This is a genomic window from Nonomuraea spiralis (assembly GCF_014648435.1).
Classification (GTDB): Bacteria; Actinomycetota; Actinomycetes; order Streptosporangiales; family Streptosporangiaceae; genus Nonomuraea; species Nonomuraea spiralis.
The window spans coordinates 414346-529688 of record NZ_BMRC01000005.1 but is presented as its reverse complement, the minus strand read 5'-3'; the positions used below and the strand labels follow the sequence as shown (position 1 = coordinate 529688).

Genomic DNA, 115343 nt, shown 5'->3' with positions numbered 1-115343 from the left:
GTAGACGGGGATCATGATGGACTGAGCGACTGCGCCGAGCACGACCTGGCTTTCTCGGGTGGAAATGAGAGCGAGATAGCGCGGCCCCTCGAGAACGGGAACGACGCTCAGCACACCGGCGACCATGCCCACGATGACCAGTGTTCCCGCGATCGCGGTTGCCCGCCTGTCTGTATGCACGATGTTCGTCCTCTGATTGTCGTGGTGACGGAGTACGCCTTGCCGGGCGGCGGCAACGGTCAGCCTGCGAGCAGGTCCATGCGGAGGAATTCGGTGATGCGGAGCAACTTCGGTGGGCGTGCCACCTCATCGGAAAGGGCCTGGAACGCCTCGTCCGTCCCGACAAGGCGTGGGGCGGTCAGTCGCACCTCCCGCCCGTCGACCCGCAGCCGCGCGCCTCTGGCCGCCAGGACGTTCTGCACCCAATCGGAGCGCGACCCGTACACCAGGACGAACACGTAACCGCCGTTGACGGGATGCGCGTCGAGCGGCGTGCGATATGTAGCACCAGAAATGCGACCGACATGAATCAGCACCGGCCATTTCCCGCCGGATATCGCGCGGGGGTTGAACACCTTCTTGTTCACGTGCCCCCACCACCTCGGCATCGGCATCGAAATCTCCTTCTCTACGCTCCGGCAGGGCGCGTCAGGGGTCAGGTGTCGGCCGAACCCCGGCCAACTGGATGGCCTTACGTTCGTAAGGCCGCTTACGGCTGTAAGGTTGGCTTACGCTCGTAAGGCTGTCAACCCGTCCACACCCCGGAGTCGTCGTGTCACCACCCCCGCAACCGCTCAGCAGAGGCCTCGTCCTGGAAGCCGCGATCCGGGTCGCGGATCGCGGAGGCGTGGAGGCGATCACGATGCGCCGGGTGGCACAGGAACTGGGCGTGGAGGCGATGTCGCTCTACCACCACGTGCCGAACAAGGACGCGATCCTCGACGGCGTGGTCGACATGGTGTTCGCGGCGATCGAGCTACCCGGCGCCGAACGCGACGACTGGCGCGACGCGATCCGTACGCGCGCCCGCTCCGCACGTGCGGTCCTGTCGCGGCACAGCTGGGCTCTCGGCCTCATGGACTCCCGTCGCGATCCGGGACCGGCGACGCTGCGCCACCACGACGCCGTCCTGGGCGTCCTCCGGAAGGCGGGGTTCACGCTGCCGATGGCCGCGCATGCCGTCTCGCTCATCGACAGCTACGTCTACGGGTTCGTCCTGCAGGAGGCGAGCCTGCCGATGACGTCGCCGGACGACGTCGAGGAGGTGGCCGGGGGCATCCTCCGGCATCTGCCGGCCGAGGAGTTGCCGTACCTCACCGAGATGATCCGCGACCACGCCCTGCGGCCGGGCTACGACTACACCGGCGAGTTCGGCTACGGCCTGGACCTGATCCTGGACGCGCTCGAAGCTCGCCGGTAAGAGACGATGAGCCCCGGAGCATAGAAGGCCCCGGCCCTGGTGCGTCTACCGCCGGGGCGGCGCGCTCGGAGCGATGACCGCTTCGAGGGCCACGACCTGCTCCAGGGTGTGCCGCAGCATGGCGACCCGGTCCGAGCCGAGATGCCGCGACCATCGCTGTTCGACGTCCGCGAGGATCCTCTCGGCTGCGGCCTGGGCCGTCCTGCCCTGATCGGTGAGCCGGATGATCTTCGCGCGGCGGTCGGCCTCGTCGGCCACCCGCTCCAGGTAACCGTGATCCTCCAGATCGTCGACCAGTTCGCTGATCGCCTGCTTGGTGAGTCCGGAACGGTCGGCGAGCGTGGTCAGCCGCGACCCTTCGGCGTCGATGAACCGGAAGACCGATCCGTGGACGTGCCGGATCCCTTCGAACCCCTCGTCGACCAGCTGCTGGTGGAGTCCTTCGAGCACGATGTCCCTGGCCCGCGTGAGCAGGGTGGACAGCGGCAGCTTGGCCTCGTGTCGCCGCTCGCGCGCTCCCGAACGCGTCGTCATCGTCGTGCGCTCCCCCTTCTGGGCAATTTCGTCAGGCTGCTTGACGATACCAGCCTCCATGATGGTAAGGTCGCCTGACTGTTAGGTCGCTTGACTAATTTCTGGGGGCGAAATGTTCACCATTGCCCAACGGCGCGAGCAGTTCGCGGCGTTGTTCACCCGGCCCTTGCCCGCGGACGTCGACTCGTCGGCGACGACACTCGGCGGGCGGCCGGCATTGGAGCTGCGGAGGGCGGTGCCCGGCACGACAGGCGAGGACGTACTGCTGTATCTCCACGGTGGCGGGTTCGTGGTCGGGTCGGCGCGTGCCACCGCCCACGTCACCGCCGCGCTGCTGCGGCACCTGGACGGCCGGGCCGTCTCGATCGACTACCGGCTGGCGCCCGAGCACCCGTTCCCGGCCGCGCCCGACGACTGCCTGGCCGCCTACCGCGAGTTGCTGGACTCCGGTGCCGACCCGCGGCGGCTCGTGGTCGCGGGCGACTCGGCCGGTGCCGCTCTGGTCGTCGTCACCCTGATCCGCGCCCGGGACGCGGGCCTGCCGATGCCTGCGGCGGCGGTCCTGTTCTCGCCGGCCGTCGACCTGACCCTCAGCGGCGCGAGCATGCGGTCCAAGGACGGGGTGGACCCGTTCTTCGCGCCGGCCGATCTCGGGTGGCTCTTCGACCAGTACGCCGCCGGCAGTGACAGATCGGCGCCCGAGCTGAGCCCGCTCTTCGCCGATCTCACCGGGCTGCCGCCCCTGCTGATCCAGGTCGGCTCGAGCGAACTCCTGCTGGACGACGCCGTACGGCTGGCCGGACGCGCCGGGGCCGACGAGGTCGCGGTGACGTTGGAGGTGGCTCCGCGTCAACCGCACGTGTTCCAGCTCGACGACGGATCGGCCGAGGCGGCGGCGGCGCTGGAGCGGGCCGGACGGTTCCTGGCCGCGCGGCTCGGCGGCGAGAGGGACGGATCATGAACCGGCCGGCCGATCGCGTGACGGGTCCGGTGCTCGCGCCCCGCGACAAGGGGTACGACGAGGAACGCGCCGGTTGGCAGACCGCCCGACGGCACCGTCCCGACCTGGTGGTGGGCGCCGCCGGACCCGCCGACGTGCAGGCGGCGGTGACCTACGCGCAGGAGCACGGGCTCCCCGTGGGGGTGCAGGGCACCGGGCACGCCTCGGCGGCCGTCGCCGCCGAGGGCGGCGTGCTGATCACCACCGCGCGGATGAGCGCCGTCCGGGTGGACGCCGATGCCCGCACCGCGTGGGTGGCCGCAGGAACACGCTGGGACCAGGTGATCGACAGGACGGCGCCGGCCGGGCTGGCGCCCCTGTCCGGTTCGGCCCCGCGCGTGGGCGCGGTCTCCTACACCCTCGGCGGTGGCCTGGCCCTGCTGTCCCGGAGCTTCGGCTACGCCGCCGACCACGTACGCGGCCTCGACGTCGTCACGGCGGACGGCCGCCTGCGGCACGTCACCCAGGACTCCGACCCGGACCTGTTCTGGGCGCTGCGCGGCGGCCGGGACAACTTCGGCGTGGTGACCGGAATGGAGATCGACCTGGTGCCGGTCGCCACGCTGTTCGGCGGGGTGCTGATCTTTCCCGTCGAGAAGGCCGCCGAGGTGTTCGGCACCTACCTGCAATGGGCCGCCACCGTGCCCGAGGCGATGAACTCCTCGATCGCCCTCATCTCCCTGCCGGACGTTCCGGCGATCCCGGAGCCGATGCGCGGCCGTCACACCGTCCATGTGCGCATCGCCTGCGCGGCCGGTGACCCCGGAGCCGGCGAACGCCTGGTGGCGCCGTTACGGGCCATCAGCCCGATGCTCGACACCCTCGGTGAGCTGGCCTACGCCGATGCCGGGTCGATCTACAACGACCCCGTCGCGCCGGGTGCGGTCGAATCGGGCACGGCCATGCTCGGCGAACTCGACGCCGCCGCCGTACGGACCATCCTCGACCTGGCGGGCCCCCACGCGCCGGTGCCGCACATCGTCGAACTGCGCCACCTCGGCGGCAGGCTCGCCCACCCGCCCGCCGTGGCCAACGCCGTCGGCAACCGCGACGCGCGATACCTGCTCAACGTGATCTCCCGGCTGGAACGTGCCGGCCTCACCCAGATCCGGCCGGCGCACGCGCGCATGTTCGAGGCGATCGGGCCGTGGAGCACCGGCGGCCGGTTCCTCAACTTCATGAACGGCGAGAACGCCGCCGCGCAGGTCCGCTCCGCCTACAACCCCACGGACCACCGGCGGCTGACCGCCCTCAAAGCCGTCCACGACCCGGCGAACCTCTTCCGTCTCAACCACAACATCCCGCCCGCCCGAGGACCGGTCCGGGACTGATCGGCACGGGCGTCGTCCTCATGGGCCGGGTCGTGCCGGAAGCCTCCGGCACACCGAGAATTCACGTGCTGTACAGGCTCCGGTGAGGAAGATCATCGCAGCTCGCTCCAAGGGTCGTCGTAGAGTCGCCCGCGTCCCTGAAGGATCATGAAAAGAAGCGGAAGAGGCTCATGCGCAAGTTCAGGACGAAGGTAGCGCTCCCCCTTGTCACCGCGGCGATGCTGGCCGGTTCCGTGGTCGTGAGCAGCCCGGCGAACGCGGCCTCGTCGCCGATCGCCGCGTGCGGCGGCGGTAGTTACCACGTGATCGATCACCACAACATCACCGGTGGAGTCATCTATCTGATGTACAACGGCCGTACCAACTGCGCGGTCACCTGGAAGACCGCCAACCTGGGGAAGTCCACCCCCATGGATGTCTGGATCGCGAGAAAGAACGACGCGAAGTCTGTCGAGGACGAAGGCAGCTACGCCTACTACGCCGGTCCGGTCAAGATTGACGCCCCGGGACAGTGCATCAACTGGGGTGGCAGAATCTCGTCGTCCTCCTGGTATTCGGGCTGGTCGCACTGCGGTTGATCACGAGGGCGCCGGCACCTCTCCATGGGTGAGGCGCTGATCCCGGACGGCTGCGGACCCTGGCGTCCGTACGGAAACGTCACAGTGGGTGGTGCGGGTTCAGCCGGGTCGGAGAGCCCGGGTGATCCGGGTGCGCAAGGAGTGCAGGGCCTGCCTGAGTTGGGCCGGTTCGACGTCGGTGATGTCGGCGTCGAAGGTGAGGAGCAGTCCGGCCAGCCCTGGCCACGACCATGCGCCGAGTGTGAGCCGGCACGTGGTCTCGGTGTCGTACCCGACCGTCGATCCGCCGGGGGCGAACTGGGCGACGGTGGAGGCCGGCAGGGCGAGGGTGGCCGAGCCGCGGCATTGCCATTCGGCGGCGGCGTCGCCGCGGTCGTGCGCGGTCATGACGAAGGCGACGGGATCGCCGTGCGGGATGTCACGCCGGACGAAGGGGGTGTGCGTGGGCAGGCGGGGTTCGACGCGGTCCACGCGCATCGCGCGCCATCGGTCCGCGTCCGGGTCGAAGGCGACCAGGTACCAGCGTGCGGCCCAGACCACGAGGTCGTGCGGCTCCAGCGTGAGCGTGACGGGTTCACCGTCGCCGGTGTAGTCCACGCGGACGAGGTGCCGCCGGTTGATCGCGCTGCCGACGGCGCGGACGATCTCGGCGTCGATCGGTGGCGCCGGGAACTCCCAGTAGTTGCGGGCCGAGGAGACGGTGAACGCCTCGGCGTGCACACGGCTGCGCGCGGGCATCGCCTGGTGCAGGGTGGCGAGAGCACGGGCCGCGTTCTCCCGGATGCCGGACAGGACCGTCGGCACGGTCTGGAGTGCGACGGCCGTGGCGACGGCCTGGTCCTCGTCGAAGACGACCGGCGGCAGGCGGGTGGCGCGACCGAGGCGATACCCGCCCCCGACCCCGCGGACGGCCTCGATCTCGTACCCGAGGTCCCGGAGCGTGCCGATGTCGCGACGTACGGTCCGCACCGACGTTCCGAGGCGGGTGGCGAGTTCCCCGGCGGTCAGGGTCGCACCGATCCCGAAGATCGACAGCAGTTTGAGCGTCCGCGCGGAGGTGACAGCCATGATTCTCCGATCCTTTCACCGATAGCGGTCACTCGGTGGCAACTATGCCGTCGATGGTGGCCGGCATGACCGACACACCAAGCCCTCGAGAGGGCACCCGTACCACTGAGGCATCGCAGGCACTCATCGCCGGCGCCGGCGCGACCGCGGCGTTGTCGGTGGTGCTCTTCGGTTCCTTCATGGACCTCCTGGACGCCACGATCGTCACCGTCGCCGCCCCGGCGATGGCCCAGGATCTGGGTGCCGGCGACGCCCAGATCCAGTGGACGATCGCCGCGTACACCCTCGCCCTGGGCGCGGGCCTGATCACCGGCGGACGGCTCGGCGACCGGTACGGCCGCAAGCTGCTGTTCCTGATCGGGCTGGCCGGGTTCATGGTCACCTCGGCGCTGTGCGCGCTGGCCGCCGATCCGGGGATGCTCATCGGCATGCGGGCCGGGCAGGGACTGACCGCCGGGATCATGGTCCCGCAGGTGTTCGGGATCATCCGGGCATCGTTCGCTCCGGGCGAGCGCGCCAAGGCGTTCGGCGCGTACGGAGCGGTCCAGGGCCTCGCCTCGGTCGCCGGCCCGCTGCTGGGCGGGCTGCTCGTCGACGCCGACCTGTTCGATCTGGGCTGGCGCACGATCTTCTGGATCAACGTGCCCGTCTCGATCGCGGCACTCGTCCTCGGCGCGAAGGTCCTGCCGGAGTCCCGTTCCGACTCGACCGCGCGGCTGGACCTCCGAGGCGCGCTCCTCGCGGCCACGGGCATCCTTCTCCTGCTGCTGCCGATCATCCAGACCGGGACATGGGGTTGGACCTGGACCTCCTACGCCCTCCTCGCAGCCGGGGTCATCGTGTTCGCGATCTTCCTCGCCCACGAGCGCCGGCTCACCGGACGCGGGGACGAACCCGTCTTCGACCCGGCCCTGCTGAGGATCCGCGCCTTCACCGTCGGCCTGACCGCTTCGCTGCTCTTCTTCGGCGGCATCGGGGCGTCCTTCCTCACCCTCTCGATCTACCTCCAGAACGGCACCGGCCGGACCGCGTGGGAGACCGGCCTGGTGATCCTCCCGTACGCGCTCGGCTCGATCATCACCTCCGGCCTCGGCGTCGCCCTCGCCGCCAGGGCGGGCAGAACGTTGCTGATCGCCGGCTCGCTCACCGTCGCGGCCTCCCAGCTCGTCCTGTGGTTCATCGTCAAGGACGGCGACGATCCCGGATACTGGCTCCTCGCCCTGGCGCTCCTCATCGGCGGCCTCGGGCTCGGGCTGGCCGCGCCCATTCTCGTGAACGTCGTCCTCGCGGGCGTGCCCGGACGCGACGCGGGCGCCGCCGGTGGGGTGCTCTCCACCGTCAACCAGATCGGCGGCGCCGTCGGCATCGCCGTGCTCGGCACGATCTTCTTCACCACCGTCGCCGGAACACCGGCGCTGCCGGACCACGGGCACGCGCTCGGCATCGTCCTGATCGTCTCCGCCGTGCTCTACCTGGTCACGGCACTCGTGATGCTCGCACTCCCGAAAGCCTCGGCCGAGCACGTACCCGGGCAATCACGAGACGGCGGCGCGTCAGAGGTGGTCTGAGGTCACCGGTCCGTACCGTGCGGCCGAGGCGCCGGTCGTGTTGGCCCAGTAGCGGTCGCCGTAGGACCAGTGCCACCACTCGCTGGGGTAGTTGGTCAGACCGACCGTGGTCAGCGCCTCGGCGAGGATACGGCGGTGTTCCCGTGCCTGCGCGGAGATCGCCGTGCCGGCGGTGTGGCAGGCGTCCGTGTCGGTGTCGTTCACCTCGGTGCCCAGCCACAGTTCGGGTCCGTCGGTCTCGCACAGGGTCAGGTCGACGGCCGCTCCGGCCGGGTGGGGCGAGACCCCCGACGGGGATATGTAGCGACCGGGCGTCGGTGGCGGTGAGGTCGGTACGCGGCTGCCCCGACCAGAAGGAGATGTAGATGCTGTGGGTGAAGCCGCCGATCGTGCCGTTGCGGACGGTGGCGCCCACCCGGCTGAAGAGCGTCAGCCCCTTGCCGGTGCCCGAGCCGGTGATCGTGTGGCCGTTCAGGTCCAGGTCGACGTTGTCGGCCCCGCCGACAGCAGGGCGGCCGACAAGAACAGCAGGCACGCGGCCACCCCGCGCGCGATCCCCGCCGTACGTGCTCCGGGCATGGTGATCTTCTGTCGGTCCGTGGATCAGGAAGTCGTGCAGAGAAGCATGCGCGCGGTGATCCGTACGGAGGAGTCATTCGATCACGGCCGGCGAGCGAGAAAATCATGGCCGTCGTACGCGTAACGGAGGAGCCGGGCCCGCCCATCGCGACCACCGTGATCACCGCCGGCTTGGTGAGACGGGTGTCATCGAAGGTTGGCGTTTCGGCGTGCGGTCCATACCGCGAGCCCGGCCAGCAGCAGGAGCACGCCGGCGAGCCACAGGATGCCCTCAAGTGGCAGGGCGTCGACGATCGTGCCGCCGGCCAGCGCGCCGAGACCGATCGAGAGGTTGAACACCGCCACCCACAGGGCGGAGGCTTCCTCGATCGCTTGCGGCGCTGACCGGATCATCCAGGTCTGGAGGCTCGTGGAGACCCCGCCGTACACCAGGCCCCAGACGACGAGCAGCGTCATCCCGCCGGCGACGGTGACCCCGGCGATGGGGTAGAGCAGCACGGTCACGCCCAAGGCGGCGGCGATGATGAGGACCGTCCGGTGGAGCCTCTTCGCCACGGTGGCGCCGGCGATGAAGTTGCCCACGACGCCTGCCAGGCCGAACCCGAACAGCAGCGGCCCGACGAGTTGCCCGTCGATGCCGGACAGATCCTGCAGCACCGGGCTGATGAACGTGTAAGCCGCGAAGTGGCCGGTCACGATCAGGAAGGTGGCCAGGATTCCGATCCGTACGCCCTGGTTGCGGAACTGGTCGGCCAGCCGGCGCAGGCCGACGGGCTGGTCGGCGGCCAGCGGCGGCAGTACGGCCACCAGGGCGACCAGCACGACCAGGGCGAGCACGCTCAGCGCGCCGAACGCGATCCGCCAGCTTGCCAGCCCGCCGACCAGCGTGCCGAGGGGGACGCCGAAGACGTTGGCCGCCCCGACGCCACCGAAGATGATCGCCGTGGCCCGGGGCACGAGCGGGGCGGGGACGAGCCGGACGGCCAGACCGCCGGCGATGGCCCAGAATCCGCCGATCGCCACCCCGACCAGCACGCGGGCGGTGATCAGGAGCGGATAGTTCGGGGCCAGCGCGGAGGCCAGGTTGGCGAGCGTCATGAGTCCCATCAGGGCGACGAGCAGGAGCCTGCGGTTTATTTTGCCGACGAGCACCGGGACCAAGGGCGCCGCGAGGGCGGCGACGATGCTGGGGGCCGTGACCATCAGGCCCGCCGCGCCCTCGGAGATCGACAGTGCCGATCCGACGGGGGTGAGCAGTCCGATGGGGAGCTGCTCGGCAGTCACCAGGAGAAATGTGCCAAAGGCCACGGCGGACACCGCGATCCAACGATTTCTCGCCGTCGCGTCCCGCCCGGTCGTCATGGAGTCCGTTGCCGTCACGTGAGATCTCCTCTGTCATTTGGGAGCGATCGCTCCCATACGACCCCGAACCCTAATACGGGAGCGCTCGCTCCACAACTTCGGTAGAGTGGTCACCATGGCACGGCCCAGGGAGTTCGACGAGCAAGAGGTGATCGCCAAGGCGACCGACCTGTTCTGGCGTCGTGGCTACAACGCCACGTCCGTGCGCGATCTGGGCGCCGAACTCAGACTCAAGCAGAGCAGCCTGTATCGCACCTTCATCGACAAGCACACACTGTTCCTGCGGACGCTGGACCACTATCGGGCGACGGAGTCCACGCAGGCCGAAGAGCTGCTCAACGCCCCTGGCCCCAGCCTTGAGATCCTGCGGGAGTGGCTGATCTGGATGATCAGTCACGAGGCCGGTCGCGGCTGCTTCGTGGTCAACACGGCCGCCGAACTCGGCACCACCGACCCCGAGGTCCAGGAGAGGACCGAGGCCGCGTTCGAGGTCACCAGGAAAACCCTGGCGTCACTGCTCCGGCGCGGCATCCGCGAGGGCGACCTGCCCGCCGCACTGGACGTCGACGCCGCGGTGGAGCTGCTGTTCACGACGGTGCTCGGGCTGCGCGTACGCGAACGTACCGGGCACGACGCCCAGCGGCTCGCGACAGCGATCGACTTCACGATCAAAACGCTCGCGGCGTCTGCGCGCTGATCACGTCCGTCCCGGTCGCGGGACGCCCGAGCCTCACCGTGGCGGATTCGGGAGACTCACGATTTCCCTGTCACCCAAAGGCGCCTCCTGGACGGTAGTTCCGGAGAAGGCGTCGTAAGGGAGTGGGAGATGGTGGATGAGTTTGCCTGGTATGTCGAGCAGCGGCATGAGCGGCTGTGCCGTACGGCGTTCCTGCTCACCCGGGACTGGGCGGCGGCGGAAGATGTGGTGCAGACCTCGCTGATCAAGGCGTGGAGGGTCTGGCACAAGATCGAGAGCAACCCGGATCCGTACGTGTACCGGATCATCGTCAACACGCACGCCTCCTGGTGGCGGCGCCGATGGCGGGGTGAAGTGCCCACCGAGGCGATGCCGGAGGGACCCGAGCAGCGGGACATCGCCGGAGCGGTGGCCGACCGCGCCGCCCTGTGGGCGGCGACCGGCGCCCTCCCGGCTCGGCAGCGAGCGGTCGTCGTCCTGCACTACTTCGCCGATCTGCCGCACGAGCAGATCGGCGACGTGCTCGGATGCTCGCTCGGGACGGTGAAGAAGCAGCTCAGCCGGGCGCTGGCACGACTTCGTGTGGATCCGGCGCTGCGCGAACTGAATGTGGAGGCGAAGCGATGACCCAGTACACCGAAGGTGACCTGCGCGCGGTGTTCGAGAAGTACAGCGCCGCAGGGCCGGGCCGGCCCGCACACGTGCAGGAGATCACCCGGCGGGCACGGGCGGCCCGCCGGCGCAGAAGCGGGTCGGCCGGGGCGGCGCTGGCCGGGGCCGCCGCGGCGGCCATCGGTGTCGTCGCGCTCTTCGGTTCGTACGGCGGCGGGCCCGCGCTGGGCCCCGCCTCCACGGTGCGGGTGACGGGCGGCGTCGATCTGCCCAGGACGGCCGTCGGCACGAACGGAGGCACACTGGAGTTGATCCACTCCGAGAGCCACTCGGCGGTCGGCGAGGGGGTGAAGGTGACCTTCCAGCCGACCACCACCAACACCGGCTACTCCATCCGGTGCGCCGATCCCGACGTCTGGGTGCTGGTCAGGCAGGGCAACGAATCGGGCTTCGGCCGGTGCGGGGATCGTCGTGGAGAGGGTCTCGACGCCCAGTACGACTGGCAGTCCGCCGGACCGGGATGGCTCGGCAAGCCCCAGAACCTGGAGATCTGGATCTTCCCTACCGACGCCCCGCTCGGCCAGAAGATCGAGGGCGGCAGTGGCACCTACGACATGGACACGATCGTCACGACGCCGGAACGCCTCGCCAAGGTGGTGGACCGGCGTCCCAGCGAGTGGACGATCGGCGTCTACGACAAGCCGGCCCGGCAGTCACCCACCGATCACTCATGACGGCGCCCGCCACGGTCGCGTTTCGTCAGGTCACACGAGGATCATCAGTTCGTAGTGCGGCCGCGGGGGGTACTCCCAGCTGCTGGGGTAGTAGACGCATTTGTAGCCGCGGCCGGTCCGTACGCCGTCCCGGTGGCACTCCTCGTACATGTTGGGACCGTAGTAGTACCCGGCGAGCTCCCAGTCCGATGCCGTGGCCGCCGTCGTGGCCGCCGTCGTGGCCGCCGCCGTGGTCACCGGTGCCGCGGCGGCGAAGGCGAGGGCGATCCCCGCGATGCCGAGCGTGCGCTTCCAAATGGCCATCGAACTCTCCGATCGTCATGTGATGAGGTGAAATGTCGCGCTCTACCCTCACATGATCGACATGGCCACGTCGTTAGCGCTGGGCGCATGATTCGTTCGCATCGACGCACTGTGGGCGTCCGGTTGGAGATCGGTGGCACCGGGGGTGGGCCGAGGCGGGGGCTACTCGGTGGTGGCGAGCGTCCTGAGCCTGGCCGCGTGCCCGGGGACGTGTTCGGTCGCCCGTAGACGGATCAGCTCGCCGAAGGACACCTGCCGGTCGGGGAGCGGTTCGCCCTCGCGGGTGACCAGGCGGAGCCGAACGGGTGTGGCGGCGTCGTCGTCGGGGATCGCCTTGATCACGGTGCTGAGGTCGGTTGCGTTACGGCGTACCAGGTCGACGCGTTGGGCGTGGGTGGTGGAGGCGACCAAGGAGTTGACGGCGGTGTCGTCCATGGCCTCGCGGTTGTCGACGGTGACGGGCAGGCCGGCGAGTACGTCGCGTGCTGCGGCGGCGAGGATGCGGTCGCTGAGCGCGAGGTGGCTCAGGGTCCAGTCGGCCGCGGAGCGTGCCGGTGCGGCCAGTGTGGCGGTGTCGCCGATCGCTTCGGCCGCGGCGAGCAGGTCGCGGTAGGCCGCGTCGAGTCGGGTGGCGTTCATGGCTTCTCCTGGGGAGGGGTGGGTGAGGTGTGGTGGCGCGTTCGGACGAGGACAAACAGCATCACCAGGCACAGCAGCGCGACGAAACCGGCGAAGTACTGCACGGCGGCAAGAAGACCGGCCACGGTGGCGAGGAAGCCGACGCCGATGACGGGCAGGCCGACGCCGAGATAGATGATCACGTAGAAGCTGGAGAGGACGTCGGCGTGGCGGCCGGCGGGCGCGCCCTGGTTGACCGCGGTGAGGCCGCCGAGGAACGCCAGGCCCTGGCCGGTGCCGGCGATGACGGTCGCGGCGAGCAACAGGGGCAGCGAGGCGAGCGCGCCGGCGAGGGCGAGCAGCACCAGGCCGGTGGCCAGCAGCGGCAGGCCGGCCATCTCCAGGGTCCGGGCCGGTCTGCCGTAGCCGAGGAGTTGGGCGAGCGCGGAGCAGAGCAGCATCAGTGCCACGGCCGCACCGCCCAGCAGCAGGTTCGTGCTGCCCGACAGGTTCGCCGCATATGCGGGGATGAGGGTGAGGAACAACCCGATCACCGCGAACCCGAGGAAGCTCGCCGTCCCGCTGGTGGCGAACACCGTACGCATGGCGGCGGGGATCTCGGGGCGGCGTGGGCGCCACCGCGTCCTGGAGCGGGCCGCCGGCAGCACGACGACGGCCGCCGTCGCCGGAACCATCAGTACGATCTCCACCGCGAACGGCAACACCTGCGGCGCCGGAGCGTACTGGGCGAGCACGCCCGCCAGCACCGGCCCGAGCCCCAGGCCACCCACGGAGGCCACGGTGGACACCAGCGCCGCCTTGCGCCGGTTTCCGGTGGGTTCCAGTTCGGTCAGCGCCGCGGTCAATGGCCCCGAGGCCGCGCCGAGCGCGAGACCTTGCAGGATACGGGCGGCGAACAGCCACCCCGTACTCGCGGCGAAGGCGAACGCCAGCGATCCCAGCGCGGCCAGAGCCACCGCCGGCAGCAGCACTCCGCGGCGGCCGACCGCGTCCGACAGCGGGCCCGCCACCAGCAGTGAGGGGATGAGCACAGCGACGTACGCGGCGAAGATCAGCGTGACCATCAGCGGCGAGAACCCGAACCTGGCCTGGTAGTCCCGGTACAGCGGCGTCGGCAGGTTCGTGCCGGTCAGCAGGATCAGCAACGCATAAGCCACGGCCCAGAACCGCCACCGCCCTCTCAGGGTCGGTTTCGCGTCCAGGTCCGTGCCCAGCGCGCCGGCACGTGGGCCCGGACGGTGACGGTTCGGTGGCGTGCCGCCGGGTGCGTCGGCGGCGGAGTGTTCGAGCGGCATTCGTTCCCTCCGGAACATGTTCGGAGTTTCCGAACATAGCAGATGTTCGAGAACCCCGAACATGTCTGGCTATCCTGGGGGCATGGCCAGCCGTACCGCGACCGAACTCGTCCACCCCGACCGCGCCCAACTGCGGTTCACCACCGTGCTCGCCGCCCTCGGCGACCCGGTCCGGCTGGCCATCGTCGCCCGGCTCGCCGACGTCGAGCCCGACGGCGAACTGGCATGCACCACGTTCGCCCTGCCGGTCAGCAAGTCCACCCAGAGCGGCCACTTCAAGGCCCTCAGAGAAGCCGGCGTGATCCGCCAGCGGGACGAGGGAACCCGGCGACTGAACCGCCTGCGCCGAGACGACCTCGACACACGCTTCCCGGGCCTTCTCGACCTCGCCATCCCGCAGGGCCGTGACGTCATCGCCAGCTGGTGACCGAAGGGGCGCGACCGGGCGGCTACAGCTCCGCATCTCCTGGAACGTTCCAGGAGTTCCCGTCGCCCGGTTCAGCCGTGACCACACAGTTCCCCACGCCTTGCCCAGTCCTGACCTTGGGCGCTTCGGGGCCCGCCTTTCCGTTGATTAGGGTTATTGATTCGCCGATATATAACCCCTGAGGATGTATAAGTAGAGGGTAACCCGCCGATAACCCCAAGCTCGGAGGATGACGCCGTGCCGAAGATCAACGTGTACCTGCCCGACGAACTGGCCGAGGCGGTCAAGGCCGCCGGCGTCCCGGTGTCGGCGATCTGCCAGCGCGCGCTGGAGCAGGCGGTACGCCGGATCACCGCCATCCGCCAGACCGCCCTCGGCGAGCTGGGCGCCGACGATCTGGCCGAACGGCTGCCGCGGTTCACCGACCGCGCCCGTACGGTCGTCAAGCTGGCCGTCGACCGGGCCCGCGCCGACGCGGCGCCGAACGTCGGCACCGGGCATCTGCTGGCCGGGATGCTCGCAGAGGGGCAGAACCTGGCGCTGCACGTGCTCAAAGCGGTCGAGATCGACCCCGGACAGGTCCAGCGGGACCTGGATCGGCAGGCGTCCGGCGAAGAGGGCGGAGCCGGTGGGGACTCCTCGGTCCACTTCAGCGATCCCGCCGCCGCCGCCCTCGAACTGACGGTCACCGAGGCGACCGCGCTCGGGCACAACTACGTCGGCTGCGAGCACCTGCTCCTGGGACTGATCACCGAGCCCGACGGCACCGCCGGGCAGGTACTGCGGGCGCTGGGCGCCGAACCGCGGCTGGTCCGCCGGGCCGTGACTGCGGCCCTCGCCGGCTACGTGCACCTTCGTGCCCAGACCTCGGCCGCCGGTGATCCGGCGCAGGCGCTGGCCATGGCGGTGCAGCAACAGTTGCAGCCGCTCGTCGAACGTATCGAGCGCCTGGAGCAGAACCAGGGCTCCACGCCCGAGCCCCGGTGACGACGGCCGTGCGTACGCCGACCCGCCGGCGGCGAGCCCCGGTCCGCCTGGCCCGCGTCCTGCTCAGCGTGGCGGCCGTCGCCGTCTTCTGGCTGCTGATCCTGCTCCCGCTTCTTCTCGACAGGCGGTGACCGTTCCTCTCCAGCGCGCGGCCTAGCGACCGATCAGGGTCGCGTCGGGGAGTGATTCCTTGACCGCCTCAGGCGTGCCCACCACGACCGTCAGTCTCCCCTTGGTCTTCTTGGCCGCCGCGTTCCCGAACAACTGCACCTTTTCGAGATCTTTCGCCTCGACGGTGACGAACATCCGGGTGGGCGTGCACCACAGCGTCACCGTGCTCTCCCAATCGCTTCCGACCATGGGTTCCCTGGGCCCCGCGAAGCCCGCTTCCGCGGTGACGACGTTGCCCTCCGACTTCGTCAGGTCTTGGCTCATGTTGAAGTTGACGTCGGAGGATCCCTGGTCGGCGAGCCCGCACACGCCCTTGCTGTGGATCCAGGGCACCATGTCGTACTTCGCGACCCGGATCCGCGCCAGCACCTTTTCCGCCCCGTTCGGCATGCCCGACCTGGAGGCCGAACCCGGCAAGGCCGCCAGGGGCCATCGACTGGGATCCTTGAGCAGCCAGTCCTTCGATTCCCCCGTCGAACAACCGGTCAGCAGCAAGACCACAACTATCCCGATTTTTCGCCACATAAGGGGATCATCATAGGTTGGGTCGCCGCGTGCGGCGTGGAACGACGGTCGCCGCTCGCGGCGATCAGCAATTCAGTCCGCTGACGATGCCCAGTTGGGGTGTCGGGTTGATGACCGCGCAGCCGTAGGTGCCCCACGGGATGGTGATCGAGCCGGCTCCCGAACCTGCCCCGGTGCAGCCGGAACCCAGTATGTGGTAGCCCACGACGCCGCCCAAATAGGTACGAGAGCCGCTGGTGCAGACCCACGAGCTCATCGCGTAGGCGGACGACGCAGGCAGAGCCGCCATGGCAAGGGCGAAGGCCGAGACGATGGCGAGCCGTCTCGCTGATCTGATCACGAGGTTCCCTTTCTTCCGAAGGGACGGGGTACCACTTCTCTGCCCCGCGCCCCGGCGCGCACCACCGGAAGGCGATGTCCAACATCGGACGCGAACCCGTTCCAGACGGCCGGCAGCCGCCGCGGGTCGACGAAAGCCTGGTCAGAAGTACTGCGAGGACAGGTCGCCGGCAGGCCAGGTCTTGATCGCCTGAGCGGCGTCGTAGAGCTCGTCGTGAAAGGCGTCGAAGTCGGGCGAGCCGGACTCCTCGCGCCTGTTGAAGGTCGCGCACAGCGCGATCCCGTTGTGGGTCCTGCTCAGCACGGCGAAGGCCCCGGGCATCGAACCCGCATGCCACAGGTTGAGCCCGCTGCCCACGGATCGGACGTACCAGCCGCCGCTGTACCAGGATCCGCTCTCGAACGCGCCGGTCTCCGGCTTGGCCAGCAACGCGGAGACCGAGGCCGGGGTGAGCACCGAGGTGGTGCCGTCGAAGATCCGCGTGAGCCGGACGAGATCGACGGCGGAGGCCGCCCAGCCACCCGAGGAGTCGCAGTTGGCGTAGTTGGTGCCGCCGTAGGGGTACGGCACGACTTTTCCGGACTCGTCGAGCACGGTTGTGGTGGTGTACTTGGACAGATAGGGCACCTCGCCGGTGCCCGGGTTGGTGGTCAGTCTCGGCCGGGTCACGCCCAGCGGGGCCATCACCTTGTTCTTGACGTACGTCGCGTAGTCCAGGCCCGATACCTTCTCGATGATCCGGCCCAGCAGCAGGAAGTTGTAGTTGTTGTAGGAGTAGCGGGCGCCGGGGTCGTGGTCGAGCGGACGGCTGGTGGCGTACCGGAGAATGTGCTCCAGCCCGATCGGGAGCGGCACGCCGAGCTCCGCGGCGATGTCGCGGTCGGAGAAGATGTAGTCGCGTCCGGCGGCCGTCTTGTCCCAGCCGCCGAGGTGCTGCATGAGGCGGCGCACGCTGACCGTGACCAGCCTGGGGTCGGCGGCGAGCGAGAGTCCGAGCAGGTCGGCCACGGAGTCGGAGAGCCGGAGCCTGCCCTCCTGGACCAGCCGCATGATCGCGGCGGCGGTGATGTGCTTGCTCAGGCTCGCGACCCGGAACAGGCTCGTCGGCTGGACCGCGGTGTTCGCCGGGCCGTACGAGCCGTAGCCGCGGGCCAGCACCAGCCGGCCCGCCTTGGCGACGGCGAGTTGCGCGCAGGTGATGTCGCGTTCGGCGAGGAAGGCCCGCATCATCGCGTCGAGCGGGGCGAGTTCGTCGGTCACGATCCCGGTGGCCGACGCGGCGCGCGCGGGCAGGGCTCCCAGGGCGAGTGCGGTCGCGCCGATCGTGAGCAGGTTGCGGCGTGTGATCATGGTGTGTCCCTTAGGGGCAGATGGCCGAGGTGGTGACGTGGCCCCACTGGTGGTCGCCCCACTGGGTCGCGCCGAATGCCTGGAAGCAGGGCTTCGTCCGCTTGACGGCGAGCCTCGCCGAGCGCGTCAGCTCGTTGTCGGTCCTGAGGGTCGACCAGGTGGAGCAGCCGGACCCCCGCTCCGCGCACTGGCGAAGCGCGACGAGCATGCGCTTGCGGGTGTTCTGCGACTGTTCGGTGGTGGTGACGTACGCGCAGATGGTGGCGTTGGAGGAGGTGTAGAACACGTCCAGATAGGTGCCGATCACACCGTTGGTCCGGATCTGCTCCCGTACGATCCGCTGGCCGTAACACTCCGGCAGCGACCGAGCCGACGCGGGCACCACCGGGACGACGGTGAGCGCGGCGACGACGACGGCGCCGCCGATCTTGAAGACGTTCATGCGGCAGAATCATGTGGGACGAGAAGTTTGATCACACATCTCCACCAGGCCTTACGATCATTGCGATCAAATGCCGAGCAGGAGGTTGACTGGTGCCGGACGGCTCGCGGCGCGGCAGGCGCAAGAAGCCACTCGTTCACGACGGCACCCCGGTGACGGCCTTCGCGCTGGGGCTGCGCGAGTTACGTGCCCAGGCGGGCGACCCGCCCTATCGGACGATGGCCGAGAAGACGCACGTCGCGCCGAACGTCCTGTCGCAGGCCGACTCCGGGCACCGCCTGCCCACGACGGAGGCACTGGTGGCCTACGTCCGCGCCTGCGACGGCCAGGTCGAGGAGTGGAAGGCCCGCCTGGCACGTGCCCAGGCGGCTCAGAACGCGCTCGATCGCCCTGAGCCGGCCGTCCCGGACACGCCCGCCGGCCCGATTGATCAGAGCCGGCGAGATCGTGGGCGGACCAATTCCCGGTGGCGCGTCCGGCTGCTGCTGCCGATCGGCGGTCTGCTCGCCGTGTCGGTGGTGGCCGGGCTCCTGGTGTCGGACGTGTGGCCGCGCGGCGTGTGGCCCCGGCCGCCCGCACCTTTTCCGCCGGCGCCGCCCGCCACCCCCGCGACCGCGTCGTGCCGGCCGGGGTGGGCGTACGTGGAGCAGGCCGAGATCTTCTTCCTGCCCTGCATCGAGCGCAAGCCCGAGGGCCTGGTCATCTCGGCGCTGGCCAAGCCGGTGGGGCGGGGCGTGGTCGAGGGCGGCGTCACCGTGTGGCTCTGGCCGATGAACCTCAAGGAGAACCTGCTCAGGTCCCGCGAATACCACTTGACCAGGAACAGGTTCACGCTGCGCCACTGCCTGCTCGACTTCGACGGCACCGACGAGATCAGGACCTGCGGCCCGTTCCTCGTCCGTCCCGCCGACCAGGGCACGCTGTACGCGACCTCAGGAACGGCGGACGAAGACCACGCGGGCGCCCCGCCGAGCTGGAGCTCCTCGTCGTTCACCGGCACGCAGAGCCCCGCCGTACAGTGGCAGGCCACTCCCTCAGCAGGCGGTTGACAGCGTCAACGGCGATCACGAACTCCGGGCCGCCAGGAGGAACAGCAGGCCGGTCAGATCTTCGCCCTGGGGCGCGCGAGCGCAGGCGCCGCGCGCGATGAGCTGCTCGGTGATCTCCCAGATCAGCTCATGGGAGATGACCACGGTGGCCACTTTCCGGTCACCGGTGGTGATGTACCGGTGCGCCTCCTGGCAGGCACGGCTCAGCAGGAAAGCGGAGACGGGAGCGGCGACCGCGGAGGCGAGCTCGTCGAGGACGTCGCCCACACCGACGAGCGGCAGAGCGGAGCGGCCGTCGTCGAGCCGCACACGCCAGTGATGTCCTTCCGGATCGGTGACCCCGCTCACGTGACGATCTCGCAGCGCCTCCGCGATCCGGGGTGTGGCGGCCAGGTCGTACAGGCGGCGCAGGGTGGCGTCCGACCAGACGGCCACCAGGGTGAGATCTTCGGTCAGGCGGTGGAAATTCGTGCCGGAACTGTCGGCGCGTGGTGGGTGGATGGCCCAGAACGCCCCGTTCCACCAAGGGCGCTCGGCGGTCAACGTGGTGTCGGGCACGGCTTCCTCGGCGCGTAACCGCTGCCACAACAGGAGATCCAGCGCGTAACCGAACACCATCGCGTACAGGCTGTGACCGATCCCCCGGTGCCGCAGTTCCGTGGCGAGCTGTCGTACCGGCTTTTCGACGGCGTCGACGAGCGGGATCGCCAGGCGTCGCAGGGCCGCCCGCAAAGGGCTCATTTCACCAGGGCCCAGCACCGGGAAGGCGGTTCGAAGCCGCTCGCCGTCACGTTCCACAAGGCGGAACTCCAGGAGCTTGGCCAACTGCTCGTCGGAGATGTCCAGATCACGTCTCGCGACGCCGTGACGTGCCGCGTACAGGGCCCGTCCGTTGTTTCCCTCAGACACCACTTGATGCGGCGTTCGGATCGCGTTGGGGCAGTAGCAGTGCAGGGCCCAGAGGGCGAGGTCCGCAGGATCGAACATTCCATCCACCGCGTCATCCATCCGGTCAGTGTCCGGCATTCCACGATCTTTGTCATCGCAGGCCGCCCGTTAAAGCAGTCGCTTGACTTACACCGGTCCGCGTTGGTTACCTGGACATGACAAAGGAGAGTGCCGGTGAGTCATGGCGGATGTCGATGAGCGCCGTACGGGCCGAGCGGGTCAACGCCACCCGTGAGCAGATCCTGGCCGCCGCCGAGCGACTGTTCGCCGAGCAGGGCGTGTACGCCGTCTCCAACCGCCAGATCAGCCTGGCCGCCGGCCAGGGCAACAACGCCGCCGTCGGCTACCACTTCGGCACCAAGGCCGACCTGGTCCGCGCCATCGTGCGCAAACGTACTGAGGACGTCGAACTCCTGCGCCGCCGCATGCTGGCCGAGGTCGAGGGCTCGACCGACGTACGCGACTGGGTCGGGTGCCTGGTCCGCTCACTCACGGAGTACCTGTCCGGTCTCGGCACCCCCACCTGGTACGCCCGCTTCGCCGCCCAGATGATGACCGACCCCGCCCTGCGCCAGATCATGAGCGAGGAGGCGCTGACCTCGCCGACCCTGCAACGCGTCGTGGACGGCCTGCGGCGCTGCCTCCCCCGGCTGACCCCCGAGGTACGCGCCGAACGTGCCGACATGGCCGCCCGGCTCGTCGTGCACATGTGCGCAGAGCGGGAGCGCGCCCTCGCCGAGGGCCGTCCCACCGTACGGCCGACCTGGCACGACGCCGCGACCGGGCTGATCGACGTGGTCGCGGCGATCTGGACGGCCCCCGCCACCACCGGCGCGGCCGACCGGACCCATCAAGCGGAAGGAACACCGTCATGACGGCCATCCCGGACCAGGACACATCCGGCACGTTGCCCGAGTTCCCCGGCGTGCGGGCGGCGGCCTGCCCGTTCGACCCGCCGCCGGCCCTGCAGGCGCTCCAGCGGGACACGCCGCTCACCCGGGTACGGCTGCGCGACGGCGGCACCGTGTGGCTGGTCACCGGGTACGCCGAGCAGAAGGCCGTACTGAGCCATCCGCACGTCAGCTCCGACATCACCCGGCCCGGCTACCCGCTGCCGATCCTGACCCCCAAGCGCCCCGACAGCTCGATCAGCTTCATCCTCATGGACGACCCCGAGCACCACCGCCTGCGCCGCATGGTGCAAGGGGCGTTCACCGTCAAACGGGTCGAGCAGATGCGCCCGGCCGTGCAGCGTATCGTCGACGACCTCATCGACGACCTGCTGGCCGGGCCGAAGCCGGTGGACCTGGTGGAGGCGTTCGCGCTGCCGGTGCCGTCGCTGGTGATCTGTGAGCTGCTCGGCGTCCCGTACGCCGACCATGACTTCTTCCAGGACAACAGCAAGATCATCGTCAAGCGGGACGTGTCGGTCGAGGAGAGGGCCGCCGCGGGCGGGCGTCTGAGGCAGTACCTGGACGGGCTGGTCGGCGACAAGCTCGACCGTCCCGGCGACGACCTGCTGTCCAAGGTGGCCGCCCGGGTCACGGCGGGCGAGCTGACCAGGCAGGAGGCGGCCCAGATGGGCGTGCTGCTGCTCGTGGCCGGTCACGAGACCACCGCCAACATGATCGCCCTCGGCACCCTCGCCCTGCTCCGCCACCCCGACCAGCTCGCCCTGCTGCGCGGGAGCGAGGACCCCTCGCTGATCGCGGGCGCGGTCGAGGAACTGCTGCGTTACCTGAACATCACCCACGGTGGGCGCCGCCGGGTCGCGACGGAGGACATCGAGGTCGGCGGCCGGCTCATCCGCGCGGGCGAGGGCATCATCGTGGCCAACGACATCGGCAACCGCGACCCCGAGATCTTCCCCGCCCCGGACGAACTGGACGTACGCCGCGACGCCCGCCGGCACGTGGCCTTCGGCTTCGGCGTCCACCAGTGCCTCGGCCAGCCCCTGGCCCGGATGGAGTTGCAGGTCGCCTACGGCACCCTCTACAAGCGCATCCCCACCCTCACCCTGGCCACCGAGTTCGAGAAGATCCCCTTCAAGCACGACGGCCAGGTGTACGGGGTGTACGAACTCCCCGTGACCTGGTGACGACGCCGGAAGCGGCCGAGACGGTCGCCCGAGGTCCGGGGGCGGGCTGTCACCGCAGGGCGCGGGGTGCGGTGCGGTGTCGCCAGGCGTCCAGGACGGTCGTGGTGAGGGCGGGCGTGACGCCCGAGGTCGTGTCGATGTCGAGGTCGTAGGGGCCGAAGGTGTGGATGCGGTCGTGTTCGACATGGCCGCGGCCCTCGCCGATCCGCCGGTCGCCGCGTGCCCGTTCCCGCCGGTCGAGCTCGTCCAGGTCGCAGTGGACGCCGACCAGGAAGACGTCCAGGTGTCCCAGGAGGCGGGCCAGGTCGTCCCGCCAGGCGGGGAACTCGATGATGTGCTCCACGATCAGGTCGTTGCCGGCGTCGGCGAGTGCGGGCAGGCAGCGGTGGAACCCGGCGAAGAACCGGGGCCGCACCTGGGTCCACCACGCGAACGGCCCATCAGGCTCGCGCCGCGGCGGTAGCATGCCCGCCTCGACGAACTGGTCGGAGGAGACGTGCAGGAACGGGGTGTCCAGGGCTTGCTGGAGCGACCGGGCCAGGGACGACTTCCCCGAACTCGACGCGCCGTTGAGGAGGATCACGCGGCCTGGTCCGCGGGGCGAGGGCAGTGGTTCCACCCCTCCATGATCCACCGCGCCTCTCGCGGAAGGCGCGGCGGGACGCGGGTCAGAGGTCCCCGCCGGCCCGCATCACGGTGAAGCGCAGTTCGGCCACCAGCGAGGGCAGCCGATCCCGGGAGAACCGGGACGTGGGCATCGCCATGGTCAGGGCGCCCACCGCCTGGTCGGAGCGGTCGACGACGCACATGCCGATGGCGCAGATGCCGACCTCGGTCGCCTCCAGGTTGAGCGCGTACCCCCGCTCGCGCACCCACCCCAGGGACGTGATCAGCCGGTGGAAGCCGTCGGGCGACATCGTCTCGGGAGCGTCCGAATCGCCGGGACGGACCGTACCCGGACACCGTCCGTCCGCCTGATCGGGTTCGCCCGTGTGGTAGAGCTCGGCCAGTTCCGCGTCGCTGAGGCGGGCCAGCAGCGCCTGGCCTCCCGACGACAGGCGGGCCGGCAGGATCGTGCCCTGCCGGTCCCCCACGCGGAGCACCTGCGGACACTCCACCGTGGCGAGGAACCGGGTCTGCGTGCCCACGCGGACCACGAAGTTCACCGTCTCCCCCACCCGCTCGCACAGGGCGTCCATGTGGGGCAGCAGGACGCGGCGCAGCGAGCGCAGCGGCATCCCGGTGGAGACGTGGGGGGCCGACAGGGAGGGGCCGGGCAGGTAGCCGCGGTTGTCGTCCTGAACGGCGAAGCCCCGGTAGACCAGCATGGCGAGCAGGCGATGGGCGGTGGAACGGGCCACGCCCAGTTCGTCGGCCACCTCGCTCACCCGGATGCTGTCCTGGTCGCGCAACATCTGCAGGATACGCAGCGCGTTGTCGACGGAGTTGAGAGGGTACGGAGGCCGCGGATTCTCCATAGCAGAATACTGTACGCCTATGTGGAACATTGGGCTTACCGTGGCCGCATGTCGAGCACATCTACGCACGTGAACGACGTGCCGGGTGACTCGCTCGCCCGAACAGCCGGCCACACACAGGCCCCTACGAGCCGTCGACCACCGTCGTAAGCGCATCACGTCATCCCGGACGCCCGAGGGTCGCAAGCACTTCTCGGCGGATCCGCCCACACACCTGAACGCCACCGACCATCGGGGCAATCGATCGGCTCCACGGCCTGGACCGTGCCGCGGAGCCGTGATGGGAGGACACTCATGGACCTGTTCGCGTCCGCAGTGAGGCTGGCCGGCGCGATCCGTGCCCGGGACCTCAGCCCGACCGAAGTCGCCACCGCGTACCTGGACCGGATCGACAGACTCGACCCGGAGATCAACGCGATCATCTGGCGCGACGACGAGGAGGTCCTGGCCGCCGCCCGCGCGGCCGAACGAGCACTGCTGTCCGGCGCGCCGACGGGACCGTTCCACGGCGTGCCGCTCCCGGTCAAGGACCTGACCTCGGTCGCCGGGCAGCCCAACACGATGGGCTCGCACGGTGTCTCCAGCGTTCCCCGTACGGTGAACGACCTGGTCGTCGACCGGCTGCTGGAGGCCGGCTTCATCCTCATGGGCCGGTCCAACACCCCCGAGATGGGCACGCTGCCCGCGACGGAGAACGCCCGCTACGGGGCGACCGCCAACCCGTGGGACCTCACCCGTTCGCCCGCGGGTTCCAGCGGCGGCGCGGCGGCCGCCGTGGCCGCGGGCATGGCGCCCGTCGCGCACGGCAACGACGGCGGCGGATCACTGCGCATGCCGGCGTCCGCGTGCGGCCTGGTCGGGCTGAAGCCCAGCCGGGCGCGGATCCCTCAGCACCTTCAGTCGTGGTGGGAGTACTGCACGACGGAAGGGGTCATCACCCGTTACGTCGAGGACGCCGCCACCATCCTGGACGCGCTCAGCGCGCCCGACCCGCTCGCCTGGTTCCAGGCGCCCGCCCCCGCCCGTCCGTTCGCGGCGGAGCTGGGCCGGGAGGCGGGCCGGTTGCGCGTCGGCCTGCTCCTCGACGCCCCCACCGGGCTCCCGGTCGACGCCGAATGCGTCAACGCCGCCCTGGTCGCCGCCGGCCTGCTCGAAAAGCTGGGTCACGACGTCTTTCCCGTCCAGCCCTTCCTGCTCAGCCCGCAAGGCGGGCACGCGTACGTGGAGAAGATCATTCCCACGTCCCTCTACGTGCATCCCTTCGACGAACCCGAGCTCGCCGAGCCGTACAACCGGCACCGGTGGCTGCGGGTTCGCGACATCGACGCCGGCGACTACGCGCAGGCCGTGGCCCTGCTGCAGACCGAGTCGCGGCAGGTGGTCGCCCAGTGGCGGCGCGACTTCGACGTCCTGCTCACCCCCACCATGGCCGGGCCGCCACCACCGCTCGGCGCCGTGCTCGACGACGCCAACCGGCATCCCGAGACCGCGATGCCCAGCGCGCTGGCCATGGTCTCCTTCACCTCGGTGGCCAGTGTCACGGGCCAGCCCGCCATCAGCCTGCCCGTGCACACCTCGGCCGACGGGCTCCCCATCGGCGCGCAGCTGATCGGCGCGCCGTTCGACGAGGCCACGCTGATCCGCCTGGCCCACTCCATGGAAGCGGCGACCGGCTGGACCGCCGCCCGCCCACCCCGCTACGCGATCTGATCGACTCCCCCCACCCCCCACGCTCAGCCGTCCCCGGACGAGAGCATGGCCAGATCAAGGAACGCTCGTCATGGTCAACGCTCCCCTCAATTCCCGTGCCTCCCTCCTGTCCATCCTCCTGGCCGCCTGCCTCTCCCTGGCCGCCTGCGGCGCCGCCTCGCCGGGCGAGGCGGGCGGCACCTCCGGCACCTCCCCCGCCGTGCTGGACGCGGCGGTGAAGGCCGTCGAGAACGGCTACACCGGCACCTACTCCGAACCGCCATCGTCGGGCCCCGCCCCCGCGAAGGACGAGAACGTCTGGGTGATCACGGCGTGGCAGCAGGTCCGCGCTCTGGCCTACCAGGCCGAGCAGCTCACCGAAGCGGCCACCAAGCTGGGCTGGAAGGCCCAGGTGTGCGACGGCCTGAACAACGTCAACGGCGGCATGTCCACCTGTGTCCGCCAGGCCACGGCGGCGGGGGCCACCGGCATCGTGCTGGTCTCGGTGGACTGCGCCCCCGTACGGCAGTCCCTGGTGGAGGCGCGGAAGGCCGGTGTGAAGATCGCCTCGTTCAGCGGGTTCGACTGTGACGACCCCACGCAGGACGGCAGTTCCCCGCAGTTCGACGCCCCGGCCGGCTACAGCGCCGACATGCCGAGACTGGCCGACTTCTACACCCGGCTCGGCGCCATGAGGGCCGATCTCGCCATCGCCAGGACCCAGGGCAAGGCGAAGGTGCTGCACATCGCCTTCCACGGCATCTCCTTCGGCGACTACGTGGCCAAGGGCTTCACGGATCGGATCGCCACTTGCGGCGGGTGCGAGATCGTCAACACGGTGAAGATCGCGCCTGCCGACGTGCCGAACCTCCGGCAGAAGTTCGAGACCGCGCTGGTGCAGGCGCCGCAGGCCAACGTCGTCGCGGTCGACGTCGACCACTTCTTCGTGGCGGGCGTCCAGCCGGCCCTGGTGTCGAGCCCCCGCAAGGACCTGGTCGTCATCGGCAACGAGTGCCAGGTCGACAACCTGGACTACATCCGTGGCGGCAAGGGCCAGCAGTACTGCTTCGGCGCATCGAACGGCTACCGCGCCTACGCCACGATCGACGCCCTGAACCGCGTCTTCAACGGCGAACAGGTCGCCCCCGCCGGCATCGGGATCCAGATCGTGGACAAGGACCGCAACCTTCCCGCCCCCGGCGCCGAGTACGTCGGCCCGATCGACTTCGCCGCCGCGTATGCCAAGACGTGGAACGGCTCGCCGCGATGACCGGCGGCGCCCCTGCTGCGGCCGTCCGGCTGAGCGGGATCACCAAGACCTTCGACGGCGTACCGGTGCTGCGCGACGTGGCGTGCGGCATCGCGCCGGGCTCGGTGCACGCCCTCCTGGGCGGCAACGGCTCCGGCAAGTCGACGCTGCTGAAGATCCTCGCCGGGGTCCACCAGGCCGACCAGGGCGGCACGATCACCATCCGCGGCCAGGAACACGCCACGGGTTCGTACGGACCGGCGATCGCCCGCCGGTCCGGGCTCCGCTTCGTGCACCAGGACCTGGGGCTGGTTCCCGACCTGACGGTCAGTGAGAACTTCGCCCTGGAGAGCGGCTATCCGCGGCGGGCCGGACTGGCCATCTCCTGGCGGGAGCTGCGCCGATCGGCCCGGACGATCCTGGAACAGGCGCACGTCGACGTCGATCCGCAGACCCTGGTCCGGGATCTGCGGCCCAGCGACCGCACGCTGGTGGCCATCGCCCGAGCCCTGCGCGACGGCGACGAACACCTGACGCTCGTGCTCGACGAACCCACCGCGAGCCTGTCGCAGCACGAGGCGAAGGTCCTGCTCGAAGCGATCCGCAGGTGTCAGCGGCGGGGGCAGACCATCGTCTACGTCAGTCACCGCCTGCCGGAGGTGCTCGCGATCGCGGACCGGATCTCCGTCCTGCGCGACGGCGTCCTGGTCGCCGATCAGGACGTCGCCGACCTGGACGAGTCCGGCATCGTGACGCTCATGACCGGCCAGGAATTGCGCAGGCAGACCGCCCGCTCCGGCCCGGGAACAGGCGCCCCGGCGATCCTGAAGGTGGGCGCGCTGGCGGCCGCTCCGCTGCGCGAGGTCTCGCTGACCGTACGGCGGCACGAGATCGTCGGTATCGCCGGGCTGCTGGGATCCGGCCGCTCGACGTTGCTGCGGACCCTCTTCGGCCAGGCCGGCCCCGAAGGCGGCGGGTTCGAGGTCGACGGGGTGCCCGCCCGGTTCCGGTCGCCCAGGGACGCCATCCGGCGCGGTGTCGCCCTGGTGCCCGAGGACCGCGGCGCAGACGCCGCCTTCGCCGATCTCCCGCTGTGGGAGAACGTCTCGGCGACGGTCATCGGCAAGTACTGGTCCGGCTGGCGGATGGCCCGCGCGTCCGAACGGCGCGACGCCATCGGCCTGATCGAGACCTTCGGGATCCGCTCCGCCACCGCGGACGCCCCCTTCACCCACCTGTCCGGCGGCAACCAGCAGAAGGCCGTGCTGGCCCGCTGGCTCCGGCTCGACCCGCGCCTGCTGCTGCTCGACGAGCCCACCCAGGGCGTCGACGCGCCGGCCAGGGCCGACATCCACGAGCTCGTCAGGCAGCACGTGGCCAGGGGCAACGCCGCGCTGGTCGTCTCGTCGGACTTCGAGGAGCTCGAGGCCCTGTGCCATCGCGTGATCGTCCTGCGCGACGGGACGCAGGTCGCCGAGCTCGACGGCCCCCGGCTCACGGAGGCCGCCATCGCCGGACTCACCCAGACCGCCCGCAAGGAGTCGACACGTGACTGACGTTTCAACGGACTCGGCGGCGCTGCCGAGCGACCTGGCCACGTCGCGCGGGCAGCACCCGCCCGCCGGCCGCGGCCGGTCCGTCGCCGGCTTCGTCGAACGGTACGGCCTGCTCCTGCTGCTCGTCGCCATGATCCTGGTGTTCGCCCTCCTGCCGTCCTCGGGTGAGGCGTTCCGCAGCGCGGCCAACATCAGCTCGGTGCTGGCCAGCCAGGCGGTGGGGCTCACGGTGGCGCTCGCCCTGCTGTTCCCCATGGCGGCCGGCTCCTTCGACTTCTCCGTGGGGGCGGTCACCGCGACGTCGTCCGTCGTGGCGGCGGCGTCGGTGTCCCATGTCGGGCTGCCGCTTCCCGTGGCGATCCTGCTGGCCATCGTCTCCGGCACGCTCGCGGGCGCGGTGCTCGGGCTGCTGGTGGCCCGCTACGGGATCAACCCCTTCATCGCCACGCTGGGCATGGCGACCCTGCTGGGCGGCGCCGTCTTCGCGTACACCAACGGGTTGCAGATCAGCAAGGACATCCCCGAGTCGCTCACCGACCTCGGATCCCTGTCGGTGTTCGGGGTTCCGCGGATCGTGGTGGCGGCGGCGGTGATCGCCGTGGCGGTCTGGTTCGTGATGCGGCACACGCCGCTCGGCCGCCACCTGTTCGCCGTGGGCTCCAACGCGAGCGCGGCGCGCCTGGTGGGCCTGAACGTCCCGAGGATCACGTTCCTGTCGTTCGCGCTGGCCGGGCTGGTGGCCGGTGTCGCCGGCGTGCTGCTTCTGGCCCGTCAGGGGGCCGCGACCTCCGACAACGGGATGAACATGTTGTTCCCCGCGCTGACGGCGGTCTTCCTGAGCACGATCGTCTTCGAGGTGGGACGGCCCTCCGTCCTGGGAACCGTCGTCGGGGTGCTGTTCGTCGCCGTCAGTGTCAGCGGCCTGACGCTGGTCGGCGCGCCCTCATGGGTGAGCCAGGTCTTCAACGGCGCGGCGCTCCTCATCGCGGTCGGCCTGGCCGGCATCAGCAGGCGCCGGTCCGGGCGCGGAAGACCCTGAGGACGGACGGCGCGGCGGGCCACCTCGATCCGGACCACCGGACGTACGTGGCCCGCTACCTACGTACCTGAATCGTGAACACGTAGTTCCCCGGTTATCCCCGCCGGCCCCGCGTCGGAGGCTGGAGATGTGAGGAATTCATCCGGGCCTCCGGGCCCGCTCACACCATCTGCGGGGGAAACCATGAGCACTTCCGATCGCGAGATCCGGGGCCGGCGCCGCCGCCGGGCCTGGGTCTTCCCGCCCGTCGTCGCCTCGGTGCCGGCGGTGCGGCACAGCGTGGGCGCGCAGGCGCGGCGCTGGGGGTTCGACGACTCAGCGACCGCCGAACTGCTCGTCACCGAAGTGGTCGCCAACGCAGTCGCGCGGACGACCGAGCCGGTGCACGTCCGTATGTCGCAGGACGACGGTGTGCTGCGGCTGGAGCTCGAGGAGCACGGCTCGACGGCCCCGCTGCCCGGCCCGGAACGGACGTCGCTCCCGTCAGCCGGTCACCTCGTTGCTCTGCTGACCGGCTTGGCGGAGGATCTCCTCGGCGTCGTCGAGCGGCGGGTGGATCACTTCCAGGATCGTCTGCTTGAGGTCCTTGGCGTCCTGCCCGGTCAGCGCCACCGCGCGGTCCCAGCCGGTGGTGAACACCGCACCGGCCGCGCCGAGGTCGAGGCAGGTGACGTACGGGTCGGGCGTGAAGTCCACCAGCGGCAGGCCGAGGAGGTCGGCGGCGGCGTTGTGACCGGCCGCCTTGCCCATGGGGGTGGCGAACTGGCAGCTCTGCACCACGTGGTTCGAGGCGTCCGCCATGGCCGCGGCGACGTCCCCGGCGGCGAACACCCCGCCCGAGACGCGCAGATGCCGGTCGACCCGCAGGCGGCCGAGCCCGTCGCGCTCGGCGGCGATCTGCTCGGTGAGGGAGTGGGCCCGCATCCCGGCGGTCCAGACGACGGCGTCGGCCGGGACGCTCTCGCCGTCCGCCAGGACGACGCCCTGCTCGGTCACCGACCGCACGCTCACCCCGAGACGCACCTCGACGCCCAGCTCGGCCAGGGCCGCCGCGATCACGGGCCGGGGCCCCGGGCCCAGCTCGGGCGCGACGACGTCCGCGCGTTCCAGCAGGACGACGCGCCCGCGGCCGGCCAGCTCGGTGGCGATCTCCAGCCCGGTGAAACCGGACCCGATCACCACGACGGTGAGGCCCGTACGGTCGCCGAGGTGGCCGTTCAGGCGTGCCACCCCGTCGGCGCTGTCGATGTCGAACAGGTGTCGCGCGCCCGGCAGGCCGGCTCGCACGAGCCGGCTGCCGGCCGCCAGCACCAGCCGGTCGTAGCCGATCGTGTCGCCGCCCGCGGTGACCGTCGAGCCGCCGACGTCGAGGCCGGTGACCTCCGCTCTGACGTGGGTCACGCCGATCGGCTCCAGGATCCGCTTCAGGGGGACGCGGGCCCACGCCGGGTCGAGCTTGTGCAGCCGGGGCCGCAGCACCAGGTCCTCGTGGGGCGCGACGAGCGTGATGCGCAGGTCGTCGTCACCCCGGAGGCGCGCCGCGGCGGCCGCGCTCCACACTCCGGCGAAGCCGCCGCCGACGATCAAAACGTCCGACATCATGTTCCCTTCGTCATGGGCCGGTCACCGCAGGAGGCCGCGGTGGATCTTGCCGGACCCGGTCCGTGGCAGCTCGTCCACGAACCGGACCGTTTTGGGGATCTTGTATCTGGCCAGCCTGCCGTCGAGGAAGGCCAGCAGTTCCTGTTCCGCGGCCGGACGATCGGGGTTCAGGCGGACGAAAGCCCGCCCCACCTCGCCCCACCGCTCGTCGGGCACGCCGATCACGGCACACTCCGCCACCGCGGGATGGAGCAGCAGCGCGGTTTCGACCTCGGCGGGATAGACGTTCTCGCCGCCGGAGATGTACATCTCCTTGAGGCGGCCGACGATGGAGTAGTAGCCGTCATCGTCGACCCGGGCCACGTCGCCGGTCCGGATCCAGCCGTCGTCCGTGACGGCGGCGGCGGTCGCGTCGGGTCTGCCCCAGTAGCCCGCCATCACCGTCGGGCTGCTGATGAGCAGCTCGCCCTCCGTGCCGCCGCCGTCGGGGCCGGGTCCCGCCAGCCGGACGTCGGAGAAGAAGTGCGGCACGCCCGCCGCGCCGACCTTCACCGTGCTCATGTCGGCCGTGACGATCAACGCTCCGGGGCCGGCCTCGGTGAGGCCGTACCCCTGGAGGAACCGCAGCCCCCGCTCCTGGTACGCGGCGATCAGCGAGGTGGGCACGGAGGCGCCCCCCGCCAGCAGGGAGCGGATCGAGGACAGGTCGGCCGAACTCCAGCGGGACGCGCGGGCCAGGTCCGCGAACATGGTCGGTACGCCGAACATCCAGGTGACCCGATGCCGCTCGACCAGGTCGAAGCAGCTCTCGACGTCCCAGCCGGTCATCAGCACCGCGCGGCCGCCCTTGAGCAGGGTCGGCAGGAGCGTCATGTTGAGCGCGGCGACGTGGAACAACGGGGCGCTGACCAGGGTGACCTCGTCGCCGGTGATGTCGATCTCGATGAGGACGTTGAGGCAGTTCCAGATGACGTTGCCGTGGGTGAGGACCGCGCCCTTGGGCCGTCCCGTCGTCCCGGACGTGTAGAGGATCATCGCGGGGTCGGCGTGCCCGACCGGCTCGTCGATGAGCTCGGCGGAGGCGGCCCGCAGCCGGGTCTCGTAGCCGGCGGCGGCCGGGTCTCCGCCGATGGTCACGGTCACGGGGGCGGCGGCCACCCGCAACTGCCGCACCACCTCGTCGTGCCGGACGTCGTACAGCAGCACGGACGCGCCGCAGTCGTCGAGCTGGAAGCTGAGCTCCGCCGCCGTGAGCCGGGTGTTGAGCGGTACGAACACCGCCCCGAGCAGGTGGACGGCGAACATGGTCTCCACGAACGAGGGCGCGTTGGGACCGAGGTAGGCGACCCGGTCGCCGGGCCCGGTCCCCATCGAGCGCAGGGCGTGGGCGAGGCGGGTGGAGCGTTCCGCGAGGCGCGCGTAGGTCAGTTCGTCGTTCCCCGCCACGAGGGCGGTCCGATGAGGGGTGGAACGAGCACGGCGAAGGGCCCAGGAGCCCAGACCCTGGTTACGCATCGGAGGGCGCGCCCGCGTCCACGTGGTCCTGGCCGAGGTGGGCGACGGCCAGATGCCTGAGGACGACGAGCAACTGGTCCTGTTCGTCCCGCGGCAGCACCTTCAGGAAGTCCTGGCGGGCGGCGGCGACGTCGACCTGGGCCCGTTCGCGCACGGCGTGTCCTTCGGGGGTGGCCACCACTTCGCGCGCCCGGCGGTCCACCGGGTGGGGCCGCCGCTCGATCAGACCTCGGGCCTCCAGCGTGTCGATGAGCGAGACCACTGGGCTGGGGTCCATCCCGAGGAACTCCGCGATGTCGCGCTGGGTCAGCCCGTCGCGGTCGCACACCAGCGACAGGACGGAGAAGTGACGGACCCGCAGGTCGAAGGGGGCGAGCCTGGCGTTGGTCAGCCGCACGATCGCGCCGCTGGCATGGGCCAGCAGGAAGCCTGTGTCGTCGAGCAGCCCCACGTCTTGTGCACTCACGGCAACCCTCTCGTAGAGGTTGTCAATGAAGGAACTTTTCAGTTATTGACTTTATCATCTATTTTTGCGTACGGTCCAGCCCAAGGTTCGACAGAGGCGAGAGCGACGGGAGCAGAGGCCGATGGCTGATCTGACAGGGAAAGTAGCGGTGGTCACCGGGGCCGGACGCGGGCTGGGACTGGCCTACGCCCAGGACCTGGCAGCCGCCGGGGCGAGCGTGGTCGTCAACGACATCGACCCGGCGGCCGCCGACGCCGCCGTCGAGTCGATCACCGCGGCCGGCGGCACCGCCGTCGCGCAGGTTGCCGCGATCGGGACCGCCGAAGCCGCGCAGAGCCTCGTCGACCGGGCGGTCTCCGCGTTCGGCAGGCTCGACGTCATGGTCGCCAACGCCGGCGTCCTGCGTGACACGGTGTTGTGGAAGATGAGCGACGAGGACTTCGACACCGTCGTCCACGTCCACCTGCGCGGCACGTTCACCTGTGCCCGCGCGGCGGCCGTGCACATGCGCGCGCAGGCCGAGGGAGGGCGCATCATCTGCGTGGGATCGCCCACCGGCCAGCGCGGCACGTTCGGCCAGACCAACTACGCCGCCGCCAAGGCGGGAATCGTCGGCATGGTCCGCACCTGGGCCATGGAGCTGGCCCGGGCCGGCATCACCGTCAACGCGGTCATCCCGGTGGCCGCCACCGAGATGACCAGGACGGTGCCCTTCCTGCGCGAGCACGTCGAGGCGCTGGACAGAGGCGAGAAGCTGTCCTCCTTCGCCCGTCGCGCCGTCGCGCTCGGATCGACCGCGGACGCCGCCGGCGTGGTGACGTTCCTCGCCTCGGACGCCGCCGCGGACGTCACCGGGCAGGCCATCGGCGTCGGCGGCGACAAGGTCAGCCTCTGGTCACACCCGCAGCAGATCGTCAGCGCCTTCACCGACGACGGCTGGAGCGCCGACGCGCTGGCCGAGACCTGGCCGGCCACGTTCCGCCCGCATGCCCAGACGGTCGGCGAGCCCGTCCCCCAGCCCTTGGAGCAGCGCGCATGACCCAGCCGATCAGCCTCTCCTCGCTCACGGCCATCGACGTGCACGTCCACGTCGAGGTGGACGACGAAGGCCACACCTCGCTCGGCGGTGACCTGATGGAGGCCTCCGCCGCCTACTTCAAGTCGGAGCACCGCACCCCGACCGTGGACGAGGTCGCCGGCGTCTACCGTGAGCGCGCCATGGCCGCGGTCGTCTTCGCCGTCGACCACGAACGCGCCACCGGCCATCCCCCCATCGGCAACGAGTTCGTCGCCCGCGCGGCGGCCCGCCACCCCGACGTCCTCATCCCCTTCGCCAGCATCGACCCACTGCGCGGCGAGGCCGGCGTCGGCGCCGCCGCCCGGCTGGTGACCGAGCACGGGGTGCGCGGGTTCAAGTTCCACCCGAGCCTGCAGAACTTCGACCCGACCGACCGCGCGGCCTTCCCCCTGTACGAGGCGATCTCCGCGCTCGGCGTACCGGCCGTCTTCCACACCGGCCAGACGGGCATCGGAGCCGGGCTTCCCGGCGGCGGCGGCATCCGGCTGGGCCTGTCCGACCCCATGCTCCTGGACGAGGTCGCCGCGACCTTCCCCGACCTGCAGATCGTGCTGGCCCACCCGTCCTTCCCCTGGCAGGACGAGGCTCTGGCCATCGCCACGCACAAGGCGAACGTCTGGATCGACCTGTCGGGCTGGTCGCCCAAGTACTTCCCGCCGAACCTGGTCCGCTACGCCAACACGCTGCTGAAGGACAAAGTGCTGTTCGGCTCCGACTTCCCCCTCATCACGCCGGACCGGTGGATCGCCGACTTCGACCGGCTCGACATCAAGCCCGAGGTCCGTCCCAAGATCCTCAAGGAGAACGCGGGCCGCCTGCTCGGCCTGCCGCAATGATCGGAGATCCGTCATGACCACGACCGTCACCGTCGCCGAACTGCCCGGCCTGCTCGGCCGGGACCTCGGCCACAGCCCGTACCTCGCCGTCGACCAGAACCGGATCGACCTCTTCGCCGAGGCGACCGGCGACCACCAGTGGATCCACGTGGATCCCGTCGCGGCCGCCGCCGGGCCGTTCGGCGGCACGATCGCCCACGGCTACCTGACCCTCGCGCTGATCATCCCTCTGTGGGGCGACCTGCTCGACGTCCGGGATGCCACCACCAAGGTCAACTACGGGCTCGACAAGGTACGCTTCCCCGCTCCCGTGCCCTCCGGGGCCAGGATCAGGCTGCACGCGGTGGTCGCCGACGTCACGCAGATCAGCGGCGGCGTCCAGCTCGTGCTCAACGTGACCCTGTCGGCCGAGGGTAGCGACAAGCCCGTCTGCGTCGCCCAGCCGGTCTTCCGCTACTACCACTGACGCACGCCCCCGTGACGGAGGAGAGGCCGGGCCGATGAGCCACTACCGAAGCAACGTCCGCGACATCGAGTTCAACCTGTTCGAGGTGCTCGGCATCGACCGGTTCCTCGGCTCCGGCGTCTTCTCCGAGCTGGACCGCGACGCCTGCCGGGACATCCTCGCGGAGGTGGCCCGGCTGGCCGAAGGGCCGCTGGCCGCCTCGTACGCCGACGCCGACCGCAATCCGCCCGTCTTCTTCCCCGGCACGGGGGACGTCGTCGTGCCCGAGTCGCTCAAGAAGTCCTACGCCGCCCTGCGCGCCGCGGAGTGGTGGCGGCTGGAGGCCCCGCCGGAGCTGGGCGGCGTACCCGCACCGCGCACGCTCGTCTGGGCGGTGGCCGAGCTGCTCCTCGGGTCCAACCCCGTGGCCCACCTGTACGGCACCGGGGTGCCGTTCGCCGCGGTCGTCCACCGGGAGGGCACCGCGGAGCAGCGCAGGATCGCCGCGCACATCGTCGAGCGAGGCTGGGGCGCCACCATGGCGCTCACCGAGCCCGACGCCGGTTCGGACGTCGGCGCCGGCCGCGCCAGAGCCGTCCGGCAGGAGGACGGGACCTGGCACCTCGAAGGAGTCAAACGCTTCATCACCTCCGGCGAGCACGACCTCGCGGAGAACATCGTGCACCTGGTGCTGGCCCGTCCGGAGGGGGCCGAGGCGGTGGGCACGAAGGGGTTGTCGCTGTTCATCGTGCCGAAGTTCCTGTTCGACCAGGAGAGCGGCGAGCCGTCCGCCCGCAACGGCGTACGGGCGACCAACCTCGAACGCAAGATGGGCATCAAGGCCTCCACCACGTGCGAGCTCCGCTTCGGCGAGCGGGAGCCCGCCGTCGGGTTCCTGCTCGGCGACGTGCACAACGGCATCGCGCAGATGTTCCACGTGATCGAGCACACCCGCATGATGGTCGGGCTCAAGGCCGTCGCGGCTCTGTCGACGGGCTACCTGCACGCCCTCGACCACGCGCGCACCCGGATCCAGTCGGCGGACCTCACCCGGCTGGGCGACCGGAACGCGCCCAAGGTGACCATCGTCAACCATCCCGACGTACGCCGCAGCCTGATGCTCACCAAGGCGTACGCCGAAGGGCTGCGGGCGCTGGTCCTCTACACCGCCGACTGGCAGGACCGGGTGGCGGCCGGCGAGCGCACGGGCACCGACGTCACCGGGGCCCGCGCCGTGAACGCGTTCCTGCTGCCGATCGTCAAGGGCGTCGGCTCGGAGCGCTCGTACGAGCAGCTCGCGCACGCCCTCCAGGTGCTCGGCGGCTCCGGCTACCTCCAGGACTACCCGCTGGAGCAGTACGTACGGGACACCAAGGTCGACACCCTGTACGAGGGCACCACCGCGATCCAGGGTCAGGACCTGTTCTTCCGCAAGATCGTCAGAGACCGCCGGGCCGCGCTCGACGTCGTCCTGGCCGAGATCGACGAGTTCCTGCGTGCCGTCGGAGGGGACGACCGCCTGCGGAGCGAGCGCGAGGCCCTGGCCAGGGCCCGGGACGCCGTCGCCGGCATGGTCGAGGCGATGCTCGGCCACACCGGACGTGCCGCGCGGGACCCTCGCGAACACTACAAGGCCGGCCAGCACACCACCCGGCTGCTCATGTGCGCGGGCGACCTGATGGTCGGCTACCTGCTCCTGCGTCAGGCCGCGACGGCCCGTCGCCGGCTGGACCAGGGGGACCTCTCCCCCGACGCGCACGCCTTCTACGTGGGCAAGACGGCCGTCGCGCGGTTCTTCGCGCTCACCGTGCTGCCCCTGCTCGACGGTCACCGCGCGGTCGTCGAGGCGGCGGACAACCATCTCATGGAAGTTCCCGAGGCGGCGTTCTGAGCACGGGACCCACGCCTACTCCTGCGGCGGGGGCGCCACGTGGTCGAAGTACCAGGCGGCGATCTGGGTGCGCGAGGTGAATCCGAGCTTTCCGGGTGGTGGGGGATCGACGACGTGTTCCTCGGTCACCGCACCTGCGAGAAGAAGTAGCGGCGTCGGGGCCCGTCCCGGACGGGCCCCGACAGGCGGCAAGCGGGCGGCGGCCGGTCCAATAAGATCATCCGCATCGTCGTCCTACTCCGGGCCGCCGTCGCCCGTCACCGCTTCGGGCGTCCGGCCGCCGTCGCCGTCGCGCTCTATCTGACCACCGCCGCCGTCGCCGCCTGGTACGACGGCGGGCGGTGGTTCGTCGTCGTCGCGACGGCGCGTTTCTGGCCGTCGGACGACGAGGCGCGGCTCCTGCCCACGGCGATCTGCGTGCTCAACGCGTGGGCGCTGTGGCAGATCCTGCGCGGGCCCGCCGCGCCGCGCGCCGGGACGCTGCCGCGCGAGGTGGTGTGGCTGCGGCGCCTGCTCTACGCGGACGTGCTCGGCGACCTGCTGCTCTGGGAGCTGCTCGACGACCTGTCCGGCGTCGCGGAGCACGTCGTGCGCTGGGCCGTGTGGACCGCCACGATGTTCCTGCTGGTACGGGCCCTCTCCGGGGTGTCGGCCCGGTTCCGGGTCGTCACACTCGGGCTCGGCCTGACCGGGGTGCTGGGCGCGGCGCTGCGGCCGTTCGCCGAGGTCCCGCCGGCGGCGGCGCTCCCGCTGGTGATGGCGACCGTCGGCTGCAAGGTGATGATCATCGCCGGGCAGCGACGCGACAGCCGGTTCAGTGCCGTCACGGTCGCCGTCGGCTGGACCGCCCTGCTGCTCCCGACGGCGTTCGCGTTGCTCCAGGGCGGATGGCTGACGTCCGACGGCCTGTCGCCCGTCGTGCAGGCGCTCGGCGGGCTGCTCGTCGTGTGGGCGGCGCGTACCGCGCACGAGCTCGCCGCGCCCTCCCTGGACGGCGCGGCGGCCGGAACCGGGCGGGCGCCGCGGTTGCTCGCCGCCGCCGCGTTCGTGCTCGTCCTGCCGATGGCGGTCGTCGGCGCGGAGCGGGACGCCCGGCTCACCTACACGGCCGCCGACGAGGGTTGCCGCGACCGGCTGCGCCCCGCGACCGGCCTCGGGCCCGGCGAACGGCGGCGGTCGTTCCTCTGCCTGGCCAGGAACGAGACCTTCGCGGCGGGCACGATGTTCCCCGAACGGCTGGCCGACCAGCGCGTCCTCGCCTACGGCGCGCAACTGTGCGCCCTGCCCGGCGACCGGGAACGGCGAACGCTGCACGAGCGGGCCGGCGGCATGGGGGACGTCATCGAGCTGACCGCGGCCCTTGAGTACCTGTGTCCCGGCGTCGTCGCCCGGCAGACCGCCGACGCGTACCGCGCTCAGGCCGAGCGTGACCTGCAAGAGGCCAGGTGGAAGGCCGAGGCGAACGCCCGGTGCGCCGACCCGTGGCCCAAGGTGCGGGCCAGGCGGCAGGGCACGGCCGCGTACATGTTGTTCGAAGGGGGCGGCTACGCCGTCTACGACGACCGCGACGACAGCGGAGGCGATCCCGGGGACATCTACGGCGGTGACGGTGAGGCCGCCGACATCTTCGACGCCGTCGAGGACGGGTTCATCGACGCCGCCGGCAGCGGCGCCGCCGTCGTGACCTCCGAGGAGAACGCGCCGATGTGCATGACGGTCAAGGCCTTCGACCGTGCCCCGCCGCTCCGGCTCGCCGGCTGGGACCGGGTGGTCGAGGTGGGCATCGTCAGCCGCAGCGGCCGCCTGGTCGTGCCGGCGTACCCCGAGGGCGGCGACAGCGGGGCGGCGGGGCCGCTGCCCGACCTGGCCGTCGCCGGTCCGGGCCGCTACCGCCTGCGCGTGCACGCCCGTACGGTGCCGTGGGACGAGGACGACCCCGACGCGCCGCTGGAGGAGCACCTGCTCGTGGTCTATCCCGGCCGTTCGACCGACAAGGTCGTCCATCGCCCGCGCGAATGACCACGCGGGCGCGTCCGGATCGAACGGCCCGCACCCTGATCTGCAGGCCGGCCGTGGTCTGGGGGGCGACACCCCCGGCCGCGGACGCCGGTGGGGGTGTCGGGGGTCTCACGGGTGTGGAGCTCGATCCCGGGTCACTGGTTGGTGGTGCCGCTCTGGTAGTAACCGCAGTCCCACTTGGGCTTGGATCCACCCGGCGAGCACATTCTGGTGTCGTAGAACTTGGCCACGACGCTCTGGTTGAGGTAGTCGTGCCATCCCAGGTCGGTGACGCGCAACTCGACGTACTGCAGCGTCCTGCCGGAGTAGTTCGCGTAGTCCCCGAGTTTCGTCTTGATCCACATGTCGAAGTTCGAGGTGTCTCCGTATTGAGGAGCCATCGTCAGGTCCGTCGAGTCGAAGGTGTTGCTGCTCCAGTCGTACAGGTGGCCGGAGACCATGACCTGGCAGTTGGGCTTGCCGTTGACCACGGGATAGCCGGGCAGCAGCTTGCCCATGATCCACAGGTAGGCGCCCGGCGTGTTGGGGGCTCCGGCCCCTCCCGTCTGGATGGTGAACTTCGCCTGGTAGTTGCAGCGGCCGGACTTGGCGCTGAAGTTCACGCCGTTGTTCTGGCTCTGGATCGTCTTGAATCCGTTGATCTTGTAGTAGTCGACGTCCGCCGAGGCGGGGGCGGCGCCCGCCATGAGCAGCGCCGCCCCGCCGAGCAGCGGGACGACGAGCGAGATCATGCGCTTCACGAGAACTCCTGATCTGCTGGAAAGAGCAACGCGAAGATCATTACCGCTGTCACTGAACGGGCGGCGTCACGGACATTACGGCCACCCGAAATGGTGGTCGTCCCGGCTCTACGGTCCTGCCGCCCGACGGCGTCAGGGGGTTCGCATGCGCCAGACCTGGTTGGGGCGGGGGTGGGAGGGGTCGGAGCAGGTCGCCTGGAGGACGTGGGCGCCGTGGGCGCGGCCGGCGTCCTGGACGTCCAGGCACTTGCCGCTGTGCCGGGCGACCAGCTCGAAGGGGAAGCCGGTGCCGCGCCACTTCGGCCCGGGCTCCTGGCCCCCACCCGGCACCGGGGCGCGCTCGCCGCGCTCACGCAGCGCGAGCACGACGTGCTCACCCTGGTGGCCGAAGGTCACAGCAACGCGGGCATCGCCGCCAGGTTGTCCCTGGCCGAACGCACCGTCGAGACCCACATGCGGAGCATCTTCCAGAAGCTGGACATGGCCGAGGACGGCGACCGCCAGCGCCGCGTCCTCGCCGTCCTCGCCTACCTCACCCATCGACCCCCGTCAGCTTCACCGGGACAACCGGCGTGAATGTGATCCGACGTCGTCGTACAGCGCCCAGCGGGCCGGGTACGCGCCCATCTCCGCCTCCTCCCGCCCCTCGGCGGCCATGAGCGTGGCGTCGCCCCGGGGACATCATGAACCGTCGGCGTACGGCCTGGTGGTCACCGGGCGCCGGGCCCGGCGACGGTCCGAGGACGACGGTTGTCGGGCCAGGGTCTGGCCGGAGGCGGTCTGGGGTGAGGCGATGCCGTACTGGCTCGGGTGGAAGACCTGGGTGCCGGTGGCGGAGACGCCGTCGGACGAGCCGCGCAGGACGACGAGCATGCCCGCCCCGCCGTTCTTGGCCGGGGCGCCCCCGTCGGGGGCTGTCATGGCGTCCTGGGTAATGATCCGGGCCGCGGAGAGCACCGGGCCGCGAGGTGAGCTCTTCGACCCCGGGATCACGACGATCCCGCCGGCTCCCGCCTGCCCGGACGCGGTGGCGTTGGGCGCGCCCAGATCTGGATGCCGCGCATGCTGGGATTGGTCATGACGAGGTCCACATGGCCGTTGCCGTCCACGTCGCCCATGGCCAGGCGGGAGTCCTTCTTGGGGCAGCCGAGGACGTCCCGGTTGTCGGCGTTGCACAGGGCGCCCCAGGCCCGCGGGCTGTTCTCGCGGGTCGCGATCTCGGGGGTGAGATCGTCCAACAGGTAGAGGTACGGGGACTCGCCCGGGGTTCTGCTCGTGATCAGGGCGATCTGCTGCCGGCCGGTGCCGTGTACGTCGCCGGCGGCCACCTGTCTGCCCCAGTCGGTGCAGGGGGTATTGTTCGGCGTCAGGCAGCCGGGCGGCGCAGTGAGTGGCCGGAGGTGCCGTTCGGGCCGCCGTACAGGATGGTGACGGCGCCCGTGACTCCCCCGGGGCCCGGCGCCCCGGAGGTGCCCAGCGCCAGGTCCTGGTACCCGTCGCCGTGGAAGTCGCTGCTGCCGCTCCCGGTCGCCGTGGCCTGGGCGGTGGGGGTGGTGACGAGCGCGGTCAGGGTGAGCACGACCGCGGGCCACACGAGCTTGTTCGTACGCAGGTCCGGCAGCATCGGGAGCACTTCTTGTGGATCAGCTGGATCTGGGTGCAGGGCGGCAGGAGACGCCGCGCTCGGGGAATTGCGCGGAACGTCCGGTCCGGCCTGTTCGTCGTCATGGTGTGACCCTCTCTCCGGAACTTGACGAACGGCTGCGCGAGGCGTCCGGCAGGATGCGCCGTGCTGAGCACGTCCGGCGCCTGCGCGCGACCACCGCGCAACAGATCGCGGACGTCCGCGAAACCCTGGCGGACCTGGAGTTCGAGCTGGTCGAGGAGGAGCGTGACGTCGCCCGGCTGGAAGGCGGGCTGTCCGCCGTCCTGGCCCGCCTGGTGGGCAACCGGGAGGAGCGGCTGGAGCGCGAGCGCGCCGAGGTGGTGGTGGCCAGGGAACGCGTGGACGGCCACCGGGCCCGGCTCGCGCGGCTCGAAGCCGACGCGGCGGCGGCCGACGCCGAGCTGGTCGTGCTCGACCCCGCGTCCCGGGAGTACGCCCGGCTGCTGGCCGAGAAGGAGCGGCAGCTCATCCGGAGCGGTGATCCACTCGCGCGTGAGCTGGCCGACCTGGGCGCCGCGCTCAACCGGGCGAGCTCCGACACGCATGAGTGCGAGGAGGCCCACCGGGCGGGTCAGGGCGCGTACGAGGCGCTCGGCATCGTGTTGCGCCTGCTCGACTCCGCCAGGACCGCCTCCACCTTCGACGTGTTCGGCGGCGGCCTGCTCGCCGACGCCTACGAGCACGACAAGCTGACCAGCGCCGACAAGGCCGCCTGGCACGCCCAGCGAGCTCTGGACGTATTCTCCCGCGAGCTGGCCGACATCGGGATCGCGGCCGGGCCGGTGATGCCGAAGGTGGACACCCGATGGTTCGTGGACACCTTCTTCGACAACATCATCAGCGATGTGCTCAAGCATCAGCGCATCGAGAAGACCCGGGCCGAAGTGGAGAAGCTGGCGCGGTGGGTGCACGACACCTGTGCGTACCTCAAGGCGCGCCGTGCCCAGCTGCTGGCCGAGACCAGCCGGCTGCTGACCAGGCGCGAGGAGCTGCTGCGCCCCGCGTAGCCGGTCGCCGACCGGTCGGGCGAGGTCGCGGCCGCCTTTGTCCGGCAGGGCGCTCGCCCAGGCGTCGACCTGGGCGAACGCCGGGCTTCGCGCCCGATCGCACCGGGCTACGAGACGTACAGCATCCAGTAGGGAGGCCGCGCGTAGATGCTGCTCGGACGGCAGGAGGCGGTCTTCCCGGCGGCGGTGTACGTGGCGGCCGCACGGGCGCACGCGTCCGACGTCGGGTAGACACCGACCATGACCGGGGTGGTGGAGGTCTGCGCCGTGGCGGCCTGTGCCGCGACGGGAAGGGCGAGGACGGAGAGGACAAGGCCGGCGCCCGCAGCGGCGCGGCGGAATGTGTTCGTGTTGAAAACCATGGACCGAACGGTAGAAGTCGTCCCTCTCCCCGGTCGTCAAAGCGACCCTTGATTCCCCGTCCCCCTCAGGGATGATTTTCCGCGGCCGGGACGTCCGCCGCCCGGGCTCGTGGTGCGGGCGCACGCGCCCCCGGGCCCTGAGGATCGGACCGGGGGCGCGTGCGTCTCACGAGGTCACGCGTAGAGGAAGTAGTAGAGGTACTGGCTCTGCCACTCGCATGAATAGTCGTCCCACCAGGTCTGGGTGATGCCGTAGGTGCCGGTCCGCTCGCACTCCGAGTGTTCCCGGAAGACGCCGGCCAGTCTTTCGGCGTGTGCCGGGGCGGCGCCGATCGTCAGCGTCACTCCGAGAACCATGACGGCTGAGACGAGAACAGCGCGTGCCTTTCGCATTCGTCCTCCTGCGACTGGGGAGATCATGACGGAGGACATTATCACCCACCGCGCCGGAATGATTGTCACGGCGGAATCGACCGCCGGAGTTCGTGAAACTTTCATCGGCGTTGCCGGGGAACGGCGCACGGAGTTGCGGCCGCTGTCAATTGCGGACCGGACGGCCGCGAAAGACCTCGTGGGTGCGTATCCGACCGCCTGTGCATGCCATGGATGCTCTGGGGCCGTCTCCGCGCCTTACGCCCCCAAAGTACGATTTATGCCGCTTCTCTGGCCGCCTGGAAACGGCAGCACGAAAACTTTGACCATCGTTGCATACGTGTCATATCGTCTCCCCGCCCATATCGATGTGAGCCGCGACACTCGAGCACGACGTTGTTCTCGCAGGCGCTACGGTCGGCACGCCGATCACGGCTGCCCTGCCACCGGACGAGACACGCACGGCCACGGAAAGCGGCGATCATCCGACCAACCGGAGTCGCACCATGCAAGCTCGAATCCGCACGGCCTTCATCGGCTTGGCGATGACCGTGCTGGCCGCCGTCGGAGTGCCGGCAGCCTTCGCGCCGCCGGCTCACGCCACGCAGACGTTCACCGATATCGCTTACGCGCCCGCACAACCGGCCGGCAGCAAGGGGCACCTCCTGGATCTCTACCTGCCCGCCACCGGCATCACGCCCCGGCCGCTGCTGATCTGGCACACCGGCTCGGCGTGGAGCAGCGACAACGGCAAGGCCGGCGCGGACGCCATCGCGGCGATCTTCAACCCGCTCGGCTTCGCCGTGGCCGGCGTCAGCGTCCGGTCCAGCTCCCAGGCGATCTTCCCGGCCCAGGTTCACGACATCAAGTCGGCGATCCGCTGGCTGCGCGCGAACGCCGGCACGTACCAGCTCGATCCCAACCGCTTCGCGATCATGGGCGACTCCTCCGGCGGCTGGCTGACGGAGATGGCCACCCTGTCCGCCGGCGTGCCCGCGCTGGAGGGCACGCTCGGCACGACCGGCGTCTCCAGCGCCGTGCAGACGGGGGTCGCCTTCTTCAGCCCGACCAACTTCCTGCAGATGAACTCGCAGAACCTGCCGACCGGCGGGCTGGACCACGACTCCCCCGCCTCCCCGGAGTCCCTCCTGGTCGGCTGCCCGATCCAGACCTGCCCGGCCGCCGTGGCCCAAGCCAACCCGATGACGTACGTCGACAGCAACGATCCGCCGCTGATGTTCCTGCACGGCCAGGCCGACTTCCTGGTGCCGCACGGGCAGAGCGTCCTGCTCTACAACAGGATCAAGGCTCAGTGCGGTGACGCCACGTTCATCTCGGTGCCCGGCGCTGACCACATGGTGCCCCAGGTCATGGACCCCGCCCATTTCGGTTCGCAGACCGTCTCCACCACCACGGACTGCACCGAGACCGTCGGCACGGGCACGATCAACCCCACCTGGGCCAACTTCGCGACCTTCCTGCGCGGCGGGCTCAAGATGGGCACCTCCTGCGAGGTCACCTACGCCACCGAGGTCTGGCCGGGCGCGTTCAACGGCACCGCGACCATCAGGAACACCGGCACGACCCCCATCTACGGCTGGACCCTCACGTGGACCTGGGCGGGCAACCAGCAGGTCACGAACTCCTGGAACTCCACGGTGACCCAGACCGGCACGCAGGTGACCGCCCGCGACGACGGCACCAACACCTACATCGGTCCCGGCTCCAGCCAGGGCCTCGGCTTCACGGCGAACGTCACCGGGACGAATGCCATTCCCGCCCAGTTCAAACTGAACAACATCCCCTGCACGCGAGTGCCCTGAGACGACGCGCGCCGGGCGGGACCGAATGGCGACGGCCCGGCGCGCTCTCCAGAATTACATTCGGATAATCCGCGATACGAAGCGGAAATACTTATTTCCTGAATGCGACACGTTCCGTCGATCCTCGGTCACGGAAGGTCGCGGATCGAAATATTGCTTTATCCGACGGGCCAGCCCTATCCTTACCCGGGACGGCCCGCCGGCCCATTTCGCGTCGTATTCGCTGACCGGCCGGGGGCGCGTGATTCCCGGGGCCCGAAATGAATCGGATAAGCCGCCTTCCCCTGCTGAAGGCCGCTGTCCGGGATTCGTCGATGAGTAAGGGGACGTGTGCGTACATCCAACATGTTTGTCAGGAGCTTAGGCGTTTATGTGCCTGACAGCGTGAGCGTCGAGCAGGCGGTCCGCGAGGGCTGGTACCCGGCCGCGGAGGCCGAGGAATTCCGGCAGATCGGCGCGGCGGTGGCCGGGGACATGCCCGCGCCGGAGATGGCGCGGCTCGCGGTCCTGGACGCGTACGACCGCTGGGGTGAGTCCTCCCCCCGCGATCTGGACCTGCTGCTCTACCCGTCGGTCTGGCACCAGGGCCCGAACGGCTGGCAGCCTCAGCACTACCTGCAGATGCACCTGCTCGGCGGGGGCGTGCCGGCGCACGAGATCCGGAGCGGCTGCGTAGGGATGATCAGCTCGCTCGAACTGGCGGCGAGCTACCTCCAGGCCGGTGCGGACCGGGACACGGCCGTGGTCGTCTCCTCCGACAACCACGGCACACCGCTGGTGGACCGCTGGCGGATGACCCCCGGGGCGCTGATCGGCGACGCCGCGGCGGCGATCGTGCTCGGCAAGGACTACGGCATGGCCGAGCTCCTGTCGGTGAACGTGACGGTGATCCCGGAGGCCGACGCGGTCAACGACGGCGCCTATCCCCTGTTCCCCCCGGACGCCACGGTCGGCAGGGGGCTGAGCTTCGGGGACCGGCACGAGGAGTTCCGCCAGCGGCTGCTCAAGGCTCAGGGGACCGGGATCCACCTGACGATCCAGAAGACGATGATGCAGCAGGTCGAACAGACTTTGGAGGAGGCCGGGATCGGGCTCTCCGACATCACGAAGGTGGCCTTCCCGCACGGCCGCCGCGAGGACCTGGACGGGCAGATGTCCTGGCTGGGCATCGACGAGGACCAGACGACCTGGGACTACGGGCGGCGCGTCGGCCACTGCGGCGCGGTGGACCAGTTCATCGCCTTCGAGCATCTGATCGCGACCGGCGGGCTCGTCGCCGGCGACCATCTGCTCATGGTCGGGTTCGGCTCCGGTACGTCGGTCGCCGCGGCGGCCTTCCGCGTCCTGTCCACCTCGCCCGTCACGAAGGGGGCGCGCGCATGAGCGACATCACGCAGAGGCTGGTCGACTTCGTGCAGGAGAACCTCGTCCTGGACGGCGACGACATCAAGGTCGACGCGACGACCCCGCTCCTCGTGTCGGGGCTGCTCGACTCCCTGCGCACGGCGCGCCTGCTGAACTTCCTCCGCAAGGACATCGGCGTCACCATCACCGCCGCGAAGCTCGACCCCGAGAACTTCAGGGACGTCGCGACCATCGTGACGATGGTCAGGGAACTCCAATCCGCTTAACCGGGACGAGGACAGAGTCATGCGGTACGCGGACACGTACATCAGCGGCGTGGGGGCCTACCTCCCCCGGACCGTCGTCAGCGTCGAGAAGGCCGTCGCCAAGGGCTGGTACCCGGCGGAAGAGGCCGAGCTGCACAATCTGGCGGGAACGGTGGTGGCCGGGGACGTACCGGCTCCGGAGATGGCCCTGCACGCGGCGCGCAGCGCGATCAAGCGCAGCGGCCGGGCCCCGGCCGACCTGGACCTCCTCCTGTACGCCTCGACCTGGCACCAGGGGCCCGACGGCTGGCCCCCGCACTCCTACCTGCAGCGTCACCTCGTCGGCGGGGACGTCCTGGCCACCGAGATCCGGCAGGGCTGCAACGGGATGTTCATCGCCCTGGAACTCGCGGCCGGCCACCTGAGCGCCGCTCCGCACCGGCAGGCCGCCCTGCTGGTCTCGGCCGACAACTACGGCACCCCGCTGATGGACCGGTGGCGGATGGGCCCCGGCTACATCGGCGGGGACGCCGCCGGCGCGCTCGTGCTCTCCAAGGACGGCGGATTCGCGCGCCTGATGTCGGTCTGCACGACGACGGTGGCCGAGGCCGAGGAGCTGCACCGGGGCAGCGAGCCCCTGTTCCCGCCGGGTGTCACGGTCGGGCGCCGGATGAGCTTCGCGGCCCGGAACGAGCAGTTCCGGCAGCAGGTCATGCCCAAGGGCGAGGCCACCTCGGCGTTGTTCAACATCCAGCGGGCGCTCATGGAGATCGTCGAGCGCGTGCTGGACGAGAGCGGGATCGAGGCCGGCGACCTCACCCGGGTGGCGTTCATGAACTACTCCGAGGAGATCGTCGAACAGCGGTGCATGGCCGTGGTCGACCTGCCCATGTCCCGCTCGACCTGGGACTACGGCCGCACCATCGGCCACTGCGGGGCCAGCGATCAGGTCCTGTCGCTCGACCACCTGCTCACGACCGGGCAGCTGGGCCCCGGCGATCACCTGCTGATGCTGGGCACCGGGCCGGGAGTGACCGTCTCCGGTGCCGTGATCAAAATCCTCGAAACTCCTCAGTGGGTCTGACATCGAAGGGAAACGAACACAGATGGTCGACACTCCGCGCGGAGCCCGGGTGGAACCAGTCGCGGTGGTCGGGATCGGATGCCGTCTTCCGGGCGACGTCCACTCGCCGGACGAGTTCTGGGACCTGTTGTGCGCCGGCCGGAACACGACCCGGCCGCTGCCCGCCGAACGTTGGCGCCGGTACGAGAACCGGAGCCCCGAACACGCCGCCGCGCTGCGCGACGCCGTACGTCATGGCAGTTTCCTGAGCGACATCGAGGGCTTCGACGCCGAGTTCTTCGGCCTGTCGCCCCGCGAGGCCGAGCTGATGGACCCGCAGCAGCGGATCCTGATGGAGACCGCGTGGGAGGCCCTGGAGCACGCCGGCCTGCCGCCGCACGAGCTGGCCGGGACCGACGCCGGGGTGTTCGTCGGCGTCTGCACGGCCGACTACGGCGGCCGGCTGCTGGAGGATCTGCCCCAGATCGAGGCGTGGACCGGGATCGGCGCCGCGACCTGCGCCGTCGCCAACCGCATCTCCTACTCCCTCGACCTGCGCGGCCCCAGCATGGCGATCGACACCGCCTGCTCGGCCTCGCTGGTCGCGCTGCACCTGGCCGCGCAGAGCCTGCGGCTCGGCGAGAGCGACGTCGCCCTCGCCGGCGGCGTCAACCTGCTGGTCACCCCCGGCCAGACCCTCACGCTCGGCACCGCCGGGGCCCTGGCCCCCGACGGGCGGTCCAAGTCGTTCGACGCGTCGGCCGACGGCTACGGCCGCGGCGAGGGCTGCGGCGTGGTCGTGCTCAAGCGGCTGTCCGCCGCGCAGCGCGACGGCGACCGCGTCCTCGCGCTCGTCGCCGGCAGCGCCGTGAACCAGGACGGGCACACCAACGGCATCATGGCGCCGTGCGGGGAGGCCCAGGAACACGTGATGGCCCGGGCCTGCAAGCAGGCGGGCGTCGCGCCGTCCACCGTCGACTACATCGAGGCGCACGGCACCGGCACCCGGCTGGGCGACCCGCTTGAGGCGGGCGCGCTCTCCTCGGTGTACGGCTCGGGGCGGCCCCCCGGCGACCCGTGCCTCATCGGCTCGGTCAAGTCCAACATCGGCCACCTCGAAGGCGCCGCCGGCATCGCCGGCGTCATCAAGGCGGTGCTCGCCCTCCACCGCGGCGAGATCCCCCCGAGCGTGCTGGACACCCTGAACCCGGCCGTCGCGTGGGAGACCTCGGGCCTGCGTGTGGTGACCGGGCAAACCGCCTGGCCGGAGCGCGACCACCCCCGCCGGGCGGGCGTCTCCAGCTTCGGGTACGGGGGCACCGTCGCGCACATCCTGCTTGAGCAGGCCCCGCCCGCGCCCGAGGCCGAGGGGACGCCTGCCCGGTCGGAGCGGCTGTTCCCGCTGTCGGCCGCGTCGGAGCAGGCCCTGCGGCAGTACGCCGGCAAGCTCGCCGATCACCTCGGGAACGGGCTCGACCCGGCGTCGGCCGGGCACACGCTGGCGCTCCGGCGCACCCACCTGGCCCGCCGCGCCGTCGTGATCGGGACGGACCAGGACGAACTGGCGGCCCACCTGCGCAGACTCGCGGAGGACGTGCCGGCCGAGGCGGTCCTCACCGGGGACGTGCTGCCCGAACTCGGCCCCGGGCCGGTCTGGGTCTTCTCCGGGCAGGGCTGCCAGTGGCGCGGCATGGGACGGGAACTGCTCGCCGTACCGGAGTTCGCGTCCCTCGTCGACGAGGTGGAGCCGATCTTCGCCGCGGAGATCGGCTTCTCGCCGCGGCAGGTCCTGGCCGACGGCGACCTCGACACGATCGACCGCGTGCAGACCATGATCTTCGTCATGCAACTGGGCCTGGCCAGGCTCTGGAACGCGTACGGGGTCGCGCCGAAGGCCGTCATCGGCCACTCCGTCGGCGAGATCGCGGCGGCGGTGACGGCCGGCGCGATGAGCGTCGCCGACGGCGCCCGCCTGATCTGCCGGCGTTCCCGGCTGCTGCGGCAGGCCGAGGGCAAGGGCGCCATGGTGATGGTCGACCTGTCCTTCGAGGAGGCGGCGGACCGGCTGGCCGGCCGTGCCGACCTGGTGGCCGCGATCTCGTCGGCGCCGGGCTCCACCGTGTTGTCCGGCGACGTCGCCGCGGTCGAGGAGGTGGTGAACGAGTGGCCGGCCGAGGGCATCGTGGTCCGGCGGGTGGCCTCGGACGTCGCCTTCCACAGCCCGCACATGGACCCGCTGGCCGTCGAACTGGCCGCCGCCACCGCCGATCTGTCGTTCGGCGCGCCCCGCATCCCCATGTACACGACCGCGCTGGCCGACCCCCGGGCGACGCCCGTCCTGGACAGCGCGTACTGGGCGGCGAACCTCCGGGACCCCGTACGGCTGACCGCGGCGACGACGGCCGCCGCCGAGGACGGCTACCGCGTGTTCCTGGAGATCTCCCCGCACCCCGTGGTCGCGCACTCCGTCACCGAGACGCTCTCGGAGAACGGGTTCGAGGACGTGTTCGTCGGCGTCTCGCTGCGCCGGAACCAGCCGGAGCTGCCGGCCTTCCTCGTCGCGGTCGGCACGGCGCACTGTCACGGCGTCGAGGTGGACTGGCACCGCCTGCAGCCGTACGGCGGCCTGGCCGACCTGCCGCCGTACGCCTGGCAACACCGCCGCCACTGGCGTGAGAGCTCCGGCGAGGACGACAACCGAGGGCACGACGTGCACTCCCACACCCTGCTCGGAGCCGGGACCAGCCTCGCGGGCAGCCGGACCCGCGTGTGGCGCACCAGCCTGGAGGACGCCAACCGGCCCTACCCGGGCAGCCACACCCTCAACGGGGTCGAGATCGTGCCCGCCGCCGTGCTGGTCAACACGTTCCTGCACGCGGTCGAGGACGAGGACGCCACGCTCACCGACGTGGAGATGACGCATCCGCTGATGACCGCGGAACGCCGGCAGATCCAGGTCGTGCACGAACCTCCGGCGGTCCGGCTCGCGGCCCGTACGCCGGGCGACCCCGACGAGCCGGAACCGGCGTGGCTGGTGCACGTCACCGCTGACGTCGCCGCCCCCGGAATGGTGAAGCCCGACGTGCTGCCGGACGCCGGCGCTCTCGGCCCGGTCGACCCCGGGTTCGTGCACCAGCGGCTGGCCGCCGTCGGCGTGCCCTCGACGGGGTTCGACTGGACGATCGAGACGCTGCTGGGCGCGGACGGCGTGCTGCGCGCCACCGTACGCACCGGGGAGGCCGAGGGCTGGGCCTCGGCGCTGGACGCGGCCATGTCCGTGGCGCCCTGCGTGTTCCCCGGCGATCCGGTGTTGCGCATGGTCGTGCACATCGACGAGGTGGTGCTGACCGGCGCGCCGCCGTCCACGGTGATCATCGACGCGGCGATGGACCCGACCGCCGAGGACACCGTGCGGGCGCTCCTGGCCGACGTGGACGGCCGGGTGGTGGGGCACCTCAGGGGGCTGCGCTACCCGGTGATCGACGCGCCCGTCCCGGCCGAGGATGACCTTCGGGGGCCCGGTGAGTCGTTCGCCGGCCTGGCGCCGGAGGTCCTGCGCGACCGCGTCCTGCCCGAGGTCCGCGCGGAGATCGCGGCCGTGATGCGGCTGGCCCCGGAGGACCTGGCGATCCGTCGTCCCCTTGTCGAGCAGGGGCTGGACTCGGTGATGACCGTCATGGTCCGGCGGCGTCTGGAGAAGCGTTTCGGCTGCCGTCTTCCCGCGACGCTGCTGTGGCAGCAGCCCACCATCTCCGCGATCGCGGACCACCTGGTGACGCTGCTCGCGACTCTCGAACCGGCCCCGGCGACGGAGCCCGTACCCGAGAGCCTGCCGGTGGTCGGAGGCTGAACCGATGGGCCGGGCGGCCCTCGGACCGCCCGGCCCGCCGCACCCGCCCGCCTCCGTACGACCCCATGCGGGACTTCCACCGGCACGTCTCAGCCCCCACCCGGACCTTCCCGGCGAGCCCGAGTACGGTGTGAGAGATCACGCACGAAGCCGAGGTCAATGTCCTGGTGGGACGTGCGATGTCTCGCTGGTGCCGGCCTTCGTGTGGGAGCGGAGAGCAGCGGCGCGTGAACGTGGCTGAGCCGGCTTTCGCCTCGCCGGGTGTCGCGTTCGAATGCGCCCGCCCCCGTGGCCGAGTGGGTGGACGACCTGGACACCTGGCGCGTCCAGGTCGTCCGGGGCATGGACCTGCGTAGCCGCATCTGGCAGGCCACGGACAAAGCCTGAGAAGCCCCCGGACGCCGTCAGGGACCCGGCAGCGGGATGATCTTGCGGTACTTCCCGCCGGCCGACTGCTCGGGCGGCTCCCCGGCGCGCTCGATCGTCACGTGACCGGCTCTGTGCTCGGTGAGCAGGTGGACGACCCGGTCACGGGCGGCCTGCCACACCTGGTCCGCGTCGGCGCCGCCGGCGGCCCGCAGGCGTACCCGCAGGACGGTGGGCGCGGTCTGCACGAGCTGGAACTGGTCCATGCCGGGCACGGCCAGCGCGGTGCTGAAGGACATGGGCGAGATGCCGACCCGCTCGCCGCCCTCGGCGGGGAAGGTGAGCAGGTCGGCCGCGCGCCCCTGCACCTGTACGGCCGGGAGCGCGTTGCCGCACGGACAGGGGTCGGGCCGCATCAGGACGCTGTCACCGAGGTCGTAGCGCAGGATCGGCTGGACCCGGTTGGCGAGGTTGCTGATCAGGACGGTGTGCGAGAGCTGCCCGGGCGGCACCGGCCGATGGTCGGCGTCGACCGGCTCCAGGACGACCCAGTCGCTGTTGACGTGGTACCAGCCCTCCCGGCAGCCGGACGTGAGGAAGCCGCACTCGCCGCAGGCGTAGGCGGCGCGGACCTTCGCGCCGAACGCGGTGGCGAGGCGTTCCCGGGCCTGCGGGCTCAGCGTCTCGCCGCCGGGGATGACGAGCGCCGGACGGATGCGCAACCGCCCGGCCTCCTGCTCCCCCGCCAGCAGCGTGAGCAGCCCCACGAACCCGGCGACGCTCGCCGGGTCGAACCGGTTGAGCTCGTCGACCATGCTCTCCAACGACTGGTCGGTCGGGACGACCCGCATCAACCGGCCGAGCCACGGCCGGTCCAGGGCCGCCCGTGCCGGCCCGGCGAGGGTGGCGAAGTGGCCGCGCGGCGCGGTGACGACGGCGGTACGGCCGGCGCGGGCGAGGGTGCGCAGCACGTCGCGGGCCGACAACCCGGCGCCGGTGCGCAGCCCGGTGGCGGTGTGGACGGCCAGGCAGTGGTCGTCCTGCACGAACAGGCCGCGCTGCCCGCTGGTGCCGGTGGTCGTGGTGACCAGGTAACGGCCGAGGAACCGGTGGCCCACGAGATCGGGATCGGCCACGAACGCCTCGACCCGCTCACGGGTCACCTCACGGTCGGTGGCCCAGTCGTCGAAGCGGGCCATCAACGCCTTCTTGCCGGTGACCGGAAGCAGCTCCGGGTCGTCGGCCCCCTCCGGCAGGCCGTGGTACAGCTCGCGGTAGTAGGGCGAGTGGGCGCGGGCGTGCTCCACCAGCTCGGCCAGCCGGGCCCGCCGCCGCCGCGCGATCGCCTCAGGGCCTTCCCGTACGGCGCGCCGCATGTCGCGGGCGAGCCGCCGGATGCTTTCCCCCATGATCATCGCTCCTGTCTCGGGTGGTGCGTCAAGAGTTCGGGGTGGGCGGCGGCACCGCGAGCAGGCCGCGCATGGCGATCTCCACGCCGTGCCTGCTGGCCTGCCACAACTCCTCCTGCGACCGGCCGAGCCGGACGCTGGCCAGGCCCGCCTGCTGGATGGCGCCCATCAGGGCCCCGGTCATCGCGGCCGCGGTGATCGGGTCGAGGCCGGGGAACGCCTTCAGCAGCTCGCCCGCGACGCGCTGCTGGAGGTCGAGCAGCAGGTAGAGCCCCTTGGCCTGGAGCGCCGGCGTGGTCAGGGCCATCCGCGTCACGCCGGACAGCTCCGCGGCCTCCTTGACGGGGACCTTGGGCCGGCGGTGGGCGGCGTACCGCTCGACCGCCCTGGCCAGCACCTCACCCGGGCCCTCGTCCTGGCGGCGGGCCGCGATGGCCTCGACCAGCACGTCGAAGTCCCGTTCCAGGTCGGAGAAGAGCACTTCGTCCTTGGTGCGGAAGTAGTTGAAGAACGTCTTGGGGTCGACGTCGGCCGCCGCGGCGATCTGCGTCACGGTGGTCTGCTCGTACCCCTGTTCCTCGAACAGGGCGATGGCCGCCGCCACGATGCGGCGGCGGGTCTCGCGCTTCTTCCGCTCCCGCCGCGATTCCTCCATGCGGGCAAATGTACTCGCGCTAGAAATTTCCAGCAACTGGAAGTTTCAGCGTGAGGGCTCAGAGGGTGCCGAGATCGACCGCCTCGGCCATGGCGTCGAGCCCGGCGTCGTTGGGGTGCAACCAGTCGCCCTCCTGCCCGTCGCGGTCGTTGTACTCGGGGCGCAGCCGGTCTGGGTCGCGCGGATCGGCGAGGACCCGCTCGAAGTCGACCACGGCGTCGTACTCGCCGCCGTCGCGGATCCACTGGTTGACGGCGTCACGGGTCTTCTCCATGGCGAGCGTCTGCGGCGTTGTCCGCGGGGTAGAGCCAGGGGTTGCCCTTGAACGGCGTGATCGTGCCGCCGACGCCCCGTACGCCGCGGGCGCGGGCCGCGCGGATGAGCTCGCGGTGACCCTCGATGATCTGCTCCGCCGTCACCACGGGGTTCGGCGTGCTGCACGGCGTGTCCATGAGGGGGTAGGTGATGTCGTTGATGCCCGCCATGACGATCACCGAACGCACACCCGGCCGGTCCAGCACGTCCCGCTGGAAGCGCGCGGTGGCCTTCTCGCCGAAGCAGGCGGAGTCGTTCAGCACCCGGTTGCCCGAGATGCCGGCGTTGAGCACGCCCAGCCGCCGCCCCGAGGCGGCCGGCCGCTCGGCGAGCTGGTCGGGGTGGCGGTTGTCGGCGTCCTGGGTCGAGCCGGTGCCGTCGGTGGCCGAGTCGCCGAACGTGACCACCGACCCCGCGCCGCCCTTCACGTCGACGCCGGTCAGGTGGTACCAGGAGGACGAGGTCCCGGTGAAGGCGCGCGAGCGGTGGTCGCCGCGGGTGCGGAAGGTGGTGGCCGAGGCGATGTCGTGGAAGGTCGCCGGGCCGGTCGCGCCCTTGACGTACAGGGTGACGCTCAGCTTGTCCAGCGCGGTGACGGGCAGCCGTACGGCGTCGCTGACGGCCTCCCGTCCGGCGGGGATCACCGTGCCGTGGCCGCGGCCGAACGTCACGGCCCGCGTCGTGGCCGGGCGCCCAGCTTGGTGACCGCCGAGGCCAGATAGTTCCGTACGGTGCCGTAGGTCAGGTGGAGCTGCCGGGCCACCTCGCGCGGCGTGGCGCCGCGGGTTGTCCGGCCGCCCGACGGCGGTCAGGATCAGCGCCTTGCACGACGGCAGCCGCTCGTGCAGGGCGGCGGCGGCCTCCAGACCGTCGATCCCGGGCAGCTGGATGTCGATGACCGCGACGTCGGGACGGTGCTCCAGCGCGGCCGGCACGATCGCGTCGCCGTGCTCGACCTCGGCGACGATCTCCAGATCGGCCTCCAGCCGTAGCAGCCCGGCCAGCGCCTCCCGCAGGATGCGCATGTCCTCGGCCGGCAACACCCGAATCACGCGGCCCCCTCCCCCTTCGCCGAGGGACATCCGCACCCCGGCGCCTCAGCGGTGCGACAGGAACGGCAGCAGCCGGCTGATCTCGTCGTCGACCGCCTGCCGTTCCGCGGCCGAAAGGGTACGGAACGGCGTCACCCGTACCTCGCCCGCGGTGAAGGACCAGGTGCCGCGGACGTAACCGTCGACGAGCACCGTGGGCAGGACCCTGGCCTGGCCGGGGGCGACGTGTTCGCGGTCGGCGTCGGCGACGATGCGGCTGCGGTCGGCGTGGCCGAGGAGGGCGTTGTCGTAGGCGGGCAGCAGCCGTACCGGGGCGGGGGTGTCGGGGTCGGGGAGCGGGGCGTCGGGCAGGTCGAGCAGGCGCCGTCCGTCGGGGCCGGTGTGGTGGCGCAGGCCGGCGCCCATCTCCGAGACGACCTCGTCCAGCCGGGTCAGTCCGCACCACGCCTGCACGTCCGCCACGGTGGCGGGCCCGAACGCGGCCAGGTAGCGGCGGATCAGGTCGCGGAGGGCGGCGGGGTGGAAGGGGTCGACCGGGGTGTCGCTGACGGCGACCGACGAGCGGGTGCCCCAGCCGCCCCAGGACGCGGTGGCCGGGTCGTGCACGAGCGGGGTGCGCAGTTCGATCTCGCCGGCCAGGATCCGGCTGTCGCGGCCCGGGTGGAGGCTCGCCAGATGCCTGGCGAGATCCCTTCTGGGCAGCGGCCCGGTCCGCAGCAGGGCGCGCCCCTCGGCCACCAGCGCCGCGGGGTCGAGTCCGGCGTTGTTGCGCCGGAAGTGCGCCGATCCGGCGGTGCGGTCCAGGACGGGCTGAAGCACCGGCCGCAGCCGCCGGAAGTCGCCGGCCACGGTGAGGTGCATCGTGCTGCGCAGCAGGCCGGACCTCACCACCCGCCCCTCGGCGAGCAGAGTGGTGAGATCGGCGTGGGTGAAGTGGCGGATCCGGGTCCACAGTCCGACGTAGGGCCAGTTCGGCTCCTGCGCCTGCATGGCGACCAGGTGGCCGATCACCTCCAGGGCCGGCAGGTCGGCCCGCTCCAGCAGGAACTGCCGCTGGAGCAGGGCCCGGTTGAGCGTCCGGCGGGACAGGGTGGTCATGGCAGCCGCACCGACACGTTGCCGCGGTACTCGCCCCGCAACATGGCCAGGAACGCGCCGGGCACGCCGTCGATGCCGGTCTCGACCACGGTCCGCGGGTAGACGAAGCGGCCCTGGTCGAGCGCCGTACGGAAGTGGCGGTGCCAGGCGGCGACCTGGTCGGGCGTGTGGTGGCAGGAGAACGGCAGCAGCTCGACCCCCTTGGCCCGGGCGGCGTCGCGGTCGGGCTCGGGGAAGCGGTCGGGGGCGGCGCCGAGCTGGGTGGACAACGATCCGCACAGGGCGAACCTGGCGCCCGGGGCGGCGGCCTCCAGCGCGGCGTCGTACAGCGCGCCGCCGACGGTGTCGAAGAAGACGGTGATGCCCTCCGGGGCCAGTTCCCTGAGCGCGGCGGCCGGGTCGTGGTGGTAGTCGAAGGCGGCGTCGAAGCCGAGCTCGGCCACGAGGTAGTCGGCCTTGGCCCGGCTGCCCGCGCTGCCGATCACCTTCTTGGCGCCCAGGTTGCGGGCGATCTGCCCGGCCAGCGAGCCGACACCGCCGGCCGCGCCGGAGACGAACACGACGTCGCCCTCGCCGGCCTTGGCCACGTCCGCGACGCCGTGGTAGGCGGTGGGGCCCTGGCCCAGGTGGTAGCTCGGGTCGGGGTAGGCGTCCCGGTCCAGCTTGACGTAGGCGGCCGCCGGTCCCGCCGAGTGCGTGCTCCAGCCGCTCATCGACTGGACCAGGTCGCCCTCCCGCAGGCCGGGATCGGCGGAGCTCAGCACGGTGCCGATCGCCATGACGCCCACCCGCCGGCCGGGCTGCCAGGCCGGGATCGGCAGGTGGCAGTCGGGGCGCATGAGTTCGAGGTAGGTGGCGGCCAGCCCCAGGTAGTCGGTGCGGACGACGACCTCGCCCGCGATCTCCGTCCGGGCGACGGTGAAGTGCTCGGGGCCGGGGACGCCGGCGATCTGGGTGGTCAGCTGAATCTCGTGAGTCATCATGGTGACCACATTAGGGGGGCTTCCGGCCAGTTTTTGACCGGAAGTACGCTGATAATGGCGACATGGCCAACACCAGTTCCCGCACGCTCACGCTGCTGTCGTTGTTGCAGACGCACCGCCACTGGCCGGGCGCGGACCTGGCCGACCGGCTCGGCGTGTCGGAACGTACGCTGCGCCGGGACGTCGATCGCCTGCGCGAGCTGGGCTACCCGGTGCACGCCTCCCGGGGCACCGACGGCGGTTACCAGCTGGAGCCCGGGGCCGTGCTGCCGCCGTTGCTGCTCGACGACGAGGAGGGGGTCGCGCTGGCGGTCGGCATGGGGGACGCGGCGCAGAGCGGGATCTCGGGGCTGGAGGAGGCGGCGGTGCGCGCGTTGACCAAGGTGGTGCAGGTCCTGCCGCCCCGCCTGCGGACCAGGGTGAACGCGCTGCGCGCGATGACCGTCTCGGCGGCCTCCGGCGGGCCGGTCATCCCGGCGGAGGTGCTGACGCTGATCGCCCAGTCGTGCCGGGACCAGGAACGGCTGTGCTTCGACTACACCACGCGCGGCGGCGCGCGTACCGGACGCGAAGTGGAGCCCCATCGCCTCGTCGCGCTCGGGGGCCGCTGGTATCTGGTGGCCTACGACCTGACCAGGCACGACTGGCGCAGCTTCCGCCTCGACCGGCTGGCCCAGCCGCGCAACACCGGCGTGCCCTTCCGGCCGCGGCCGCTGCCCGGCGGGGACGCCGCCGCGTTCGTACGCACCGCGGCCCGGGTTCCGGCCGCTCACACGGTCGTCGCGCTGGTCCACGCGCCCGCCGGGCACGTACGCCGGATGGTCGGCCAATGGGGTGAGGTCGAACCGGTCGCCGACGACCGATGCCGGCTCACGATGATCTCCACCAGCCTGGACTGGCCCACGCAGGCGCTCGGCAACGTCGGCGCCGAGTTCGAGGTGCTCGGACCGCCGGAGTTCCTCGACCACCTGCGCGACTGGGGCACCCGCTTCCTCGACGCCGTCGCCAGGTCGTCGCCTCCCGGATCTCGCCCGTGACGCCGCGGGTCTACAGGTCCTTCCCGGCGAGCCAGGTCAGGCACGCCTCGGCCACCTCGCGCCAGCCGTGGTCGATCGTCAGGGAGTGACCGCGGTCGGGGAAACGCTGGATCTCGGTCACCGCGGCCGAGCCCCGGTACTGCTTGAGCGTCGCCTCGGTGACCGTCTCGGGGACCGTGTGGTCCTTGCCGCCGGCGATCAGCAGCAGCGGCCCCCGGGTGTCGTTGCCGGTGGCGACCTCGGCGGGCGAATGGAGGGAGAAGTTGGCGACAGCGGCCTCGAACAGCGGCTTGCCCGGCGCGGGGATGGTCCAGCGGTCGTACAGCTCGGCGGCCTCCTGCGCCGGGATGGCGTTGCCGAACGCGTAGGTGAACTGGTCGAGGGTGAGGGAGACGGCCCGGTGCTTGTTGGCCGGGTTCCTGAACACCGGCAGGGTCGAGCGCAACGCCGACAGCGGCAGAGGGCGACGACGTCGTCGATGCCGTGGTCGGCGATGTTGTCGAGGGCCTTCCTGGACAGTTCGACGCTTTCGCCGTCGCCCGGCCAGCCGGGGGCCGAGGCGTCGTAGCCGGCGGCCCTGAACAGCTCGGTCCAGGAGGACCAGGAGGTGGCGTGCAGCCAGAGGCCGTGGATGAAGATGACGGGAACGGTCGGTGCGGTCATCGGTTGCTCCTCAGGGTCACGGCGGTCAGGCCGGATGGGGGTGTCCGGCCGCCCGGGTGGCGGTCACGGCGGTGCGGATGTGACCGGCCACGGCTGCCGGTCGTGACAGCGCGATCGCGTGGGAGGCGTCGACCTCGATGGTGTCGGCCCCGGCGCGCTCGGCCGTGAACCGCTGGGCGGCGGGATGGATCGCCTGGTCGGCGGTCGCCACGACGTACCAGGACGGCAGGGTCTTCCAGCTCGCGACGGGCGAGCCCTCCTCGAACGCCGCCGCCGGACGGCCCCAACCACTCACCCGACAACATCTTCATCTACGCCCCCGAGCAGAGGACCCTGATGGTGGTCGACGTGCTCTATCCCGGCTGGGTGCCGTTCAAGAACGTCGCCATCTCCCAGGACATCCCGGGCTGGCTGCGGGCCCAGGACGTCGCCATGACGTATCCGTGGCGCACCCTGGTCGACGGCTACCTCGGCACGCTGGCCGCCGCCGACGTGTTCACCGAGGACAACGCCTTCGGCCTGCTGGAGTCCATGCGGATCGACGCCGGCCTGCTCGGCCCCTTCGGCATCCGCCCCTGACCGGCCGCGGCCGTGCGGTCCGGGGTCAGGTGCCCATCTCGTTGAGGTAGGTCAGCACGGCCTGGACTCTGCGGTTGCCCGATCCGTCCACCAGCCGGAGCTTGGCGAAGATGTTGCTGATGTGCTTGTTCACCGCGCTCTCGGTCACGACGAGCCGGGTGGCGATCTCGGCGTTGTTGAGCCCTTCGGCGACGGCCTCCAGGACGTCCCGTTCGCGGGCGCTGAGGCTCTCCAGCGTGGAGTTCCTGCGCCGGAACGCCTTGGCCACCACGTCGGGGTCGATCGCCGACCCGCCGGCGCCGACGCGTTCGAGGGCCGCCAGGAAGTCCGGGACGTCGCCGATGCGCTCCTTCAGCAGGTATCCGGTGCCGGCCCGGCCGGTGTGGAAGAGCTCGGCGGCGTACCGGGTCTCGACGTAGGCCGACAACACCAGGACGTGGAGTTCCGGGTACCGTTCCCGGGCCGACAACGCGAGCTGGATGCCCTCGTCGCGGTGGGAGGGCGGCAGCCGGATGTCGGTCAGGAGCACGTCGGGCGCGGCCTCGCGCAGCAGGGCGGAGGCCGCGGTCGCGTCGCCCACGCAGGTGGCCTGGTGGCCGCGGCCTTCCACGATGAGCCGCAGCCCCTCGCGGAGCAGCACGTCGTCCTCGACGATCAGGACACGCACGGCAGCTCCCAGCTGATCCGGGTGGGCCCGCCGGCCGGAGAGCTGATGCGCAGCACGCCGGCGAACTCGTCGATCCGCTCCGCCAGCCCCGCCAGCCCGCTCGCCTGAGGGCCCGCGCCGCCGGCCCCGCGGGCGACGGCCGCCCCGCCGACGCCGTCGTCGACGACCTCGCACAGCAGCCGGTCGGGGTCCCGCCTCAGCCGTACGCGGATCTGCGAGCATCGAGCGTGCTTGACCGCGTTGGACAGGCATTCGGCGACGCCGAAGTAGGTGGCCGCCTCGATCTCGGCCGGTACGTCCCCGAGTTCGTCGGACTCGACCGCGCAGGGGATCCCGCAGGACCCGGCCAGCGCGCGGACCGCGCCCTCGATCCCCCGGTCGGCGAGTACGGGCGGATAGACCGTGTCGATGATGCCGCGCAGCGCGGACAGGGCGGCGGCGATCTCCCCCCGCGCGAGGTCGATCCGTTCGGCCCCCTGCGGCGTCGACGGGCCCAGCGTGCGCGTCATCCCGAGGAGCACGGAGGCGTTGACCAGGTGTGCCTGCACGCCGTCGTGGATGGCGCGTTCGATGCGCCGCAGCTCCGCGCCGCGGGTCGGGTCCGGCTGCTCGTCGCGTGCCCGCGTCCGGGGGATGCCGAGCAGGGACGTCGACAGCCGGGCCAGCCCGGCGGCGGCCCAGGGAGCGGTCGCCAGGAGCGCGGCCTCGTACGCCAGGCCGATGACCGGGATGAGTGCCGCGGTCGGCCAGCCGGTCACGAGGACGCCGGGCAGGGGGCTCACCGGAGGAGCGCCGATCAGCGCCCACCAGATCGGGAAGGTCAGGGCGTTGATGCCGCCGAGCAGGAGGTAGCCCGCGACGAGCGCGATCGCCAGGCCGCCGGTGGCCTGCCAGCACAACCAGAGCAGCGCGCGCCAGGGGACGACGTGCCGCCCCGGCACCAGGCTGCGCAGGACGACGCCGACGCGCCGCCGTTCCCAGCCCAGAAGGCCGGCCACCGGGGAGAACATGCGCCCGCGCAGGACCCCGGCCGCGGCGGGGATCATGAGCGCCAGGGCCGCCGCGGACGCGAAGGCCCCCGACGTGAGATAGGAGACCCCGCGGACGGTGACCAGCCACCGCTCGCCGGGCGCGGGCCGGTGCCCTGAAGCCATGGACGGGATCCCCTTCTCCGCGCGGTCAGACATGATCACGGTGCGCGACGGCCCAGCGTCCTGACAGCAGGGTTGCCATGATAGCCAGCAGGCCGGCGGCGCCCGAGACCAGGACGTGGAACCAGATCGGGACCCCCGGCAGCGGGCGGCCGCTCAGCCCCACCGCGATCGCGGTCAGCGGGATCAGGGCGACGGCGGTGCCCACCAGTACGCAGGCCGCGGCCAGCACCACGGCCTCCGCGAGCACCGCCGAGCGCAGCGTCGCCGCGTCGATCCCGAGCTGCCACAACACCCGGAACTCCCGGCGCCGCGCCCCCATCGCCTGGGCCAGGGCGCCGGCGACGGAGATCGCGATGTAGCAGAACAGCGCCAGGAGCGGCAGCACGCTGACGAGCACGGCGGTGCCGGGGTCCGGGGTGCCGAGGCTGTCGCCCACGTCCACGACCCGTGACCCGGGCGCCACCGCCGGTGGCGAGGCGTACAGGACCGCGTCCGCGGCCCCGGCGCCGATCCCGCCGGCCGGCCGGTGGGCCACCAGTTGCCCGTACGGCAGCACGATGTCGGCCGCGCCCTGGCCCGCGTCGTGGACCGCCCGTACCCGGGCCTCGGTGACGGTGCCGTCGCCGAGGACGAACCGCAGACGTCCGCCGGCCGGCAACCCCAGGGTGGCGGCGGCGAACCGGCTCACCACCGCGGTTCCCGGGGCCAGGGGCGAGCCGTCCCAGGATCCCTCCACGACCGGGACGTCCAGCACGTCCTCGACCGGCCCGGCGAACCCGACGGCGGAGAAGGCGAAGTCCTCCGGGCTGCCGAGGACCTCCACCCAGGCCGACACCTGCTGGCGCGCCATCGGCACTCCCCCGGCCCCCGCCGCGGGCACTCCTGCGGCGGACGTCACCGCTGCCCCGGCGACGTAGGCGCGGCCGGCGTTGCTCCGGGCCGAGGAGGCCAGCGTGGCCGGGACCGACACCTGGACCAGGGCCAGCGACATGCCGAGCACCAGCGGCACGCCGAGCGTCGCGAGCCGCGCGGCGGACCCGCGTACCAGCGCGCCGGCGAGCCAGTGCCCGGTACGGCGGCCCAGCACCCGCGCCCCGGCCCGGATCGCCCACGACAGGACCGGCCGGCCCGCGACGGCGGCCCCGAAGACGAGCAGCAGCCCGCCGGCGCCGCCCACGGCGACCCCGGCCATCCCGTCCCAGGCCAGCGGCGCGAGTGAGCCGGCCACGCCCACGAGGACGAGCAGCGTCCCGGCGACCGCGACGACGGGCCTGGTCCGGTAGGAGCCGGTGTCGTCGGCACGGGCGAGCTCGGCCGGCGGCCGGCCGGCCAGGCGTCGTACGGTGGCCCAGGCGACCAGTGACGAGATGCCCGCCGTCAACGCGACGGCCGACAGGACCGTGGCCGCCCCGGCGCCGAACCCGAGCCCCTCGGGAACGATCCCGGCCAGCTCCAGCCCCGACCGCGACAGGCGGGTGGCCAGCAGGCCCAGCGGCACGCCGGGCAGCACGGCCGCTCCCGCGACGGCCAGGTGGACGGCCTGCGTCAGCCCGACCAGCTCGCGCGGGGTCACGACCAGGGTGCGGAGCAACATGATCTCGCGGCGGCGCGCCTCCAGTACGGAGGTCGTCGTGGCCGCCACGACGATCACGGTGACCAGCAGCACGACGGCGATCAGGGAAGCGCCGATGCTGACCAGGTCGTCGCGCGCGGCGGCGGCGGCCGGTGCCTCGACGGCGGCCCGATCGTCGCCGGTGGCCACCTCCACCGGGAGCCCGTCCAGTTGGTCGCGCAGGTCGTCGGCGGGATCGCGCAGGTCGCGGGCGGGCCCGTTCGCGTGGAGCAGTCCCAGCAGCGTGGGGTCGTCGGAGCCGGCCAGCTCGCGTGCCTGGGCGTCGGGAAGGTAGACCGCCGGTGGTGTGCCGGCCGAGCCGAGGACGCCGGAGACGCGGTAGGTGGACAGTCCGGCGCCCGTACGCATCGGGAAGGGGTCACCGGGCGCGAGTCCCCACGAACGTTCCACGACGACCTGCCCTGCCCGCGGGGCCCCGCCCGCCACGAGTCCTGCCGTGCCCAGCCGTACCGCTGACCAGGCGTGCGTCTCGGCCTGAGCCGTCAGGTCGGGGCCGGCGAGGGCCGCGGCGGTGTGGTCCGCCACGACCTCCAGGCGGTGGCGGACGGCGAACCCGGTCACCGTGCGGACGGTGTCCGGGTGGATGCGCGCCGGGCCCGGCAGCGCCACCGACTCCGGGTGTTCCGAGCCCGGTACGGTGACCGACCGGCTGCCGCCGACGACGATGTCGGCGCGGTCCAGGCGATGCGGCCGCCCGGCGCCGGACAGACCGGACTCCAGCAGACTGCCCGAGGCGATGAGCAGCGCGCAGGCCGCCGCCAGGCACAGCAGGACCGCGACGTGCCGGCGGTCGCGGAGCAGGATCATCAGGGGCGGGCTCACGCGGCGTCCACCGGGTCGGACAGGCGCAGCGCGAGCGTCCGGGCGGTCGCCCCGGCGACCGTCTCGACGATCGTCCCGCCGGCGAGGAAGTGCACGGTGTCGGCCGTCGCCGCCGCGACCGGGTCATGGGTGACCATGATCACCGTCTGCCCGAACTCGTCGACCATGCCACGTAGCAACCGCAGGACCTGCGCCGACGTGACCGTGTCCAGCGCGCCCGTCGGTTCGTCGGCGATGACGACGCGCGGCCGGGTGAGCAGGGCGCGGGCGATGGCCACGCGCTGCTGCTGCCCGCCCGACAGCGTGCCGGGCCGCCGGTCGGTCCACTCCCGGACCCCGGTACGCGCCAGCAGGGCCTGCCGCCAGGCCGGGTCGACGGGTGATCCCGCGGCCCGGGCCGGCAACTCGATGTTCTCGGCCACGGTGAGGTTCGGGAACAGCCCGTAGTCCTGGAAGACGAAGCCGAGGTTCTCCCGGCGGAAGGCCGTACGACCGGCTTCGTCGAGGTTGGTCAGGCAGGTCCCGCCGATCCGCACGGTGCCCGAGTCGGGCCGGTCCAGGCCCGCCAGGCAGTTGAGCAGGGTGCTCTTGCCCGACCCGGACGGGCCCATCAGCGCGGCGAACTCGCCCCGCCGGACGGTCAGGCCGACATCGCGCAGGACGTGCCGGGCGTGGCGGCCGGTGCCGCGCACCCGTACGATCCCGGCCGCGACGAGGGCTTCGGTGGTGTCGCTGTCCATGGCGGTCAGATGGTCAGGGTGATGTTGATCAGCACTCCGGCCACCACGATGATCAGAACCACCCAGGGCCAGATGCGCTTCTTCCGCGGGGGGCGCCATGGTTGCCGGGGTTCGCCGAGATGTTCGTCGTTCATGGGGACAACGCTAGGAAGCCGGCAGGGGCCGGAGAATGAGGCTGACGCCTCTTCCCGACGTGGTGCCACCTACAGGCGTGAGGCGGTCGTGCCCCGGTCGTGACCGGCCTGCGGCAAGATCACAGCTCGTGAAGAAGACCATGATCACGGCCCTCGCGGCCTCCTGCTGCCTGCTGACGGCGACCGTCCCCGCCCAGGCGGCCCCCAAGGATCCCGTACGCGCCCTCAAGGCCGTGCTCACCTCCGGGCACGGCGTGCGGTTCACCGAGACGACCACGCTCTCGGGCGGCAAGAACAACAAGTTCCAGAGCCGCAAGGGCACGTTCCAGTTCAACGCCAAGGGCGTGGCGGCCTCCGACATCACCGCCACCCCCGTGGGCCGCCCCCGCGAGCGTACGATCAGCATCGGCAACGTCAGCTACACCTCGGGCGGCATGTGGGCGGACCGCCTGCCCGAGGGCAAGTCCTGGTACAAGGGCAACGGCCTGCTCGGCGGCGGCAGCGCCTTCTACGGGCAGGTCATCAACCCCGTCGAGCCCAAGACGCTGGCGGCGCTGGTGAAGAAGGGGAAGCTGAGCGGGCGCACGCTCACGGGCAGGATCACCTTCAAGGAGCTGGAGAAGGCGTCGCGCTGGTTCGGGGCCTCGATCCCGCTGCGCATGCACGACGACACCAAGGTCTCCTACACGCTCACGCTGACCTCCGCCGGGCTCGTGAGCAGGGTGAAGTCGTCGTACGCGGCCACGGGGGTGCTCGACACCAGCGCCCTCGAAGGCAGGACGATCACGATCGACAGCCGCTTCACCGGCTGGGGCGCCAAGGTGTCCATCAAGCCGCCGGCCTCCGACGCGGTGAGCACCGAGGCCGGCGACTGACGGGCCCTCTCCCGACGGCGGCGGGATCGTACCGCCAAAGTTGACGATCTTCTCAACCCACGGGCTGACGCCACCGTCATGCCTTCGGTCCTACTTTCTTGGCAGCTCTCAGCATCGCCGTGCCCCGGGTCGTCCCGGGGTCCCGGCATGCCTTCCAACAGGGCCGGAGCCGAGGAGCACCCGTGAGAAGACGTTGGAGCGCGGCACTCGCGAGCGTGCTCGCGCTGTCCTTGCTGACCGTTCCGTCCAGGGCCGATGCCGGGCCCGCCGGGCGGGCCGCCCCCGAGCCGGGGCCGCACGTGACCGAGACCGAGGCGGCGGCGGAGGCCGTACGCAGCGGCCGGCCCGTCGAGGTGCTCGGGCTGCGCGGCGAGGCCCGGGAGGTGTACGCCCAGCCGGGCGGCGGTTTCGTCGCGACCGAGCACCTGTTCCCGGTCCGCACGCTCAAGGACGGCGCCTGGGCGCCGGTCGACACCACCCTGGTCAAGGCCGAGGACGGCTCGGTGGGGCCGGTGGCCGCGCCCGTCGGCGTACGGCTGTCGGGCGGCGGGGACGGCGCGATGCTGGCGTTGACCAGGGCCGGCCGGACCATGTCGCTCACCTGGCCGGGGACGCTGCCCGCGCCCGAACTCCAGGGCGACACGGCCCTGTACCGGGGCGTGCTCGGCCCGGACGTGGACCTGCGCGTGCAGGTGAGCGCGAGGGGCGCCTCGCACGTGCTGGTCGTCAAGACCCCGGCCGCGGCCCGCGACCCGCGGCTGCGCCGGCTGCGGTTCGGGCTGACCACGCCCGGTCTGCGGGTGTCGGCCGACGCGCGGGGCCGCCAGTCGGTGACCGACGCGGCCGGCGGCGGCGAGCTGTTCACGGCCGCGCCGCCGCGCATGTGGGACTCCAGCGCTCCCGCCGGCCTGCTGGCCAGGTCCGGCGCGGTCGACGACGGCCTGCGCGCCGCCTCGGCCGCCGCGCCCGGCGACACCTCCAAGGTCGCCGTGATGCCCGCCGCCACCGGGGACGGCGCGCTGACCCTCACGCCCGACCAGGGCATGCTCACCTCGCCAGGAACGGTGTTCCCCGTCTACATCGACCCGGTCTGGTACTCCCCCGGCGAGTCGGCCAACCTCATGGTCTCCAGCGGCGGATGGGAGGACTACGGGTTCAAGGAGGAGGGCATGGGCCGCTGCCCGATCAGCCTGCCGCCGGCCGGCGCGTACTGCGGCAGCTCGTTCGTCAAACGGCTGTTCTACCGGATGCCGACCAGCCGGTTCTCCGGCAAGCAGATCATCTCGGCGGAGTTCTCGGTCAAGGAGACGTACGCGCCCTCGTGCGACGGCCGTTCGGTGCACATCTACCGGGCCACCGGTTTCGGTACGACGTCCACCTGGAACTCCACGAAGGACAACTGGGCCGACTACCTGACCTACCGGGACGTGGCCAAGGGCCGTACCGGCTGTCCGGCGGGCGACGTGGTGTTCAACGTGCTGAGCGCGGTCAAGGCCGCCGCGTCCAAGGGCTGGTCGGCCACGACGTTCGGGCTGCGGGCCGGCCACGAGGACGACGAGTACGGCTGGAAGCGCTTCGACGGCGACGCCGTCCTGCGCGTGTACTACAACACCCCGCCGCCGCAGCCGAAGATGAGCCAGCTGCGTTCCAGCCCCGGCGGCCCGTGCGCCGTGTACGGCAAGCCCACGGCGGTCAACCGGATCCCGATGATCTACGCCGACAACCTGACCGACCCCGACAACAGCGGCACCGAGGGCGAGAAGCTGAGCGCCGAGTTCGCGGTGGTGTGGACGGACGCGCAGGGCGTGGAGAAGAACTGGCACACCACGACGCCGAAGAAGCAGTCGGCCGCCGGTTCGAAGAAGTCGTCGTTCTCGGTGCAGATCCCGTCCGGGCTGATCCCGGTCGGCGCCGGGTTCAGCTACATGGTGCGCACCTACGACGGCGCGGCGTGGAGCCCGTGGAGCTGGGCGGGCGACGCCACCGCCTGCTACCTGCGCTACGACCCGACCGCCCCGCGCACGCCGCAGATCAGCTCTCCGGAGTACCCGGCGCTCAACCCCGACGACCCGGACACGGTCGCCCGCGACGGCGTCGGCAGGTACGGCGGCTTCTCCCTCGCCTTCGACCCCGAGGTCGTCAAGTTCGCCTACGCGCTCAACACCACGCCGGATCCCGCCTCGGCCCAGGCCCGTACGGCCAACCCGCAGCTCGTGCGGCAGGCGCCCACCCGGCCGGGGATCAACACCCTGTACGTGACCGTATGGGACGCCGCCGGCAACTTCTCCATCGGCGACCACAGCTTCTGGGTCAGCGAGGGCGCGCCCGAGCAGGCCAGGCTCAAGCTCGACGAACCGGCGGGCGCGACCGCGCTCACCGCCGACACGCCGGGCGTGGCGGCGCTGGCCGGAGCCGGCGTGACGCTCGGCGCCGAGGGCAGAACCGGGCGCGGCCTGCGGCTGGACGGACTCGGCGGCGGGTATGCGGCGACGTCCGTCCCGCTGGTGCGCACCCGCGCGGGCTTCACGGTCTCGGCGTGGGTACGGCTGCGCCGGAACGACGGCTACTACAACGTGCTGGCGCAGGACGCGCTCACCCAGAGCGGGTTCCAGCTCGGCGTGGACCCGGCCCCCAACGGCTGGGTGTTCAAGACGCCGGCCGGCGACGTACGCGGCGGCAGCGGCCCGTGGACCAGGGCCGGCGCGAACGCCCTGCCCGAGCTGGACACCTGGACCCACCTGACGGGCGTCTACGACGCCACGGCCAAGGTGCTGCGCCTGTACGTCAACGGCACCCGGGTCGCCGAGACCCCGGTGGCCTCGGTGCTGGACGCCCAGGGCGCCTTCCAGATCGGCCGCAGCCTGTACGACGGCGGCTACGCCAACTGGTGGCCGGGCGACGTGGACGAGGTCGCCGTACTCCGCAGGGCCGTGTCCGACGAGGAGGCCGCGGCCCTGGCGGCCGGGACCGTGCCGCAGGGCGCGGCGGCGATGTGGCGGATGGAGGAGCCGGCCGGCGGCTCGCGCGTCTACGGCGAGAGCGCCCCGCCGACGGCCACCGCGTCCGGCCTCACCCTGGGCGTGCCCGGCCAGGTCGGCAAGGCCGCCCAGTTCAACGGCTCCACCGGCTACGCGGCCACGGCCGACCCGGTCGTGGACACCGGCGGCACGTACTCGGTCTCGGCGTGGGTGCGGCTGCCCGCCACGCTCCCGGCCAAGGACGTCAGCGTGGTCAGCCAGGACGGGCTCACCCAGAGCGGCTTCTACCTCAAGTACCGGGCGAGCACCAACAAGTGGGGCTTCATGGTCACCGCCGCCGACGCGATGTCCCCCACGACGGCGACGGTCTACTCGGCCGCCGCGGCGGTCCCCGGCCAGTGGACGCACCTGGTCGCCGTGCACGACGCGGTCTCCAGGAAGTTGCGCCTGCTCGTCAACGGCGTCGACAGCGGCAGCGTGGACATGGCCGAGCCCTGGCGTTCCACCGGCGGCCTGCAACTCGGCCGGGCCCGCTGGAACGGCGTGATGGGCGACTACTGGCCGGGCGCGATCGACGACGTACGGCTGTTCGACCGGGTCGTCTCGGCGGAGGAGGCCAGGACGTTGTTCACCGTCAAGTCCGACGTGACCGGTCGCTGGCGGGTCGACCAGGCCACCGGCACGCCGCCGGTCAGCGCGGACTCCGCGCCGGTCACGCCCGGGCACCCGCTGACGCTGGCCGGCGGCGCGCGGATCGTGACCGGCCCGGGGCTGAGCATCGTCACGCCGCCGTCCGGGCAGGTGGCGGGGGCGCTCGATCTGCCGGGCGGCGACGGCGACTACGCCTCGGCGTCGGGGCCCGTGGCGGACACGGCCGCGAGCTTCACCGTCTCGGCCTGGGCGCAGACGGCGGGCGTACCGGCGCGGTCGATGACCGTGCTGAGCCTGGCCGGCGCCACCAACAGCGCGATCACCGTCCGCTACGACGCCGCCAAGGGCCGGTACGTCCTGGAGGTCCCGAACAAGGACGGCGCGGGCGCGAGCGTGGCGACGGTCGAGCACTCCTCCTTCCACCAGAGCGGGTTCGGCGACTGGGACCACCTGGCCGTGGTCTTCGACGGCTTCGACAGCCGGGTCTCGCTCTACGTCAACGGCGTGCTGGAGGCCGCGGCGGAGGCGCCGACGGTCTCCTACCGGGAGGGCACCCGCGTCTTCGCCCCGATCTCCTCGCTGCAACTGGGCCGGGCCAGGAGCGGCGGCGCGTACCCGGCGGGACAGAACTGGGCCGGCCAGATCGACGACGTGTGGGTGCTGCGCGGCGCGGCGACCGACGACGAGGTCGCCTACCTGGCCAATCCGACCGAGATCGACGAGCTGTGAGGGAGGGCGCCGTGACGAGGTCAGGGCGTGCCGTCGGCTTGACGACGGCGTTGACGCTGGTGGCGGGCCTGCTGGCCGCCTTACCCGCCGCGCCGGCGAGCGCGGACCGGGCCGCCGCCCCCAAGGACCCCGACAAGGTCGTGGCGGGCGGGCCGGTCAAGGCCAGGCCGCGGGTGCTGGACGCGTCGGTGACGCGTCCGGCGCCGCCGCCGGTGGTGCGCTGGCCCGAACCGGGCGTGGTCGAGGGCTCCCCCAAGGCGTCCCCGGGACTGTCCGCGGGGGCGTCCCGGGAGACCGCGGGGAAGGGCCCGCTGCGGGTCTCGGGCGCGGCGCGGGCGCGGGTGCTCGACCGCGCGGCCGTGGCCGGGACCGGGCTGGACGGCGTGGTCTTCGCGCTGGAGCAGCCCACGGGCGACACCGTGGACGTACGGCTCGACTACTCGGGATTCGCCGCCGCCTACGGCGGTGACTACGGCTCCCGGCTGCGCCTGGTCGGCCTGCCCGCGTGCGCGCTGACCACCCCCGGCCGGGACGAATGCCGCACGGTACGTCCGCTGCCGGCCGTCAACGACACGGCCGCCGGCACGCTGAGCGCCCAGGTGCCGGCCGCCGAGACCGTGCTGGCGGCCACCTCGCAGAGCGGCGGCGAGAAGGGCGACTACAAGGCGACCTCGCTGACCGCCTCCGACACCTGGCAGGTGGGCGCCCAGTCAGGCGACTTCACCTGGTCGTACCCGATGCGGATGCCGCCGGTGCCGGGCGGGCTGACGCCGTCGGTGGCGTTGTCCTACAGCTCCGCCTCGATCGACGGCCGCACCTCCAACGGCAACAGCCAGCCGTCGTGGGTGGGCGACGGCTTCGAGTTGTGGCCCGGCTACATCGAGCGCCGCTACAACTCCTGCGAGGACGACAAGGCGCCCAAGAACACCACCTGGAACATCTACCCCGGCGACCTGTGCTGGGGGTACGACAACGCCACGCTGAGCCTGAACGGCAAGGGCGGCGAGCTGATCCCGGCCGGTGACGGCACCTGGCGCACCAAGGGCGACGACGGCACCCGCGTCGAACGGCTGACCGGCTCGGGCACCGACAACGGCGACGACGACGGCGAGTACTGGAAGGTCACCACGACCGACGGCACCCAGTACTTCTTCGGGCTGAACACCCTGGCCGCCGGCAAGCCGCAGACGAAGTCGGCCTGGACGGTCCCGGTGTTCGGCGACGACGACGGCGAGCCGTGCCACAAGGCCGAGTTCAAGGACTCGTGGTGCCAGCAGGCCTGGCGGTGGAACCTGGACAAGGTGGTCGACGCCGACGGCAACGCGGTCGTCTACTTCTACGAGCAGGAACGCAACCACTACGGCCGCAACCTCAAGTCCGAGGACGAGACCCCGTACGTGCGCGGCGGCCACCTGCGCTACGCCGAGTACGGCCTGCGCGCGGGCGACCTGTTCCCCGCCCTGGCTCCGGCGCGGGTGGACTTCACCACCGCCGAGCGGTGCATGCGCGAGACGGCCTCCGACTGCGCCGAGGCGGAGATCAAGGACCATCCGGACTACTGGCAGGACGTGCCCTGGGACCTGCACTGCGACGAGGGCCAGAAGTGCGAGGAGGACCACGGCACCGGCTCGCCCACGTTCTGGTCGCGCAAGCGCCTGGTCAAGGTGACGACGAAAGTGGCCAAGCCCGACGGGAGCGGCCACCGTACGGTGGACTCCTGGACGCTCCAGCACGCCTGGGGCATGGCCGATGTCGACCGCCAGTTGCTGCTGACCTCGATCGTGCAGACCGGGCACGCCGGGGCCGCGCCGGTGACGCTGCCGCCGGTGTCGTTCGTGTACACGCAGTTGCCCAACCGCGTCGACAAGCTCGGCGACGACCTGGGGCCGTTCGTGAAGAACCGGCTGGGCACGGTCTACAACGAGTTCGGGGGCGTGCTCGACGTCAACTACTCGGCCGCCGACTGCACCACGTCCGACCTGCCCTCGCCGCAGTCGAACCGGCGCCGCTGCTTCCCCGTGTACTGGATGAAGACCAGCGGCGTGGACGACCATCCGACGCTGGACTGGTTCCACAAGTACGTGGTGACGCAGACCGTGCAGACCGACCTGACCGGCGGCGCGCCCGACCAGGTCACCGCCTACGACTACTCGATCGGCCGGCCCGCCTGGCACTTCGACGACAACGACGGGCTGACGCCGGAGAAGTACAAGACGTGGTCGCAGTGGCACGGCTACGACAAGGTGCGCGTCGTCTCGGGCGCGACCGGCCCGAACCCCGGCCAGGTGGACCACTGGTACTTCCAGGGCATGGACGGCGACCGGCTCGGCGTCGACGGCGGGCGCAAGGACGTCGACGTCTCCGACGGCGAGGGCGGCTCCTACCCCGACAGCGAGGCGTTGCAGGGCTTCGAGGTGCGGAAGGTCACCTACGACCGGGCCGGCGGCACGGCGGTGGAGAAGGTGCTCACCTCGCCCTGGTACCACCGGACGGCCAGCCGTACGCGCTCGTGGGGGACGGTGTCGGCCTACCTGTCGGCCCCGAAGACCACGCGCACGCTCACCGCGCTGGACGGCGGCCGCTGGCGGGAGGCGAAGACCGCCAACCTGTCCTTCGACGAGGTGACCGGCCGGGTGCTGCAGGTCGACGACCAGGGCGACGCGGCGCTGGACACCGACGACGTGTGCACCACGACCACGATGGCGGCGCGCAACACCGGCGCGTGGCTGGTCGACGCGGTCGCCGAGGAGCTGAAGGTCGCCAGGCGCTGCGGCGCGGCCGTCGACCACACCAAGGACGTGGTCTCGGCCACGCGCACCGCCTACGACGGCGGCGCGTACCGCCAGGCCCCGACGAAGGGGCGGGCGACCTCGTCGGACAAGGCGTCGGCCGGCGGCACGACGGCCTCGGCCCTGGCCTACGTCTCCGACACCAGGACCTCCTACGACGCCTACGGCAGGCCGACCGCCGTGACCAAGATCGACCACACCTCCTCCCCGGCGGTCGAGCGGCCGACGATCACCGTGTACACCGACACGCAGGGCCTGACCACCCGCACGACCGAGACCGGCCCGCCGGCCACGCCGGGGGTGCCCGGCTCGGCCATGACCACCGCCAAGGACCTCGACCCGGCCTGGGGCAGCGCCGTACGGACCACCGACGCGGGCGGCAAGACGGTCACGATGGCGTACGACGCGCTGGGCCGCCTGGTCAAGGTCTGGACGCCCGCCCGCGCCACCGGCCAGGTGCCCGACCGCGAGTACGCCTACCGGGTGGCCGCCGGCCAGATCACCGCCGTCACCACGAAGAAGCTCGACCAGGACGGCGGCCAGGAGACGTCGGTGTCGCTGCTGGACGGCTGGCTGCGCGCCCGCCAGACCCAGGACGCCGGCCCCGGCGGCGGCAGGCTGATCTCCGACACCTTCTACAACGCCCAGGGCGCCGTGGACCGGACCTACGCCGCCTACTTCGCCGACGGGCCGCCCGCGCCCGCGCTGTTCGGCGTGGCCCAGACCGGCCAGGTCGAGACCCAGACCGTCTACACCTACGACGGCCGCAACCGCAAGACGGCCGAGATCCTGCGGCCCGGCAACAGCGACACCGGCGAGTTGTGGCGCACCTCCTTCGCCTACGGCGGCGACTGGTCGCGGGTGACGCCGCCCTCGGGCGGGGTGGTCACCACGACCGTCACCGACGCCCGCGGCAGGCGCTCGGAGCTGCGCCGGCACCGCCCGGACGGCGGCTACGACTCGACGTTCTACACCTACACCGGCGGTGACCGGCCGGCCGAGGTCAAGGGGCCGGGCGGGAACGTGTGGCGCTACGCCTACGACGTACGGGGGCGCAAGACGAGCGAGCTGGACCCGGACAAGGGGCTGACCACGTTCGCCTACGACGACCTCGACCGGCTCGTGCAGTCGGTGGACGCGAGAGGCCAGAAGCTGACGCTGACGCTCGACGGCCTGGGCCGCAAGACCGCCCAGTACGACGGCTCCGGCGTCAAGCTGGCCGAGTGGACGTACGACACCGTGCGCAAGGGCCAGCCGGCCACCTCCACACGCTGGTCGGGCGGCGCCGCCTACACCAAGCGGGTGGACTTCTACGACAACCTGAACCGGCCGACGCGGACCACGGCGGTGCTGCCCGCCGTCGAGGGCGCGCTGGCCCCGTCCGGCGGCTACACCTTCTCGACGGTCTACAACCCCGACGGCACGGTGCAGTCCACCGGCAGCCCGGCCGCGGGCGGCCTGCCCGCCGAGGTGATCGCCGCCTCGTACGACGAGCTGGGGCATCCGCTGACCGCCTCCAGCAACCTGTCGTCGTACGTGGTCGGCACCGACTACAGCAAGACGGGCAAGCTGCTCGCCCAGCGGCTGGACACCGGCGCCGACGGCAAGCAGGTGGACTTCACCTACTCCTACGAGTTCGGCAGCCAGCGGCTGCGCACGCTGACCACGGTCCACGAGGGCGCGGCGGGCGTCGACCGCAGCGAGACCTACGGCTACGACGACGCGGGCAACGTCACGCAGATCGCCGACGCCTCCAGGGACGGCGCCGACAACCAGTGTTTCCGCTACGACCATCTGGCCCGCCTGACCGAGGCGTGGGCGCAGGGCGGGGGCGCGTGCGCGGCCGACCCGGCCGCGGCCGTCCTGGGCGGGCCCGCGCCGTACCACGACGCCTACACCTACGACGAGGCGGGTGACCGTACGGGCGAGACCCGCTATGACGCGGCCAACCGGCCGGCCGTCACCCGCGCCTACGCCTACGCGGGCGACGACGGCGCCGCGGCCGGGCTCAAGGGGCACCAGCTCGGCACGGTCACCCAGACCGGCGCGGGCGCCCGCACCGAGAGCTACGCCTACGACGCGACCGGCAACACCACCAAGCGCCAGGTCGGGGCCTCCGCCCAGACCCTCACCTGGGACGCCGAGGGCGAGCTGGCCAAGGTGTCCGACCCGGGCAAGGGCGAGACCTCCTTCGTCTACGACGCCGACGGCGCCCGGCTGCTGCGCCGCGACCCCGGCGGGACCACGCTCTACCTGGACGGCATGGAGGTACGGCTGAACAAGGGCGCCACGGCCACGGTCGCCACCCGCTACTACACGCAAGGCGACCAGGTGGTGGCGGTCAGGACCACGACCGGCGTCTCGTTCCTGGCCGCCGACCGGCACGGCACCGGCGAGGTGGCCATCGACGCCAGGACCGGCGCGGTCGTCAAGCGCCGCCTCACGGCGTTCGGGCAGCCGCGCGGGAGCGCCGCGGCGGGCTGGCCGGGCGACAAGGGCTTCGTCGGCGGCACCGCGGACGACAGCACCGGCCTGACCCACCTCGGCGCCCGCGAGTACGACCCGGACACCGGCCGCTTCATCTCGGTGGACCCGGTGTTCAACGCCGACAATCCGGGGCAGCTCAACGGTTACGGCTACGCCGAGAGCAACCCGGCGACCAACAGCGACCCGTCGGGCGAGTGCAGCCCGGAGGGCGGCTGCGCCACCAACCCCTGCCATCCGACGGGCGGCTTCTGCGGCGGGTTCGACGGCTGCGGCGGCACGTGCCCCCACCGCCCCGACATCTCCGGCGGCGGCAACTACGCCCCCCGCTCCCCGGGCGAGCCCGAGCACGGCGGCTACCGGACGTGGAAGAAGACGCTCAAGCGGGTGCTGAAGATGATGAAGGTGCTGGCCGAGTACGACGCGCTGACCGAAGGGTCCTGTCTGGCGGCGTGGTCGCTGACCTGCGACACCTGGCACCACTACCGCGGCAAGAGCGGCAAGGACTTCATCGTGGACCCGTACCAGATCTACTCCGACAACGATGGCATCGGGAAGCGGGTGGACCAGGTCATGCGGAGCATGGCGAAGAAGGCGATCGCCAAGTGCCGGGCGGCGACCTGTGAGCTGTCGTTCGACTCCTTCTGGAAGAGCGCCCACGTCAGCGGGAACGACAAGGACACCTACTACACGCTCGGCGGCAGCATGTTCCGCGCGGACGGCAAGTTCCTCATCGAGAACGGCAACAACCCCAAGAAGCGGGTCATCACCGCGCAGTACACGTTGCGCATGCACAAGGACTGGAACTTCGACCCCGACGACGCGGCGTCGATCCCGATCCTGAACCGCAAGGCGAACTTCCGGCCCTTCTACGAGATGCACCTGTTGGGCTACGCCCGCGAGTTCGTCCTGCGGGGCAGCTCCAACATGTACCAGTCCTGGCACCAGTAGCGGGCCCGCGACCGCCACCCCCGGCACGACGCGCCGGGGGTGGCGCCGTCGTTCTCCGGGCCGGCGTACGGTGTCGCAATTGCGACATGGCAGACAAACGGCACGTGTGACACCTGGCGCGTCACACATCCGATCACTCACTCTCGTGTGCACTGGTTGTTGTTGCTACGAGAGGTTTCACCCCCATGCACTGGTCCGCCCATGTGACGGTGGCCGGAGTCACCACCGCCGCCCTGTTGAGCTCCCCGTTACCCGCAGCCGCGGCCGTGGCCGAACCCGCCGGCGGGAGCGTCCACCGGGTCACGCTGATCACCGGGGACGTGGTGACCGTCAGGCAGGCCGGGCCGGGCAGGAACGCCGTCGAGGTGAAGCCCGGGCCCGGCCGGGAACGGATGGCCTTCAACACCACCGAGGAGAACGGCGAACTGCGGGTCCTGCCCAACGACATCGTCCCCTTCCTGGCGGCCAGGCGGCTGGACCCCGCCCTGTTCTCGATCACCCGGCTGATCGCCCAGGGGTACGACGACGCGAAGACGGACAAGCTGCCGCTGCTGTTCCTCTACGACGGCTCCGCGCCGAAGAGCGCGACCGCGCCCGAGCTGGAGAGCGTCAACGGCCGCGTCGTCGCCGCCGACAAGCGCACGATCGGCAAGCTGTGGAAGTCGCTCGACGAGCCACGGGCCACGCTGTCGCAGGGCGTGGCGAAGATCTGGCTGGACGCCAAGGTCAAGGCCACCCTCGACCACAGCGTGCCGCAGGTGGGCGCGCCGGAGGCGTGGCAGGCCGGGTTCGACGGCAAGGGCGTCAAGGTCGCCGTACTGGACACCGGCGTCGACGCCACCCACCCCGACCTGGCCGGACGCGTCAAGCAGACCAAGGTGTTCACCGACGAGCCGAGCGTCCAGGACGGCAACGGACACGGCACCCACGTGGCCGCCACCATCGCGGGCGGCGACGGCAGGAAGGGCGTGGCCCCCGGCGCCGAACTGATGGTCGGCAAGGTGCTCGGCGACGACGGCTCGGGCACCCTGTCCGGCGTCATCGAAGGCATGGAATGGGCCGCCGCCGAAGGCGCTTCGGTGATCAACATGAGCCTCGGCGGCGGCGCCACCGACGGCACCGACCCGCTCAGCGTCGCCGTCGACACCCTCACCGAGCGCACCGGCGCCCTGTTCGTGGTCGCCGCGGGCAACGACGGCGCGGCCTACTCCGTCGGCACCCCCGGCGCGGCGACCTCGGCGCTGACCGTCGGCGCGGTCGACGGCAAGGACGCGCTCGCGCCGTTCTCCAGCCGGGGCCCGCGCCTGGACGACGCGCCCAAACCCGACCTCACCGCCCCCGGCGTGGCCATCGTCGCCGCCCGCGCGGCGGGCACCACCATGGGCGACCCGGTGGACGACCGTTACACGGCCGCCTCCGGCACCTCGATGGCCACCCCGCATGTGGCCGGTGCCGCCGCGATCGTCAAGCAGCGCCACCCCGACTGGACGGCGAAGCAGATCAAGGACGCGCTGATCGGCTCCGCCAAGCCCATCGCCGGCCAGCAGATCGACGACGCCGGCGCGGGCCGCCTGGACGTGGCCCGCGCGGTGCGCCAGGGCGTGACCGCGACCGGCGTGCTGGACCTCGGCAAGCACCAGCAGGGCCAGGGCCCCGCCACCGCCGAGGGCACGATCACCTACACCAACGGCACGGCCGCCCCCGTCACGCTGGAGCTGGCCACCACCCTCGGCGGGGCCGCGCTCGGCGCGAAGACCGTGACGGTCGCGGCGGGCGGCACCGCCGACGTCAAGGTCACGGTGGACCTGGCCACGCTCTCCTTCGGCCGGTACGGCGGACTGGTCACCGCCACGGCGGGCGCCGAGCAGGTGCACACCACGCTGGCGCTGACCTGGAAGGGACCGCAGCACAAGGTCCGCTTCACCGCCATCGACGCCGCGGGCAAGCCGACCGGCGCCGACACGCTGTCGATGTTCGGCGCCTCGCAGCAGGACGACCTCTTCACCTGGCTGCCCGAGGACGGGCTGACCGTGGAGGTGTCCGAGGGCACCTACATGACGCAGTCGCTCAACCTGGGCAGCGGCTGGGGACGCATGCACCCGCGCGACGGCATGGTCGTCATCCCCGAGCTCAAGGTCGACCGCGACCTGGACGTCGTGCTCGACTTCCGCAGGACCACCCCGGTGATCATCAGGACCAAGGAGCCCGCCGAGCAGGTCGGCATCTACACCTACTTCACCTATCGGGCGTTCGGCTCGCGCAAGATCTCCCAGGGCGTCATGAACTTCGACGTCATCGAGGGGCTCAACGTCTCACCGACCCAGCCGGTGCGGGACGGCTCGTTCGAGTTCGCCTCGCGCTGGCAGCTCGTCGCGCCGAAGCTCACCGTCCGCGTGCCCGGTACGGCGCAGCCGTACACGATGGGGTTCCTGGGCGGGTCGCCGGGCGTGGAGGGGCGGCACATGTGGCGGCTGGCCGACGGGACGGCCGGGTCCAAGGGCAAGGCCGCGGTCATCCGCGGCGAGGACATCGACTGGGCCGACCCGTCCGGGGCCGCGATCAAGGCGGGAGCGGCGGCGGTGATCCTGGTGATGACCCCCGACGACCCGTTCGGGCGCGGCTGGCGGCCGGTCGGCGCCGACCTGCCGATCCCGGCGCTGGTGGTCGCCGCCGACGACGGGCGGCGGATGCTGGAGCGGATGACGAAGGGCAACGCGAAGATCGAGGTCACCGGGCAGATGAACTCGCCCTACCTCTACGACGTCATGCAGGTCTCCGACGGCCGCGTGCCGGACGAGATCGTGTACGAGGTGAACGACGGCAACACCGCGCGTGTGGCCACGACATACGCCGACAACGGGGGCTTCGCCTGGGCCAAGGAGCAGCGCTTCGGCTGGCGCCCCTGGCAGTCCTACTCGCTCGGCCAGCAGATGGAGACCCAGCGGATCGTCAAGACCCCGCTGCAACGCACCGAGTACGTCAGCGCCAACGGCTCCTACTGGCAGCACCTCGTCAACCACCAGTACGTCTGGGACGACATGGGCCGCCTGCTCGACGGCATGACCGAGCAGCCGCGCACGTACCAGCCCCGCACGCGGACCAGCGAGAGCTGGCACGCCCCGGTGGTCCGCCCGGCGATCCCCGCCTGGATCACGCCCTCCACCCGCGAGGGCGACACGATGGAGATCCGGATCCCCGAGTTCGTCGACTCCTCCGGTCACGCCTCCCGCGCGGGCGTCGACAACGACACCGCCTCGGCCCGCTTCTACCGTGACGGCACGCTGGTGGCCGAGCGCGACGCCGCCTGGGGCGCGTTCCCCGCCGCGCCGCAGGAGGCCGCCTACCGCCTGGAGCTGTCCACCAGCCGCACCTCGGAGGAATGGACCACGGCCACCGCGACCGAGACGGCCTGGACGTTCCGCTCCAAGCCGGGCGACCGGGTGTTGCCGCTGCTGCAGGTCGACTATGACGTACGCCCGGAGCGCCCCGGTCTGGTGGGCTTCGCCGTACGGCATCAGGAGGGCGTGAGCGGGGCGCGTGCCAAGGACCTGAAGCTGGAGCTGTCGTACGACGACGGCGCGACGTGGCGGGCGCAGCCGGTCCTCGCGCTCGGCGGCGGACGCTACACCGCGATCGTCCTGCGCCCGCACCCGTCGCTGCGGGTCACCGCCACCGACTCGGCCGGCAACACGGTCAGGCAGACGGTGATCAGGGCCTACTGATCGGTCAGAGCCAGTTCTCGCGGGCGGCGTGCCAGGCCAGTTGCATCCGGGTCTGCGCACCCGCCCGCTCCATCAGGTAGGCGATCCTGCGCTGCACCGTACGCTGCGAGATCTTGAGCTGGGTGGCGATCGACTTGTCCGGAACACCCGCGACCAGCAGCGACAGCAGATAGAGATGATCGGCGTCGAGCGGGCTGCCCGGACTGGTCAGGCTGACCGGCGTGGCCCGCTCCCACAGGCTCTCGAACAGGGCCTTCAGGGCGTCGAGCAGGCTGCTGGGCCTGATCAGCGCGGCCGTCAGCTGGGTCAGGCCGTCGGTGTGCTGGATGAGCGGGAGCACCCCGAGCTCGCCGTCCGCGATGATCATCCGTACCGGCAGGGCAGGCAGGGCGCGGGCCTGCTCCCCCAGCGTGATGCCCTCGGCGAGGTTGACCAGCATGCCGGGTTCCTCCAGCAACGCCCCTTCATAGATGACGCGGAAGCCGACGCCGCGCCGCAGCGCCGCGAGTTCCTCGGTGTTCTCCTGCGAGGTCATCGCCACGTGTCCGGCCCGGCAGAGGCTGACCACCTCGTGGCGGGCGCCGTCCTGCAGCAGCCGCAGTTGCTCGCGCAGCGCCGTACGGCTGGTGATCACCTCGATGAGCTGCGCCGCCTCGCGGCGCCGCGCGTGCGCGAGGTACTCCCCCGTGAGCTGCTCCATGGCATGCCGCGCCCGGTCGACCTCCGCCTGACGCCGGTGCAGCCGGGCCGCGAGCGCGACGTCGGGCGCGACCGCCGTGAACCGTCCGGACTCTCCCGGTACGGCCCGCGCCAGCCCCTTGGCCAGCAGCGAGCCGAGCGTCCGCCGCGCGACCTCGGCCGCCACGCCCAGCTCCTCGGCCAGGGCGTCGGACTCGACCTCGGTGGTCCTGACCAGCAGCCGGTAGGCGGCTTCCTCCTCCGCGCCCAGCCCCGCCGCGCTCAGCACGTGCCGCTCACGACCCGATCCAGATTCACCCGGCCATTGTAGAGAGGCGCCGCCGGGTGATGGCCTCGTCCACTGTCAGCGGGTGAGTGCCTCCAGTGCGGCGGTGGCGAAGGAGTGGTCCTGCTCGGGGGCGCCGCCGCCGAGGCCGATCGCGCCGATCACGCGGCCGTCGCGGTGGATCGGCACGCCGGCGGTGGAGGCGTTCAGCTGGAGGGCGGTGTACGCCTTGCGGGTGCTGGTCTCGCCGGAGATCAGCACGGCGGTACGAGCGGCCGCGATCAGGGTCTCGGCGTCGGCGGTGGTCAGTGGCGTGACGGCGGTGGCGTTCATGACGTTTCTCCTGCGATGAGACGGAGGTGGAACGAGGACGGTCAGTCGTGGACGAGCGCGGGCGCGGGAAGGGCGGCGCCGGCCGGTTCGCCCGCCGGTTCGGATGCCGGTTCGGACGCCGGGGCACGGCGCTCCAGGGCCGCGGACCAGACCGCCAGGACCAGGGCAGCGGCGGCGAGGAGGGCGCCGACCCAGTTCGGCGCGGTGAAGCCCAGGCCCGCGGCGATGACCAGGCCCCCCAGCCAGGCGGCGAGCGCGTTGCCCAGGTTGAACGCGCCGATGTTGACGGCGGAGGCCAGCGTCGGCGCGCCATGGGCCTGGTCGAGTACGCGCTTCTGCAGCGGCGGCACGGTGGCGAAGCCCAGCGCCCCCACCAGGAAGATGCTCGCGGCGGCGGCGACCTTGTTGTGCGCAGTCAGGGTGAACAGCGCCAGCACGACGGCGAGCCCGCCGAGGGCGGTGTACAGCATGGGCATCAGGGCGCGGTCGGCGAACCGGCCGCCGAGCAGGTTCCCGAGGAACATGCCGACGCCGAACAGCACGAGCAGCCAGGTCACCGCGTCGGCGGAGTAGCCGGCCACCTGGGTCATCATCGGCGCGATGTAGGTGATCGCGGCGAAGACGCCGCCGAAGCCCAGCACGGTCATCGCCATCGCGAGCAGCACCTGCGGGTTGCGGAACGCCGTCAGCTCCCGGCGCAGGCGGGTGCCCTCGGGCCGGGGCACGGCGGGCACGAGCGTGGCGATGCCGACCAGGCCGACCAGGCCGAGCACGGCGACGAGCACGAACGTGGTGCGCCAGCCCACCGCCTGCCCGATGAAGGTGCCCAGCGGTACGCCCACGACGTTCGCGACGGTCAGGCCGGTGAACATGGTGGCGATGGCGCCGGCCTTCTTGTGCGGGGCGACCATGTCGGCGGCGGCCACCGAGCCGATGCCGAAGAACGCGCCGTGGGCCAGCGAGGCCACGATGCGGCCGCCGAGCATCACGCCGAAGCCCGGCGCCAGCGCGGACAGCAGGTTGCCGGCCACGAACAGGCCCATGAGCAGGAGCAACATCGTCTTGCGGCTGATCCTGGTGCCGAGCGCCGTCATCAGCGGGGCGCCGATGACCACGCCGATCGCGTAGCCGGTGACCAGGAGGCCCGCTGTGGGGATGGACACGCCGTAGTCGCCCGCGATCTCGGGCAGCAGGCCCATGATCACGAACTCGGTCGTACCGATCCCGAAAGCCCCGATGGCCAGGGCGAGAAGTGCGAGAGGCATCGCGCGGCCCTTCATGTGATTGCTGATGCACTTTGCAAGCCTCGACAATAGTTGCACACGCGCTATAAAGGCAAACGCGGGCATTCCATCTCGCCACTCGCCGCATCCGGCGGAACCACTCGATGCCCCCGCCCAGGACCGCTAGCCGGCAAAGCCGCCCCTGGGCCGGATGATCTCCAGGTGCGGTCAGAGGCCGGCCAGGCCGAGAACGAGCGTGGCGACGCTGAGGATGCACAGGACCAGCGACGGCACGGTGCCCTTGGCGGCGTCGCGGGCCTTGACGTGGGTGACGACGGCGCCGGCCATGAGGAGCGCCAGTCCGGTCGCGGCCGCGACCCCAAGGGGCTCGATCCACAGTCCGGCGATCAGTCCCGCGGCTCCGAGGATCTCCAGCGCGCCGATGACGCGCATGAACCCGGCCGGCACGCCGAGCTTGCCCAGCTGGGCGGCCATGGCGTCCTGGCCGGACAGCTTCGGGTAACCGGCTCCGGCGAAGGCGAGCGCCAGCAGAACGGACAGGACGGCGAAGGCGATGAACATGGAAGCGAGTCCTTGAGGTAGAAAGTTCAATACTTCACTGAAGCAACTATGTTCTACCAGAAGTTTTCGGTGGCAACGCCAAGGGGCCGGCTCACTGTGCCGGAAGGGGGAACAACGCCATGCGAACGACGGCGCGGAGCGCGAACAGCCGCTATGGGCGGCGATGAGGTGGAGAAAGGGCGGACCGTCGCCCGGGAGCCGGGGGCCGGCTGTCTATTGAGCCGTACGGAGCAGCGACAGCAGTGCGGTGCGCTGGTCGGCGTCGAGCACCGAGATGATCGGCGCCTTCTCGAAGAGGCGGGTCAGCAGACGGCCTCGAAGATCCTGCCCCGGCTCGGTGAGCACGAGCCGCTTGGCCCTCCGGTCGTCCGGGTCCGGCTCCCGGCGCAGGAAACCGCCCTGTTCCAGGGCGTCCGCGATCCCGGTCACGTGGGAGGGCTCACAGTGGAGCTGACCGGCCACGTGGCCCATACGCCGGGGTTGCCCGAGTTGCAGCAGTGTGTGAGCCTGCGGCACGGTCAGGCCGACCGCGGCGGCGGTCTCATCGAAGTGGGCCCGCAGGGCCGCGTCCGCGGCGAACAGGCGTTCCACGATCTCCTGGCCCTCGGGGTCTGGCCAATCGATGTCCGGCTCCGCCACGTCTCCCCCGCCGCCCACACTGTTTCAGCTTTTGCACTATATGCCTTGCGGGAGTCATCGAGCGCACGCGGTACGGCCCCCCCGCACCGGCACGCTGGGCGTGTCAAGGGTGGATGGCGGGCACGATGCGCCAGTCGCGTTGGAACACCAGATTGTGCAGGTCGGCGGCGGCGATGGCCCGCAGGACGGGGACCAGCTCCGCCGCCTGCCGCGCGTCCGCGACGTTGAGCGGCCACTCTCCGACCGTGGCGCCCCGCAGGTGCGGGTGGTGGAAACCGGCGCCGTAGTGGGCGATCAGGGTGATCGGCGCGATGCCCGCCGACCGCTGGGCCGGCCACGACAGCGACCAGGTGGCGAAGCTGCCGCCCGCGGCGTCGGTACGTACGCCGGTGGCCTCGACGGCGCCGCTGCCCAGGAGGAGGTGCCGGTCGAACTCGGCCAGCACCTGCCGTACGGGCGCGTCGAGGAGTTCGACGGCCTGCCGGAAGGCGTTCTGCTTGCCCTGGCGGGTGGCGTGCCCGGCATGGGTGCCGTCGCGCAGGTCGGTGAAGTGGCGGACGAGAGCCTCAAGCGGGGCAGGGGGAACGTTCGTCGTCATCGTGAGTCCTTTCGCTGGTCGAGCCCGGCCGGAGCTCGCGCAGAGCGCGGGCGAGCGAGTGGAGAAGGGGACGGTCGGGGCGCAGCACGTCGCCGTGGACGGCGCCCGGTGGGCGCAGGAGCCGTACCGGGACGCCGTCCTCGCGCAGGCGGTGCGCGTACGCCTCGACGTCGTCGTGCACGGGGTCGTCGCGGCCGACGGCGAGGACGGCGGGGGCGAGGCCCGCCAGGGTGGGCGCCTGCCAGTGCGTCGCGTACAGGCGGGTGCCGTCGGCGTCGCGGACGACGGCCGGCCCGTCGCCGAGCCGGGTGCGCCAGGCCCGGCGCAGCGCCGCCGCCTGCGGGAACGCGGAGGGCGAGCGCTGATAGGACGGCGCGGCGCAGGCGGGGTCGAACGGCGGGTAGGCCAGCACCTGCGCGGCCAGCGGCAGGCCGCGGTCCCGGGCGGCCAGGGCGGCGCCGGCGGCGATCGTGCCGCCCGCGCTGTCGCCGCCGACCGCGAGCGGGCGCCCGGCAGCCTGGCCGCGGGCCCAGCCGAGGGCGGTGAGAACGTCCTGAACGGCGGCGGGGTGACGGTGACGCGGCGCGAGCCGGTAGTCGACGCTGATCACCGTCCAGCCGGACCAGGCGGCCAGGGCCGCGGTGGCGTCGTGCCAGTCGGCGGCCGAGCCGCGCTGCCAGCTGCCGCCGTGCGCCCAGACCAGCAGCCCCGCGGGAGGACGGCCCGCCGGCCGATGGACCCGGACCGGCACGGGCGGCGAGCCGGGCAGGACGAGCCCGCACCAGGACGTCGCCCGCCGACCGCTGCCGGAGATCTCGATGGCGGGGCCGGGAAGGCGGGCCGTGAGCTGAGGATCCATGATCTGCTCCGAGACGGGAGAGGGAAGGGCGGGTCAGGCGCCGCGCCGGCCGCGCAGGAAGAGCGCCGCGAGGAGTACGCCGAGCAGGACGAGGGCGGCGTTGACCGCGATCGCGACGGTGACGCCGTGCAGGACGGCCGCGCCGGTCGCGACGCCGGCCGTCGCGGCGGTGACGATCGCGGACATGATCGGGGTGCCCATGGTGATGCCGATCTGCTGGGACATCGAGGCCAGCCCGGTGGCCAGGCCCTGCTCGCGGTCGGGCAGGCCGGTGGTGGCGGTGACCATGAAGCCGACGATCACCAGCATGTTCCCCACGCCGCCCAGGAAGGTGGCGGGCAGCAGCAACCCCATCGAGGCCGAGGTGTCGCCGAGGAGCAGCAGGGCGGCGGTGCTGACCGCCTGCAACACCCCGCCGCCGACCAGCACGGCCACGGTCGAGGTACGGGCGATCACCTTCGGGGCGAGCAGCCCGCCCGCCACGGTGCCGAGACCGAGCACGCCGAACGACAGTCCGGCGGCCAGGGCGGTGAAGCCGAGGGTCTTCTGCAGGTAGAGGGTGAGCAGGTACACCAGGGACGTCTCCGTGACGAAGGCCAGCAGGCCGATCAGGTTGCCCCAGGCCACGGTCGGCTTGCGCAGGACGTTCAGCGGTACGAGGGGCTGGGCGGCGCGGCGTTCGATCAGGAAGAACAGGCCGAGCAGGACGATTCCGGCCACGAGCCCGGCCAGGGCGAGGGGGTGGGTCCAGCCGTGTTCGCCGGCCTGCGTCAGGCCGTAGACGACGCCGAGCAGCCCGAGGGTCACGCTGAGCGCCCCGGGCAGGTCGAGCCGGGGACGTACGGCGGGGCGGGACTCGGCGATGACGGCCGGCGCCACGAGGAGCACGGCGAGGGCGACGGGCACGTTGATGAAGAACGCCCAGCGCCAGGAGAGCACGTCGGTCAGGACGCCGCCGAGCACGGCTCCCGCGGTGAACCCGGCGGACATGAGGGCGCCGTTGAGACCCAGCGCCTTCTGCCGCAGCGGCCCTTCGGGGAAGGACGTGGTGAGCAGGGCGAGCCCGGCCGGGGTGGCGGCGGCGGTCGCCAGGCCCTGGGCGATCCTGGCCACGATGAGGATCTCGGGGGTGGGGGCGAGCCCGCCGGCGAGCGAGGCCGCGCCGAGGAGGGCCAGGCTGCCGAGGAAGATGCGCTTGCGGCCGATCAGGTCGCCGATGCGGCCGAAGAAGAGGGTGAACCCGGCCGCGCACAGGGCGAAGGCGGTGGCGATCCACTGGAGGCCGGACAGGGAGAAGCCGAGGTCGTCGCCGATGGCGGGCAGGGCCACGTTCAGGATCGAGAAGTCGACGGCCAGCATGAACTGGGCGACCAGGAGCACCGCGAGGGTGAGGCGCAGGCGGCCGGTCAGGCGCCGCGGCGGGGCCTGGACGGCGGACGACGGCAGGGATGTGGTGGTCATGGCAGGGCTTTCTCTCGGGCGTGCCGGTCGGCATGCCGCTACAAACGGTTCTGTGGTTCCGTTAAGATGAGAGGACTGTAGCACTGGAATCCACGCTAAGGGAACTGTCGTCCCGATAAGCGTTCGCAAGAGGAGGAGCCCGTCATGGCCGCCGATCCACCGCCCGGCGCCGTCCGTCCTGGTGGGCGTACTGCCCGCGTCCGCGAGGCCGTCCTCCAGGCCGCCGGCGACACCCTGGTCGAGAAGGGCTTCTCCGGGCTCGACCTCGGCGACATCGCCCGCCTCGCGGAGGTCGGCAAGACCACCGTCTACCGCCGCTGGGGCACGCCCGGCGCGCTCGCCGCCGACCTCCTCAAGGACATGGCGGCGACCTCACTGCCCCGCGCCCGCAACGGCAGCCTGGAACAGGACCTGCGCGACAACGCCCGCCTGGTCGTCAGGACACTGACCGACCCCCGCCAAGGGCGCCTGTTCAAGGCGCTGATCGCCGCCTCCCTCTGCGACGAGGAGGCCGCCCGCGCGCTGCACCGCTTCTACGCCGTCCGCATCGAGGAATGGTCCGGCTGCGTCACCGACGCGATCGAACGCGGCGAACTGCCGCCCGGCGCCGACCCGCACCGGGTGATCGCCGCCGTCTCCGCCCCCCTGTACTACGCCCTGCTCAACACCGGGGAACCCCTCGACGAGGCCGCCGCCGACCGGGCCGCCACGGCGGCACTGACGGCGGCCCGCGCCGGAGCCATCTGACCCGCGGCTCCGACGCCGCGGGTCAGAGCAGGTGATCTTGCTCGGGGAGGTACGGGCTGAAATGGTCGGCGACCATCTCCGCGATCGCGGCGGCGTCGCGGGAACCGTCGACTTCGATCACGCGGACGCCGAGCCGGCGGGCGGCGCGGACGGCGTCCTCCGCGACGAGACGATCCCGGGCCAGGCGGTTGGCCTGCGCGCGGGCCGGATCGCTGACGGGGTGCCCGAGCGAGGCGGCCCGCGGAAGCTCTCGGAGCTGATGCCGGCGGAACCCCGGCGTCGGCACCATGACGACCATCCGGCGTGGCGAGTCGACGACGGGTGCGACGAGTTCGGGGCGGAGTCCCCAGCCCTCGGCGATGATCGGACGGCCCGAGACGAGCGCGCGCAGGTCGTCCAGGGCCCACTCGAACCGGACCGGGAAACCCGCCAGGGTCGCGGCGGCCATCTCCTCCGGGCTGGTACGGACCCACACCTCGTCCGGGTCGGGCTCGGCGGCGGGCTCGCCGAGCGCGACACGACGGGCGATGCGGCGATCGTTGTGACCGCGGGCGTCGTGGTGGTCGTAGTGGTAGGCGGTGACGCCGTACTGGACGGCCAGGAGCCGGGCCACGGTCGATTTACCGGCCCACTGGCCACCACCGATCCACAACGCGCGGCGCAACGTGCCGAAGGGATCTTCGCCGTCCGCGAGGGAGCCGTGGCTGGTCATCCGGTGTCCTCCTCCGGTGAGGTGCGGTCCGCCTTCATGGTGTCGCCTCCTCGGGGGGATGGTGAAGTCGATCCGGAAGACGTTGCCGGGATCGTGGACGGCTTTGAGCTCGGCCAGGCGGGCGTGGTCGCCGGGCACGCGCCCGGCGGCGGTCTTGCGGGAATCAGCCGAACAGCCTGTCCAGGTGCGCATCGATCGCGGTGAGCGCGTCCTGGGGCTCGATCACGCCCAGTTCGATCAGGGGGGTGAGGCCGGTCAGGGCGAGGAGCAGGTTGGTCTCGACCGCCGGGTCGCGGTCAGGGCCTATATGTCCGTCGACGACCGCCTGGCGTACCAGTTGCTCGACGAGCGCCCGCCCCTGGACGAGGCCACGACGTGCCTGCTCGTGGACGGCCTCGTCGTGCAACGCCTCCAGGACGTACGCGGCGCTCATCCGGCTGGTCGCGCGGGCGTCGGCATGCAGGGGAAGCATTTCCGCGAGCGTCAGCCGCAGCACGTCACGAGGGTGCGGACGGTCACCGAGCCGCTCCAGACCCCGGCCGACGCGCAGCGAGGTCTGCTCGGAGGCGAAGTCCACGGAGAAGGAGAGCATGGCGGCCCGGGAGGCGAAATAGTGTTGCAGCTGCCCGAGCGACATGCCCGCCTCCTGCGCCACCACCCGCATCGTCAGGTGCGCGACGCCCCGCCGCTCCACCACCCGCCACAGCGCGCGGGCGATCTCTTCGCGCCGTCCGCGGTGATCCACCTGTTTCGGCATCGCCGGTCTCCCTCTCGCCCCCCGGAACCTTTCCCATACAAGTGACATAATACAGTTGACCTACAACCTCGAGATCCACTCAGGGAAGGCCACCTCATGCCCGTACGAGCGACAGTGCGAACCACGGAAGGCGCGGTACAGGGACGCCGACGGCACCGGCACACGGTGTTCCGCGGCATCCCCTACGCCCAACCCCCCGTGGGAGCCCTCCGCTTCGCCGCGCCCGCCCCACCGCAGCGCTGGGAAGGAACGAGACAGGCGACGGAATTCGGCCCCGCCGCGCCCCTGTCCCTGCCGGTCGACACGGGCCCGCCGCAGGGCACGGACTGGCTGACCCTCAACATCGCCACCCCCGATCCGGGCGCGGCAGGACTACCGGTGCTGGTGTGGATCCCCGTGGGCGGCTACATCTCCGCGATGTCGAGCGACCCGATGTACGACCCGGCGGCACTCGCCGAGGCAGGACTCGTCGTGGTCACCCTCAACTGCCGCGTCGGCGCGGAGGGCTTCGCGTTCCTGGACGACGCACCACCCAACCGCGGGCTCCTCGACCAGATCGCGGCACTGGAATGGGTACAACGCAACATCACCGCCTTCGGCGGCGACCCCGGCCAGGTCACCGTGGCCGGACAGTCCGCCGGCGCGGGATCGGTCGCCGCCCTCCTGACGATGAAACCGGCACGCGGCCTCTTCCGGCGGGCCATCGCCCACTCCGTACCAGGGCTGCACAGCACCCCCGCACTCGCACGACAGGTCACCACCACCCTCGCGGAACGGGTCGGCGCGGCAACCCCCACCGCCGCGGCCCTGCGCGACACCGACCCCTGGCGGCTGGCCGCGGCACTCACCACCCTCAACACCGGCCTCCACGCACACCGAGCACGCTGGGGACGGCTCACCGAGACCGGCACCGCCCTGTGCCCCGTCATCGACGGCGACGTCCTGCCCGAAACACCCTGGACCGCGCTGGCCGGCGCACGCGCCGACGGGACCGAACTACTCGCCGGCCACACCCGGGACGAATTCCGGCTCTTCAGCGTCATGAGCGGACGACACGGCACCTTCACCGAGCACGACGCCCACACGGCCCTGGAACTGCTCGCCCCCCGACCGCACGGCCCGGACGCCTACCGAGCCGCGTTCCCGCAGGCCGGCCCGGAGGAGCTGGTGGAGACGGTCTACTCCGACGCCCTCTTCCGCATGCCGTCACAGAAACTGGCCGAGGCGAACGCCGCAGCCGGCGGCACCTCGTACCTCTTCGAGCTGCGCTGGGCCGCCCCGGCCCTCGGCGGCATCCTCGGCGCCTGCCACAGCCTCGACGTCCCTCTGGCGTTCGGCACGCTGGACAGCCCCATCGGCACGCAGCTCATCGGCGACGAACCCACGCCCGAGGCCGTCGCCCTCTCCCGCGAACTCAGGGAGGCATGGATCCGCTTCGTCACCACCGGCGACCCCGGATGGCCCGCCCACCGACCCGACCGGCACCTCACCCGCGTCCTGGACACCGAGTCGAACACCCTGCCCTACCCTGAAGAGGCCTCCCGCCGAATCTGGGAAGACCACTCCCCCGCTCCCTTCGACCTCGTGTAGGCCGGCGTCGGTCATTCACGAGATGCCAGACCGGGAAGTTCACCGGCGAAGCGATCGTCCAGGAGGATTCCCTCTCCGAAGGACGAAGACACCGGCTCCCACTTGGCGGGGACCAATCCCTCCGAAAGGCTTCCTCCGTTCAGTGCTTTGAAGGTGTCCGTGTTCAGGTCCAAGCCTCGGCCGCCGCGATCCACCGCCATGACGTACTGCGGCGGAATGTCGGGGCGCGTCGGATTGACGACTTTCAGAATGGTTCCGCACTCCGAGGCCGTCAGACCTTGCACTGCGGTGATTCGAGACAGATCCAGGGCCGAGCCGGGAATGCCGCAGAACATCGGAATCTCGTCCAGCGACCCTCTTTCCGGCCGGAACTCATGGAAGGTGACTTTCTGCTCGCCGGAGAGCATGCCCCCATCTGCCGCGACGGAGGCGTCGGCCCAGGTGGGTGGGGGCCACGACAACACCGCCAGAACGAGCCCTGTCATCGCCGCAATGGTTTTCGCCATGATTCGAAGACGGTACAGCTGAACGGCGTCCGCAGACCGGAAACCCCGCCTTTACATTGTAGATCACGCCGTACCCTCGGGCGGTCAGCCGGGCGTCGCCGGGCCCGAGGGAGCGTCGCCCGTCAGGACGCGGCGGGCCAGCGTCACGTAGTAGTCCGTCCCTGTCCGCAGGACGGCGTCGTTGAAGTCGTACTGCCTGCTGTGCAGCGGGTCGCCGCCCCGGCCGGGTTCGGTGCCGTTGCCGAGGAAGGCGAAACAGGCCGGTACGGCCTCGGCGAAGACGCCGAAGTCCTCGCTCGGCATGATGGGCGCGCAATCCGGGTCGACGCGTTCCTCGCCGGCGACCGCGACGGCCGCCTCGACCGCCGCGGCGACGCAGGCGGGGTCGTTGACCGTGGGGGCGAACTCGTGGGTGTAGGTGACGGCGCACGTCGCGCCGTGGGCCGCGCCGATGCCTTCGCAGAGCCGGCGGATCCGGTCCTCGATGAGCTCGCCGACGCCGGGGTCGAAGCTGCGCGTGTCGCCTTTGATGACGACCTCGCCGGGGATGGCGTTGCGTACGCCGTCCGTGCTGAAGTCGGTGCAGGACACGACGGCGGGCAGCGCGGGGTCGACGTTGCGGGCGACGACGGTCTGCAGGGCCAGGACGATCTCGGCGCCCACCACGATGGGGTCGACGACCATGTGCGGGCGGGCGGCGTGCCCGCCGCGTCCCCGGATGCGGATCTCGAAGTTGTCCTCGCCGGCCATGATGCTCCCGGCGCGGGTCAGGAAGTGGCCCGCGGGGACGCCGGGCAGGTTGTGCAGGCCGTACATGGCCTGGACGGGGAAGCGTACGAGCAGGTTGTCGTCGAGCATGGCCCGCGCGCCGCGGCCGGGCTCCTCCGCGGGCTGGAAGACGAACCGTACGGTTCCGTCGAAGCCGCCCTCGGCGGCGAGGACGGCGGCGGCGCCGAGGAGCATCGCCATGTGCCCGTCGTGGCCGCAGGCGTGCATGAAGCCGGGGTTGCGCGAGGCGTGGGAACGCGTGCCCGGTTCGTCGAGCGGCAGGCAGTCCATGTCGGCCCGCAGCCCGATGGCACGGTCGCCGTCCCCCCTGGTCAGGGAGGCCACGACGCCGGTGCCGCCGACGCCTCGGACGACGTCGAGACCGGCCGCCTCCAGCGTCTCGGCGACGTAGGCGCTCGTCGCGTGCTCCGCGAAGGCCGGTTCGGGGCGCCGGTGCAGGTCGTGCCGCCAGGCACGCAGGCGGGAGTCGAGGTCGGTCACGAGCGGTCCTTCCGGGCCGGTGGGAGGAGGACGGGGCCGCGGAGTCGTGCCGTGCCTCCACGACGACAGGACCGCCACCATGATGGACGCCTCCGGACGCCTGATCAAAATCGAGCCGCAGGCGGGGAGGCTCATCTGGCCGGCCTGCGCCTACACGGCGGGCGGTCCGGACGGGACGGCGTCGTGCTGACCGGACACCTTGGACGCCGTCACCGTAGAAGGCGTCTGACCAGGGGGAATGTGGATGCCCGCGGGGCGCGGAACGACGGCTGTCAACATCTTGTAAGGCTGCTACCAGCAAGATCGTCCATGATCTGACCGATATATGGAATCGGTCTCGACTCAATTAGTCAATAGGGACAGAACACCCTCTTTCGGACATGACCGAAACTCCAATTACGGGCATTCCATGGAGGAGCTAGATGATCACACAGGGTGCCGAATCCCCAGGACGCGGAGGCAGGCGGAGATCATCGGCCCAGCGGGAGAGGGTCCGTCACCTGTCAACACATCCCCGGGCACCGAATTTTCCTGATGCCCGAAACCCTCATTCCAACATTGGTTTAAATTTCATCCCTTGACTGACTTTCGGACAAAATAATAGGAATGGCGTGGCTTCAGGCGCTTGCCGCCCCTCGTCAGGACGAACCCTGACGTGCGGCCCATACTTCATGCTGCCCGCGCGACGACCTCGTACGGCGCAGCGAACCTGCCGGGGGGGACTTTGCGTAGCAAGGCGAGAAGAACACGTGCTACCTGAGACACCGTTCGCCTCGCTGACGCGATACCCGCCCGGAGCTCCGCTCCTGTTCTGCCTCCCCTACGCCGGTGGGGACGTCTCCGCATTCTGGGCCTGGAAGCAGGCGTTCGACGGGGTCTTCGACGTACGGGTGGTGATGCTCCCCGGTCGTGAAGGCCGGGTGGCTGAACCCGGAGCCCTCTCCCCGGAGCTGATCGCGCGGTCCATCGCCGCCCACACCCGCACGCCGTACTCGATCTACGGGCACAGCATGGGCGGACGGGTCGCCTTCGAGGTGGTCCGCGAGCTGCGGCGGCTCGGCGTACGAGCGCCCGAATGCCTCTACGTCGGCGCCGCGCACCCGCCGGAGCGCCAGGAGACGCTGGGACGGTGGACGGGCCTGGGCGACGAGGACCTGATCGAGGAGCTGATCCACCGGCTGGACGCGCCCGCGGACCTGCGGACGCAGCCCGAGCTCAAGGCGTTGCTCATCCCCGCCCTGCGGACGGACATGGAGTGGCTGCGCCACTACCGCTTCGCCAGGCAGGAGCCGCTCGACGTGCCCATCGTCGCCTTCGCCGGGGCTCACGACCGGGAGGTCGCCCATCCCGGCATGCTCGCCTGGGCCCGCCACACCTCCTCGACCTTCCGTCTGCACACGCTCGACGCCGCGCACCTCTTCCTCACCACGCACGCCGATCAGGTGGCGCGCACGATCGCGGACGGCCCTCATCGGGGCCTGGCCGCGGGCGAGGTGCACGTGTGGCTGGCCGACCTCGACGAACTGCCCGAGTTGTGCGCGGCCGTGGACGAGTTGTCGCCGAAGGAGGCGGCACGGGCGGCCCGGTTCCGGCAGGAGGACCAGCGGCGCCGGTTCGTCGGCAGGTCGGTGCTGCTGCGACGGCTGCTCGGCGAGTACGGGATCGAGCCGGGCACAGGTGGGCCGCGTCCCCTGCCCGGCGGCGGGAGCGAGGCCGGCCACAGCCTCAGCCACTCGGGCGGGCTCGTGCTGGTCGCGCTGGCGGCCGGCCGGGTGGGCGCCGCGCTGGAGCGCTTCCGCCCGCTGGCCGACGAGCAGTCCTTCTTCGACGGGGTGCTGGACGAGCGGGAGCGCGACGAGTACGCCGGGCTGCCCGAGGAACTGCGGTTGCCCAGCGCGCTGCGCACGTGGACGGCCAAGGAGGCGGTCTCGCGGGCGACCGGCGACGGGCCGCGGGTGGATCCGGCGTTGTTCGGGTTCGCCGGGCAGCGGCCGGGCGCGACCTGGGTGCCCGAGGTGGCGCCCGAAGCGGCACAGCAGGCGGAACAGCTGGCGGAGTGGCTGGCGGAGTGGCGGGTGACGCACCTGCCGCTGGGCCGGGCGACCGCCGCGATCGCCGTCCGCGCGCCGCGCTTCCTGCTGCGTTTCGAGACGGTTCGGCAAGGCCGGCTGGTACGGCCGGGTGTGGAGGCCGCAGGATGACACTCCTCAGCAGTCTGATCACGGCTCAGGCCGCGAGGACCCCGGACGCCCCGGCGGTCCGGCAATGGGATGACGTGCTCAGCTATGCCCAGCTGGTCGAGCGGGCGTGGGCGCTGGCGGCCCGGCTTCGCGAGCTGGGCGTCGGGCCGGAGGCACGGGTGGGGCTGTGCACCCGCCGTACTCCGCTGATGCCGGTGGCGGTGCTGGCCGTCCATCTGGCGGGCGGTGCGTACGTGCCGCTGGATCCGGGGCATCCGCGCAAGCGGCTGGAGGAGGTGCTGGAGGACGCCGGGATCGCGGTGGTCGTCGTGGACGAGCGCGGCCGCGAACTCCTGGACGGCTGCGCCTCCACGCTCGTGGACGCCTACCAGCCGGGGCCGGCCGAGCCGCTGGAGAGCGGCGTCGTGGCGGGCAACGCGGCGTGGGTGATCTACACCTCCGGTTCCACCGGACGGCCCAAGGGCGTGGTCGTGAGCCACGCCAACGCGGTCTTCTTCGTCACCTCGACCGTCGCGCACTTCGGCCTGGACGCGAGCTGCAGCTCGATGGCCTTCTCCGCCCTGGGCTTCGACGCCTCGATCATGGACATGGTGCTCCCGCTGACGATCGGCGGCTGCGTGCAGCTCGTGCCGGACGAGGACCGCGTGGACCCGGCCCGGTTGCAACACTTCCTGGAGGCGCACGACGTCACCTGGGGATACCTCCCGCCCGCGCTGCTCCCGCTGGTGGATCCGAGCCGCCTGCCGTACCTGCGGGACGTGGTGACGGCGGGTGAGCCGCCCCCGCCCGAGCAGGTGGAGCGGTGGTCGGCGCACACGCGCTTCCACAACCTGTACGGCCCGACCGAGCTGACCGTCGTCGTGGTCGGCGGCGAGTTCCACGGCGTGTGGGACCGGCCGCTGCCGATCGGCCGGCCGCTGCGCGGCTGCCGGGCCTACATCGTCGACGAGGACATGAACCTGTGCCCGCCGGGTGTGCCCGGCGAACTGCTCGTCGGCGGCCCGCAGGTCAGCCGCGGATACCTGGGCCGGCCCGCGCTGACCGCCGAACGGTTCGTGCCCGACCCGTTCTCGGCGGAGCCGGGGGCGCGGCTGTACCGGACCGGCGATCACGTGGCGTGGGGGGAGGACGGCCAGATCTCGTTCATGGGCCGCCTCGACCGCCAGGTGAAGGTGCAGGGGCAGCGCGTGGAGATCGGCGAGGTGGAGACGACTCTGCGCGCGCATCCCGGCGTGCTGCAGGCGGTGGTGGACTTCACCGGCGAGCTGGTCGCCTACGTGACGCCCGAGGACGCGCCCGACCTCGCCGTGCTGCGCGAGGACCTGGCGGTGCGGCTGCCGCCGTACATGTTGCCGACCAAGCTGGTACGCCTGGCCATCCTCCCGCTGAACCCCTCGGGCAAGGTGGACCTGGCCGCCCTCAAGGCGCGGTCCCGGTGGGAGCGGGGTACGGCGACCGGGCTGGCCGGGATCTGGGCGCGGGTGCTGGAGGCGCCCGTCCCGGACGACGAGGACGACTTCTTCGAGCGCGGCGGGCACTCGCTGCGGGCGATGCGGCTGGTGGCCGCGGTACGCGCCGAGCTGGGCCGGGCGGTGTCGGTCCAGGACGTGTACGAGGGCCGCACCTACGGCGCGCTGCGCGCGCTCGTGGAGGACGCGCCGCGGGCGGCCGTCGCCGCGCCGCCCACCGGGAGCCCGGTGGCGTTCTCGCCCGCCCAGCGCCGGATGTGGTTCGTCGAGCAGCTGGCGCCCGAGTCGACCGCGCACAACATCGCGATGGCCGAACGGATCCGCGGCCCGCTCGACGTCGCGGCGCTCCGGCGCGCGCTCACCGCCGTGGTGGCGGTCCACGAGGCGTTGCGCTGGCGGGTGGGCTCGCGCGACGGCATCCCCGACGTGACGGTCGCGCCGCCGGCCGAGGTGCCGCTGCCGGTCGACGACCTGTCCGCCGCCGAACTGGCCGCGGCGCTGGAGAAGGAGGCGCGGGAACGGTTCGACCTGGCCGCCGGGCCGCTGTTCCGGGCGCGGCTGATCCGGCTGGCCCCCGACGAGCACGTGCTCTGCCTGACCGCGCACCACCTGGTGTTCGACGGCTGGTCGCAGGACGTGCTCTTCCGCGGCCTGTCCGCCGCCTACCGGGGCGAGCCGGTCGAGGTGCCCGAGCACACGTTCGCCGACTACGTACGCTGGCTGCGCGGGAACGACGACGGCCAGACACTGGGCTGGTGGCGGGAGCGCCTGCGTGACGCCCCGCTGGTGCTCGACCTGCCCAGGGACGCGGCCAGGCCGCCCGCGCAGACCTTCCGCGGCGCCTCCTGCCGGGGCGAGCTGGACGCGGCACTGGGCGGACAGGTGGCCGAGCTGGCTGCGCGGCTGGGCAGCACGCCGTACGCGGTGTTGCTGGCCGCGTTCGCCCGCCTGCTCGCCGGGTTGTCGGGACGTGACGACCTGGTGGTGGGGGCGGCGTACGCGGACCGGCCGCACGTGGCGTTCGAGTCGCTGGTGGGGATGTGCGTGCAGGTCCTGCCGCTGCGGCTGCGCCCTCGGGGCGACTTCGCGGAGCAGGTGACGGCGTGCGCGGCCGAGCTGGGCGCGGCGATCAGGCACCGGGACGTGCCGCTCGGGCAGTTGCTGGAGTCGCTGAGGCTGCCGCGCGACCTGAGCCGCAACCCGATCACGCAGGTCATGTTCAACATGTACAACTTCGCGCAGGCCCATCTGGAGCTGGACGGTTGCGAGAGTGAGCCGTTGCGGCCGGGGCTGCCGGGGGCGCTGTTCGACCTGACGATGTACGTGGGCGAGCAGCGCGGCGGTTACGCGCTGGAGCTGGTCTACAACCCCGACCTGTTCTCGGCCGAGCGCATGACGGCGCTGGTCGACGGCTATGTCGGGCTGCTCGGCGAGTTGCTGACCGGGCGGGCCGAACCCGGCTCCCCCGACGTGGAGCTCCCGGACTGGGACGGCCCCGGGCTGCTGGAGCTGGCCGGCGACGCCCACGCGGGGGCGCGGCGGCGTACCGAGGCGGCGCTGCGGGAGGCGGGGGCCGGGCCGGGGGCCGTGGTGGCCGTCGTGGCCTCCCGGGTGCCCGAGCTGCCGGGGATCCTGCTCGGCGTGCTGGCCACGGGGGCGCGGTGGGTGGTGATCGACTCGGCGTATCCTCCTGCCGTACAGGAGCGGCAGATCGCCGCCGCGGGCGCCCGGCTGGTCCTGCGGGACGGGACGATCGAGCCGCGCGAGGGCGGCGCCGAGCTGCCGGGGTCCGGCTATCTCTCGATGACCTCGGGCACCACGGGCGATCCCAAGCCGGTGGTCACCGCCGAGAGGCCGCTGGCTCATTTCATCTCCTGGTACGTCCGTACTTTCGCCGTCGAGCCGCACGACCGGTTCGCGTTGTTGTCCGGGCCGGCCCACGATCCGGCGCTGCGCGACATGTTCGTCCCGGCCGCGGCGGGCGCCGAGTTGTTCGTGCCCGAGCTGGAGCTGGTCCGCGATCCGGCCAAGCTGGTCACCTGGCTGCGCGAGCACGCGATCACCGTCCTGCACCTGACGCCGCAGCTCGCGGCGATGCTGGCGGGCACCGGCGCGACACTGCCCGACGTACGGCTGGCCGGCGTGGGTGGCGACCTGTTCACCGGCGCCCAGGCGGGCAGGCTGCGGACGCTCGTACCGAATGCCCGGCTCGTCGCCTTCTACGGCACGACCGAGACGCCGCAGGCACACGCCTGGCACGAGCTCGCGGAGCCGTACCCGGAGGTCGTGCCGATCGGCCGGCCCGTCGAGGGCAGCGAGATCATCGTGGTGGCGCCGGACGGCAGGCGGGCCGGGGTGGGCGAGCTGGGTGAGGTGGTGGTCCGCAGCCGCCATCTGGCCTCCGGTTACCTGGACCCGGCGCTGACCGGGCGGCGCTTCGACGGCGACCGTTTCCGTACCGGGGATCTCGGCCGGCGCAACCCCGACGGCACGGTCACCCCGGCCGGGCGCGCCGACGACCAGGTGAAGGTGCGTGGGTTCCGGGTCGAGCTGGGCGAGGTGGAGGCGGCGCTGGCCGCCTGCCGGGACGTACGGGCCGCTGCGGCCAAGGTCGAGGGCGGCACGCTCATCGGCTACGTCGTGCCCGCCGGGCCGGGGACGGCCGCGCATCGGATCCTGGACGAACTGCGCCGGGCGCTGCCCGAGCACGCCGTTCCCACCGAGGTGGTGGTGCTGCCCGCGCTGCCGCTGACGCCCAACGGCAAGGTGGACCGCGCCGCGCTGCGCGGGCGGCCGGTCGAGCAGCCGAAGGCCGACGGCGGCCTCGACGGTCCCACGCAGAAGACCGTCGCCCAGGTGTGGCGGGCCGTGCTGGGCATGCCGCGGCTCGGCCCCGACGACAACTTCTTCGAGATCGGCGGCCACTCGCTGGCCATGGCGGCCGTGCAGGCACGGCTGAAGGCGGCGACCGGCCGCGAGATCCCGATCACGGAACTGTTCAGGCATCCCACGATCCGGACGCTGGCCGCGCATCTCGATGGCGCGGGCGGCAGTCCGGGGCTGGACCGGGCGGCACGCCGCCTGGCCTCACGGCGAGACAGGTTGAGGAACCGCAACGAGAAGGGGATTGCCCCATGACGGACGAGCCCACGGCTGAGCCGATCGCGATCATCGGCTTGTCGTGCCGAGTCCCGGGAGCGGGTGACGCGCAGCAGTTCTGGCGCAACCTCGCCGACGGCGTCGAGTCGCTGACCACCTACACCTTGGAGGAGCAACGGGCGCTGGGCACGGCGGAAAGCCTGCTGGCCGACCCGAACTTCGTGCCGGCCGCCATGGCGCTGGACGACTACGAGGGTTTCGACGCGGCGTTCTTCGGCATGTCGATCAGGGAGGCGGAGGTCCGCGACCCGCAACACCGGTTGTTCCTCGAACTGTCGCACACGGCGCTGGAGGACGCGGGCTACGACCCGTTCCGCTATCCGGGCGAGATCGGCGTCTACGCCGGGACCGGGACGGACACCTACCAGTGGCGCAACATCCGCAGCAACGCCCAGGCCCACAAGAACGCCGGCTGGCTCGCGGTCATGGTGGGCAACCACGTCGACTACTGCGCGACGCTCACCTCGTACAAGCTCGACCTGCGCGGCCCCAGCTACACCGTGCACACCGCGTGCTCGACCGCGCTGGTGGCCTTCCACGTCGCGTGCGAGGCGCTGCGCAACGGCGAGTGTGACATGGCGCTGGCCGGCGCGGCCATGCTGGACCTGCCGCAGGGCGAGGGGTACATCTACGACCAGGACGGCATCGTCTCGCCCGACGGGCACACCCGTTCCTTCGACGCCGACGCCGGTGGCACGGCCTGGGGCAGCGGCGGCGGCGTCCTCGTGCTGAAGCGGCTGTCGGAGGCGATCGAGGACCGCGACAACATCCGCGCGGTGGTCCTGGGCAACGCGATCAACAACGACGGCGCGGGCAAGGTCGGCTTCTCCGCGCCGAGCATGGACGGTCAGGCCGCGGTGATCGCGCAGGCGCTGGGCGTGGGCGGCGTGGACCCGCGTACGGTCACCTACGTCGAGGCGCACGGCACCGGCACGGCGCTCGGCGACCCGATCGAGGTGGCCGCGCTGTCCAGCGTGTTCGCGCAGCACACGACCGACACCCAGTGGTGCGGCATCGGCTCGGTCAAGAGCAACATCGGCCACCTCGGCCAGTCGGCCGGCATCCCCAGCCTGGTCAAGACGGTGCTGGCGCTGGAGAACAAGCTGATCCCGCCGACGCTGCACTTCAAGAGCCCCAACCCGAAGATCGACTTCCCGGTGAGCCCGTTCTACGTCGTCTCCTCGCCGACGAAGTGGGAGCCTGACGGCTTCCCGCGCCGGGCCGGGATCAGCTCGTTCGGGATCGGCGGCACGAACGCGCACGCCGTACTGGAGGAGGCGCCGCCGCGTCCGCCGCTCCCCCGCGAGCGGCCCGCGCACCTGCTGAAGTTGTCGGCCAGGACCGAGTCGGCGCTGGCCGCCGCGCGGGAACGGCTGGCGGCGCACCTGGCCGCGCACCCCGAGACGGACCTCGCCGACGTGGCCCTCACGCTGCGCGTGGGCCGCCGCGAGCTCAAGCACCGGGCCGCCGTCGTCACGACGTCGCCGGCCGACGCGGTGGCCGCGCTGACCGACCCCAAGCGCGTCGTCTCCGGCGCCAAGCCGAAGCGACCCGCGCAGGTGGCCTTCCTCTTCTCCGGCCAGGGCTCCCAGTACGGCGGCATGGCCGCGGAGCTGTACCGGAACGAGCCGATCTTCCGCGAGGCGGTGGACGAGTGCGCGGCCGTCCTGGACGTGCGCGAGCAGATCTTCGCCACCGGCGAGGAGGCGGACGAGGCGCTGCGGCAGACCTCGCTCACCCAGCCCGCCCTGTTCACGGTCGAGTACGCGCTGGCCAGGCTCTGGCTCTCGCTGGGCGTCGAACCGGCCGCGATGATCGGCCACAGCATCGGCGAGTACGCGGCGGCCACCATCGCCGGCGTCTTCACGCTGCCCGACGCGATGCGGCTGGTCGCGGCGCGCGGACGGCTGATCCAGGACCTGCCGCCCGGTTCCATGCTGGCCGTGCAGCTCATGCCCGACGAGATCGCGCCGATGTTGCCCGACGACGTCTCCGTGGCCACCGTCAACGGCCCCGGCACGTGCGTCGTCGCCGGCCCGTCCGAGTCGATCAGGGATCTGGCCGAGATGCTGGAGGAGGAGGGCATCGGCTGCACCCAGCTGCGCACCTCGCACGCCTTCCACTCGGCGATGATGGAGCCGATGCTGCGGGAGTTCCGCGAGCTGGTCGCCGCCGTCGGGCCGGCCGCGCCGAGCCTGCCGTTCCTGTCGAACGTGACCGGCACCTGGATCACCGCCGCGGAGGCCACCGACCCGTCGTACTGGGCCCGCCACGTACGCGAACCGGTCCGCTTCGGCGACTGCGTCTCGACGCTCCTGGCCGACGGCGAATGGATCATGATCGAGTGCGGCCCTGGACGGCAGCTGTCCGGCCTGGCGGGCACCCAGCTGCCCGCCGGCGCGATCGCCCCGCTGCCGTCGCTGCCCGGCCCGCGCGACCGGGCCGGTGACGTCGCGGTCCTCTCGCAGGCCGTGGGCGCGCTCTGGGTGCACGGCGTCGAGCTGAACGACTTCGGCGCCCCCGGCTTCCGCGTCTCGCTGCCGGGTTACCCGTGGGAGCGGCAGCGCGCCTGGATCGACCCCGACCCGCAGGGCGCCTTCTCCGGCGGCGTCGCCGCGCCGCGGCAGGCCGAGGGGCCCCTGCCTCCCGAGCAGTGGTACGGCGTGCCCGTCTGGCACCAGGCGCCCGCCCGTCCGGCGACCGCGTCGCCGATCACGCGCTGCCTGGCCTTCGTGGACGAGGACTCGGCCGCGCTGGCCGACGCCCTGCGCGCCTCCGGCGCCGAGGTCCTGGAGGTACGGCCGGGCTCCGCGTTCAGCGCCTCCGACGGACATTTCACCGTACGGCCCGCCGAACGGGAGGACTACGACGCGCTGCTCGAAGCGGTCGGCGAGATCCCCGAGCGGATCGTGCACGCCTGGGCCCTCACCGGCGGTGAGCGTACGTGGGCGGCGCAGGACCGCGGCTTCTTCGGCGTCCTGGCCCTCGTGCAGGCGTTGTCGGCGGCCCAGCCGCCCGGCGGCGTGCAGCTCGACCTGGTGACCGCCGGCACGATGGACGTCGTCGGCGACGACCTGACCAGGCCGGAGCACGCGACGCTGGCCGCCTTCGCCCGGGTCGTCCCCCTGGAGACGCCGTGGTTGCGGGTCCGCCACATCGACGCGCCCGACCGGGACGCGAACTGGCAGGCGGCGGTGCGTGGCCTCGCCGCCGAGCTGGGCCGCGCGGCGGAGCCCGGCGAGGCCGGGCTGCTGGCCCCGGTCGCCCTGCGCGGCGGGAAGCGGTGGCTGCTCGGATACGAGCAGGTGGAGGTGACGAGCGAGCCGGGCGAGCCGCGCGACGGCCAGGTGTACGTGATCACCGGCGGTCTGGGCGGCATCGGCGTCTCGCTGGCCGAGGACCTGGCGGCGCGGGCCCGCGTCAACCTCGTCCTGCTGTCCAGGACCGGGCTGCCCGGCGGCCCGCCGCGGTCGGCCCGCGAGGCGCGCGCCGCCGAGGCGATCCGCCGGATGGAGGCCGCCGGGGCGCGGGTGCTGACCCTCGCCGCCGACGTGACGGATCCGGCGGACATGCGCCGGGTCAGGGACGAGACGCTCGCCGCGTTCGGCCGGGTGGACGTGCTCGTGCACGCGGCCGGCCTGCCCGGCGGGGGCATGGCCCAGATCAAGGAGCGGGAGGCGGCGGAGGCCGTGCTCCGGCCCAAGGTGCTCGGCACGCTGGCGCTCCAGGAGGCGTTCGGCGAGCTGGAGCTGGAGGCCGTGGTGCTCTGCTCGTCGATCACCGCGGTGGCCGGCGGGTTCGGGCAGATCGACTACTGCGCGGCCAACAACTTCCTCGACGCGCACGCCCGCGCCGGGCAAGGCTGGAACGCCGCCCAGATCGTCAGCGTCAACTGGGGCAGGTGGCTGGAAGTCGGCATGGCGGTGGAGACCGCGGCCCCCGCCGGATTCGTCGCCCTGCAACGCGGCGACCGGATCAAGGCGATCGACCACCCGGTCCTCGACGCGCGGCACGCCGGCGAGGGCAACGGTCTCGACTGGTGCAGCGGCACCCTCTCGCCGAGCACCCACTGGGTGCTGGACGAACACCGCATCGCCGACGTGTCGGTACTGCCGGGCACCGGTCACCTCGAACTGGCCAGGACGGCCGCCGAGGCGGTGCTGCCCGGCAGCGGCCTGGTCGAGCTGCGGGACGTGGTGTTCGTCGAACCGCTGTCGGTGGCCGACGGCGCCACCGCCGAGGTACGGGTGATCTTCACCCCGGAGGCCGACGGCGCGGAGTTCCAGGTGCAGAGCATCATCGGCGGGTCGCACCGCGTCCACGCCAGAGGCACGGCGGCCAAGGTGAACCCGCCGGCCGCCGACCGCGTGGACCTGCGGGCGATCATGGATCGCTGCGTGCCCTCGACGGACGAGCAGGGCGGCGTCCCCCTGTCGGGCCTGCTCACGCTGGGCGAGCACTGGCACCGGACCCTGACCGCCACGCATGCCGGCCGGCAGGAGGCGCTCGGCCTGTTCGAGGCCAACGACGCGCTGCTGTCCGATCTCGACCGCTGGGGGCTGCACCCGGCCCTGCTCGACGTCGCCACCACGTTCAGCTGGGTCGAGGTCGAGGGTCACTACCTGCCGCTCGGCTACGGCCGCATCACCGTGTTCGGCGCCCTGCCCGAGGCGTTCTGGAGCCATCTGCGCATCACCAGCACCGACACCGACGAGGTGCTGGTCGTGGACGTCACGATGATCGCGCCCGACGGCACGGTGCTGGTGCAGGTCTCCGACTACGTCCTGCGCAGGATCGACACCGAGGCCGTGGTGTCCGGGGTCGTCACCAGCGCCGGCTCCCAGCTCGCCGCCCCGGCGGCGGCCACGGCCGACGACGCGGCCGGCATCAGGCCGGCCGAGGGGGCCCTCTCCCTGCGCAGGCTGCTGGCCGCGCCGCTCGGCCCGCAGGTCGTGGTGGCGGCCACCACGGTGGCCGAACTCGTCGCCGGCGTCGGCTCGCTGACCCAGGAGACCGTGGAGTCCGAGCTCGATCCGGCGGCGGTCGCCGACCGGCAGGACAAGGCGCCCGCCGAGGGTTACGTCGCCCCGCGCAACGACGCCGAGGCCACGATCGCCCGCCTGTGGGGCGAGGTGCTCGGCGGCGACCACATCGGCGTCGACGACGACTTCTTCGAGCTGGGCGGCAACTCGCTCATCGCGGTCCAGCTCATCGCCCTCATCCGCAAGGAGCTGGGGGTGCGGCTGCCGATGCGCAACCTCTTCGAGGAGCCGACCGTGGCCGGGGTCGCCGCCCTGATCGACGCCGCCACGGCCGCGGCCCCCGAGCCCGCCCCCGCCACCGGGCCCGCCGCCCAGACCATCCCCCGTCTCCCCCGGAGTTCCGCATGAGCGCAGAGACCAGCACAGACACCAAGGTCGTCCGCAACGACGAGGAGCAGTACTCCATCTGGCCCGCCGGCCGGGACAACCCCTCCGGTTGGTACGACGCCGGTTTCTCCGGCACCAAGGACGAATGCCTGGGCCACATCGAGCAGGTGTGGACCGACATGCGCCCGAAGAGCCTGCGAGAGGCCATGGACAGTGAGTGATGCCTTCCCCGCGTCCTCCGGCCAGGAGCGGATGTGGTTCCTTTCGCGCTTCGAGCCCGATCTGGCCGTCTACAACATCGGGATGATCATGCCGATGGCGGCCAGGCAGCCGGTGGACCCGCGCCGGCTGGAACGGGCGATCGACCTGGTCGTACGGCGCCATGAGGCGCTGCGCACCACGTTCGAGTTCCGGGACGGGCAGGTGGTGCAGCTCGTCAGCCCCGGCGCGCCGCCCACCGTCCTGACGGAGACGGACCTGACCCACCTTCCGCGGGACGGCGCCGAGGCGGAGCTGGCCCGCCTGGCCCAGGCGGACGCGGTGCTGCCGTTCGACATGGAACGGGCGCCGCTGTACCGGGCCAGGCACGTCAAGCTGGCCGAGGACGATCTGCGGCTGGCCATCGTCTTCGACCACACGATCTTCGACGGCATCTCGTCCATGGTCTTCATGGACGAGGTGGAGGAGTGCTACGACGCGCTCGGCGAGGACCGTGCGCCGAAGCTGCCCGAACTGCCGATCCAGTTCGCCGACTTCGCCGTGTGGCAGCGCGGCAGGTTGTCCGGCGAGTTCCTGGAGACCGAGCTGGTCCACTGGCGCGAACGGCTGGCCGGGGTGCCCGCCGACCTCGCCCTGCCGGGCGACCGGCCGCGGCCGGCCCGCCGTACGTATCGGGGCGGGATCCGGCTCGGCACCTACTCCCCCGAGCTGTCGGCGGGCGTGGAACGGCTGGCCAAGGAGCTCAACACGACGTTGTTCACGGTGATGCTCACCGCGTACGCGTCCGTGTTGTCGCGCTGGTCCGGGATCGACGACATCGTGGTGGGCACCCCCGTCGCGGGACGGCTGCTGCCCGAGACCGAGCCGGTCATCGGCATGTTCGTCAACGCGGTGCCGCTGCGCGTGGACCTGTCGGGCGCGCCCAGCTTCCGCGAGGCGGCCACCCGCGTACGGGCGACGGTGGCCGAGGCGCTCGACCATCAGGAACTGCCGTTCGAGCGGCTGGTGGAGGATCTCCAGCCGACCCGGGACCTGAGCGTGCCGCCCCTCTACCAGGTGATGTTCAACCTGGCCATCCGTACCAACGAGGGGCAGATCGCCAACGGCACCGCGAAGGTGGACGTCCAGCTCGACGTCAACATGCGCGACGGGCTGCTGCACACCCGGCTGGAGTACGCGACCGACCTGTTCGATCCGGAGACGATCGAACGCTTCGAGGCGAACCTGCGGACGCTGGTCGAGTCGGCCGCCGCCGACCCCGACCGGTCGGTCCCCACGCTTCCCGTGCTCGCCGCGGAGGAACGTGCGCGGGTGCTGGCCCTCGGGACCGGCGCGCCCCAGGCTGCGCCCGGAACCCTGCACACGCTCATCGAGGCCCGGGCGGCCGCCGCCCCGGACGCCCCGGCGGTGGTCTTCGGCGAGGTCACGCTCACCTACGCCGAGCTCAACGGCCGCGCCAACCGGCTCGCCCGCCGGTTGCGGGACGTCGGCGTCGAACGCGGCCGCACTGTCGCGGTCTGCGCGGAACGCTCGCCCGAGCTGGTCGTCGCGCTGCTCGCCGTCCTCAAGGCGGGCGGCGCGTACGTGCCGCTGGATCCCGAGTACCCGCGGGACCGGCTGGAGTTCATGCTCGCCGACTGCGGCGCGCGGGTGCTGCTGACCCAGCGCCACCTGGTGGTGCCCGGCGGGCCGATCGAGACGGTGCTGCTGGAGGACGACCACGACTTCGCCTCCGGCGACCTGGAGCCGGTGACCGGACCGGACGACGCCGCGTACCTGATCTACACCTCGGGCTCGACCGGCCGGCCGAAGGCCGTGGTCAACACCCATCGCGGCATCGTCAACCGGCTCGCCTGGATGCAGGAGACGTTCGGGCTGACGGCCGGCGACGTGGTGATGCAGAAGACCCCGACCAGCTTCGACGTGTCGGTGTGGGAGTTCTTCTGGCCGCTGCTGCAGGGCGCCTGCCTCGTCCCGGTACGGCCGGGCGGCCACCGCGACCCCAGCCACCAGCGCGACCTGATCAAGCGGCATTCGGTGACCACGATGCACTTCGTGCCGTCGATGCTCGCCCTCTTCCTGGAGGAGGCGAACATCGAGTCGTGCACGTCGCTGCGCCGCGTGGTGTGCAGCGGCGAGGAGCTGCCGCCCAGGTTGGCGGCCCGCTTCTTCGACCGCCTGCCCGGCGTGGAGCTGCACAACCTCTACGGCCCCACCGAGGCGGCCGTCGACGTCTCCTGGCACGCCTGCCGGCCGGGCGAGACGGTGATCCCCATCGGCCGTCCGATGCCGGGTTGCCGCCTGCACGTCCTGGACGAGCACCTGGAGCCGAGGCCCGTCGGCGTGCCCGGTCACCTGCACATCGGCGGCGTCCAGGTGGCCCGCGGCTACGCGGGACGGCCGGGGCTGACGGCCGAGCGCTTCGTCCCCGACCCGTACGGGCCGCCGGGCGCGCGCCTGTACGCCACCGGCGACCTGGCCAGGCTGCGCGCCGACGGGGAGATCGAGTTCCTCGGCCGCATCGACGACCAGGTGAAGGTGCACGGCTGGCGGGTCGAGCTGGGCGAGATCGAGGCGGCGCTGGCCGAGGACTCCCGGGTGCGCCGGGTCGTCGTGGCACTGCGCGACGACGCGCCGGGCGGCCCCGGGCTGGTGGCCTACGTGGACTGGACGGGCGAGGCGAGCCGGCTCTCGCACGAGCTGCGTACCGGGCTGGCGCGCACGTTGCCGCCGGCCCTGGTGCCGCAGGCGTTCGTGCAGGTCACCGAGTTCCCGCTGAGTCCGAGCGGGAAGCTCGACCGCGCCGCGCTGCCGCCGCCCACCGGGCCCGGCCGCGGCGATCTCGGCACCACCTACGTCGCGCCGGAGACGCCGCTGGAGGAGGAGCTGTGCGCGCTCTGGGGCGAGCTGCTGGGCCGTGACCGGGTCGGCGTCGAGGACGACTTCTTCGCCCTCGGCGGGCACTCGCTGCTGGCCGTCCAGCTGATCACCAGGTACCGGGAGGAGTACGGGATCGAGATGGACCTGCGGGTCTGCTTCGAGCTCACCACGGTGACCGAGCACGCGCTGGCCGTACTGGAACTCCAGCTCGGCGACGTCGAGCTGGACGATCTCCTGGCGGAGGACGCGGACGGATGAGCGAGGTGCGAGGGCGGCTCGCCCGACTCAGCCCGGAACAGCGTGCGGCGCTGGAGCGCAGGCTCCAGCGGCAGCCGAAGGCCCGGCCCACCGGCATTCCCGCGCGCAGCGATCCGGACGCGCCGGCGCCGCTCTCCTACGGGCAGGAGCGGCTCTGGTTCCTGCAACAGCTCGACCCGGCCGACGCCTCCTACAACATGTACATGGTGCAGCGGTTGCGCGGCGAGCTGTCCGTCCAGGACCTCGCCGCGGCGCTGACCGCCGTGGCGGCCCGGCATCCGATGTTGCGGGCCCGCTTCCCCGCCGTGGAAGGCAGTCCGGTCCAGGTCGTCGAGCCTGAGCTGAAGCTCGATCCGGTGCTGGTGGACCTGGCGGACCTGCCCGCCTCCGAACGGGAGGCGCGCGCCACGGCGCTCGTGGCCGAGCTGACCAACACGCCGTTCGACGTGGCCACGGGCCCGCTGGTACGGGTGCACCTGATCACGTTGTCGGCGACCGATCACGTGTTCTGCCTGGTCCTGCATCACCTGGTGGCCGACGGCTGGTCCCTGAAGATCATCTTTTCCGAGCTGGCCGCCTGCTACGCCGGGAACGCGGCCGGCCTGGGCGCTCCTTCGGTCGACTACCGCGACTTCGCCGCCTGGCAGCGGGGCCGCGAGCCGTCGCAGAAGTCCCTGGACTACTGGCGCGCCCAGCTCGACGGCGTGGAGCCGCTCGACCTGCCCACGGACCGGCCGCGGCCGGCCGTACGGGTGCCCAGTGGCGACTACTGCGCGCGCCGCATCGGCCCCGAGCTGACGGCCCGCCTGGAGCAGCTGGCCAGGGACGAGCGCGGCACGCTGTTCATGGTCCTGCTGGCCGCCTACCAGCTCCTGCTGGCGGCTCACTGCGGCAGGGACGACCTCACGGTCGGCTCGGTCATCGCCGGACGCGACCGCCCGGAACTCCACGACGTCGTCGGCTTCTTCCCCGAGACGCTGGTACTGCGCGGCGACCTGTCCGGCGACCCGTCCTTCCGCACGCTGCTCGCGCGGACCAGGGCGACGGTCCTGGACGCGTTCGCGCACCAGGACATCCCGTTCGAACGCCTGCTCAACGACCTCGGCATCCGCCGCGACCTGAGCACGACGCCGCTGTTCCAGGCGATGTTCGTGATCCAGGACAAGGCGGCCTCCGCCCTTCCGTTGCCGGGCATCGAGGTGGAGATGTTCGACCCGGGGGCGACCCAGGCGAAGTTCGACCTGATGCTGGACATCACCCAGTTCGACGGCTCGCTCTGGGCGATGTTGTCCTACGCCAGCGACCTGTTCGAGGAGGAGACCGCGACGCGGTTGCTGCGACGCTGGGAACGGGTGCTGGAGACGGTCGCGGGCGACCCGGGCACGCCGCTGTCCGCGTTGCGCGCGGCGATGATGTTGCCCGAGGACCGGCCGCCGGCCCTCGACAACCCGCAGCCGCCCGCGCGCGACGTGCTCGACCTCTTCCACGAGCGCGTACGGCTCTCGCCCGGCGCCCCGGCGGTGAGCCACGGCGCCCGCCGGGTCACCTACGCCGAACTGGACGCCATGGCCACCGCGCTGGCCGGGCGCCTGTCCGAGGCCGGCGTCGGCCCGGACACGGTCGTGGGCCTGCGCGCCGGGCGCTCGGTGGAGCTGATCGCCGGGATGCTCGCGGTCGGCAAGGCGGGCGGCGCGTACCTGCCGCTCGACCCGGCCTACCCGCCGGAGCGGCTGCGGTGGATGGCGGCGGACGCGGGGGCAGCCCTGGTGCTCGACGAGGACGGCCTGCGCGAGCCGGCGTCCCACGTCGGCGGCGCACCCCAGGCCACCCCGCCGGGCTCGCTGGCCTACGTGATCTACACCTCGGGTTCGACCGGACGTCCCAAGGGCGTGGAGGTGCCGCGTGAGGCGCTCGCCTCACGGGTGGGCTGGATGCGGGCGCACTACGAGCTCGGGCCGGGCGACCGCGTCCTGCAGTTCGCCTCGCCGAGCTTCGACACGCACGCCGAGGAGATCTACCCGGCGCTGGCCGCCGGCGCCGAGCTCGTCCTGTGCCCGGACGAGCCGCTGCCGGACTTCCTGAAGACCCCGGAGGGTTCGGCGCTCACCGTGCTGGACCTGCCCACGTCGTACTGGCAGGAGCTGGTGGCCATGGGGGTCGCGTGGCCGTCCGGCCTGCGGCTGCTCATCCTGGGCGCCGACCCGCTGCCCGGCCCCGCCCTGGCCGCCTGGTACGAGTCCGCGCCTCCGGGCGTGCGCCTGATCAACAGTTACGGCCCCACCGAGACCACGATCATCGCGGCCACCGCCGAGATGCACCCCGCCGAGGCGCTGCGCCGTCCGGCCGTGGGGGTCGCCCTGCCCGGCACCACACTTCAGGTGCTGGCCCCCGACGGGCTGCCGGTTCCGCCCGGCGTCGCGGGCGAGCTGCACATCGGCGGCAGCGGCCTGGCCCGCGGCTACCGGGGCGCGTCCGCCCTCACGGCCGAGCGTTTCGTCCCCGGTCCTGACGGCTCGCGCCTCTACCGCACCGGCGACCGGGCCCGCTTCCGCCTGGACGGCAGCCTGGAGATCCTCGGCCGGCTGGACCGGCAGGTGAAGGTGCGCGGGTACCGCGTGGAGCCGGGCGAGGTGGAATCGGTGTTGCTCGCCCACCCGTCGGTACGGCAGGCCACCGTGGTGGTCCGCGACGACCGCCTGATCGCGTACGCCGTGCACGACGGCGGCGACGGGTTACGTGATCACCTGGCCGCCGAGCTGCCCCCGCACATGGTGCCGAGTGTGGTCGTCACACTCGATCGCATTCCGCTGACCCCCGGCGGCAAGATCGACCGGGAGGCCCTGCCCGAGCCGGGTCAGACGCGGACCGCGGCGTACGAGCCGCCGGTCGGCGCGGCCGAGGAGCTGGTCTGCATGGTCTGGACCGAGGTGCTGGGGCTGGAGCGGGTCGGCGTACTGGACGACTTCTTCCAGCTCGGCGGCCACTCGCTGCTGGCCACCAGGACCACGGCCCGCATCGCCGCGGCCATCGAGCTGGAGGTGCCGCTCAAGCTGGCCTTCACCCACCCGACGCCACGCCTGCTGGCCGCGGCGCTGGAGAACCTGGCCGAGGAGGCCGACGAGCGTGGATGAGCGGCGTGCGCGCGTGGAGGCGCGCTTCCGCAAGGCGATCGCGGGCCTGGGCGACGCCGAGGAGATCCCGCGGCGTGCCGGGGGCGGCGATCCGCCGCTGTCGTTCGCGCAGGAGCGGCTGTGGTTCATGGAGCAGTTCGCCCCCGGGACGAGCGCGTACGTGTTGCCCGTGTCGGCCCGGCTGCGCGGCCCGCTCGACACCGAACGGCTGCGGCACTCGCTCGACGCCGTGGTCGCCCGGCATGAGAGCCTGCGCATGACCTTCCCGGCCGGCCCCGACGGGCGGCCGGAGGTACGGGTGGCCGAGCGGGTACGCGTCCCGCTGCGCATTGTGGACGCGCCGACGGAGGCGGCGGCCAGGCAGGTGCTCAGCGCCGACGCCGCGCTCCCCTTCGAGCCGGCGACCGGCCCGCTGCTGCGCGCCACCCTGGTACGGCTGGCGCCCGACGACCACGCGCTGCTGGTCGCGGTCCATCACATCGTCGCCGACGGCTGGTCGGCCGACCTCATCCTCCGCGAACTCCTGGAGCCGCCGCAGCACGGACCCCGGCTGGGTTTCGGCGACTACGCGTCCTGGCAGCGCGAGCGGCTGAGCGGCGCGCGGCTGGCCGGCGACCTGGCGTTCTGGCGCGGCGAGCTGGACGGGTTGCAGGTCCTCGAGCTGCCCCTGGATCGGCCGCGCCCGCCTCGGCAGGGCTTCCAGGGCGGCTGGCACGACCTGGAGCTGGACATCGCGGAGTTCCGCGAGTTGTGCCGGGCCGAGGGGGCGACGCTCTACATGGGGCTGCTCGCCGCCTTCCAGGTGTTGCTGGCCCGCTGGTCCGGTACGACCGGATTCGCGGTGGGTTCGCCGGTGGCCGGGCGGACCAGGCCGGAGTTCGAGGACATGGTGGGCCTGTTCGTCAACCTGCTCCCGCTGCGGGCGCGGCTGGCGGGCGATCCCGGGTTCGCCGAGTTGCTGCGCCGTACGCGGGACGGGGCGATCGAGGTCTACGACCACCAGGAGCTGCCGTTCGAGAAGCTGGTCGCCGAGCTGGACCCCGAACGCGACGTCAGCCGCCCGCCGCTGGTCCAGGTGCTGTTCGCGCTGCAGACCTATCGCGACGGCGGCGAGGGTTTCGAGCCGGACAGCACGACCACCCGGTTCGACCTGGAGCTCTACGCCGCCGAGCGGGGTGACCTGCTGGCGGGGCGTTTCGTCTACAACGCCGAGTTGTTCCGGCCGGAGACGATCGAGCGGCTGGCACGCCGGTTCGGCGCCCTCCTGCGTGCGGTGGTGGCGGCGCCCGACCTGCCGGTGGGGCGTCTGGACATCCTGCCGGCCGAGGAGCGGGAGCAGATCGCGCGGTGGAACTCCACCACCCGGGAGCATCCCGGCGGGACGCTGCACGAGCTGGTCTTCGAGCAGGCGGAGCGGACGCCGGACGCGACGGCGCTGGTCTTCGAGGGCGACCGGCTGACCTACGGCGAACTGGCCGAACGGGCCCGCGCCGTCGCCGCCGGGCTGGGATCCCGTCTGGACCAGCCGGTCGGCGTCAGCATGGAACGCGGGCTGGACCTCCCGGTCGTGCTCCTCGGCGTGCTGGCGGCCGGTGGGGCGTACCTGCCGCTCGATCCGGGCCACCCGGCGGAGCGTACGCGCGGCATGCTGGCCGACGCGGGCGCCGACCTGGTGCTCACGGCGGCGGACGGGCACACGACCCCGGGCCCTGTCGTACGGGTGCACGAGGACAACCTGGCCTACGTCATCTTCACCTCCGGCTCCACCGGACGCCCCAAGGGCGTGGGCGTCTCCCACCGAGCCATCGTCAACCGGCTGCGCTGGATGCAGGACACCTTCCACCTCACCCCGGAAGACCGCGTCCTGCACAAGACGCCCACCACCTTCGACGTGTCGGTCTGGGAACTCTTCTGGCCGCTCATCACCGGCGCGACCATGGTCATCGCCCGGCCCGGCGGACACCGCGACACCGCCTACCTGCGCGACCTCATCAAGACGGAAGACATCACCACCGCGCACTTCGTCCCCTCGATGCTCCAGGCCTTCCTGGAGGAGGAGGACATCCAACCACCGCAACGGATCATCTGCTCCGGCGAAGCCCTCCCACCCGGCATCGACCTCCCAGGACTCCACAACCTCTACGGCCCCACAGAAGCCGCCGTAGACGTCTCCTGGCACCCCTGCCAACCGGGCGAGCCGAACGTCCCCATCGGACGGCCGGTGGACAACACCACCCTGCACGTCCTGGACGAGCAGTTCTGCGAAGTCCCCATCGGAACCCCCGGAGAGCTCCACATCGGCGGCGTGCAACTCGCCCGCGGCTACCTCGGCAAACCGGCGCTCACCGCCGAACGTTTCCTGCCCGCGCCCGGCGGCGGCCGGCTCTACCGGACCGGTGACCTGGCCCGCCGGCTGCCCTCGGGCGAGCTCGAATACCTGGGCCGCACCGACCACCAGGTCAAGATCCGCGGCATGCGCGTGGAGCTGGGCGAGATCGAGGCCGTCCTGCGCGAACAGCCGGGCGTCACGGGCGCGGCGGCCAAGCTCGTGGACGGCCGCCTGGTCGGATACGTCGTCGGCGACACCCCCGACCTGTCCGAATTACTGCCAGATTTCATGATCCCGACGGCGTGGGTACGGCTCGACCGCCTGCCCGTCACCGCCAACGGCAAGCTCGACCGCGCCGCCCTCCCCGCCCCCGACCGCCCGGCCGACCTGCCCTGGGAGCCGCCGCGCGGCGAGGCGGAGAACGCCGTCGCGCAGGTCTGGCAGGAGGCTCTCGGCCTCGACCGGGTCGGCAGGCACGACACCTTCTTCGCCGTGGGCGGCGACTCGATCCGCAGTCTCAAGGTCGTGGCCCGGCTGCGCGCCATGGGCTACGGCGTGGAACTGCAACACCTGTTCACCCATCAGGCGGTCGCCGAACTGGCCGCCGTCCTGCGGCCGCGGCAGGCCGTACCGGAACCCGCGGCGGGAGCCTTCGACCTGCTCAGCCTGGCGGACAGAGAGAGGCTCACGCGATGATCATCGACGCCTACCCGCTCAGCGCCCTCCAGGCCGGGATGCTGTACCACAGCGAGCTGGACGGCGTGACCTTCCACGACCACACCACGCTCACGCTGCGCGGCACGTTCGACGAGGCGGCGCTGGTCAGGGCGCTGGAGGAGCTGTCGGCGCGGCACGAGGTGCTGCGGACCTCGTTCGACCTGACCGGGTTCAGCGAGCCCGTCCAGCTCGTGCACGACCGCGCGGAGATCCCGCTGACCGTCTCCGACGGCGAGCCGGAGTACGGGCCCTTCGACTGGACGCGGGCGCCCCTGCTACGCGTCCACGTGCGGCCCGAGGCCGGCAGGTTCGCGCTGACCGTCTACTTCCATCACGCGATCCTCGACGGGTGGAGCGTCGCGAGGCTGGTCAGCGAGCTGCTGGCGCGCTACGCGACACCGGGGCTGCCGGTCGGGCCGCCGGGGGCGCGCTTCCGCGACCTGGTGGCGGCCGAGAAGGCCGCGCTCGCCCGGCCGGAGGCCGCGGAGTTCTGGCGGGAGGCGATCGCCGAGGCGCCGGAGGGCCGGCTGCCCCGGATGCCCGGCTACCCCACCGGCGGGCCGCGCAAGGTCGAGGTGCTGGCCACGGCGCTGCCCGGCGACCTGGCGAAGGCGCTCACCGAGGAGGCGGCCGCCGCCCGGGTGCCCCTGCGCTCGGTGCTGCTCGCGGCGCACGTACGCGTCATGGCCCTGCTGACCGGCGATCCGGACGTCCTGACGGGGATGCTCACGCACAGCCGTCCGGAGAGCGAGGCGGGCGACGAGGTGCTCGGGCTGTTCCTCAACACCGTCCCGCTGCGCGTGCGGGCCGACGCTGCCGACCTGGTCCAGCAGGTGTTCCAGGCGGAGGTGGCGGCGCTGCCGTACCGGCACTTCCCGCTCTTCGAGATCCAGCGGGCCAGCGGTCGCGCCCGCCTGCTGGACACGCACGTGGACTTCCGCGACTTCCACGTACGCGGTGCCGCCGCCACGCCCATCGAGGGCCAGGACTTCTTCGAGCAGACCGACTTCGCCTTCAGCGCGGCCTTCGTCCGGACGCCCGGCCAGGGGCTGACGCTGACCATCTCCTACGACACCACGCAGTTCCCCGCCGGCCAGATCGCGGCGATCCGGGATCACTACGTCCGCGCGCTGTCCGGGGACGTCGGCATCTCGCCGGAGGACGCGGCCCTGCTCGCCCTCTGGAACTCCACCGCGCACGACCACCCGGGCGGAACCCTGCACGAGCTGGTCTTCGAACAGGCGGAACGGACACCGGACGCGACGGCGCTCGTCTTCGAAGGCGACCGGCTCACCTACCGCGAGCTGGCCGAGCGGGCCCGCGCGGTGGCGGCCGGGCTGGACGTGCGGCTGGACCAGCCGGTCGGCGTCAGCATGGAACGCGGGCTGGACCTCCCGGTCGTGCTCCTCGGCGTGCTGGCCGCCGGTGGCGCGTACCTGCCGCTCGATCCGGCCGATCCCGAGGAACGGCGT

General features: G+C 71.9%; 99 protein-coding genes (1 of these 99 running past the window's edge). 47 read left to right on the top strand and 52 right to left on the bottom strand.

Annotated features, from left to right (window positions below; genetic code table 11):
- Both IEZ27_RS15430 and IEZ27_RS15425 read right to left on the bottom strand, forming a co-directional pair.
- On the bottom strand, nt 1-180 hold the beginning of the coding sequence (locus tag IEZ27_RS15430; RefSeq protein ID WP_194521951.1) for a DUF4386 domain-containing protein. It extends 513 nt beyond the left edge of the window; 180 of the gene's 693 nt are visible here — the first part of the coding sequence; its start codon is at nt 178-180; its stop codon lies off the left edge, out of view.
- Nucleotides 181-239: 59 nt separating this feature from the next.
- Nucleotides 240-587 carry a nitroreductase family deazaflavin-dependent oxidoreductase gene (locus IEZ27_RS15425; RefSeq protein WP_229824006.1) on the bottom strand — a complete coding sequence of 116 codons (348 nt, stop codon included), beginning with the start codon at nt 585-587 and terminating at the stop codon, nt 240-242.
- Between the two features lie 185 nt (nt 588-772).
- On the opposite strand from IEZ27_RS15425, the gene IEZ27_RS15420 reads away from it, so the two are divergent.
- Complete coding sequence (locus tag IEZ27_RS15420; RefSeq protein WP_189647810.1) at nt 773-1420, top strand: TetR/AcrR family transcriptional regulator; 648 nt, start codon at nt 773-775, stop codon at nt 1418-1420.
- 45 nt (nt 1421-1465) lie between these two features.
- Here IEZ27_RS15420 and IEZ27_RS15415 read toward each other — a convergent pair whose 3' ends face one another.
- Nucleotides 1466-1954, bottom strand: coding sequence for a MarR family winged helix-turn-helix transcriptional regulator (locus tag IEZ27_RS15415; protein ID WP_189647809.1), 489 nt, complete (start codon nt 1952-1954; stop codon nt 1466-1468).
- A 112-nt stretch (nt 1955-2066) separates the two neighbouring features.
- Between IEZ27_RS15415 and IEZ27_RS15410 the strand changes: the two genes are divergently transcribed.
- The 3 genes from IEZ27_RS15410 to IEZ27_RS15400 all read left to right on the top strand — a co-directional run bounded on the left by IEZ27_RS15410 (nt 2067) and on the right by IEZ27_RS15400 (nt 4863).
- Nucleotides 2067-2915: an alpha/beta hydrolase gene (locus IEZ27_RS15410; protein WP_189647808.1), complete on the top strand. Its 849-nt coding sequence runs from the start codon at nt 2067-2069 to the stop codon at nt 2913-2915.
- On the top strand, nt 2912-4285 hold the full coding sequence (locus tag IEZ27_RS15405; protein WP_189647807.1) for an FAD-binding oxidoreductase: 1374 nt from the start codon (nt 2912-2914) through the stop codon (nt 4283-4285). The genes IEZ27_RS15410 and IEZ27_RS15405 overlap by 4 nt, the downstream gene beginning before the upstream one ends.
- A gap of 170 nt (nt 4286-4455) precedes the next feature.
- A complete protein-coding gene (locus IEZ27_RS15400; protein ID WP_189647806.1) occupies nt 4456-4863 on the top strand; it encodes a hypothetical protein in 408 nt (135 codons plus the stop codon).
- Between the two features lie 99 nt (nt 4864-4962).
- Here IEZ27_RS15400 and IEZ27_RS15395 read toward each other — a convergent pair whose 3' ends face one another.
- The gene (locus IEZ27_RS15395) at nt 4963-5931 is read right to left on the bottom strand and encodes a helix-turn-helix transcriptional regulator (RefSeq protein WP_189647805.1); all 969 of its coding nucleotides are present in this window, start codon (nt 5929-5931) and stop codon (nt 4963-4965) included.
- A gap of 65 nt (nt 5932-5996) precedes the next feature.
- Here IEZ27_RS15395 and IEZ27_RS15390 point away from each other — a divergent pair, with 65 nt between their 5' ends.
- Nucleotides 5997-7499 (top strand): MFS transporter, encoded by a 1503-nt coding sequence (locus IEZ27_RS15390; RefSeq protein ID WP_189647804.1) that lies wholly within the window; start codon nt 5997-5999, stop codon nt 7497-7499.
- Here IEZ27_RS15390 and IEZ27_RS15385 read toward each other — a convergent pair.
- Both IEZ27_RS15385 and IEZ27_RS15380 read right to left on the bottom strand, forming a co-directional pair.
- On the bottom strand, nt 7485-7799 hold the full coding sequence (locus IEZ27_RS15385) for a M15 family metallopeptidase (RefSeq protein ID WP_189647897.1): 315 nt from the start codon (nt 7797-7799) through the stop codon (nt 7485-7487). The two genes, IEZ27_RS15390 and IEZ27_RS15385, sit on opposite strands and share 15 nt — an antisense overlap.
- Nucleotides 7800-8264: 465 nt before the next feature.
- Nucleotides 8265-9440, bottom strand: coding sequence for an MFS transporter (locus IEZ27_RS15380; RefSeq protein WP_189647896.1), 1176 nt, complete (start codon nt 9438-9440; stop codon nt 8265-8267).
- A 115-nt stretch (nt 9441-9555) separates the two neighbouring features.
- Here IEZ27_RS15380 and IEZ27_RS15375 point away from each other — a divergent pair, with 115 nt between their 5' ends.
- The 3 genes from IEZ27_RS15375 (at nt 9556) to IEZ27_RS15365 (ending at nt 11483) form a co-directional block, all read left to right on the top strand.
- Nucleotides 9556-10137 carry a TetR/AcrR family transcriptional regulator gene (locus IEZ27_RS15375; protein WP_189647803.1) on the top strand — a complete coding sequence of 194 codons (582 nt, stop codon included), beginning with the start codon at nt 9556-9558 and terminating at the stop codon, nt 10135-10137.
- A gap of 129 nt (nt 10138-10266) precedes the next feature.
- On the top strand, nt 10267-10764 hold the full coding sequence (locus IEZ27_RS15370; protein WP_189647802.1) for a SigE family RNA polymerase sigma factor: 498 nt from the start codon (nt 10267-10269) through the stop codon (nt 10762-10764).
- Complete coding sequence (locus IEZ27_RS15365; RefSeq protein ID WP_189647801.1) at nt 10761-11483, top strand: hypothetical protein; 723 nt, start codon at nt 10761-10763, stop codon at nt 11481-11483. The genes IEZ27_RS15370 and IEZ27_RS15365 overlap by 4 nt, the downstream gene beginning before the upstream one ends.
- A 30-nt stretch (nt 11484-11513) precedes the next feature.
- Here the strand turns inward: IEZ27_RS15365 and IEZ27_RS15360 are convergent, their stop codons facing one another.
- The 3 genes from IEZ27_RS15360 to IEZ27_RS15350 all read right to left on the bottom strand — a co-directional run bounded on the left by IEZ27_RS15360 (nt 11514) and on the right by IEZ27_RS15350 (nt 13582).
- Nucleotides 11514-11786 carry a hypothetical protein gene (locus IEZ27_RS15360; protein WP_189647800.1) on the bottom strand — a complete coding sequence of 91 codons (273 nt, stop codon included), beginning with the start codon at nt 11784-11786 and terminating at the stop codon, nt 11514-11516.
- Between the two features lie 162 nt (nt 11787-11948).
- The gene (locus IEZ27_RS15355) at nt 11949-12425 is read right to left on the bottom strand and encodes a hypothetical protein (protein ID WP_189647799.1); all 477 of its coding nucleotides are present in this window, start codon (nt 12423-12425) and stop codon (nt 11949-11951) included.
- Complete coding sequence (locus tag IEZ27_RS15350) at nt 12422-13582, bottom strand: MFS transporter (protein WP_229824004.1); 1161 nt, start codon at nt 13580-13582, stop codon at nt 12422-12424. Before IEZ27_RS15350 ends, IEZ27_RS15355 begins: the two co-directional genes overlap by 4 nt.
- Nucleotides 13583-13802: 220 nt before the next feature.
- Here IEZ27_RS15350 and IEZ27_RS15345 point away from each other — a divergent pair, with 220 nt between their 5' ends.
- The 3 genes from IEZ27_RS15345 to IEZ27_RS54970 all read left to right on the top strand — a co-directional run bounded on the left by IEZ27_RS15345 (nt 13803) and on the right by IEZ27_RS54970 (nt 15265).
- Complete coding sequence (locus IEZ27_RS15345) at nt 13803-14147, top strand: ArsR/SmtB family transcription factor (protein ID WP_189647797.1); 345 nt, start codon at nt 13803-13805, stop codon at nt 14145-14147.
- 237 nt (nt 14148-14384) lie between these two features.
- Entirely contained in the window at nt 14385-15134 is a 750-nt protein-coding gene (locus IEZ27_RS15340; RefSeq protein ID WP_189647796.1) for a Clp protease N-terminal domain-containing protein, read from the top strand.
- Nucleotides 15131-15265 (top strand): hypothetical protein, encoded by a 135-nt coding sequence (locus tag IEZ27_RS54970; RefSeq protein WP_268246064.1) that lies wholly within the window; start codon nt 15131-15133, stop codon nt 15263-15265. Before IEZ27_RS15340 ends, IEZ27_RS54970 begins: the two co-directional genes overlap by 4 nt.
- Nucleotides 15266-15287: 22 nt before the next feature.
- Here the strand turns inward: IEZ27_RS54970 and IEZ27_RS15335 are convergent, their stop codons facing one another.
- The 4 genes from IEZ27_RS15335 to IEZ27_RS15320 form a co-directional block, all read right to left on the bottom strand.
- Nucleotides 15288-15800 carry a hypothetical protein gene (locus IEZ27_RS15335; protein WP_189647795.1) on the bottom strand — a complete coding sequence of 171 codons (513 nt, stop codon included), beginning with the start codon at nt 15798-15800 and terminating at the stop codon, nt 15288-15290.
- A 94-nt stretch (nt 15801-15894) separates the two neighbouring features.
- The gene (locus tag IEZ27_RS15330; RefSeq protein ID WP_189647794.1) at nt 15895-16170 is read right to left on the bottom strand and encodes a hypothetical protein; all 276 of its coding nucleotides are present in this window, start codon (nt 16168-16170) and stop codon (nt 15895-15897) included.
- Nucleotides 16171-16311: 141 nt separating this feature from the next.
- Nucleotides 16312-17520, bottom strand: a complete 1209-nt coding sequence (locus IEZ27_RS15325) for a serine hydrolase domain-containing protein (protein ID WP_189647793.1) — start codon at nt 17518-17520, stop codon at nt 16312-16314.
- Between the two features lie 10 nt (nt 17521-17530).
- Complete coding sequence (locus IEZ27_RS15320) at nt 17531-17962, bottom strand: hypothetical protein (RefSeq protein ID WP_189647792.1); 432 nt, start codon at nt 17960-17962, stop codon at nt 17531-17533.
- Between the two features lie 92 nt (nt 17963-18054).
- Between IEZ27_RS15320 and IEZ27_RS15315 the strand changes: the two genes are divergently transcribed.
- Nucleotides 18055-19011, top strand: a complete 957-nt coding sequence (locus IEZ27_RS15315; protein WP_189647791.1) for a helix-turn-helix domain-containing protein — start codon at nt 18055-18057, stop codon at nt 19009-19011.
- A gap of 15 nt (nt 19012-19026) precedes the next feature.
- On the opposite strand, the gene IEZ27_RS15310 is transcribed toward IEZ27_RS15315, so the two are convergent.
- A complete protein-coding gene (locus tag IEZ27_RS15310) occupies nt 19027-19920 on the bottom strand; it encodes a hypothetical protein (protein WP_189647790.1) in 894 nt (297 codons plus the stop codon).
- A gap of 194 nt (nt 19921-20114) precedes the next feature.
- Between IEZ27_RS15310 and IEZ27_RS15305 the strand changes: the two genes are divergently transcribed.
- Together IEZ27_RS15305 and IEZ27_RS15300 are read left to right on the top strand one after the other, a co-directional pair.
- Complete coding sequence (locus IEZ27_RS15305) at nt 20115-20834, top strand: TetR/AcrR family transcriptional regulator (RefSeq protein ID WP_229824003.1); 720 nt, start codon at nt 20115-20117, stop codon at nt 20832-20834.
- Nucleotides 20831-22057, top strand: coding sequence for a cytochrome P450 (locus IEZ27_RS15300; RefSeq protein WP_189647789.1), 1227 nt, complete (start codon nt 20831-20833; stop codon nt 22055-22057). Before IEZ27_RS15305 ends, IEZ27_RS15300 begins: the two co-directional genes overlap by 4 nt.
- 49 nt (nt 22058-22106) lie before the next feature.
- Here IEZ27_RS15300 and IEZ27_RS15295 read toward each other — a convergent pair whose 3' ends face one another.
- Nucleotides 22107-22640 carry a chloramphenicol phosphotransferase CPT family protein gene (locus IEZ27_RS15295; RefSeq protein ID WP_229824002.1) on the bottom strand — a complete coding sequence of 178 codons (534 nt, stop codon included), beginning with the start codon at nt 22638-22640 and terminating at the stop codon, nt 22107-22109.
- Between the two features lie 85 nt (nt 22641-22725).
- Nucleotides 22726-23535 carry an IclR family transcriptional regulator gene (locus IEZ27_RS15290; protein ID WP_189647788.1) on the bottom strand — a complete coding sequence of 270 codons (810 nt, stop codon included), beginning with the start codon at nt 23533-23535 and terminating at the stop codon, nt 22726-22728.
- A gap of 294 nt (nt 23536-23829) precedes the next feature.
- On the opposite strand from IEZ27_RS15290, the gene IEZ27_RS15285 reads away from it, so the two are divergent.
- From IEZ27_RS15285 to IEZ27_RS15270, 4 genes are all read left to right on the top strand, one after another.
- Nucleotides 23830-25245 carry an amidase gene (locus IEZ27_RS15285; protein ID WP_189647787.1) on the top strand — a complete coding sequence of 472 codons (1416 nt, stop codon included), beginning with the start codon at nt 23830-23832 and terminating at the stop codon, nt 25243-25245.
- 70 nt (nt 25246-25315) lie between these two features.
- Complete coding sequence (locus IEZ27_RS15280; protein WP_189647786.1) at nt 25316-26494, top strand: sugar ABC transporter substrate-binding protein; 1179 nt, start codon at nt 25316-25318, stop codon at nt 26492-26494.
- Complete coding sequence (locus IEZ27_RS15275) at nt 26473-28029, top strand: sugar ABC transporter ATP-binding protein (protein ID WP_229824001.1); 1557 nt, start codon at nt 26473-26475, stop codon at nt 28027-28029. The genes IEZ27_RS15280 and IEZ27_RS15275 overlap by 22 nt, the downstream gene beginning before the upstream one ends.
- Nucleotides 28022-29068: an ABC transporter permease gene (locus IEZ27_RS15270; RefSeq protein WP_189647785.1), complete on the top strand. Its 1047-nt coding sequence runs from the start codon at nt 28022-28024 to the stop codon at nt 29066-29068. The genes IEZ27_RS15275 and IEZ27_RS15270 overlap by 8 nt, the downstream gene beginning before the upstream one ends.
- 483 nt (nt 29069-29551) lie before the next feature.
- Here the strand turns inward: IEZ27_RS15270 and IEZ27_RS15265 are convergent, their stop codons facing one another.
- The 3 genes from IEZ27_RS15265 to IEZ27_RS15255 are packed head-to-tail and all read right to left on the bottom strand — an operon-like array spanning nt 29552 to nt 32651.
- Nucleotides 29552-30670 carry an NAD(P)/FAD-dependent oxidoreductase gene (locus IEZ27_RS15265; RefSeq protein WP_229824000.1) on the bottom strand — a complete coding sequence of 373 codons (1119 nt, stop codon included), beginning with the start codon at nt 30668-30670 and terminating at the stop codon, nt 29552-29554.
- A gap of 21 nt (nt 30671-30691) precedes the next feature.
- Nucleotides 30692-32185: an acyl-CoA synthetase gene (locus IEZ27_RS15260; RefSeq protein ID WP_189647784.1), complete on the bottom strand. Its 1494-nt coding sequence runs from the start codon at nt 32183-32185 to the stop codon at nt 30692-30694.
- On the bottom strand, nt 32178-32651 hold the full coding sequence (locus tag IEZ27_RS15255) for a MarR family winged helix-turn-helix transcriptional regulator (protein WP_189647783.1): 474 nt from the start codon (nt 32649-32651) through the stop codon (nt 32178-32180). Before IEZ27_RS15255 ends, IEZ27_RS15260 begins: the two co-directional genes overlap by 8 nt.
- 121 nt (nt 32652-32772) lie before the next feature.
- On the opposite strand from IEZ27_RS15255, the gene IEZ27_RS15250 reads away from it, so the two are divergent.
- The 4 genes from IEZ27_RS15250 to IEZ27_RS15235 are packed head-to-tail and all read left to right on the top strand — an operon-like array spanning nt 32773 to nt 36901.
- Entirely contained in the window at nt 32773-33690 is a 918-nt protein-coding gene (locus IEZ27_RS15250) for an SDR family NAD(P)-dependent oxidoreductase (RefSeq protein WP_189647782.1), read from the top strand.
- Nucleotides 33687-34565 (top strand): amidohydrolase family protein, encoded by an 879-nt coding sequence (locus IEZ27_RS15245; RefSeq protein ID WP_189647781.1) that lies wholly within the window; start codon nt 33687-33689, stop codon nt 34563-34565. The genes IEZ27_RS15250 and IEZ27_RS15245 overlap by 4 nt, the downstream gene beginning before the upstream one ends.
- Nucleotides 34566-34578: 13 nt before the next feature.
- Entirely contained in the window at nt 34579-35031 is a 453-nt protein-coding gene (locus tag IEZ27_RS15240) for a MaoC family dehydratase (protein ID WP_189647780.1), read from the top strand.
- A 34-nt stretch (nt 35032-35065) separates the two neighbouring features.
- On the top strand, nt 35066-36901 hold the full coding sequence (locus IEZ27_RS15235) for an acyl-CoA dehydrogenase (RefSeq protein ID WP_189647779.1): 1836 nt from the start codon (nt 35066-35068) through the stop codon (nt 36899-36901).
- 296 nt (nt 36902-37197) lie between these two features.
- Here IEZ27_RS15235 and IEZ27_RS54965 read toward each other — a convergent pair whose 3' ends face one another.
- Nucleotides 37198-37326 carry a hypothetical protein gene (locus IEZ27_RS54965; RefSeq protein WP_268246063.1) on the bottom strand — a complete coding sequence of 43 codons (129 nt, stop codon included), beginning with the start codon at nt 37324-37326 and terminating at the stop codon, nt 37198-37200.
- On the opposite strand from IEZ27_RS54965, the gene IEZ27_RS15230 reads away from it, so the two are divergent.
- Nucleotides 37319-38920, top strand: a complete 1602-nt coding sequence (locus IEZ27_RS15230; protein WP_189647778.1) for a hypothetical protein — start codon at nt 37319-37321, stop codon at nt 38918-38920. The two genes, IEZ27_RS54965 and IEZ27_RS15230, sit on opposite strands and share 8 nt — an antisense overlap.
- Nucleotides 38921-39054: 134 nt before the next feature.
- On the opposite strand, the gene IEZ27_RS15225 is transcribed toward IEZ27_RS15230, so the two are convergent.
- A complete protein-coding gene (locus tag IEZ27_RS15225; RefSeq protein WP_189647777.1) occupies nt 39055-39660 on the bottom strand; it encodes a hypothetical protein in 606 nt (201 codons plus the stop codon).
- A gap of 132 nt (nt 39661-39792) precedes the next feature.
- Nucleotides 39793-40026, bottom strand: coding sequence for an RICIN domain-containing protein (locus tag IEZ27_RS53885; protein ID WP_229823998.1), 234 nt, complete (start codon nt 40024-40026; stop codon nt 39793-39795).
- Nucleotides 40027-40029: 3 nt separating this feature from the next.
- Here IEZ27_RS53885 and IEZ27_RS53880 point away from each other — a divergent pair, with 3 nt between their 5' ends.
- Nucleotides 40030-40236, top strand: a complete 207-nt coding sequence (locus IEZ27_RS53880) for a helix-turn-helix domain-containing protein (RefSeq protein ID WP_229823997.1) — start codon at nt 40030-40032, stop codon at nt 40234-40236.
- 105 nt (nt 40237-40341) lie between these two features.
- Here IEZ27_RS53880 and IEZ27_RS15215 read toward each other — a convergent pair whose 3' ends face one another.
- From IEZ27_RS15215 to IEZ27_RS15205, 3 genes are all read right to left on the bottom strand, one after another.
- Nucleotides 40342-40581, bottom strand: a complete 240-nt coding sequence (locus IEZ27_RS15215; protein WP_189647775.1) for a hypothetical protein — start codon at nt 40579-40581, stop codon at nt 40342-40344.
- A gap of 68 nt (nt 40582-40649) precedes the next feature.
- Complete coding sequence (locus IEZ27_RS15210; RefSeq protein ID WP_189647774.1) at nt 40650-40988, bottom strand: hypothetical protein; 339 nt, start codon at nt 40986-40988, stop codon at nt 40650-40652.
- Between the two features lie 38 nt (nt 40989-41026).
- The gene (locus IEZ27_RS15205) at nt 41027-41284 is read right to left on the bottom strand and encodes an integrin alpha (protein WP_189647773.1); all 258 of its coding nucleotides are present in this window, start codon (nt 41282-41284) and stop codon (nt 41027-41029) included.
- A 107-nt stretch (nt 41285-41391) separates the two neighbouring features.
- On the opposite strand from IEZ27_RS15205, the gene IEZ27_RS15200 reads away from it, so the two are divergent.
- A complete protein-coding gene (locus tag IEZ27_RS15200; protein WP_189647772.1) occupies nt 41392-42333 on the top strand; it encodes a hypothetical protein in 942 nt (313 codons plus the stop codon).
- A gap of 107 nt (nt 42334-42440) precedes the next feature.
- Here IEZ27_RS15200 and IEZ27_RS15195 read toward each other — a convergent pair whose 3' ends face one another.
- Together IEZ27_RS15195 and IEZ27_RS15190 are read right to left on the bottom strand one after the other, a co-directional pair.
- Complete coding sequence (locus tag IEZ27_RS15195) at nt 42441-42695, bottom strand: hypothetical protein (RefSeq protein WP_125634548.1); 255 nt, start codon at nt 42693-42695, stop codon at nt 42441-42443.
- Between the two features lie 174 nt (nt 42696-42869).
- Nucleotides 42870-43040 (bottom strand): hypothetical protein, encoded by a 171-nt coding sequence (locus tag IEZ27_RS15190; protein ID WP_229823996.1) that lies wholly within the window; start codon nt 43038-43040, stop codon nt 42870-42872.
- 533 nt (nt 43041-43573) lie between these two features.
- Here IEZ27_RS15190 and IEZ27_RS15185 point away from each other — a divergent pair.
- The 6 genes from IEZ27_RS15185 to IEZ27_RS54960 all read left to right on the top strand — a co-directional run bounded on the left by IEZ27_RS15185 (nt 43574) and on the right by IEZ27_RS54960 (nt 51800).
- The gene (locus tag IEZ27_RS15185; RefSeq protein WP_189647770.1) at nt 43574-44890 is read left to right on the top strand and encodes a cellulose binding domain-containing protein; all 1317 of its coding nucleotides are present in this window, start codon (nt 43574-43576) and stop codon (nt 44888-44890) included.
- 372 nt (nt 44891-45262) lie between these two features.
- The gene (locus IEZ27_RS15180) at nt 45263-46273 is read left to right on the top strand and encodes a ketoacyl-ACP synthase III family protein (RefSeq protein WP_229823995.1); all 1011 of its coding nucleotides are present in this window, start codon (nt 45263-45265) and stop codon (nt 46271-46273) included.
- The gene (locus tag IEZ27_RS15175; protein ID WP_125634540.1) at nt 46270-46521 is read left to right on the top strand and encodes a phosphopantetheine-binding protein; all 252 of its coding nucleotides are present in this window, start codon (nt 46270-46272) and stop codon (nt 46519-46521) included. The genes IEZ27_RS15180 and IEZ27_RS15175 overlap by 4 nt, the downstream gene beginning before the upstream one ends.
- Nucleotides 46522-46540: 19 nt before the next feature.
- Nucleotides 46541-47584, top strand: coding sequence for a ketoacyl-ACP synthase III family protein (locus tag IEZ27_RS15170; RefSeq protein WP_189647769.1), 1044 nt, complete (start codon nt 46541-46543; stop codon nt 47582-47584).
- Nucleotides 47585-47633: 49 nt separating this feature from the next.
- Complete coding sequence (locus tag IEZ27_RS15165; RefSeq protein WP_229823994.1) at nt 47634-51413, top strand: type I polyketide synthase; 3780 nt, start codon at nt 47634-47636, stop codon at nt 51411-51413.
- Nucleotides 51414-51674: 261 nt separating this feature from the next.
- A complete protein-coding gene (locus IEZ27_RS54960) occupies nt 51675-51800 on the top strand; it encodes a hypothetical protein (RefSeq protein ID WP_268246062.1) in 126 nt (41 codons plus the stop codon).
- Between the two features lie 17 nt (nt 51801-51817).
- Here IEZ27_RS54960 and IEZ27_RS15160 read toward each other — a convergent pair whose 3' ends face one another.
- The 6 genes from IEZ27_RS15160 to IEZ27_RS15135 are packed head-to-tail and all read right to left on the bottom strand — an operon-like array spanning nt 51818 to nt 57291.
- Nucleotides 51818-53188, bottom strand: coding sequence for a phenylacetate--CoA ligase family protein (locus IEZ27_RS15160; protein WP_189647767.1), 1371 nt, complete (start codon nt 53186-53188; stop codon nt 51818-51820).
- 28 nt (nt 53189-53216) lie between these two features.
- Nucleotides 53217-53843: a TetR/AcrR family transcriptional regulator gene (locus tag IEZ27_RS15155; protein WP_189647766.1), complete on the bottom strand. Its 627-nt coding sequence runs from the start codon at nt 53841-53843 to the stop codon at nt 53217-53219.
- Between the two features lie 58 nt (nt 53844-53901).
- Nucleotides 53902-54117 (bottom strand): SGNH/GDSL hydrolase family protein, encoded by a 216-nt coding sequence (locus IEZ27_RS53875; RefSeq protein WP_229823993.1) that lies wholly within the window; start codon nt 54115-54117, stop codon nt 53902-53904.
- On the bottom strand, nt 54101-55210 hold the full coding sequence (locus tag IEZ27_RS55520) for a GDSL-type esterase/lipase family protein (RefSeq protein WP_446686193.1): 1110 nt from the start codon (nt 55208-55210) through the stop codon (nt 54101-54103). Before IEZ27_RS55520 ends, IEZ27_RS53875 begins: the two co-directional genes overlap by 17 nt.
- 45 nt (nt 55211-55255) lie before the next feature.
- The gene (locus IEZ27_RS15140) at nt 55256-56308 is read right to left on the bottom strand and encodes a winged helix DNA-binding domain-containing protein (RefSeq protein WP_189647765.1); all 1053 of its coding nucleotides are present in this window, start codon (nt 56306-56308) and stop codon (nt 55256-55258) included.
- The gene (locus IEZ27_RS15135; RefSeq protein WP_189647764.1) at nt 56305-57291 is read right to left on the bottom strand and encodes an MDR family NADP-dependent oxidoreductase; all 987 of its coding nucleotides are present in this window, start codon (nt 57289-57291) and stop codon (nt 56305-56307) included. The genes IEZ27_RS15140 and IEZ27_RS15135 overlap by 4 nt, the downstream gene beginning before the upstream one ends.
- Nucleotides 57292-57353: 62 nt before the next feature.
- Here IEZ27_RS15135 and IEZ27_RS15130 point away from each other — a divergent pair, with 62 nt between their 5' ends.
- Complete coding sequence (locus IEZ27_RS15130) at nt 57354-58328, top strand: helix-turn-helix transcriptional regulator (protein ID WP_189647763.1); 975 nt, start codon at nt 57354-57356, stop codon at nt 58326-58328.
- A gap of 10 nt (nt 58329-58338) precedes the next feature.
- Here the strand turns inward: IEZ27_RS15130 and IEZ27_RS15125 are convergent, their stop codons facing one another.
- Both IEZ27_RS15125 and IEZ27_RS15120 read right to left on the bottom strand, forming a co-directional pair.
- Nucleotides 58339-58773: a dienelactone hydrolase family protein gene (locus IEZ27_RS15125; RefSeq protein WP_229823992.1), complete on the bottom strand. Its 435-nt coding sequence runs from the start codon at nt 58771-58773 to the stop codon at nt 58339-58341.
- 243 nt (nt 58774-59016) lie between these two features.
- A complete protein-coding gene (locus IEZ27_RS15120; protein ID WP_189647762.1) occupies nt 59017-59286 on the bottom strand; it encodes an alpha/beta fold hydrolase in 270 nt (89 codons plus the stop codon).
- 41 nt (nt 59287-59327) lie between these two features.
- On the opposite strand from IEZ27_RS15120, the gene IEZ27_RS15115 reads away from it, so the two are divergent.
- A complete protein-coding gene (locus IEZ27_RS15115; RefSeq protein WP_229823991.1) occupies nt 59328-59570 on the top strand; it encodes an MBL fold metallo-hydrolase in 243 nt (80 codons plus the stop codon).
- Nucleotides 59571-59595: 25 nt separating this feature from the next.
- Here the strand turns inward: IEZ27_RS15115 and IEZ27_RS15110 are convergent, their stop codons facing one another.
- From IEZ27_RS15110 to IEZ27_RS54955, 5 genes are read right to left on the bottom strand one after another with little or no spacing between them, the layout of a single operon-like run.
- Complete coding sequence (locus tag IEZ27_RS15110) at nt 59596-60237, bottom strand: response regulator (protein WP_189647761.1); 642 nt, start codon at nt 60235-60237, stop codon at nt 59596-59598.
- Nucleotides 60225-61391, bottom strand: coding sequence for a sensor histidine kinase (locus IEZ27_RS15105; protein ID WP_189647760.1), 1167 nt, complete (start codon nt 61389-61391; stop codon nt 60225-60227). Before IEZ27_RS15105 ends, IEZ27_RS15110 begins: the two co-directional genes overlap by 13 nt.
- Nucleotides 61392-61416: 25 nt before the next feature.
- Nucleotides 61417-63846 carry an ABC transporter permease gene (locus tag IEZ27_RS15100; RefSeq protein ID WP_189647759.1) on the bottom strand — a complete coding sequence of 810 codons (2430 nt, stop codon included), beginning with the start codon at nt 63844-63846 and terminating at the stop codon, nt 61417-61419.
- Nucleotides 63843-64586, bottom strand: coding sequence for an ABC transporter ATP-binding protein (locus IEZ27_RS15095; RefSeq protein ID WP_189647758.1), 744 nt, complete (start codon nt 64584-64586; stop codon nt 63843-63845). Before IEZ27_RS15095 ends, IEZ27_RS15100 begins: the two co-directional genes overlap by 4 nt.
- 5 nt (nt 64587-64591) lie before the next feature.
- Nucleotides 64592-64720, bottom strand: a complete 129-nt coding sequence (locus tag IEZ27_RS54955; RefSeq protein WP_268246061.1) for a hypothetical protein — start codon at nt 64718-64720, stop codon at nt 64592-64594.
- Between the two features lie 128 nt (nt 64721-64848).
- On the opposite strand from IEZ27_RS54955, the gene IEZ27_RS15090 reads away from it, so the two are divergent.
- The 4 genes from IEZ27_RS15090 to IEZ27_RS15075 all read left to right on the top strand — a co-directional run bounded on the left by IEZ27_RS15090 (nt 64849) and on the right by IEZ27_RS15075 (nt 79899).
- Nucleotides 64849-65595: a hypothetical protein gene (locus tag IEZ27_RS15090; RefSeq protein ID WP_189647757.1), complete on the top strand. Its 747-nt coding sequence runs from the start codon at nt 64849-64851 to the stop codon at nt 65593-65595.
- Between the two features lie 182 nt (nt 65596-65777).
- Nucleotides 65778-69953, top strand: coding sequence for a LamG-like jellyroll fold domain-containing protein (locus IEZ27_RS15085; protein WP_189647756.1), 4176 nt, complete (start codon nt 65778-65780; stop codon nt 69951-69953).
- Nucleotides 69954-69964: 11 nt separating this feature from the next.
- Complete coding sequence (locus tag IEZ27_RS15080; protein ID WP_189647755.1) at nt 69965-76177, top strand: RHS repeat-associated core domain-containing protein; 6213 nt, start codon at nt 69965-69967, stop codon at nt 76175-76177.
- Between the two features lie 185 nt (nt 76178-76362).
- Nucleotides 76363-79899: a S8 family peptidase gene (locus IEZ27_RS15075; RefSeq protein WP_189647754.1), complete on the top strand. Its 3537-nt coding sequence runs from the start codon at nt 76363-76365 to the stop codon at nt 79897-79899.
- Nucleotides 79900-79903: 4 nt separating this feature from the next.
- Here IEZ27_RS15075 and IEZ27_RS15070 read toward each other — a convergent pair whose 3' ends face one another.
- The 8 genes from IEZ27_RS15070 to IEZ27_RS15035 form a co-directional block, all read right to left on the bottom strand.
- Nucleotides 79904-80866 (bottom strand): helix-turn-helix domain-containing protein, encoded by a 963-nt coding sequence (locus IEZ27_RS15070; protein WP_125634513.1) that lies wholly within the window; start codon nt 80864-80866, stop codon nt 79904-79906.
- Between the two features lie 75 nt (nt 80867-80941).
- A complete protein-coding gene (locus tag IEZ27_RS15065; RefSeq protein WP_189647753.1) occupies nt 80942-81196 on the bottom strand; it encodes a heme-binding protein in 255 nt (84 codons plus the stop codon).
- Nucleotides 81197-81237: 41 nt separating this feature from the next.
- On the bottom strand, nt 81238-82461 hold the full coding sequence (locus tag IEZ27_RS15060) for an MFS transporter (protein ID WP_189647752.1): 1224 nt from the start codon (nt 82459-82461) through the stop codon (nt 81238-81240).
- 186 nt (nt 82462-82647) lie between these two features.
- Nucleotides 82648-83001 carry a DoxX family protein gene (locus IEZ27_RS15055; RefSeq protein WP_189647751.1) on the bottom strand — a complete coding sequence of 118 codons (354 nt, stop codon included), beginning with the start codon at nt 82999-83001 and terminating at the stop codon, nt 82648-82650.
- 213 nt (nt 83002-83214) lie between these two features.
- The gene (locus tag IEZ27_RS15050; protein WP_189647750.1) at nt 83215-83640 is read right to left on the bottom strand and encodes a MarR family winged helix-turn-helix transcriptional regulator; all 426 of its coding nucleotides are present in this window, start codon (nt 83638-83640) and stop codon (nt 83215-83217) included.
- Nucleotides 83641-83743: 103 nt separating this feature from the next.
- Nucleotides 83744-84238 (bottom strand): hypothetical protein, encoded by a 495-nt coding sequence (locus IEZ27_RS15045; RefSeq protein WP_189647749.1) that lies wholly within the window; start codon nt 84236-84238, stop codon nt 83744-83746.
- Nucleotides 84207-85097, bottom strand: coding sequence for an alpha/beta hydrolase (locus tag IEZ27_RS15040; protein ID WP_189647748.1), 891 nt, complete (start codon nt 85095-85097; stop codon nt 84207-84209). Before IEZ27_RS15040 ends, IEZ27_RS15045 begins: the two co-directional genes overlap by 32 nt.
- A gap of 33 nt (nt 85098-85130) precedes the next feature.
- Nucleotides 85131-86558, bottom strand: coding sequence for an MFS transporter (locus IEZ27_RS15035; RefSeq protein WP_189647747.1), 1428 nt, complete (start codon nt 86556-86558; stop codon nt 85131-85133).
- A 144-nt stretch (nt 86559-86702) separates the two neighbouring features.
- Here IEZ27_RS15035 and IEZ27_RS15030 point away from each other — a divergent pair, with 144 nt between their 5' ends.
- Nucleotides 86703-87305 carry a TetR/AcrR family transcriptional regulator gene (locus IEZ27_RS15030; protein ID WP_189647746.1) on the top strand — a complete coding sequence of 201 codons (603 nt, stop codon included), beginning with the start codon at nt 86703-86705 and terminating at the stop codon, nt 87303-87305.
- 22 nt (nt 87306-87327) lie between these two features.
- Here IEZ27_RS15030 and IEZ27_RS15025 read toward each other — a convergent pair whose 3' ends face one another.
- Both IEZ27_RS15025 and IEZ27_RS15020 read right to left on the bottom strand, forming a co-directional pair.
- Complete coding sequence (locus IEZ27_RS15025; protein WP_189647745.1) at nt 87328-88017, bottom strand: hypothetical protein; 690 nt, start codon at nt 88015-88017, stop codon at nt 87328-87330.
- A gap of 163 nt (nt 88018-88180) precedes the next feature.
- Nucleotides 88181-88774, bottom strand: coding sequence for a TetR/AcrR family transcriptional regulator (locus tag IEZ27_RS15020; RefSeq protein ID WP_189647744.1), 594 nt, complete (start codon nt 88772-88774; stop codon nt 88181-88183).
- Between the two features lie 114 nt (nt 88775-88888).
- Between IEZ27_RS15020 and IEZ27_RS15015 the strand changes: the two genes are divergently transcribed.
- Entirely contained in the window at nt 88889-90364 is a 1476-nt protein-coding gene (locus tag IEZ27_RS15015; RefSeq protein ID WP_229823990.1) for a carboxylesterase/lipase family protein, read from the top strand.
- Nucleotides 90365-90375: 11 nt separating this feature from the next.
- On the opposite strand, the gene IEZ27_RS15010 is transcribed toward IEZ27_RS15015, so the two are convergent.
- On the bottom strand, nt 90376-90870 hold the full coding sequence (locus tag IEZ27_RS15010) for a hypothetical protein (protein ID WP_189647742.1): 495 nt from the start codon (nt 90868-90870) through the stop codon (nt 90376-90378).
- Between the two features lie 84 nt (nt 90871-90954).
- Nucleotides 90955-92139: an amidohydrolase gene (locus IEZ27_RS15005; RefSeq protein ID WP_229823989.1), complete on the bottom strand. Its 1185-nt coding sequence runs from the start codon at nt 92137-92139 to the stop codon at nt 90955-90957.
- A 749-nt stretch (nt 92140-92888) separates the two neighbouring features.
- Between IEZ27_RS15005 and IEZ27_RS15000 the strand changes: the two genes are divergently transcribed.
- The 8 genes from IEZ27_RS15000 to IEZ27_RS14965 form a co-directional block, all read left to right on the top strand.
- On the top strand, nt 92889-94340 hold the full coding sequence (locus tag IEZ27_RS15000; RefSeq protein ID WP_189647741.1) for a thioesterase domain-containing protein: 1452 nt from the start codon (nt 92889-92891) through the stop codon (nt 94338-94340).
- The gene (locus IEZ27_RS14995; RefSeq protein ID WP_189647740.1) at nt 94337-98947 is read left to right on the top strand and encodes a non-ribosomal peptide synthetase; all 4611 of its coding nucleotides are present in this window, start codon (nt 94337-94339) and stop codon (nt 98945-98947) included. Before IEZ27_RS15000 ends, IEZ27_RS14995 begins: the two co-directional genes overlap by 4 nt.
- Nucleotides 98944-104358, top strand: a complete 5415-nt coding sequence (locus IEZ27_RS14990; protein ID WP_189647739.1) for a type I polyketide synthase — start codon at nt 98944-98946, stop codon at nt 104356-104358. The genes IEZ27_RS14995 and IEZ27_RS14990 overlap by 4 nt, the downstream gene beginning before the upstream one ends.
- On the top strand, nt 104355-104558 hold the full coding sequence (locus IEZ27_RS14985; protein WP_189647738.1) for an MbtH family protein: 204 nt from the start codon (nt 104355-104357) through the stop codon (nt 104556-104558). Before IEZ27_RS14990 ends, IEZ27_RS14985 begins: the two co-directional genes overlap by 4 nt.
- Nucleotides 104551-107694, top strand: coding sequence for a non-ribosomal peptide synthetase (locus tag IEZ27_RS14980; RefSeq protein WP_189647737.1), 3144 nt, complete (start codon nt 104551-104553; stop codon nt 107692-107694). The genes IEZ27_RS14985 and IEZ27_RS14980 overlap by 8 nt, the downstream gene beginning before the upstream one ends.
- Nucleotides 107691-110825: a non-ribosomal peptide synthetase gene (locus tag IEZ27_RS14975; protein WP_189647736.1), complete on the top strand. Its 3135-nt coding sequence runs from the start codon at nt 107691-107693 to the stop codon at nt 110823-110825. Before IEZ27_RS14980 ends, IEZ27_RS14975 begins: the two co-directional genes overlap by 4 nt.
- Nucleotides 110818-113850, top strand: a complete 3033-nt coding sequence (locus IEZ27_RS14970) for a condensation domain-containing protein (protein ID WP_189647735.1) — start codon at nt 110818-110820, stop codon at nt 113848-113850. The genes IEZ27_RS14975 and IEZ27_RS14970 overlap by 8 nt, the downstream gene beginning before the upstream one ends.
- Nucleotides 113847-115343 (top strand): condensation domain-containing protein (locus tag IEZ27_RS14965; RefSeq protein WP_189647734.1); only part of this gene is annotated, 1497 nt, incomplete at its 3' end. The genes IEZ27_RS14970 and IEZ27_RS14965, both read left to right, overlap by 4 nt.

Bases quoted from the DNA above. Each gene is read 5' to 3' on its own strand.
- IEZ27_RS15415 (WP_189647809.1), bottom strand. From the start codon at position 1,954: ATGACGACGCGTTCGGGAGCGCGCGAGCGGCGACACGAGGCCAAGCTG.
- IEZ27_RS15410 (WP_189647808.1), top strand. From the start codon at position 2,067: ATGTTCACCATTGCCCAACGGCGCGAGCAGTTCGCGGCGTTGTTCACC.
- IEZ27_RS15405 (WP_189647807.1), top strand. From the start codon at position 2,912: ATGAACCGGCCGGCCGATCGCGTGACGGGTCCGGTGCTCGCGCCCCGC.
- IEZ27_RS15400 (WP_189647806.1), top strand. From the start codon at position 4,456: ATGCGCAAGTTCAGGACGAAGGTAGCGCTCCCCCTTGTCACCGCGGCG.
- IEZ27_RS15395 (WP_189647805.1), bottom strand. From the start codon at position 5,931: ATGGCTGTCACCTCCGCGCGGACGCTCAAACTGCTGTCGATCTTCGGG.
- IEZ27_RS15390 (WP_189647804.1), top strand. From the start codon at position 5,997: ATGACCGACACACCAAGCCCTCGAGAGGGCACCCGTACCACTGAGGCA.
- IEZ27_RS15380 (WP_189647896.1), bottom strand. From the start codon at position 9,440: ATGACGACCGGGCGGGACGCGACGGCGAGAAATCGTTGGATCGCGGTG.
- IEZ27_RS15375 (WP_189647803.1), top strand. From the start codon at position 9,556: ATGGCACGGCCCAGGGAGTTCGACGAGCAAGAGGTGATCGCCAAGGCG.
- IEZ27_RS15370 (WP_189647802.1), top strand. From the start codon at position 10,267: ATGGTGGATGAGTTTGCCTGGTATGTCGAGCAGCGGCATGAGCGGCTG.
- IEZ27_RS15365 (WP_189647801.1), top strand. From the start codon at position 10,761: ATGACCCAGTACACCGAAGGTGACCTGCGCGCGGTGTTCGAGAAGTAC.
- IEZ27_RS15360 (WP_189647800.1), bottom strand. From the start codon at position 11,786: ATGGCCATTTGGAAGCGCACGCTCGGCATCGCGGGGATCGCCCTCGCC.
- IEZ27_RS15355 (WP_189647799.1), bottom strand. From the start codon at position 12,425: ATGAACGCCACCCGACTCGACGCGGCCTACCGCGACCTGCTCGCCGCG.
- IEZ27_RS15345 (WP_189647797.1), top strand. From the start codon at position 13,803: ATGGCCAGCCGTACCGCGACCGAACTCGTCCACCCCGACCGCGCCCAA.
- IEZ27_RS15325 (WP_189647793.1), bottom strand. From the start codon at position 17,520: ATGATCACACGCCGCAACCTGCTCACGATCGGCGCGACCGCACTCGCC.
- IEZ27_RS15320 (WP_189647792.1), bottom strand. From the start codon at position 17,962: ATGAACGTCTTCAAGATCGGCGGCGCCGTCGTCGTCGCCGCGCTCACC.
- IEZ27_RS15305 (WP_229824003.1), top strand. From the start codon at position 20,115: ATGACAAAGGAGAGTGCCGGTGAGTCATGGCGGATGTCGATGAGCGCC.
- IEZ27_RS15300 (WP_189647789.1), top strand. From the start codon at position 20,831: ATGACGGCCATCCCGGACCAGGACACATCCGGCACGTTGCCCGAGTTC.
- IEZ27_RS15290 (WP_189647788.1), bottom strand. From the start codon at position 23,535: ATGGAGAATCCGCGGCCTCCGTACCCTCTCAACTCCGTCGACAACGCG.
- IEZ27_RS15285 (WP_189647787.1), top strand. From the start codon at position 23,830: ATGGACCTGTTCGCGTCCGCAGTGAGGCTGGCCGGCGCGATCCGTGCC.
- IEZ27_RS15280 (WP_189647786.1), top strand. From the start codon at position 25,316: ATGGTCAACGCTCCCCTCAATTCCCGTGCCTCCCTCCTGTCCATCCTC.
- IEZ27_RS15265 (WP_229824000.1), bottom strand. From the start codon at position 30,670: ATGATGTCGGACGTTTTGATCGTCGGCGGCGGCTTCGCCGGAGTGTGG.
- IEZ27_RS15260 (WP_189647784.1), bottom strand. From the start codon at position 32,185: ATGCGTAACCAGGGTCTGGGCTCCTGGGCCCTTCGCCGTGCTCGTTCC.
- IEZ27_RS15250 (WP_189647782.1), top strand. From the start codon at position 32,773: ATGGCTGATCTGACAGGGAAAGTAGCGGTGGTCACCGGGGCCGGACGC.
- IEZ27_RS15245 (WP_189647781.1), top strand. From the start codon at position 33,687: ATGACCCAGCCGATCAGCCTCTCCTCGCTCACGGCCATCGACGTGCAC.
- IEZ27_RS15240 (WP_189647780.1), top strand. From the start codon at position 34,579: ATGACCACGACCGTCACCGTCGCCGAACTGCCCGGCCTGCTCGGCCGG.
- IEZ27_RS15235 (WP_189647779.1), top strand. From the start codon at position 35,066: ATGAGCCACTACCGAAGCAACGTCCGCGACATCGAGTTCAACCTGTTC.
- IEZ27_RS15215 (WP_189647775.1), bottom strand. From the start codon at position 40,581: ATGACAGCCCCCGACGGGGGCGCCCCGGCCAAGAACGGCGGGGCGGGC.
- IEZ27_RS15205 (WP_189647773.1), bottom strand. From the start codon at position 41,284: ATGCTGCCGGACCTGCGTACGAACAAGCTCGTGTGGCCCGCGGTCGTG.
- IEZ27_RS15195 (WP_125634548.1), bottom strand. From the start codon at position 42,695: ATGGTTTTCAACACGAACACATTCCGCCGCGCCGCTGCGGGCGCCGGC.
- IEZ27_RS15185 (WP_189647770.1), top strand. From the start codon at position 43,574: ATGCAAGCTCGAATCCGCACGGCCTTCATCGGCTTGGCGATGACCGTG.
- IEZ27_RS15175 (WP_125634540.1), top strand. From the start codon at position 46,270: ATGAGCGACATCACGCAGAGGCTGGTCGACTTCGTGCAGGAGAACCTC.
- IEZ27_RS15170 (WP_189647769.1), top strand. From the start codon at position 46,541: ATGCGGTACGCGGACACGTACATCAGCGGCGTGGGGGCCTACCTCCCC.
- IEZ27_RS15160 (WP_189647767.1), bottom strand. From the start codon at position 53,188: ATGGGGGAAAGCATCCGGCGGCTCGCCCGCGACATGCGGCGCGCCGTA.
- IEZ27_RS15155 (WP_189647766.1), bottom strand. From the start codon at position 53,843: ATGGAGGAATCGCGGCGGGAGCGGAAGAAGCGCGAGACCCGCCGCCGC.
- IEZ27_RS53875 (WP_229823993.1), bottom strand. From the start codon at position 54,117: ATGGAGAAGACCCGTGACGCCGTCAACCAGTGGATCCGCGACGGCGGC.
- IEZ27_RS15140 (WP_189647765.1), bottom strand. From the start codon at position 56,308: ATGACCACCCTGTCCCGCCGGACGCTCAACCGGGCCCTGCTCCAGCGG.
- IEZ27_RS15135 (WP_189647764.1), bottom strand. From the start codon at position 57,291: ATGATGACTCACGAGATTCAGCTGACCACCCAGATCGCCGGCGTCCCC.
- IEZ27_RS15130 (WP_189647763.1), top strand. From the start codon at position 57,354: ATGGCCAACACCAGTTCCCGCACGCTCACGCTGCTGTCGTTGTTGCAG.
- IEZ27_RS15115 (WP_229823991.1), top strand. From the start codon at position 59,328: ATGGTGGTCGACGTGCTCTATCCCGGCTGGGTGCCGTTCAAGAACGTC.
- IEZ27_RS15105 (WP_189647760.1), bottom strand. From the start codon at position 61,391: ATGGCTTCAGGGCACCGGCCCGCGCCCGGCGAGCGGTGGCTGGTCACC.
- IEZ27_RS15095 (WP_189647758.1), bottom strand. From the start codon at position 64,586: ATGGACAGCGACACCACCGAAGCCCTCGTCGCGGCCGGGATCGTACGG.
- IEZ27_RS54955 (WP_268246061.1), bottom strand. From the start codon at position 64,720: ATGAACGACGAACATCTCGGCGAACCCCGGCAACCATGGCGCCCCCCG.
- IEZ27_RS15075 (WP_189647754.1), top strand. From the start codon at position 76,363: ATGCACTGGTCCGCCCATGTGACGGTGGCCGGAGTCACCACCGCCGCC.
- IEZ27_RS15065 (WP_189647753.1), bottom strand. From the start codon at position 81,196: ATGAACGCCACCGCCGTCACGCCACTGACCACCGCCGACGCCGAGACC.
- IEZ27_RS15060 (WP_189647752.1), bottom strand. From the start codon at position 82,461: ATGCCTCTCGCACTTCTCGCCCTGGCCATCGGGGCTTTCGGGATCGGT.
- IEZ27_RS15055 (WP_189647751.1), bottom strand. From the start codon at position 83,001: ATGTTCATCGCCTTCGCCGTCCTGTCCGTTCTGCTGGCGCTCGCCTTC.
- IEZ27_RS15045 (WP_189647749.1), bottom strand. From the start codon at position 84,238: ATGACGACGAACGTTCCCCCTGCCCCGCTTGAGGCTCTCGTCCGCCAC.
- IEZ27_RS15040 (WP_189647748.1), bottom strand. From the start codon at position 85,097: ATGGATCCTCAGCTCACGGCCCGCCTTCCCGGCCCCGCCATCGAGATC.
- IEZ27_RS15035 (WP_189647747.1), bottom strand. From the start codon at position 86,558: ATGACCACCACATCCCTGCCGTCGTCCGCCGTCCAGGCCCCGCCGCGG.
- IEZ27_RS15030 (WP_189647746.1), top strand. From the start codon at position 86,703: ATGGCCGCCGATCCACCGCCCGGCGCCGTCCGTCCTGGTGGGCGTACT.
- IEZ27_RS15025 (WP_189647745.1), bottom strand. From the start codon at position 88,017: ATGACCAGCCACGGCTCCCTCGCGGACGGCGAAGATCCCTTCGGCACG.
- IEZ27_RS15020 (WP_189647744.1), bottom strand. From the start codon at position 88,774: ATGCCGAAACAGGTGGATCACCGCGGACGGCGCGAAGAGATCGCCCGC.
- IEZ27_RS15010 (WP_189647742.1), bottom strand. From the start codon at position 90,870: ATGGCGAAAACCATTGCGGCGATGACAGGGCTCGTTCTGGCGGTGTTG.
- IEZ27_RS14995 (WP_189647740.1), top strand. From the start codon at position 94,337: ATGACACTCCTCAGCAGTCTGATCACGGCTCAGGCCGCGAGGACCCCG.
- IEZ27_RS14990 (WP_189647739.1), top strand. From the start codon at position 98,944: ATGACGGACGAGCCCACGGCTGAGCCGATCGCGATCATCGGCTTGTCG.
- IEZ27_RS14985 (WP_189647738.1), top strand. From the start codon at position 104,355: ATGAGCGCAGAGACCAGCACAGACACCAAGGTCGTCCGCAACGACGAG.
- IEZ27_RS14975 (WP_189647736.1), top strand. From the start codon at position 107,691: ATGAGCGAGGTGCGAGGGCGGCTCGCCCGACTCAGCCCGGAACAGCGT.